Origin of the sequence: Actinomadura meyerae (assembly GCF_900188445.1) — a bacterium.
GTDB classification, from domain to species: Bacteria; Actinomycetota; Actinomycetes; order Streptosporangiales; family Streptosporangiaceae; genus Spirillospora; species Spirillospora meyerae.
Map to the genome: position 1 here is coordinate 1 of NZ_FZOR01000030.1, position 107,747 is coordinate 107,747.

Below are 107,747 nucleotides of genomic sequence, written 5' to 3' on the forward strand. Positions count from 1 at the left end.
CAAGCTCCGCTGCAGCCCCAGCAAGGCCGGCCACCTGGTCAAGGCCATCGCCGTCCTACAGAACTACGAGGTCACCCGAGGATGAAAAAGGGTCACGGTCACCCAAGCTGAGACGGGCACTGCGAAAGGCGACCAGAACGGGGCCGCACCTGTTGGTGCTGGACGGCACGCTCTCCGCCGCGACCGTTTGCGGGTCAATCGGCCGTACTGTTCGGCCGAGCGCCGCTGCCATGGAATGAACGTGCAGGTTATATCGCTGGCCCCGGCAGAGTGATCATGTGGGGATCGGGGGTGATTCCTGGTCGTGGGACTCGACCGCCGTGCGCGTGTGTCTACAGAACTACGAAGCCACCCGAGGACAAAGGGGGCGGGTGCTGTCGGCGACGGACTGCACGACGATCCGCAGCGCTGTGCGAGTCAGTAGGAGGACAGGCCCGTCCGGGTCCTTGCTGTCTCATACCGCCACCGCGCCGGCCACGTTCGTTGGCTCGACGCAGTCACCGCCGTTGGAGCCGCTGTGGGTGCTTCGGCGCCAGGTGAGTTTGTCCAGGAGCATGGCGCCAGTGTCGGACGTGAGGATGAGCTTGTCAGTGGGCGTGCTCGCCTGGCTGGGCTTGCCTCAGGGGGAGGTCGACGGGCTCGGGCCTTGCCTGGGGGTAAGGGGACGCCAGGTCGCGAATGGTGATGTTGGGCTCTCGCTTAGCGAGACGAGGTGTTCGATCTGCTCTCGCATCACCTCGGGCGAGCCCACCAGGTGGGTGAGTACCCCGTCGCTCAGGAGCGCGGTCAGCGCCGTCGGGGGCGCGTCCGTCCGGGTGAGGATGATCTGGCGTGCCATGCGGGCCTCGACGGCTTCGTCCGAGCTAAGAAACGCGTGTGCGTAGGCGGGAGTCTGCAGAAGACCAGGGACGATCGTGTGTTGCCAAGTGACCAGTTCTGCGGCTTCCGACTCCTGCTGCGGCCAGTCGAACCAGATGGAGACCGGGTGACCGTCCTCGTTCAGGTCCTCCCACAAGCTGATGAGGGAACCCCCGCTTCCAGGTAGTCGTCCACGGCAATCACGAAAGATCGCGTTGCACGCTTCTTTCCGGTCTCGATGCGGCTGACCTGGGAGCCGCTCACTTTGGTCAGATGGGCGATGGTCTCCTGGTTGACGTCCTTGGCTTCCCGCAACCGGCGCATCTGGCGGCCGAAGGCGACGAGGGCGGGCGATTCTCGGGGGCGCTGGCGTCGCGGGGGCATGGTTGTACCTCTCGGCGAGGTCATGGGATGGGCGGCGGAGAACGAGATGGTGGTGAAGCGGGCCCCGAGGTCGTCGCGGAGGTGCGGCGGTTCGTGCGGCGGTTCGTGTGGCTGGTCGCCGGTCAGTACGGCATGGACGATTTCGTGCCGTGCCTGGTGGCCAGTGAGCTGGCCACCAACGCTCTCCAGCACGCGGCGTCCGTGTCCGGCGACGACGTGGTCCTGCGGTTGAGTCGCACCGAGGACGACGCGCTGTGGCTGGAGGTCCAGGACGCCTCCTGCGGCCTGCCGCACATGCTGGCGGCCGACGCGCCCAGCGAGACCGGTCGCGGCCTCTTCATCGTCGACCGGTACGCCCGCTGCTGGGAAATCCGCGACCTGGCGGGCAACGCCGGCAAGGTCGTGTTCGCCGTCATCGACCGCGCCTGAACGGGGTCAGTGGAGGCGGTTGTGGAGGGGGGTGGCGAGTTCGGTGGTGCTCAGGATCAGGGCGACCGTGTAGTTGGTCAGGTGGTCGCGGTCGATGTCGAGGTCGCCGCGGAACCAGGTGGTGAACAGGTCCCACAGGCCGGCGGTGAGGGTCAGGCCGGTGAGTTCCAGGTCGGTGTCGGGGAGCAGGACCTGGTCGAGGGTCGCGTGGGTCTCGGCGGCGAAGATCGCGGCGAGGGTGCGGACGATCTCGATGCGGCGCTGCTGGAGCGGCGGTGAGGCCGGGAACGCGTGGGTGAGGATGTGCGCGCGGCGCGGGTCGTCGGTGAGGAAGTCGAGGACGGCGGTCACCGCGGCGCGGGTCCGGGCCTGCGGCTCGCGGGGCGCCCGGTGGGCCGCCGACAGGATCGCGTCGGTGCCCTGGGCGACCTGGTCGTCGACGACCGCGAGGACCAGGGCGTCCCGGTCCGGGAAGTTCTCGTAGAAGTAGCGGTCGTTGAGACCGGCCTCCGCGCACACCTTCCGGACGGTCGTGGCGGCCAGCCCTTCCGTGCCCAGCAGTTGCAGCCCGGCCGCGAGCAGTGCGGTGCGGCGGCGGGCGCGGCGCTGGTCGGCGGGGACGCCGCCGTACGGGCGCGCGGGGGCGGGCTCGGAGGTCACAGCCCAGATTGTGCCCCATCCCTTGACTTCACCCCCAGATCTGGGGACGCTGAACACCAGATATCTGGTGTGACGCTTCACCAGAATCTCGGACGAGACGGGAGCGTGAGGTCCGGTGGCCACAGAGACCCCCCGAAAGCTGACGCCGGCGGACATCGACCTGAGCGACCTCCGCTTCTGGACCCGCCCCCTCCACGAGCGCGCGGAGGCGTTCGCGGTCCTGCGCGCCCAGCCGAAGCCGGTCTTCCTCGTCCTGCCGAAGCTGCCCTTCCTCCCGCAGAGCCCGGGGTCCTGGGCGCTGACCCACCACGCCGAGGTGACGGAGGCCAGCCGCCACCCCGAGGTGTTCAGCAGCGAGCCCAGCGCCACCAGCCCGGCCGACATGCCGCGCTGGATGGACAAGTACTTCAACTCGATGATCGACATGGACGATCCGCGGCACGCCAAGATCCGCCGGATCGTGTCGCGGGCGTTCACCCCGAAGATGCTCGCCAAGGCCGAGGACGACATCGCCAAGCGCGCCGCCCGGATCGTGGACGAGCTGATCGAGGCGGGCGGCGGCGACTTCGTGTCGCAGTGCGCGGCGCGGCTGCCGGTCGAGGTCATCTGCGACATGCTCGGCATCCCCGTCGAGCACCACCGCCGGGTCGTGGAGTGGACGAACATCATCGTCGGCTACAGCGACCCCGAGTACGTGGGCGCCGCCTTCGAGTACGGCGAGCGCGGTCCGAAGATCGGCAAGCTCGCCACGATGCGGATGCTGGGCACGATCGCGTCGGCGGGGTGGCGGCTGCACCGGCTGGCGTTCAAGCTCGGGCGGGAGCGCCGGGCCAATCCCACCGACGACCTGACCTCGGCGCTGGTGAACGCCAACCTCGACGGCGAGCGGCTGAGCCCCCGCGAGTTCGCCGCCTTCTTCCTGCTGCTCGTCGTCGCCGGGAACGAGACCACGCGCAACGCGATCGCGCACGGCCTGAAGCTGTTCACCGAGCATCCCGACCAGCGCGAACTCCTCCTGGAGGACTTCGAGGGACGCATCGGCGGGGCCATCGAGGAGATCGTCCGGTACAGCAGCCCCGTCATCTTCATGCGCCGCAACCTGACGCGCGACTACGAGATGAACGGCCACACCTACCGCAAGGGCGAGCGGGTGACGCTGTTCTACTGGTCGGCGAACCGGGACGAGGCGGTCTTCACCGATCCCGACCGCTTCGACATCCTCCGCTCGCCGAACCCGCACGTCGGCTTCGGCGGGCCCGGTCCGCACTTCTGCCTCGGCGCCAACCTGGCCCGGCGCGAGATCGCCGTGATGTTCCGCGAGCTGTTCACGCGCCTGCCGGACATCGCCGCCGGCGAGCCCGACCGCCTGATGTCCGGCTTCATCAACGGCTACAAGCGCATGCCCTGCACCTTCACCCCGCCCGCCGCCCGTGAGGCGGCGAGCAGCGGCACGGCCTGACGGCAGCGACACGGTCTGACGCCAGCGGCACGGCCTGACGGCAGCGGCACGGCCTGACGGCGGGTCAGCGGGTGCGCCACCAAGGGGTGGTGCCGCTCAGGTTGCGCTGGACGTTCGTGACGCAGTGGATGTCCCCTCCAGCCGTGCCGACGTAGTGCGAGTAGTCCCAGTCCTCTATCCAGTGGACGCGGACGCCCGCACCGCGTAGTGCCTGCTCGGTGGCGCGCTGGAAGACGTCCTGCCCGCCCTGCCGCGGCCCGTGCTGGACGGGGGCCAAGTATCCGCCGGTGCCCGTGCTGATGCCGTTGGCGGCGTCCGGCAGGTAGGTGACGGTCAGGTCCTTGCGCGGATAGTCGCCGGGCAGGTCGAGCTTGATGAACAGCGCCGGGACGCGGATGACGTCGCGTTCGGTGATCCCGGCCTTGTCGCGGAACTGCCGCAGCGCCCGGTCGACGCCCGCCGCCGCGATGCGGGTGCCGTCCACCAGGTCCGGCTTGCGGAGGGCCTGGGCGACCGTGAGGCCGGGGAACTGCGTGTTGGACGGGACGACGCCCTGGACCAGCCGCTGCCCTCCGCCACCGGTGGCGGCGACCTTCTCCAGCAGGTCCATGCCCATCCGCGGATCCGCGACGACCATCGCCCACCCCTTACGCCCGCGCCGGGGGACGAAGTGCATGAACTCGTCGATGTGGCCCACGCCGAGCCAGCTCGTGTCGACGGCGATCGGGTCCTGGTAGCCCTGCGCCTCCAGCATCCGCGTGAACGTCCTGTCGGGGGCGAACTTGCCCTCGGCGCCGTAGACGATCCGGCCCGTGCGGTACTTGCCGTAGGGCGGGATCGTCCCGACGTTGCCGCTCGAACTGGCCGAGCCGTAGTACAGGTTGTCGTCGGGCCGGTCGACGGCCGCGGCGTCGAACTGCTGGATCCCCGCGACGCCCGGTCCGCGCATCAGGGTGAACACCGGGCGGGACGCGTCCCGCAGCGGGCGGTCGCGGGCCGGGAAGTCGGGGGTGACGGCCGGGGACCTGAGGTTCACCACGATGCGGTGCTCCCTGCCGCCCGGCCCCGGCGTGGACGCGTACCCGGCCTTGTACATGTCGCCCATCCACTGGTCGCCCCCGGCCGGGGACTCGATGAACGGCTTGCGCAGTCCCTCCGCGTCCAGTGCCCGCCGCAGGTCGCGCCGGTACGCCTCCTGACCCTTGACGGGCTTGTCGGGCGCGCTGCCCTTCTCCAGCGTGACGGGAGCCTTCGGGTTCGCCACGACCGCGCGGTCCAGGGGGAGGAGGTCGTGCTGGAAGAGGACCGGCGCGACGCGCAGCCGGACCTTGTCGGACCGGGTCCGGCCGCCGTCGTCGACCGTCAGCGTGAGGTCGCTGAACCCGGACCACGCGGCCGGGTCGCGGACGGCGTCGCGGGCCTCGACGGCGAGCCGCACGCCGCGCCGCAGCTCGTCCGCGCCGATCGCGCCGTCCGCGCCGAGTGCCGTGAGGCGCCCGCCGCGCCGCACGAAGATCCGCACCTTGGTCCACGACCGGGCGTCGGGCAGCAGCGTCGCCCGCGCGGAACCGGACACCCCCTTCATCGCCGGGATCTCCACCGGCGCCAGGTCGGCGGCGTCGGCGGCGCCGTTCACCACCGCGTCGGACGCGTCGTTGCACGCCGCCAGCGCCGCGTCGGTGAGCCGCTTGCCGTCCTTCCCGGCCGCCGGGCAGCGGGACGCGTCGTCGTCGAGGTTAGGCAGCATGATCGCGCCGCGGGCGGCCGTCCACGCTCCGCGCCCGGCGTCGTCGGCGGGCGACAGCCGCCCGTCGCGGTTCGTGTCGGCGCGCAGCAGCGCCGTGCCGGACGAGAGCGCGGCCTCGGCCGTGAGCCCGCAGCCCGCGAGGCAGGCCACCGAGGCCGCGGCCAGCCCGGCTCGTACGATTCGCTTGTGATCGTTCATGGAGAAGAGCCTGCTGATCACGGCCCCCTCCGGGCATCGACCGTTCGGCAGATCTTCCCGGCGGGCTCCTCGCCCGTTCGGCAGAGGCGCCCGCGCGCCGTCGCGGCCGGAGCGGCGCTCGCCGTGCTCGCGGTGGCCGCCGCCGCGGGCACCCCGGACGCCGGGCCGCTGATCACCCTTCCGGCGTGGCTGGCCGGTGCCGCGCTCGTCCTCATGCTCGCGTTCCCGGACGCCCGGCCGGGCGCGGTCGCGGGCGCGGCCGGAGCGGCCTCGCTGGCCGCGACCCTGGCCTACCGGGGGCCGGCCGGCAACCGGACGGCCGGCTGGTGGCTGGCCGAGACCGCCGCGGCGGTGGTCGTCCTGCACCTGGTGGTGCGACGCGCGGAGGCCCGTCCCGCCGTGCTCGCCGGGACGGTGGTCGCCGCCGCCGTGACCGCGCTCCCGCTGCGGCTGACGCTGCACGTCGTCCCGCCCGCGAGCGCGCGCGGCGCGCTGCTCGGCTGCCTGCTCTGCGGGCTCGGCGCGGCGGTCGCCGCCGGCACCGGGCTGTACCTGCGGTCGCTGGACGCGCGGCGGTCCCGCGCGGTGGCCGAGGCGCGGCGCGCGCAGCGCCTCGATCTGGCGCGCGACCTGCACGACTTCGTCGCGCACGAGGTCGGCGGGATGATCGTCCAGGCGCAGGCCGCCCAGGTCGGCGGCGACACCGCGGCGGCGCTCAAGCGGATCGAGGCGGCCGGAGCGCGGGCGATGGCCTCCCTGGACCGCACCGTCCACATGCTCCACGACGACGGTCCCCGCGACGACCCGCACGGCCTGGACGAACTGCCCGGACTCGTGGACGGGTTCAGCGCGCCGGGCGGCCCCCGCGTCCGGCTCGCGATGGACGACGTCGCCCCACCTCCCGAGGTCTCGGCGACGGCGTACCGGCTGGTCGTCGAGGCCCTGACGAACGTCCGGCGGCACGCGCGCGGCGCGGCCTCCGTCGACGTCTCGGTCAGCGCGACCGGCTCCGCCCTGCGCGTCGCCGTCACCGACGACGCCCCCAGGGCCCGCGCCGGCCTGCTCCGGGAACGGCGTCGCGGCGGACTCGGGCTCGCCGGGCTCGCCGAGCGCGTCGAGGCCCTCGGCGGCGACTTCGGCGCGGGTCCCGCGGGCGATCGAGGCTGGCGGGTGGTCGCGCTGCTCCCACTACGATCGCGGCCATGACCACTCGGATCGTCATCGCCGACGATCAGGACGACGTCCGCGGCGGCTTCCGCATCATCCTGGACGCCCAGCCGGACATGGCGGTGGTCGGGGAGGCCGCCGACGGCGCGGCGGCCGTCGAGCTGGCCCGGCGCCTGCGCCCGGACGTCGTCCTCGCGGACATCCGGATGCCCCGGATGGACGGCCTGGAGGTCACCCGGCTGCTCGCCGGCCCCGGCGTGCCCGACCCGCTCCGCGTCATCGTCGTCACCACCTTCGACCTCGACGAGTACGTGCACACCGCCCTGCGCGACGGCGCCTGCGGCTTCCTGCTGAAGCGCTCCGGTCCCGCGCTCCTGGTCGAGGGCGTCCGCGCCGCCGCGGCGGGGGACGCGCTGATCAGCCCCGCGATCACGACCCGGCTGCTGCGCCGCTTCACCCCGTCCCGCCCGCGCGCCGACGACGGGCGCCTCACCGGCCGGGAGGCCGAGGTCGCGACCCTCGTCGCGCGGGGCCGCACCAACGCGGAGATCGCCGCCGAGCTGTCCATCGCGCCCGGCACCGCCAAGACCCACGTCGCGAGCATCCAGCGGAAGCTGGGCGTCCGGAACCGCGTCGAGATCGCCGCCTGGGCCTGGCAGACCGGGCGCGTCCGCTGAGGGACCCACGGGCCCGAGTCGCTCCCCGCTGTTTTTCAAAGTTCCCTATTGTTCCCTCGTGGCGTATGTTGGGGAACGATGGATGACAAATTGTACTCGGTCGACGAGGTCGCCGACCTTCTCGGGCTCCATGCGCGGACGGTGCGGCGGTACATCCGGGAAGGGCGGCTCAAGGCCGTCCGGATCGGCAAGCAGTACCGGATCGGACGCCGCGACCTGGAGGAGCTGACCGGAGACCCGGAACCCGGCGGACGGTCCGGCGTGCAGGTCGAGGTGTCGAGCATCGTGCAGGTCGACGGCGTCGACCGGCACATGGCCGACCGCCTCGGCACCTTCGTGGTGAGCGCCGCGCAGAGCGGGCCCGCCCCAGGGAGGCCGGTGCACATCCAGGTCGTCCACGACGAGGAAGGGCAGCGCATGAAGATCGTGCTGCTCGGTGGCGCGGCCGCGACGGCCGAGGTGCTGCGGTTGATCGACGCCTTGCTCGGTGAGGGCGGCGGGCTCGGTCAGGGCGGCGGGCTCGGTGGGGGCGGCGGGCTCGGTCAGGAGGCCGGCGATGAGTGACGCGGTGCAGGAGCGGTCCGGGGTCCAGGTCCTGGTCTGCGACCCGGACGGGCCGCCGATCGCGACCATGGAGGACGGGCTCGACCTGATCGGCGCGACCTTCCTCGGCGCCGAGGTGGTGGCGGTGCCCGCGACCCGGCTGGACGCGCGCTTCTTCTCGCTGGGCTCCCGGTTCGCGGGCGACCTCATGCAGAAGTTCGTCCAGTACGGGGTGAGGCTCGCGGTCGTCGGCGACATCTCCGCGCACATGGCGGAGAGCTCGGCGCTGCGCGCCCTGGTGCGCGAGTCGAACAGGTCCGCCCACGTGTGGTTCGTCCCGGACCTGGAGGCCCTAGACGCGCGCCTGGCCGGCGCGTCGTGAGCGCGATCTACAAGTCGGAAGCGGGGCGGCGGGAACTGCTCGGCCACTACCGGCGGGCGCTGGACGCCTGGCCGGTGCCCGCCGAGGAGGTCAGGGTGCCGACCCGCGAGGGGGAGACCTTCGTGCTGGTCTCCGGACCTCCGGACGCGCCGCCGCTGGTGCTGCTGCACGGCTCGGGAGCGAACGCGGTCATGTGGCGGGACGACGTCGCGGTGTGGTCGCGGCACTTCCGCACGCATGCCGTGGACCTCGTCGGCGAGCCGGGGCTGAGCGCGCCCTCCCGTCCCGTCCTCGGCACCGGCGCGGTCGCGCTGTGGCTGGACGACGTGCTCGACGGGCTCGGCATCGCGGGCGCGGCGGTCGTCGGCACATCGCTCGGGGGGTGGACGGCGATCGACTACGCCGTCCGGCGGCCGGAACGCGTGACCCGCCTGGCGCTGGTGTGCCCCGGCGGGGTGGGGCGGCAGAAGATCGGGTGGCTGTTCACGACGCTGGCGGCCCGCGCGTTCCGCCGCGGCGGGTTGCGCGAGTCGGCGATGACCGTCACGGGCCTCGGTGCGGACAGCGAGGTGCTCGACGCCGTCGTCCTGACGTTCACGTACTTCAACCCGCGCAGGGAGAGGCTCCCGGTGTTCCCCGACGACGCGCTGCGCGGTCTCCCCATGCCGGTGCTCGTCATCGTCGGCGGACGGGACGCGATGTTCGACTCGCGGCAGACCGCGCGGCGCGTCCACGAACTCGTCCCGCGGTCGACGGTGAGGATGCTCCCGGACATCGGCCACGCCGTCTTCGGGCAGGCCGGGACGATCGACGAGTTCCTCCGAGGATGACGCCCCCGCGCGCCGTCAGGAGGCCGGGCGCCGTCAGGAGGCCGGGCGGTGTCAGGAGGCCGGGCGGTGTCAGGAGGCCGGGCGGTGTCAGGAGGCCGGGCGGTGTCAGGAGGCCGGGCGGTGTCAGGAGGCTGGGTGGTGTCAGGAGGCCGGGCGCCGTCAGGAGGACGGGGTGCGGTCGGCGGTGAGGGCGGCGGTGGTCAGGGTCTTCATGCGCAGGCAGGCGCGGTCGTAGAACTTGAGCTGGGTGCGGCGGCCGAAGAGGCGGAAGCCGAGGCGCTCGACGGGGTGCGGTTCGACGGCCCGCTGCGAGAACGCGTGGATGTGGAAGTCCACCTCGCCGGTGTCGAGCCACTTGCGCACCTCCTGGTCCATCTGGCCGCGTTCGAGGTGCCCCTTCAGCGTGCGGTAGTTCCAGCCGTAGACGCGGACCTGGCGTCCGTCCAGGTCGACGGTCTCGTCGATGACGTCGCCGACGCGGACGCCGAGGTAGAAGCGCAGGCCGTAGAAGTGGCCTTCGAGCAGCATGTTCCGGCCCGGTTCGGGCGGGCCGGAACCGCCGATCCGCCGGATGATGGACGGGTCCGCGTACTCGTAGTTCTGCACGAGCAGCCGGGCGATCTGCCAGCTACCGCCGGGCTGCGGCGGGCCGGGCGGCTCCGGCGGGAGCGGCTGCCGGTAGTCGTCGACGGTCCAGCCGCTCTCGGGCTCGTGCACGTCGTGCTGGGACGGGTCGAAGTTCAGGGGAAGGCGGTGCAGGCGCGCTTGCAGCCGCGCCCTGCGCAGCGGCCGTGCCCTGGGGATCATCGCGGCGCCTCGCGGTCCCGGCGCCTGCGCGAGACCCGCTGGACGGCGGCGTACGTCGGGCCGCGGACCTGCTGGAACACCCCCGCGGGCACCAGGCCCTCCACGGGGTTCTGGGCGGGGTTGAAGCGCCTGGGGGAGGTCGGGGCGAGCCCCAGCAGCCGGAGTTCCCCGAACCGTTCCCAGCGGCCGAGCTCGGTCGCCACCAGCAGGGTCAGCGAGAACGGCCCGTCCCGCACGGCGCGGTCGAGGGAGCGGAGGTCGGCCGGGACGGACGGCGAGTGGTACGCGGCCGCGCCGAGGAGCAGCCGCCGGTCGCCGGCCCGGTACGGGAGCAGCGAGCCGTAGAAGGCGGGGCTCCACACGGCCTTCAGGTGGAGGAGGCGGCGGCCGAGCAGGGTGTGCCCGGTCGTGGCGAGCAGCAGTTCCGCGTCGGCGCCCGACGGCTGCCGCCACCGCAGCGCCATGCCGAGGATGTCCGGCAGGACGGTCGGCAGGCCCATCGCGCGGGAGAACCGCACCTCGGCCGGCAGCTCCGTGCGCTCGTCCAGGAAGGGGACTCCCCAGTACTGGGACGTCCCGTGCAGCATCAGCGTGGCGTCGAAGAGGAGCCCCTCGGGATGCAGCGGCCGGCTCCGCACGCGCGCCGCGAGGGCGAAGGGGTACTTGAACGCGGCGGTGACCGCGCGGGTGGGCAGGGCGTCCCCGCCGCCGGAGCCGCTCGCCCGTTCCGTCTCGACCTCGACTTGGCCGACCATCCGTCCGCCGGACAGCTCGGCGACCCGCCCGCAGAAGTGCGCCCACATGTGGAGCTGCATCTCCTTCGCGAGGCCGAGCTTCTCGTAGAGGACCGCCGCCAGCCGCTCCCCGCTGCGCGCCCACGACTCGATCGTGAACACGAGGTCGTCGCCGTCCGGGGCCCGCTCCGCGCGGAACTCGATCTCCCCGGCCTCCAGATGGCCGCGCAGCGTCGCGAACCGGAACGACACCGGCGTGCGCTCCACGACCCGGACCGGGCAGTTCCACGGCCCCGGCATGTGGACGACGTACTCGTCCTCCTTCTCCAGCGGCTGGGCGGCCCCGGCCGTCTTGTCGAAGACGGCGACCTCGACCGGCGAGGCCGCGTTGAGGTCCTCGCACAGCCGGGTGATCAGCTCCTCCGGGCCGAGCGGGCTGCCGGCGATCCGGATCGTGTAGCGCCGCTGGAAGACCGAGCCGACGCCCTGCCGCGCGTCCTGCACCTCGTCGCCGGGGCGGCGCGGGATCCGCCTGACCTCGTCGACCGCCTCGGTGCGGAGCCGCCGTCGGCGCACCCGGCGGGACGTCCGGAGCCAGCGCCACGCCGCGAGCCCCATGCCCACCGGCCAGCGCGCCGCGCGCACGCGCCGCCGCCACTGCACCCGCACAGGACGCCTCCCCCCGAAAGCCGTGCCCCCCGAAAGCCGTGCCCGCCGCCCCCGTTCGCGGTGACGGGGCCTGCCCTACCCCGTCCTGACCAGGGCGAACCCACCCCGCGGCGGGGGCGCGCGGCGCGGCCGCTCAGGCTCCGCGGCGTTCAGGTGTCGCGACGCTCAGGCTTCGCGGCCGCTCAGGCTTCGCGGGCGGCGAGGCGGCGGGCGAGCTCGTCGCGCTCGCGCGTCACCTCGGCGAGCTCCGCCTGGAGCTCGAAGATGCGCCGGATGGCGGGCAGGGTCATGCCCTCGCCCATCAGCACGACGACCTGCTGGATGCGGCCGATCTCGTGGCGGCTGTAGCGGCGCTGCCCTCCGGCGGAGCGCCGCGGGGAGACGACCCGCTGGTCGTCGATGCGGCGCAGGAAGGCCTGCTGCACGTCGAGCATCTGCGCCACCTGCCCCACCGTGAACAGGGCGGCGTGCTCGTCATCGATCGGCAGGCGCATTGGGGGTTCCTCCTTCACCGGCTGTGCGCGGCCACCGAAAGGGCCCCGGCCCGCGCGGGGGGATGCGCGGGTCCGGGGCCGCGTTCGGATCCGTGCCGGTCAGCCCTTGATCGCCTTCCGGCCGTTCGCCTGCCGGACCGCGACCTTGCGGGGCCGGGCCTGCTCCAGGACGGGGATGCGGACGGCGAGGACGCCGTTGTCGTAGGCGGCCTCGACGCCCTCCGCGTCGAGGTGCTCCGACAGGTAGACCCGGCGGGTGAACTCGCCCATCGGCCGCTCGCGGACGAACGCCCGCTCGTCCTCGCCGAACTCCTCCTCGCGGCGCGCGGTGACCGTCAGGACCCCGCGGTCGACGGTGACCTCGATGGAGCCCGGGTCCACGCCGGGCAGGTCGAACCGGAGCACGACGTCGTCGGCGCGGCGGACGCCGTCCATGGGCATCCCGGCACCGCCGTCCACGCCGCCGAACTGGCGGAAGGCCCGGTCGAACTGCCGCTCGAACTCCTGCATGAAGGGGTCGATCGACGTCAGCAGCATGACATCACCTCCGAGGACCGCCGGCGCCCGGCCGGCGCCGGCACCTACTCCTTGCAGAAGAGGGAACTTGCAACTCCAGTTATAGGTTCCTTGCGGACGAATGTCAAGACATCAGCGGCCCTGCAACGCTCGCAAACCGTCCCGAAGCGGGTAGTGTTGGGCAAAAGTTCCGCCCTGTGTCCGCGGATCAGCATGTGATGCTGCCCGAGATGAGGAACATGGCGAACGGAATGGGCGTCGGAGTCGGCGCCCGACAGGCCGCCGGTCCGCTGGCAGGTGCGCTGCGCTCGATGGCAGTGATCTCCGGGACGGACGGCGCCGCCCTGATGCTGGCCGCGGCGCCGAGCGGATTGCGGGCGGTAGGGGGATCGTCCCCCGAAGGGCTGAACCTGCAGTACGCACAACAGAGCGTGCAGGCGGGCCCCGCCCTCGACGCCGTCTCCACCGACCGGCCGGTCGGCGTGGTCGATCTGGACGGTCACCACGACCGCCCCGGATACGCGCGGCTGGCGCTCACCGCGGCGCCCGTCAGGGCCGTCCTGGCGGTCCCGGTGCACGTCCGCGGGGACGTGGTCGGGGCGCTCAACTTCTACCGGTGCACGCCATGCACCTGGACGAAAAGGCAGATCGTGGTCGGTGAACACCTGGCCGACACCGCTGCCGACCTCCTGGTCCGTCTCGCCGCGCGTCCTGCGGCCGGTGACGGCGCCCATGGCCGGCCGTAGTGCCTCCACATCTCACCCGACCGCCGATCTCGCATTCAAGGATGTGGAGCATGATGCATATCGACACCGAAGCGCTGGTGTGCAGTCTGGAGGTTCTGCGCAAGGCGCCCGTCGACTCGGACGTGGCGCGCGCTCCAGCAGGTCGTCAGCTCGGTGGACCGGCTTTTCGGCTATGACGGCGCCGGCATCATGCTCATCGACGACTCCGAGTCGCTACTGTACGTGGCCGCCTCCGACGAGGTCGGCCGGTCCCTGGAGGAGGCCCAGGCCAGCGCCGGGCAGGGGCCCTGCTACGACACCTATGTCGAGGGCAGGTCCGTCTCCACCAAGGACGTCCGCTCCGACCCCCGCTGGCCGCAGCTCGTGGACGTGCTCGACGAGCGCGTGCGGGCGGTCGCCGGAGTGCCGCTGCTGCTGGGCGGGAGCCCGGTCGGCACGCTCAACGTCTACCGGTCCCAGCCCTACGGGTGGGACGACTCCGATTTCACCGCGCTGCACGCCTACGCCGAGCTGGTAGGGGAGCTCATGGCGGCGGCGCTCTCTTCCCGCGAGCACAGCACGACCGCGGGCCAGCTGCAGTACGCCCTGGACTACCGGGTCGTGATCGAACGCGCCATCGGCTTCCTGATGGCCACCCACAGGCTGGACACCGTCGCGGCGTTCCACCTGCTGCGCAAGCAGGCCCGCGACGCCCGTCGCCGTGTCGCCGATCTGGCCGCCGAGATCCTCGCCGAAGGAACGTCCTGAGGCCGGCGCCCCCCGAACCCGCATCTCTTTCCAGAACAACCCATTGCTCTTCCACCGCTCCGCAGCGGCCCGGCCTTGTCACCTGCCCGGTCCCGGAGAACTCACGCATGCCCTTGGAGGCTCTGTGACCACCGCAGACAGGCGCCGGCTCCCCGGCACCCGCACGACCGCACCCGACCCCCCCATCGAGACCGGCCTTCCCATCGAGACCGGCCTCGCCACCGCCGGCGGCACGCCGCTGCTGGCCGTCGGCACCCGCTTCGACGGGACGACCGTGGAGCTGCGCCTGAAGGGCGAGCTCGACGTCGCCGGTTCCGAACCGCTGCGCCGGCACATCACCACGGTGATGGCCGCGAACGACCCGCAGCTGCTGCTGCTGGACCTCTCCGAGCTGACCTTCGCCGACTCCAGCGGTCTCGCCGTGTTCGTGTGGGCCCACAAGGAGCTGAGCACGCGCGGGTGCCGGGTCCGCCTGCGCCGGCCGCGGCCCAAGGTGCTGCGCATCCTGCACGTCACCGGCCTGCACACCCGGCTGGACGTCACCGAGGTCGGCGGCCCCGACTCCGCCGCCGCGTCCGAGCCCTACAGGCGGTTCGGGGGGAACCGGCGCACCGTCCGATGAGGGCGCACCGTCCGATGAGCCGGCCCGTCCGACGAGCCGGGCCCGTCCGGGCTCACGGCGCCGGATCGAGGGTACGGGAGAGGCGTTTCGGGGCGGTGAGCCGCCACGCCTCGGTGACCAGCTCGGTCATCTCGCCGGGGCCGATCCCGGCGATCTCGACCTCCAGCCAGCCGAAGCGACCGCTGGTATAGGACGGGCGGAACACGTCCGGCTCCTCGGCGGTGAGGGCGGCCTGCTCCTCGCGGGTCGCCTTCACCAGGATGGTGCCCTCCGCCTCGTTGAGGTAGCAGAAACCCTTCCCGCGCACGCGGAAACCGGACATGCCGCCGAACGCGTCGTTCTCCACCACTTCGGGCAGCCCGTGCACGATCCGCAGAAACTCCTCGACGCTCACCCGCCCACCGTACGGGCGGGCAGTGTCAGAGTTTCCGGCCGAGGCCGCAGAACTGGTAGACCGGCTTCGGCGGCGCCTCGCCGCTGAGGACCGGGCGCCACTGCGAGCACGACACGACGCCCGGCTCCAGCAGTTCCAGGCCGGTGAAGAAGCGCTCCAGCTCCGCCTTGCTGCGCAGCCGCATCTGCGCGACCCCCGCCTGGTTGCTCATGTCGACCGCCTGCTGCGCGGCCTCGCCGTCGACCTCCCCGGACGGGTGGGCGATCGCGAGGTGGCTGCCGGACGGGACGGCGGCGACCAGCCGGTCCACGACCCGCTGCGCCTCGTCCTCGCCGGGGATGAAGTTCAGGATGCCCAGCATCATGATCGCGACCGGCTGCGAGAAGTCCAGCGTCGCCGACGCCCGCTCCAGGATGCTCTCCGGATCGCGGACGTCCGCCTCGATGTAGTCGGTGGCGCCCTCGGGGGTGGACGTCAGCAGGGCGTGCGCGTGCGTGAGCACCAGCGGGTCGTTGTCGACGTAGACGACGCGGGCCTCCGGCGCGATGCCCTGCGCGACCTCGTGGGTGTTGCCGGCCGTGGGCAGGCCCGTCCCGAGGTCCAGGAACTGGCGGATCCCGGCCTCTCCGGCCAGGTGGGCGACGGCGCGGCCGAGGAAGCCGCGGTCGGCGCGGGCCGAGGCCACGATGTCGGGGAGCACCGCCTGGATCTGGTCGCCGAGCTCCCGGTCGACGATGTAGTTGTCCTTGCCGCCGAGCCAGTAGTTCCAGACCCGCGCCGTGTGCGGGACGGAGGAGTCGATGGCCGGCCGGTCGCCGGACGGCTCGTTCGAGGGGAGGGTGCCGGTCATGCGCCGAGACTAGCGAGGCACCGCGATCCCGGCGGGGGAGAACTGTTTTGTTGCGGCATTCCGGATATCGGCAGTCCTTTTCTTGGGTTATGTGCGCTCCACCGTGCGTGGCGAGGTGTGACGACCGGGTGAGGGGTAGCCCTACCGGTGATCACGTAGGCGACCGCCGGGTCCGCTCGGAAGGGGCTTCCGCATGACCGCCGATGCACGGTTGGGCACGATCACCACGCGCGTTCCGGCGCGGATGGACCGGCTGCCGTGGTCGCGGTTCCATTGGATGATCGTCGTCGGGCTGGGGACGGTCTGGATCCTCGACGGCCTCGAGGTCACCATCGTCGGCTCCGTCGCGGCGCGGCTCACCGAGTCGGGCAGCGGCATCGAGCTGTCCCCGTCCGACATCGGGCTCGCGGCGGCGATCTACGTCGCGGGCGCGTGCCTCGGCGCGCTGTTCTTCGGCCAGCTCACCGACCGGTTCGGCCGAAAGAAGCTGTTCATCCTCACGCTGGTCGTCTACGTCCTCGCGACGGTGGCGACCGCGTTCGCCTTCGCGCCCTGGTACTTCTTCGCGTGCCGGTTCGTCACCGGGATGGGCATCGGCGGCGAGTACGCGGCGATCAACTCGGCCATCGACGAGCTGATCCCGGCCCGCGCCCGCGGCCGCGTCGACCTCGCGATCAACGGCAGCTACTGGGTGGGGTCCGCGCTCGGCGCGCTGGCCGCGCTGCTGCTGCTGGACACCTCGATCTTCCCGCAGGACCTCGGCTGGCGGCTGGCGTTCGGGATCGGCGGCGTGCTCGGCCTGGCGATCATGATCGTCCGGCGGCACGTGCCGGAGAGCCCGCGCTGGCTGTTCATCCACGGCCGGGAGGAGGACGCCGAGGCGATCGTCGACCGCATCGAGGCCGAGGTCCGCGAGGACACCGGCCAGGAGCTCGCCGAGCCGGGCGAGAGCATCACGGTGCGGCAGCGCCGGGCCATCCCGTTCCGGGAGATCGCGCAGGTCGCGGTCAAGGTCTACCCGAAGCGGGCGACGCTCGGGTTCGCGCTGTTCGTCGGGCAGGCGTTCCTCTACAACGCGGTGACGTTCGACCTCGGCACGATCCTCAGCAAGTACTTCGACGTCGCGTCCGGGGCGGTGCCGTACTTCATCGCGCTGTTCGCGGTCGGCAACTTCCTCGGCCCGCTACTGCTCGGGCGGATGTTCGACACCGTCGGCCGCAAGCCGATGATCTCCGGGACGTACTTCATGTCGGCCGCGCTGACCGTGGTCCTCGGGGTCTTCCTGGCGACCGGCGCGCTGTCGAGCTGGACGTTCATCGCGCTGGTCTCGGTGACGTTCTTCTTCGCCTCCGCCGGCGCCAGCTCCGCCTACCTGACGGTCAGCGAGATCTTCCCGATGGAGACCCGCGCGCTGGCGATCGCGTTCTTCTACGCGATCGGCACGGCCGCCGGCGGCATCACCGGCCCGCTCATCTTCGGCAACCTGATCGACAGCGGCGCCGTGGAGAAGGTCGCGATCGGCTTCTTCGTCGGTGCCGCGATCATGGCGGTGGGCGGGGTCGCGGAGCTGTTCTTCGGCGTCCGCGCCGAGCAGGCGTCGCTGGAGAACATCGCCCGGCCCCTCACCGCGGAGGCGGCGGACGGCGAACCCGTCGAGAAGGCCCCGGAGAAGGCGCCTGCGAAGGGGGCTGCGAAGGCGGCTCCGAAGGGGGCGGCTGCGAAGGCGGCGGCCGAGCGCCTGCCAGAGCGCCGCGAGGCGCTGGAGGCCCGGCGGCACGCCGAGGAGGGCCGGGCGCGCGCCGCCGAGCACCGCGCCGCAGTCCACCAGCTGCGGCCGCGCGCGGATGAGGGGGACGCCGCCGCCCTCGAACGGCTCCGCGTCGAGGAGGTCCTCGCGCAGATCGCCGAGTGGGACGCCGAGCGCCTCACCGAGGAGGCCACCGCCCACGACGAGCGGGCCGAAGCCGAGCGCACCCGCGACGACACCGAGCGCGCGAGCGCCCTCAGCCGCGCCGAGGCGGCCGAGGAGCGGGCGCGCGCGCTCCGCGAGCGGGTCGAGTCACTGGCCGCGGAGAACGAGGAGGACTCCGCGCTGCACGCGACGCTGGCCGCCGCCGCGGACGAGCGGGCACGGGCCGGCGAGCAGCGGGCGATGGCGGCCGAGACGCACGCGCGCGCCGCCGGGCTTGAAGGGAACGAGGCCGAGATCGCCCTGGAGCAGGCCGAGACCTACGCCGAGTGGGAGCGCATGCACAACGAGCTGGCGCTCGCCCACACGGCCCGCGCCGACGGCGACGAGGAGGGGGCCGCGGAGCATGAGCGGCGCGCCGCCGTCCACCGGCTGCGCGCCGAGTCCGCCGCCGACCGGATGGAGGCCGCGCAGCACCGGTCCGCCGCCGAGTCGCTGGCCGCGGAGGCGGGCACGGCCGAGCAGGCCGAGCGGGAGCGCGCCGAGGCGGCGGAGCGGGAGCGGGCGGCGCGCGAGCGCGACGAGCGGATCCGCGCCCGGCTGCTGCGCCGCGAGCGGGAGCGCCGCGCGGGGCTGCGCCGGTTCCTGCCCGGCCCAGGGCAGACCTTCTACTCGCCGGGCATGATGACCGGCCGGTCGGGTGAGTGGTCGTCCGGCGCGGACATCGCCCTGGACCGCGAGGTCAACGCCATCGCGCAGGCGCTCGCCGAGCACGGGCCGACCGGCCGCGCCCGGCTCGCCGAGATGGTCGGCGCCCGCTACTGGGGCCCCGGGCGGTTCCGCGCCGCGCTGCGCGAGGCCGTCCACGAGGGACGGGCCCGCCCCCTCGCGGGCAACGAGTACGGGCCGCCCGAGAACTCCGACGCGGACACGGAGGCGTGACCGATGAAGACCTGCCACATCTTCGGGCACGACTACCGCTTCGCCGCCGAAGGCACGACCATGCGCTGGACGTGCGTGCGCGGGTGCGGTGCCGGGGACGCGAAGGAGTACGCCACCACCTCGGAGGCGCAGCGCTACGCCCGTGCCTTCGACAAGAAGGACACCGACGACATGGGCCGCCGCGCACCGTTCATGGGTCTGTTCCCCCTGCGGATGGCGCACGCCATGCGCAAGCGGATAGGACGCTAGGACGCCTCGGCCCGCCGGCCGTTCAGGCGGTCTGAGGCTGCGTTCAGGTGGTCTGTTGGCTCAGGCCGTCTGCTGGCTCAGGCGGTCAGTTGGCTCAGGCGGTCTGCTGGCCGAAGGTGTGGGTCTGGCCCGGCCCGACGTAAGTCACCAGGTCACCGAAGCCACGGCGTTCCATCTCCTGGCGGAAGTCGTCCAGGGGTGAGCTCATGACGCCGTAGTCGTTGTAGTGGACGGGCACCGCCCGCGCGGGACGGATCGCCTCGAACAGGTCGGCGCCCTGGACGGCGTCCATCGTGACGATGAGCCCGCCGGGCAGCTTGGTGCCGCCCAGGTGCAGGACGGCGAGGTCGATGTCCCGGGCGCGGCGGGCGATCTGGTGGACGCCGTCGAACATCAGCGTGTCGCCGGTGATGTAGAGGCGGAACCGCACCTCGCCCGTGGCCGGGCCGAATTCCAGGAGACTGCCCATCACCGGGGGCAGCAGCATGCGGGCCGCACCGGGCGCGTGCCGTCCCGGCATCGAGGTGATCCGGAGCAGCGCGCCGTCCTTCACCATGGTGTGCGACTCCCAGGTGCGCAGCCCGATCGCGTGCCGGAAGCGGTGCCAGCCTTGGAGCCGCCGGGCCGCGTGCGGCGTCGTGACGATCGGCAGGCCGCGGTCGAGCTTCGCGCGGGCGACCCGGTCCCAGTGGTCGCCGTGCAGGTGGGACAGGACGACCCCGTCGAGCCGCGGCAGCTCCTCGATCCGCAGGGCGGGCTCGGTCAGCCGCCGGGACGTGAGCCCGAAACCGAGATAGGCGCGCTCCCCGCGGTGCAGGAAGTTCGGATCCGTCAGCAGCGTGAACGGCCCGCAGCGCAGCACGGTCGTGGCGTTCCCGATGAATTGCAAGGTCAGCTGGCGGAGCGCCAGGTCAGGTGCGGTCTTCATGGTCGTTCCCCCCTTTCGGCCCTTCGGCGGGTGATGCCCGGAGGCGTCCGCGCCGAACCACCTGTGGCCCCCTGCGCCCTTGGCTCGGCTTCGCCCCTTCTTGACCAATTGCTTCATAATTCGTGCATCACAAGATGCGGCAGTGCATCACAAGACGCGGCAATGGAGGCCAAGCGGTGAGCGACATCGAGCAGGCTCCTCCCGGGGTGGACAGCACGATCCCCAGCCCGGCCCGAATGTACGACTACATCCTCGGCGGCTCGGCCAACTTCACGGTCGACCGCGAGGCCGTGGAGAAGGTCCGCGCGCACATGCCCGACCTGGAGGACGCCGCGTGGGCGAACCGCGGGTTCCTCCAGCGCTCGGTGCGGTGGCTGGCGCAGCAGGGCGTCAGGCAGTTCATCGACATCGGCGCCGGCCTGCCGACGGGCAACAACACCCACGACGCGGTGCAGAAGGTCGCGCCCGACGCGCGGGTCCTGTACGTCGACAACGACCCGCTGGTCGAGATCCACGCGAAGTCCCTGCTGGAGGGCGTGTCGGGGACGGCGTTCATCACCGCCGACTTCCGCGACCCGGAGGGCCTCCTCGCCCACGAGGAGACCAACGCGCTGATCGACCTGGCCGAGCCGGTGGCGCTGCTGCTGGTGACGGTCACCCACTTCGTGCCGGACGAGGACGACCCGTGGGGCGTCGTCCGGCGGTACGTGGACCGGCTCGCGCCGGGCAGCTACGTGGCGCTGTCCTCGATCAGCAGCGACCGCCAGGTGAGCGAGGAGCTCGACCAGGTGACCGCGGTGTACGCCAGGTCGTCGTCCGGCGGCGCCTACCCGCGGCCGCGCGCGGAGATCGAGCGGTTCTTCGCCGGGCTGGAGATCGTCCCGCCGTACGAGGGGGCGCCCGCGGAGGTGTGCCATCTGGGCGTCTGGGGCGCCGAGGACCCTGACGAGGCCGATAGTGATGGCTCGCGGCTGGGCTACTGCGCTGTGGCGAGGAAGCCGCTATGAGGAAGCCGACGGCGGCGGAGCTGGGCGTCGACCCGGACGCCCTCGACTGGCGGCGCTCCGGAAGCGACGAGGGAGCCATCGAAGTCGCTTTTGTCGGAGAATGGACCCTTTTGCGCACGTCCGGCGACCTGATCTCGGTCTTCGACCAGCATGAATGGGCCTGCTTCCTGGACGGTGTGCGGAAGGGCGAGTTCGACCGCGCCGCGTCGTGAGGCGGGCGCCGTGACGGCGATTCGTGAAGCACTTCCTCATCCGGCCAGATCTGTGATTCACAAATTCGGAAGGCGTATGCTGATGGCGGCCGTATGTCAAGGGAGGTGGCGTCGATGAGCGAGGCGTACGGCGCCACCATTGCCAAGCGGGGGCTGGCGCGCCGCCTGCGGGAGCTGCGCGTCGCGGCCGGATACACGGCCAACCAGGTCTGCGACCGGCTGAACTGGGGAAGGGGCAAGGTCGGCCGGTTCGAGGCCAACAACTGGGTTCGTCCAGAACTCAGTGACATCCGCGACCTGGCGCGCATCTACGAGGGCAGCGACCTCGACGAGCTCGAGGAACTCGCGACGCGCGCCAGGCAGCGGGCCTGGTGGCGTGACTACCCGGACGTCTTCGACAACGAGTTCCCCGGTTACGAGGGAGACGCGTCGAGCATCCGGGTGGTCATGCCGCTGGTGCTGCCCGGCCTCCTGCAGACCCTGCCGTACATGCAGGCGCTGCTCACGTCCGGGACGCGGACCCCGGAGTGGCGGGAGCAGGCGCTGCGGGCCCGGCTGCGCCGGCAGCAGATCCTCGACCGCGCCGACGGCACCGCGCCCGAGCTGACCGCGGTCGTCACCGAGGCGTCCCTGATGTACGAGTGGGGCGACCCCGGCGACCGCCGCGCCCAGCTCCGCCACCTGCTCGCGATGTCCGCCCGGCCGAACGTCGAGATCCGGCTGCTGCGCTTCGCGGACGGGCTGCACCCGGGCATGTCGACGCTGGTCAACATCTTCCGGTTCCCCTGCGGGGAGCCGTCCATGGTCTTCCTCGAGAACGACGCCGACATCCAGGAGATCGACGACCCGAGCAGAGTGGAGGCGTATGGCGAGATCTTCGAGCAGATCCGCGCGGCGGCGCTGAGCCCCGCCGATACCGCGAAGCACCTGGAGAAACTCATCGCGACGCTGGAGTGAAATGGACCTCTCTCAGGCACGGTGGTTCAAGGCCACCGCGAGCGCGAGCAGCAACGGCGGATGCGTCGAGGTCGCCGACCTCGGCACCGCCACCGGGCTGCGCGACAGCCGGACGCCCGAGGCGGGGGCGCACGTCGTCCCCCGCTCGGTCTTCGCCTCGTTCCTCGACGACGTGCGCGCCGGCCGGTACGACCGCTAGCACCGGGAACGGGCCCTGACCGGGCCGCACACACGATCCCCCAGGGCTGCACCCCTGGGGGATCGTCATGTGTGCGGCCCTCTCTCAGGCGCCGTCCACGCTACAGCGGTGGGCCCCGTCCGTCCCGGGTCCGCCGGTACGTGCACGTGTCTCCGAACATGCACACGTTTTGTGCTCTTTGTGGGGCCTTGGTGAACGTCTCAACTGTCGCCGTATGTTCCTTGCGATATGTCCCGCCGGGGGGCCGGAAATGTGCGAAGCTTGTATCTGTGATTCACACATAGCGACTCACGAACCTCTGAGGTTCAGGTCGCGAATGTCTGATTTGCGAATGTCTCCCAGACCAGCCGAGGTGGGCGTCATGACCAAGGCCGCAGCGACGTGCGGAATCCCCTGGAGACTGGAGAACGGCGGCTGCGCGGCGCTGCCCCTGCCCGGGGACGAGACGATCGCGCGAGTCGCCCGCGCACACGTCACCGGCCTGCTGCCCGCCCTCGGCCTCGCCGTCCGGGACGTCGACGACATCACGCTCATGGTCAGCGAGCTGGCCACGAACGTGTTACAGCACGCGACCCCCGGCGACGGCCCGTCCGGCGCCGAACTCTGGGTCTACCAGCGCGCCGACGGGCGCGGCACCGACGAGCTGGTCGTCAAGGCGTTCGACACGCTCCGCGCCTGGCGCCCGCCCGCGCCGGGCGGGCCGATGCCCGAGCACGGCCGCGGGCTGGAGATCATCGAGCTGCTGACCGGCGGCCGCTGGGGGCACCACCCGTCCCGCTCCCGGCTCCGGTCCCCGGCCGTCCGGGGGAAGGCGACCTGGTTCGCGCTGCCCCTGCCCCGCACGGCGCGCCGCCACCGGCACAACTGGCGCATGGACGGCGCGCACGCCACGCGCGACCTGCACGCGCTGCTCGTCCAGCGCGGCGTGCACGACCTCGTCCCGGGCGACGAACTCGGCACCTCCGTCCTGTCCGGCCGGGGCGACATCACCGTGTGGTGCGAGTCGGCGACCTTCCGCTGGTGCGCCCGCACCGGCGAGACCGGCAAGCTCCCGATCACCGACATCACCGAGGTCTGCGAGCAGCTCGTCCGCATCTGGGAGACCCTGCACCCCTCCGACGGCTTCGATGCGAGCCCCGCCGGGGACCCCGTCGGCGAGCCGCAGGGTCAGCCGGCCTCCGAGGCTCTGCCGCGCAGGTAGGCCAGCACCGCGAGGACCCTGCGGTGCGTGTCGTCCGTCTGCGGCAGGCCGAGCTTGGCGAAGATGCCGCGGACGTGCTTGCCGACCGTGGCCTCCGTGACGACGAGCCGCCGGGCGATGGCGGCGTTGGAGCAGCCCTCGGCGATGAGCGCGAGCACCTCGTGCTCGCGCGGGGACAGCTCGGCGAGGGGGTCCCGGCGGCGGCGGATGAGCTGCCGGACGACCTGCGGGTCCACCACCGTGCCGCCGTCCACGACCCGGCGCAGCGACTCGGCGAAGTCGGCGACGTCCACGACCCGGTCCTTGAGCAGGTAGCCGACGCGGTCGCCCGTCCCGGAGTCGAGCAGGTCGGCGGAATAGCTCAGCTCGACGTACTGGCTGAGCGCGACGACCGCGAGGCCGGGGTCGGCGCGGCGCAGCTCGACGGCGGCGCGCAGGCCCTCGTCGGAGAAGCCCGGCGGCATCCGGATGTCGGTGACGACCAGGTCCGGGCGGTGCTCGGCGACGGCCGCGAGCAGCGCCTCGGCGTCGCCCACGGCGGCGGCCACCTCGAACCCGAACCTGGCGAGCAGGCCGGCGAGGCCCTCCCGCAGGAGGGCGCCGTCCTCGGCGAGGACTACGCGGACGGGGGTTCGCTCAGGCTGCACGGAAGCTCCACACGGACGACCGTCGGCCCCCCGGCGGGGCTCGACACCAGCAGTCTGCCGTCGATCACCGCGATCCGGTCGGCGAGGCCGGTCAGCCCGGTGCCGAGGCGCGGATCGGCACCGCCCGCGCCGTCGTCGGCGACCTCCACGACGAGGACGCCGTCGTCCCACCGCGCGGTGACCCGGGCGCGCCCGGCGCCGCTGTGCTTGGCGGCGTTGGTGAGCGCCTCGGCGGCGGCGAAGTAGGCGGCGCCCTCCACGTGGCGCGGGGGCCGGCCGGGCAGGTCGGCCTCGACCTCGACCGGGAGCGTCGACCGGTCGGCCAGCTCGCCCAGCGCCGCCGCCAGCCCCCGGTCGGTGAGCACGCGCGGGTGGATGCCGTGGATCAGCTCGCGCAGCTCGGTCATGAGCTGCTTGGCCTCCCGGTGGGCGTCGGCGACGCCCTCGGCCGCCGGGGAGTCGCGCGGCAGGTCCATGCGGGCGAGCCCGAGCTTCATGGTGAGCGTGACGAGCCGCTGCTGGGCGCCGTCGTGCAGGTCGCGCTCGATGCGGCGTCGCTCGGCGTCGAACGCGTCGACCAGCCGGGCCCGGGAGCGCTCGACCTCGACCAGCTCGGCCTGGAGCCGTGCCCCGGAGCCGCCCTGGAGCAGCGTCCGGGCGAGCGCGGCCTGCGCGCCCGCGACGAGCGCGAGCAGGTACGGGACGGCGGGCAGTAGCGCGAGCGCGGCGATCGCGAAGGGGAGCGCCTCCGCCGGGGTGGCGACCGTGACCGGCCCGAGCGCCATCGGACCGTCGCCGTCCAGCAGGATCAGCGGCGCGGCGATGGTGCCGAGCTGGAACGCCAGCACCGCGAACAGCGCGGCGTACAGCACCGGGGCGATCGCCGCGACCAGCAGGAAGTAGCCGAGCTCGCGCCAGGTCGCCGGTTCGGCGCAGCGGGTGCGCAGCCAGGGGCCGAGACCGGGGGCGGGCGGGCGCCGGTGGCCCGACCGCGCCGGACGGGCGTCGACCAGCCGCAGGCGGCGGCGTTCCAGCCGGGCCAGCGGCAGCGTGACCGGCGGCCCCAGCACGGCGGCGAGCAGGGCGCCGAGGACGGCGAAGAGCGCCCGCTCGCCGAGGCCGGTGTCCGGGGAGGCCGCCGACAGCCACAGCAGCGCGGGCACGGCCAGCGGCAGCCATGCGGCGAGAGCGACCGGCGCGGTGGACAGCGCGAACGCGGCCGCGCACCAGGGCCAGGCCGTCAGCAGGAACCGGCGCCGCCCCATGGCGGCCAGCGCGGTCGGCGGTACGTCGTTCGGCACAGGCGTACCGTAGCCGGGCCCTTCCGGTGCCGAGTCCGGGTAGTGCTGGGCATACCTCGAAGTCGGGGGGCTGCCGTGATGCGGCGCGGGGTGCCTCGGCGGTGGGATCGGGGCATGAGACGAAAGCCTTCCGCACGGATGATCCTCCCCCTGGCCGGCGTGGCCGGCGCGGTGCTGATCGCCGGGTTCGCGCCCGCCCTGCCGGGCGGTTCCGAAGCGTCCGCGCGACCGGCCGCCGCGACGTCGGCGCGCTGGTCACAGAGCTGGGGGACGGCGATGCAGCGGCCGCTCGCGGCGGGCGAGGACGACGGGCCGAACTGGTCGGTGGAGGGCTTCCGCGACCATTCGCTGCGCCAGGTCGTCCGGCTGAGCACCGGCGGCACGAAGATCCGGATCCGGCTGTCGAACCGCTACGGCACGGCCCCGCTGCGGGTCGCCGCCGGCGCGGTCGGACGGTCGGGGGGCGGCGGCAAAGTATGGCCGGGCACCACGGCGGCGCTGACGTTCGGCGGCGGCCGCTCCGCGACCATCCCGGCGGGCCGGGAACTGGTCAGCGATCCGGTGCCGCTGGCCACCGTGCCGCTGGAGAGGCTGGCCGTCACGCTGCGGTTCACCGGCGCGACCGGACCGGCCACGTTCCACCGCTTCACGAGCGGGACCGCCTACCGGGCGCCCGGTGACCACCTGTCCGACATCGGCTCGGACGCCTACACCGAGACCACCGACGCGCTGTACTACCTGGCCGGTGTCGACGTCTCCGGCGGCAGCGGCGGCGGCTCGGTGGTGGCCTTCGGCGACTCGCTCATCGACGGGGTCGGCGCGACCCCGGGCGCCGACGCGCGGCTGCCGGACGCGCTCGCGGAACGGCTCGCCGCCGCCCGCCGCCCGCTCGGCGTCGTCAACGCGGGGATCGGCGGGAACCGGCTCCGGTACGACTCGGCGTGCGCCGGAGAGAAGGCCACCGCGCGGTTCGCCCGGGACGTCCTGGCCCGGCCGGGCGTCCGGTCGGTCATCGTGCACCTGGGCGCCAACGACATCCGCGTCACTCCCGGCGACCCCTGCCTGGTGCCCGGCGGGCCGTCGACCGCCCGCCAGGTCATCGATGCGCAGCGCCTGCTGATCCGGGCGGCCCATGCCCGCGGCCTGAAGGTCATCGGCACGACCATCGTGCCGCTGAAGGGCGCCCTGTTCCCGGCGTGGACGCCGCAGGTCGAGAAGGAGCGCGACGCCATCAACCACTGGATCCGCACCAGCGGCGAGTACGACGCGGTCCTGGACGCCGACCGCATCATGGCCGACCCCGCCGACCGCGACCGTCCGCGCCTGGCGTACGTGTACGAGGACGGCCTGCACCCCAACGACGCGGGCTACCAGGCCCTGGCGCGCGGCATCGACCTCGGCGCGCTGCAATGAACCACAGGCCACCCCTACCGGAGAGCCACCTGCCGCCCCCACCGGCGGACCATCTGCCGCCCCCGCCGGCGGACCATCTGCCCCCCGCCGGTGCAACTGCATCAGGTGAGCCGGCATTACGGGACGGGCGAGACGCGCGTCCACGCGCTCGCAGATGTCAGCATCGCGTTCCCGGCCGCCACCTGGACCGCCGTGATGGGCCCGTCCGGTTCCGGCAAGTCGACCCTGCTCCCACTGGACGCGCTGCACGGGCGCACCGTCGCGATCGGGCCCCGGCTGGCCGCGCAGGGCGTCCGGGGCCGCACCGTGACGGCGCGGATCGGCGACCGCCGGGTCACGTTGCGCACCGTCGCGCGGATGCCGGAAGTCCTGGAGAACGGGAGCGGCAACTTCCTCGTGCCGCGCGACCTCGTCCCGGCCGCGATGCTCGCGGACGCGCCGACCGAGACCATGGTGCGGGTGGCGCCCGGCGCCTCACCGGAGGCGGTCGCCGCCCGGATCCGCGCCGCCGGAATCGGCGAGGTGCGCACCGTGGGCCGGTGGGCCGACGCCAGGGTGGCCGAGCAGCAGCGCGGAACGATGGGGATCATGGCCGTGCTGATGGGGATGTCCGGCCTGTACGCGGCGATCGCGGTCGTCAACGCCGTCGTGATCGCGGCCGCCGTGGACGCTCCTCGGCCTGCTCGCCGGGGCGTCCCTGGCCGTCACCACCGCCGCGGCGGCGCTGACCGCGACGGCCGCGACGAGACCGGCTCCGACGTCCCTCCTCGCCGCCCGCGAGTGAGTGTGGGCAGTGCGTCGGAAGACGCAGAACGGGACGAACACTCTCGGTACTGTGGGCGTCAAAAAGACGATCATGTGCCGCAGGTGCGGGGGGTGGGATGTCCGGGGCTGGACTCAAGGCGCTCAGGGCGGGAGATCCGGAGCAGGTCGGGCCCTACCGGCTGCTGGCCCGGCTCGGGGCCGGCGGGATGGGCCGGGTGTATCTCGGACGCTCCCAGGGGCGGCGGCTGGTCGCGGTCAAGGTCGTCCATCCGCACTTCGCGGACAACGACTCCTTCAGGCGGCGGTTCGCGAAGGAGGTCGCCGCCGCGCGCCGCATCGGGGGCTTCTACACGGCGCACGTGGTCGACGCCGACCCGGACGACGACCCGCCCTGGCTCGTGACCGAGTACATCGCCGGGCCGACGCTGCAGGAGGCCGTGGACGAGAACGGCCCGCTGCCCGAGGTGTCGGTGGCCGCGCTCGGCGCCGGCCTGGCCGAGGGGCTCCGGGCCGTCCACGAGCAGAACGTGATCCACCGGGACCTCAAGCCGGGGAACGTGCTGCTCGCCCGGGACGGCGCCCGGATCATCGACTTCGGCATCGCCCGCGCGATGGACGCCACGTCCCAGAGCCTGACCGTGGCGGGGACGCCCGGCTACATGTCGCCCGAGCAGTACCTCGGCCGCGGCATCGGCCCGGCCAGCGACGTGTTCTGCCTGGCCGCCGTGCTGACCTTCGCCGCCACCGGGCGCCACCCGTTCGGGGAGGGGCCCGCGGACGCCCTCGGCTACCGCGTCCGGCACGAGGAGCCCGAGCTCGCGGGCGTCCCGGCGTCGCTGCTGGAGCTGGTCGCGGCGGGGCTGGAGAAGGACCCGGACGACCGTCCGCCGACCGAGGAGTTCCTGGAGCGCTGCGCCGCGCTGGCCCGGGACGAGGGCATGTCCCTCCCCGAGAAGGTCACCACGATGATCGCCACGCGCGTCGCCGAGACGGAGGTCTTCGCGGGAGGCGCCGCCGGGAGGACTCCCGAGCCCGAGAAGAAGCCCAAGCCGAAGGCACCGCCCGAGCCGAAGCCCAAGTCCGGGTCCAAGTCCAAGTCCGGGTCCGGGTCCAAGTCCGGCTCCAAGCCCAAGTCGAAGGCGAAGTCCGAGCCGAAGTCCAGACCGAAGTCGCAGCCCCAACCGCAGGCACAGCCCAAGCCGCAGGCACAGCCGCAGGTCCCGCCGCGGCAGCCGCCGCGGCCGAAGGCCAAGCAGCAGGCGTCGTCCGGCGGGATCGCGTCCGGGATCATCGGGGTGCTGCTGATCGCCGTGGTCATCGCCCTCGCCATCCAGGACAAGTCCGACTCGTCCGGCAACACCGGCGGGACGTCGCCGATCACGTCGTCGCCCACGCCGACCCGCACCTGGACGTCCGGCCTCTCGGGCGGCTCGCGGACATCGTCGAGCCCCACCCCGACGCCCGACCCGACCTACGAGGCGTTCGACGAGATCAGGGTGGGCGACTGCCTGAACGCGCACGAGGATCCCTACGACTCCTCCGAGTGGACCGAGGACGAGCCGGAGGCCGTCTCCTGCGGCCGGAGCGACGCGTACGTGAAGGTCTACGCCATCGAGGACTCCGGCAGCTCGTGCCAGGCCGAGGCGCTCGACGGGGAGAGCTGGTGGAGTTCGCCCACCTTCGACGGAGAGCGCATCTACCTCTGCGTGCGGCGGCAGTTCAGGGAGGGCGAGTGCTTCCTGGGCAAGAAGAGCACGAAGAAAGGCAGCACGGCGGCCATCACCGGGCACGGACTCATGACCTCGTGGGGCTGCGGCAAGAGCACCGTGCCCCGGGGGTTCAACTACATCCTCCAGTTCACCGGCTACTACGAGAGCGAGTGCCCGAGCGGCTCGCTGAGGTGGACGGGCTTCCGCAAGGGAGTACTCTGCGCCCGCATCGTCTGAGCGAGAGCGAAAGGGGTGTGCGGTGAGTCGGTCGTACGTCGTGACCGGCGGTGGACGCGGAGTGGGGCGCGCGATCGCCGAGCGCCTGCTTCGCGACGGGGGCAGGGTCGTGGTGATCGAGCTGGACGCGGCGGCGGTCGCGTGGGCGGACGGCGTCCCGGGCGCCACCGCCGTCATCGGGAGCGCCGCCGACGAGAGCGTCGCCGAGCGGGCCGCCGACCTGGCACAGGAGGTGGGCACGCTCGCCGGGTGGGTCAACAACGCGGCCGTCTTCCGCGACGTCGCGAACCCGTCGGCGCGGGAACTGCTGGACCTGGTCGCCATGAACTTCGACCCCGCGGTGGTCGGCTGCGTGACCGCCGTCCGCCGCTTCCTGGAGGCCGGGACGGGCGGAGCCATCGTCAACGTGTCATCCCATCAGGCGCGGCGTCCGGTGCGGGGGTCGCTGCCCTACGCGACGGCGAAGGCGGCGACCGAGGCGCTCACCCGCGCCCTCGCCGTCGACCACGGCCCGCACGGCATCCGCGTGAACGCCGTCGCGCTGGGCTCCATCACCACCGAGCGGTACGAGCGCTTCCTAGCGGACCGGGCGCCTGAGGAGGTCGCGAGGATCGAGGGCGAGATGCGGCGGCTCCACCCGGTCGGTCGCGTGGGGCGTCCGGACGAGGTCGCCGCCGCCGTCGCGTACCTGCTCTCGGAGGAGGCGAGCTTCGTCAACGGCGCCGTCCTCCCGGTCGACGGCGGGCGCCACGCGGTGGGCCGCGACCCCGAGGAGGCCCCGGCCGCCCCGGACGATCGCGCCGCCCCCTAACCGCGCGACTTCGCGGCGGTGACGGCGTTGCGCAAGGCGGTCAGGAAGGCTTTGCCGTCGGCGTCGTCGCCCAGGGCGAGGTGGAACGAGGCCGCTTTCGGCGCGCCCGACCACGGCCCGGTGGCGGTGACCCCCGTGTCCGGGACGACGGGCGGCGGCACGTCGATGCTGACGTCCCCCAGCCAGATCGACCGGACGTGGACGCCCCGGCGCTCCCCGGCCACGGCCACCACGAGGTAGGTGGGCAGGAGCAGTGCGACCGTCGTGTGCTCGGCGTCGGGGTCGCCCGACCCCGTCAGCCTCGCCAGCGGCCCCGGCCGCTTCAGCCGGACGCTGCGCGTGACGCAGCACCACTCCGCGCCGCCGAGCGCGTCGCCGAGCAGGTGCTCCCGGGCGTGGGCGGCGATCGCCGCCCGCAGTTCCGGGTCGAGGGCCCCCGGCTCGGACCGTCTGCTGGAACGTTCGTACAGACGCTTCATTTCCCCCAACTCCCAAGCCCGTTTCAGGGTACGGCGGGTTGTGCCGCGCTGAACTGCCCACGTCCGACAGGAGCCATACCATCCCAAAAACGGCGATGTGGCGCCATCGCCACTAGCTGGACGAATATGCGTGAATTGTCGGATCCGGTGAGGTGGCCGCCGTGATGGCGGGGCCGCCTCGCCTCGGGTTTGTCGGTGGCGTCCGGCACACTGGGCCGGTCGGTGCTACGGACGGCACGGGAGGTCAAGCATGATCATCATCTCGGGGCGGCTTTTTGTGGACGCCGAGGCCAGGGACGCCTATCTGGACGGGTGCAGGGAGGTCGTCGAGCAGGCGAGAAAGGCGCCGGGGTGCCTCGATTTCGCCATTTCGGCCGACCTCCTGGAACCCGGCCGGATCAACGTCTACGAGCGCTGGGAGAGCGGCGAGGACGTCGAGCGCTTCCGTGGGTCGGGGCCGTCACCGGAGCAGGCGGCGCAGCTGCGCGGCGCCGAGGTGAACCGGTACCTGATCTCCGGTGTGGAGGCCCCGTAGCGGCCGCGTCAGGACAGGTCAGGACAGGTCAGGCCGGGTCAGGACAGGTCGAACTTGACCTTGTCGCCCTCGATCGAGGTCACCGTGATCGTCACCGGGCCCACCCGGGCGCGCTGGCCGCTGGCGATGGTGGCGGGCGCGGAGCCGTCCGCCGAGACCGTCATGCCCTGGCCGGAGATCCGCGAGACGGTGACGTCGACGTCGTTGACCTCCACGGTCTGCCCGGCGCCGGTCACGGTCACGTGGCACTTGCCGTTGACGCAGCTGTGCGAGTTCGACTGGCATCCGCCGAGCACCAGGACGCCGCCGGCCGCGGCAGCGGCGAGGACCGGGACTGCGCGCTTCACATATACCCCCATGTCTTGTGATGTCGGAGGTATAGATGCACCGATCGGCCGTCCGGTTCCCGCCCGAACGGGCTGAAAGCGGCCAGACGGGACGTCAGGCCAGCCAGCGGCCGTCCCGCATGAGGTCGCGACCGGGGAGCTCGTTCACCTCGCGCCACGCCTGGACGCGCCGCGGGGTGATCCGGAACCAGCGGTAGGCGCCGCCCGCCGCGCGCGGGTCGAAGCCCGCGCGCGCGGCGAACCGGTCGGCGCGCTCCGCCGGCAGCGCGCCGAGGTCGAGCACTTCCACGGTGCCGTCGATCACGGTCACGTCGCGGGTGGGGCCGAGCGCCAGCCGGACGGTCCCGGTGGCGGCGAGGTTGCGGCCGGTGGGGCCGTCCGCCGGGGTGGCCGCGAGCAGCGCCTCGCCGTCCCAGTCGAACGACAGCGGCACCAGGTGGGGCGCGCCGTCCGGCGAGGCGGTCGCCACCCAGGCGTCCACGTCGTGGGCGAGCCGGTGCTCGGTGTCGCGGCGGCGCTCGGCGCGCGAGCGCGGGGCGGGAAGGGGCACGGTCGCTCCTCTGGTCAAGGATGGCGGGTACGGCCACAGGTTCGCCCGTCCGGCGGGCGGGACGCTTCCGTGCCGGGCACGGAACCCGCCACGGATAATGGGGCCCGTGACGCCGATCTCCGCCCGCGAGGCCGAGGTGCTCGCCCTGGTCGGGGAGCACCTGAGCAATGCCGAGATCGCCGCGCGCCTCGTGCTGTCGGTCCGGACCGTCGAGTCGCACGTCTCCTCGCTGCTGCGCAAGCTCGCCCTGCCGGACCGGCGGGCCCTCGCCCGGCACGCGGACGAGGTCGCCCGCGCCGGCCGGACGCGGTCGGCGCCCGCCCCGCCGGCGCCGCTGACGGCGTTCATCGGCCGGGTCCGCGAGCGCCGGGAACTGGCCGCGGCGGTGCGGGGAAGCCGCCTGGTGACCGTGGCGGGGCCCGGCGGGGTCGGCAAGACGCGGCTCGCGCTCGCGGTGGCCGGCGACCTGGCGGGCGACTTCCCCGACGGGGTGTGGTTCGCGGACCTGGTCCCGGTCACCGAGCCGGGACGGGTCGGCGCGGCGGTCGCGGCGGCGGCGGGCGTCGGGGAGCAGCCCGGACGCGGCATCGACGACGCGGTCGCGGCGGCGCTGTCCGACCGCCGCGCGCTGCTGGTGCTGGACAACTGCGAGCACGTGCGGGACGGGGTGGCGCCGTTCGTCGAGCGGCTGCTCGCGGCCTGCCCGCCGCTGCGCGTGCTGGTGACGAGCCGGGCCCGGCTGATGGTCCCGTTCGAGCACGTCGTGACCGTCCCGCCGCTGTCGCGGGACGGCGGCGACGAGTCCGAGGCGGTGGCGCTGTTCCTGGACCGGGCCGCCGTGGCGGGCCTGCCGCCCGACCCGGTGACGCGGGAGCAGGCGGTGGCCGTCTGCGAGGGGCTCGGCGGGATGGCGCTGGCGATCGAGCTGGCGGCGGCGCGGTGGTCCACGCTCGGGCTGGACGGCCTGCTGGCGGGCCTCTCCGACCAGCTGCGGATCCTCACCGGCGGGCCGCGCGCCGACGACCGGCACCGGTCGGTGCGGGCGGTGCTCGACTGGAGCCACGACCTGCTGGAGCCACCGGAGCGGGCGCTGCTGCGCCGCGTCTCGGTGTTCGTCGCGCCGTTCACCGCCGGGGACGCCGCCGAGGTCGCCGGGTTCGGCCCGCTCGACCCGGCCGCGGTCGTCGGCGGGCTGGGCGCGCTCGCCGAGCAGAGCCTGCTCTCGGTGGCGCCGTCCGCGTCCGGCACCCGCTACCACGCGCTGGAGACGATCCGCCAGTACGGGGTGGAGCGGCTCGCCGAGGCTGCCGAGCTCGCGGACGTCCGGGCCCGCCACCTGCGCTGGTGCCTGGCCAACGCGTCCGCCCTGCGGGAGACCGGCGGCGCGGACTGGCGCGCCAGGTTCGACGACGCCGCCGAGGACATGCGGGCCGCGCTGACCTGGGCCGCCGCGCGGCCGGAGCGGCGCCCGGACGCCTACCGGCTCGCGCTGCCCATGGCCGAGCTGGCGTTCGCCCGCAACCTGCTCGGCGAGGCGCAGCAGCGCTTCGAGCAGGCGGCCGGGCTCGCCGCCGACGGCGCAGACGCGGCGGCCGCGCTGCGGCATGCCGCCGCCGTCGCCGGGTGCCGCAGCCTCGACGGCGAGATGTACCGGCTGCACCGCGCCGCCGCCGAGGCCGCCCGCCGCGCCGGCGACACCACGGGCGCCGGACGCGACCTGGCCGCCGCCGCGACCGTCGCGTACCGCTTCTCCAGCTCGTTCGAGCGCCTACCGCCCGCGGCGGAGGTGGCGGCGATCCTCGCGGAGGCGCGAGACCTGTCCGGTGACTCCCCGGCCGCCGAGGCGGCGGTCGCGCTGGCGGAGGCGGCGGTGGAGGCGGACGCGTTCGGCGCCGTCCAGGGCGACCCGGACAACCCGGCCGCGGAGACGGTCCGGCAGGCGGAGCGGGCGGTCGAGCTGGCGCGGCGCGCGGGCGACCCGGTCGCCGAGTCCGCCGCGCTGGACGCGCTGTCCGGCGCGCAGAGCTGGGCGGGCGACCCGTTCGCGGCGGCGGCCGCCGCACGCCGCCGGATCGCCCTGCTGTCGGCCGAGCCGGACGGCCCCGCCGGCACGCACGAGCTGATGGACGCCCTCGCCATGGCCGCCGGGACGGCCGTCGGCGTCGGGCGGCTGCCGGAGGCGCGCCGCTGGGGCCGGCGGCTCGCCGACCATCCCCTCCTGGTGGAGGCCGGGCATCACGCCACGTCCTGGCTCCTCGTCGCGGACGCGTTCAGCGGGCTGGCGGACGAGCTGCTCCCGGTCAGCGACCGGTTCCTCGACTCGTGGACGCAGAGCGGCCTGCGGTCGCGGTCCCTCGCGCCCGCCGCCGCGTCGGTCGCGATGATCCACGGGCTGCGCGGTGACGACGACGCCCGGTCGTCCTGGCTCGCGATCGCCGCGAAGGCGGGTCCCGAAGGGGACAACCGCCTCGGCTACGGCGCGGTCTTCGACGCCATGGTCCTGCTCCACCACGGCGACGCGGACGCCGCGCTGGAACGGGTCGCCCCCGAGCCCGACCAGGTGTGGAAGTGGGTCTGCTGGGTCTGGCTGCACTGGTACACGGCGCTGCGGGCGGAGGCGGCGGTGCTCGCCGGGCATCCCGGTGCCCGGGAGCGGATCGCCGCCGCCCGGACCGCCGTCACCGGCAACCCGGTCGCGTCCGCGCAGGTGGACCGGGCGGAGGCGCTGCTCGACGGCGACGTCCGGCGCCTGCCCGCGGTCGCCGCGGAGTTCGAGGCGGCCGGGTGCCCGTACCAGGCGGCGCGCACGCTGGTCCTCGCGGGCGGCGACCACGCCGCCGCCGGGCAGGCCGCTCTCGACAAGTTGGGGCTCGCCCAGGTGGCCGTCCGGTAAGGGGCGCGTTCAGCTCACCGCCTTCTTCACGAGGGCGGCGATGCGCTCCTCCACCTCGGGGGTCACCTCGGTCAGCGCGAACGCGGTCGGCCACATCGGGCCGTCGTCGAGCTTCGCGGGGTCGTTGAACCCGAGCGTGGCGTAGCGCGCCTTGAACTTCGCCGCGCTCTGGAAGAAGCAGAGCACCTTCCCGTCCAGCGCGTAGGCGGGCATCCCGTACCAGAGCCGCGGCGCGAGGTCCGGCGCGGCGGACGTGACGACGGCGTGGACGCGCTCGGCCATGGCCCGGTCCGAACCCTCCATCTCGGCGATCTTCGCGAGGACGTCCCGCACCGCCTCCGCGGCCTTCTCCGCCCGCGAGCCGCGCCGCGCCGCCTTCTTCTGCTCCTGCGCGTGCTCCTTCATCGCGGCCCGCTCCTCGGCGGTGAACCCCTCGTACGTCTTCTTCGCGGCCATGATCACTCCTGTTCTCCGTGGCCGGCGACCGCTTCCCGGCCGGTCGCCGTGGTACGAGCATCGCCGGGCGGCGGTACGGGCGGCATCCGTGCCGAGCACGGAATCCACCACGGAAGGGGCGCGCCCGCGGCAGGACGCCGCACCGGACACCGGGGCCGGGTAAAGCTTTCCCCTGCCGTTCACGCAGGCGTGGAATGCTTGTTATCTGGGTGTGCGTGCCGTTTGTCGAGCGTCGTTGAGGAGCAGCCCGTGGCCGACAGGCATCTCGAGATCGAGCAGAAGTACGACGCCGCCGCGGACTTCGTCCTGCCGGACCTGGCCGGGCTGCCGGGCGTGGCGGCGCTCGGGGAGCCGGAGGTCCGGGAGCTGCACGCCACCTACTTCGACACCGCCGACCTGCGGCTCGCCGCCAACAAGATCACGCTGCGCCGGCGGCGCGGCGGCCCGGACGCGGGCTGGCACCTGAAGATGCCCGCCGGGCCCGACAGCAAGCAGGAGCTGCGCGTGCCGCTCGGCCGCCCGCTGGTCGTCCCGGCGCGGCTCGCCGGGCTGGTCGCGGCGCACACGCGCGGCGCGGAGCTGCGCCCGGTCGCGACGCTGGAGACGCGGCGGACGGTCGTCCGGCTGTTCGGCGCGGACGGGACCGAGCTGGCGGAGGTCGCCGACGACCTGGTGACCGGCCGGGGCGGCGCCGACGCCGAGCCGGAGCGGTGGCGGGAGATCGAGGTCGAGCTCGGCGCCGGCGGACCCGACCTGCTGAAGGCCGCCGGGAAGCGGCTCCGCAAGGCCGGCGCGAAGCGGGCCAAGTCGTCCTCCAAGCTCGGCCGGCTGCTCGGCTCCGCCGTCGTCCCGTCCGCGCCCGCGGCGGCCCGGTCCGCGGCCCGGTCGGCGCTCGCGGCGGCCACCTGCAACGGCAAGGCGCCCGCGATCACGACGGGCGAGGTCGTGCTGGCCTACCTCGCCGAGCAGGTCGACACGATCGTGGCCACCGACCCGAAGGCGCGGCTCGGCGAGGACGACGCCGTCCACCGGATGCGGGTCGCCGTCCGCCGGACGCGCAGCGCGCTGCGCAGCTACCGGTCCGTCCTGGACCCGGAGCGGACGGTCCCGCTCGGCCCGGAGCTTCGCTGGCTCGCCCAGGTCCTCGGCGAGGTCCGCGACCTGGAGGTGCTGCGGATGCGCTTCCAGGGCGCGCCCGCCTTCCTGCTGGACGACCTGGAGCGGCGGGAGCGGTCCGCGTACCGGCGGATGAACGCGGTCCTGCGGGAGCCGAGGTACTTCGCGCTGCTCGACGAGCTGGACCGCCTGGTCACCGACCCGCCGCTCGGCGCGGCGGCGGGCCGCAAGGCCCGCAAGGACCTGCCCGGCCTCGTGACGCGGGCCTGGGACCGGATGGCCGGGGACTACGCGTCGATCCGGACGGCCGACGACCCCGACACCGCGCGCCACGAGACCCGGAAGGAGGCCAAGCGGGTCCGGTACGCGGCGGAGCTGGCCGTCCCAGTGCTCGGGATCGCGGCGAAGCGGGTGGTCAAGGACGCCAAGCGGCTGCAGGAGGTCCTCGGCGGCTACCAGGACGGCGTCATCGCCATGGAGCACCTCGCCGCCGCCGCGAAGCGCACGAAGGACCCGGCGGAGGCGTTCACGCTCGGCGTCCTGTACGGCAAGGAGCAGGTCGAGGCGGAGGCCGCCCGCGACCGCCTGGCCACGACCTGGTCGCAGACGCTGGGCCCGTCCTTCTAAGGGATGTGGCGCTCCAGGGCCGCCAGCGAACCGTCCGCCACGTGAGCCGCCCAGAACTCGCCCTTGCGGAGGCTCGTGTCGTCCGGGACCTTCGCGCCCATCTCCTTGCACAGGCCGGTGACGAGGTCGGAGACGATCTCGCCGTGCGTGCAGACGACCGTGGCGGCGCCGGCCAGGGAGAGCAGCCGCCGCACGGCCTGCTCCGGGCCGGTGTCGCCGATGGTGAACGCCGCGTCCGTGGTGATGGAGGCCCGCGTGGCCCGCGCATAGGGCAGGACGGTCTCCAGGCAGCGCGCCGTCGCCGAGCCGACCACTCGCATGGGCCCGTAGGCGTGCAGCAGCCCGGCAAGGGCGGTGGCCTCGCGGCGCCCGGCGGCGTCCAGCGGGCGCAGTTCGTCGGCCTCCCGCCACTCCCGCTTGTCCCCGGCGGACGCGTGGCGCAGGATCACCAGCGGCGCCGTCCGCGCGGGGCCGCCCAGGAACTCGTGCAGCAGGCCGATGTCGTGCTGGTAGCTGAGCCTGCCCTCCGCCTCGGCGGCGGGCAGCCAGACCAGCTCGTCCACCTCGTGGTTGGGCGTGAACGCGCACTCGGCGACGGGCCGCGCGGCCCAGTAGTCGACCTGCTTCGTCCGGTCCCCGACCGGATAGGCGATGGTCGGGAGCCGGCGGCCGAGGCGGGCGGTGATACCGGTCTCCTCCTCGATCTCGCGGACGGCGGCGCGCAGCACGTGCTCGCCCCGGTCGACCTTGCCCTTCGGGAACGACCAGTCGTCGTAGCGGGGCCGGTGGATCAGCGCGAACTCCGGCTCGCCGCCCGGCCCGTCCCGCCACAGCACCGCCCCGGCGGCGTGGATGACCTCAGCCATCGACCGTCCTCCACCGGCGGCTCTTGACCAGGTGCGTCTGGATGTCCAGGAGCGTCTCGCCGGGACGGGCCCGGCCGCGCGTCCAGGTGCCGTCGCCGTCCAGCGCCCAGGCGTGGGTGCCGGGCTCCATGGCCCGGTCGAGCAGGGCGAGCAGGTCGTCGCGCTGGGCCCGGTCGGTGACGGTGACGAGCGCCTCGACGCGGCGGTCCAGGTTGCGGTGCATGAGGTCGGCGCTGCCGATCCACACCTCCGGCTCGCCGCCGTTCTCGAACGCGAACACGCGGGAGTGCTCCAGGAACCGGCCGAGGACGCTGCGCACCCGGATCATGTCCGACAGGCCGGGCACGCCGGGACGCAGCGCGCAGATGCCGCGCACCCAGACGTCCACCGGCACCCCGGCCCGCGACGCCCGGTACAGCGCGTCGATGATCACCTCGTCCACCAGCGAGTTGCACTTGATCCGGACCCGGGCGGGATGCCCGGCCCGGCGGTTGTCGATCTCGTGCTCGATCCGCTGCACCAGCCCGGACCGCAGGCTGTTCGGCGCGACGAGCAGCCGGTGGTAGGAGCTCTGCCGCGAGTAGCCGGTCAGGTGGTTGAACAGGGCGCTGACGTCCTCGCCGACCTCCGGGTCGGCGGTGAGCAGCCCGAAGTCCTCGTAGAGGCGGGCGGTCTTCGGGTGGTAGTTGCCGGTGCCGATGTGGCAGTAGCGGCGGAGCTGGCCCTCGTCGTCCTGCCGGACGATCAGGGCGAGCTTGCAGTGCGTCTTCAGCCCGACGAACCCGTACACGACGTGGCAGCCCGCGGTCTCCAGCTTGCGCGCCCACGCGATGTTCGCGCGCTCGTCGAACCGGGCCTTCAGCTCGACCACGACCACGACCTGCTTGCCCGCCTCCGCGGCGCTCATCAGCGCGTCCACGATGGGGGAGTCGCCGCTCGTCCGGTACAGGGTCTGCTTGATCGCGAGGACGCGCGGGTCGGCCGCCGCGTCCTCGATCAGCCGCTGGACGGTCGTGGTGAACGAGTCGTAGGGGTGGTGGACGAGCACGTCCCGCTCACGGATGGCGGCGAAGATGCTCGCGTCCTCCGGCAGCGCCTCCTTCGACGGCACGAAAGGGGGGTACTTCAGCTCCGGGCGGTCGAGGTCGGCGATCGCGGCGAGGCCGCCGAGGTCCAGCGGTCCGACGACGCGGTAGATCTGGCCGTCGTGCACGCCCAGCTCGGAGGTGAGCAGCTCCAGCACGCCCGCGGAGATCGACTCCTCCACCTCCAGTCGCACGACCGGGCCGAACCGGCGGCGCAGCAGCTCGCGCTCCAGCGCCTGGAGCAGGCCCTCGCTGATGTCGTCGTCGATCTCCAGGTCCTGGTTGCGGGTGACGCGGAACGCGTGGTGCTCGACGACCTCCATCCCGACGAACAGCTGCCCGAGGTGCGCGGCGATCACGTCCTCCAGCGGCGTGAACCGGTCCGGGGACGCCTCGATGAAGCGCGGCAGCAGCGGCGGCACCTTGACCCGGGCGAACATCGTCGCGTCGGTCTCCGGATCCCGGACGATCACCGCGAGGTTCAGCGACAGGCCCGAGATGTAGGGGAAGGGGTGCGCGGAGTCGACCACCAGCGGCGTGAGCACCGGGTAGATCCGGTCGCGGAACAGCCGGCGCAGCCGCTCCTGCTCGGTCTCGGCCAGCTCGTCCCAGCGCAGGATGTCGATGCCCTCGTCGCCGAGCGCGGGGCGGATCGCGTCCCGGAAGCAGGACGCGTGCCGCCGCATCAGCTCGTGCGCGACCTCGCCGGTCCGCTCCAGCACCTCGCGGGGCTGCCGGCCGCTCGCGGACTGGACGGCGAGCCCGGTCGCCATCCGGCGGGCGAGGCCGGCGACCCGCACCATGAAGAACTCGTCCAGGTTGCTGGCGAAGATCGACAGGAACCGGACCCGCTCCAGCAGCGGCAGGCCGGGATCCTCGGCGAGCTCCAGGACGCGCTGGTTGAATCTCAGCCAGCTCTCCTCCCGGTCGAGGAAGCGGTCCTCGGGCAGCGCTTCATCCAGCGGGGGGAACTGTCCTGGATTGACGGTCATACCGTGATCTTTCTTGACCAAGATGAACGACAGCCGAACTCGGGGATGTCACCGAAGTATCAGACACTCCGATCATGCCCGCGGTTCCCGCTGATCACACGGTATTTCCGCATGTCTTCCCAGGCTTTCGGCACCGCCGGACGGGTGCCGCCCCTGGTCAGCGGCCGGTCAGCGGCCGGTCAGGTGCGCGCTGTGGGCCGTGCCCGCGCCGCCGCCGTGGTGCAGGACGGACGCCCCGCCCGCCACCAGCGCCGCGATCACGGCGATCCAGGCGACGACGCGGCCCGCGCGCAGCCCGTAGCCGCACGTGATCCAGAGCAGGTGCAGCCCCCAGCGGCGCAGCCGGTCGCGTTCGCCGCGCCGCCGCACCTCCTGCGCCCCGTACCGGAAGTCGCGGGCCAGCCGGCCCCGGTCGGCGTCGGCGCTGGCGCGGGCCAGCTCCAGGTAGAGCGTCCGCAGCCGGTCGCCGTCGGCGGCCGTGCCGGCGGAGGCGAGCGCGGGGTCGTCGGCGAGCACCGCCCGACCGGCGTGCGCGCCGTGCCTGTGCGGGTGCCAGGGCAGGTGCGGGTGCCAGGGGAGGTGCGGGTGCCAGGGAAGGTGCGCGCGGTGATGCGGGACGGTCGCGAACGCGCAGTCGCCGGTGAGCTGGAGCGTGTCCGGGTGCCGCAGCCCGAGGAACCCGCACCCGCTCAGGTCGACGCCGGAGAGGTGCAGCCGGGCGGCGTCCACCCCGCGCAGCGAGACGACCCGGACCGCCGCGGGGCCCGCCGCCGGCGGCTCCGCGAGCCCCTGGATCGGGTGGGCCAGCGCCTCGACGCCGACCGGGCCCTCGAACACCGCGTCCTCCAGGTCCAGTTCGGCGTGCCGCAGCCGGAACCCCGCCTCCCCGTGGACGGTGAGGCCGCGCGCCGTGACCTGCCGGGCCGCCGCGTCGACCCGCAGCCGGCCGCGGACGGCCGCGTCCGACAGCCCGATCCGGCCGGCGGTGAGCGGGCCGAGCCAGACGCCCTGCCGGAACCGGGTCCGCTCGAACCGGGCGTGCCGCGACACCTGCACGCGCTTGAACGAGACGGGGCCGCCGAAGCACGCTCCCTGCATCGCCGCGTCCCGCCCGAACCGGGCCCGGTCGAAGCAGACGGCCCCCATGAACACCGCCCGCCGGAACGAGGCGTCGGCGTGCCAGCGCGCCTCCCCGAACACCGCGTCGCAGGTGAACACGGCCTCCTCGAACGAGGCGAACCGGGCGAAGCGCACCGCGTGGAAGGACGCGTTGCGCCCGAACCGCGCACCCCGGAACGAGACGTTGCCGAGGAACCGCGCGTCGAAGAACGAGACGCCGCCGAGGAAGCAGGCGCCGTCGAACGAGCTGTCGCCCTCCACGCAGGCGCCGCGCAGCACCGCGTCGGACGGGAGCACGGCGCCGTCGAAGCGCGTCCGGCCGAGGTGGGGGCGGCCGTCCGGGCCGGTGACCGCGTCGAGCACGGCCTCCAGCAGCCACGCGGGGACCGTCACGCCGCGCAGGTCCAGGTCGGCGCCGGGCCGCAGCGCGCCCATGAACGCCTCGAACTCGCGCGGACGCAGGTGGGCGGCGCACCCGCCGCGCGCACCGGCGGCGCGTCCGCTGCACCCGTGGACGGCCGAGCAGCGAGGCCAGAACACCGTCGTCGGGGAAGGCTCGTGTGGGGTCACGGTCTCGTTGTACCCATGGCACCCCGCGGAGTGAAGGTCTCCCGATGGCCAGGTAGGTGCAACCCCGCCGCCACTCACCGTAACCCCCCGACGCGTCCGGGATTAAAAGGGGGTTGTTTTGTCAGACCCACGCGTAATGATTTCTGTTATGAGCAGAGACACCCATCCGGGGGTGCAGTGCCCGCACTGCCAATCGCATCTCGCGCTCGTCCCCGTGCCTGGAAACCCCGTGCCCGGAAACTCCGCCACCGTCCCCGCCACCATCTCCGCCACCATGCCCACCGCCTTGCCCGCCACCATCCCCGTGCTGCCGGTCGCCGCGAAGGAGGAATGGCAGCCGCCGCCCGTCGCCGAGGTGCTCGCCGTTTACGCCGGACGCGCCAAGGACACCAAAACCGCGGTGCGCGGCGCCGCCAAGGTCAGGGAAAGCCTGAACCGCGCGAAGGCCGCCGCCGCGCAGCGCCGGACCGCGCAGAGAACGGCCCGGCACACCCCCAAAAGCGCCTGATCACAACCCGGCCGCAAACGCCGGGAAGGGACGGCACCGAGATCGGCACCGCCCCTTCCGGGAACGGGTCAGCGCGGGTGGGCGTCGGTCCATTCCGTGGTGACCGCGACGGTGGAGTCCACCGTCCGCCCCGCGGGGATCTGCGTTCCCGCCGCGGGCTTCAGCATGATGTTCTGGGTGGCCAGTGCGGTCCCGGTCGCCAGATCAATGATCATTTGCCGGCGGATCACGCCGCGGCCGGTCCGCTCGTCCACCGCGATCGCGTTTCCCGTCCGTCCCTCCGGATCGGTGACCTTCCCGACCGACTTCACCGCCGGGAGCGCGGCCAGCATCCGGAATCCGGCCGCCCGCACCTCCGGCTTCACCGGCATGTCCATCACGAGGCCGCGCGCGACCTCGTAGAGCCATTCGTCCGCCGGCATCCGCTCGTTCGACTCGGTGCCGTGGCCCTTGTACCAGCGCATCAGCTCGGCCTTGAGCCGCGCCGGGTCGGACGGCAGTGACCGCAGGTCCTTCATCGTCACGTTCCGCCCGAGCCAGAACACCTTGTCGCCGTCGACGAGCGGCGCGCTCTGCACTTCGGCGCGGCCGGGGGCGCTCTTCACCGTGAACGCCTTCAGGCGGCCCTGCCCCGGCTTGGCGTTCGGGGCGTGCGGCAGTTCGATCCGGAACGCCGAAGGCGAGCCGATCCGCTGCCACACCGCCACGTCCGCCGGAGTCGCGGGCTTTGCGCCGAGGTTCTGCTGGAGCGTCCACGACCGGACGCCCGGCTTGCTCGGCGTCCACGTCTCCGCCTTGTCCCGGACGACGACGCCGTAGCGGTCCGCGCCGGTACCGACCAGGTAGAGGTGCGACGAGACCGTCACCTGGTGCCAGTACGCGCGCATCGTCTCGCTCTGCCCGTCCGCCTTCTCCGCGGCCGCGAGCAGCACGGTCTTCGCGTCGAGCGCCGGGCCCGCCGCGGTCCCGTTCCCGCCGGCGCCCGGGGAGGTCCCCCCGGCCGGGTCGCCGCCGCCCGTGAGGACGGTGGCCGCGACGATCGCCCCCGCGGCGACCGCCCCGGCCAGGCTCAGCCCCCACATCGGGCGGACCCGCCGCCGCTGCGCCGCGAGCCGCGCGTCGGCCGCGCCCGCGCCCGCGTCCGCCGCCATCGCGCGGGCCAGTTCCGCCCGCCGGACGTCGTCGCCGACCGGCAGGTCCGGGTCCAGCTCGGCGGGCCTGGCCTGCCGCAGGGTGTGAAGTACGTCCCTCATGTCATCTCCTCGCTGATGATCCCCACCTGCGGCCGTGCGCCGCCCAGCGCCGTGCCGTCGAGCGCCGTGCCGTCGAGCGCCCTGCCGTCCAGTGCTCTGCCGTCCAGGGCCGTGCCGTCCCCGGCCGTACCCCGCCCCGCGGCGTCCTGCCCGGCCGCGCGCAGCAGCCGCCGCCGCGCCCGGTGCAGCCGGACCCGCAGCGCGGCGGGCGAGCAGCGCATGACCTTGGCCGCCTCGCGCGGCGTCAGCCCCTGCCACGCGATGAGGATCAGGACCTCCCGGTCCGCCTCCGGCAGCGCCGCCATCGCGCGCAGCACGGCGAGCCGCTCCGCGACGTCCTCGGCGATGTCGCCCTCCGCGCGGGCCACCGACCGGCCGAGCTCCGCGGTGAACGACTCCCGCCGCACCCGCGCCCGGTGGCCGTCGCGGAGCACGTTCCGCGCGACGCCGAGCAGCCACGGCAGGGCCGGGTCGGGGACGTCGGCGAGCCGCCGCCACGCGACCGCGAACGTCTCGCTCACCACCTCGTCCGCGGCCTCGCGCCCGTCGCGCGCGGCGGCGTACGCCCACACGTTCTGCCGGCACGCGTCGTAGATGGCGGTGAAGCGCCGCTCATCTGGGGTCATGCCGGTCACCGCCCGTCCCTCCGCCGCTGTCCTCTGGCACCGCTGCTCCGTCCGTCCAGGTGTTCATGTCACGAGGTAGTGGCCGGACGGACCACCTTGTTACAGCGAGTCCCGGGAAGTGTTGCAGCGACTCCGGGAAGCGGCGGGGGTGGAAATCGTGCGCACGGCGCCCGCCGCCTCACGTGACACAAGTAGGTTGTGGCTGGTGCATACCGGTCAGCCGGGTGCCTCTAATATTTGCTGGACGACAACCAAACCGGCCCGACCCACCCGGCCGCGCCCCCGAAGGAGCTGAGACATGGCCGCGATGCACAGTCGCGGTGCGGAACGCCTCCTGGGCGTGGCGGGCTCCCCCCACCTGCTCCTGGTGGAGGACGACCCCGGTGACGCCTTCCTTTTCGAGGAGCTGCTCACCGAGGCGCAGCCCGGTGTCCGGATCACCGTCGCGACCACGCTGCGGGAGGCGCTCGACGCGCTCCGGCCCGAGATCCAGTGCGTCATCGTCGACCTGTCGCTGCCGGACGCGCGCGGGCTCGACGCCCTCCGCCAGGTGCGCAGCCACGCCCCCACCACCGCCGTGCTCGTGCTGACCGGCCTCGCCGACGTCCACGTCGGCGTCGAGGCCGTCGCCGCCGGCGCCCAGGACTACCTCGTCAAGCAGGACGTGGACGGCGCGCTGCTCACCCGCGCCATCAGCTACGCGATCGAGCGCAAGCGCGCCGACGAATCCGAGCGGCAGCTCGTCGAGGCGCGCGCGCTGAGCCGGGAGAACGCGCGGCTGGAGCGCGGCCTGCTGCCCGTCCCGATCCTGACCGACGAGTCGCTGAGCCATCACACCCGCTACCGGCCGGGACGCGACCGCGCGCTGCTCGGCGGCGACTTCTACGACACCGTGCAGACCGACGACGGCGCCGTTCACGTGGTGATCGGCGACGTCAGCGGGCACGGCGCGGACGAGGCGTCCCTCGGGGTGCGGCTCCGCATGGCGTGGCGGACGCTCGTCCTGGCCGGGCACACCGGCGAGCGGCTGCTCGACACGCTCGACGCCGTCCTCCAGCACGAGCGGTGGGGCGATGAGATCTTCACCACGGTCTGCATGCTGACGGTGGCGCCGGACCGGCGCAGCGCCCGGGTGCACCGGGCGGGCCACCCGCCGCCGCTGCTGCTCGGGCCGGGCGGCGTCGACGTCGTCCCGGACGAGCCCCGCGGCCCCGCCCTCGGGCTGATCCCCGGCGTCGAGTGGCCCGCCCTCGACCTGGAACTGGGAGAGTCCTGGGGGATGCTCCTCTACACCGACGGCCTGATCGAGGGGCGCATCGGCGACGGCGAGTACCTCGACCTCTCCGGGCTGATGGAGCTGGCGAAGGCCGCGCACGCCGCGGGCCGGCGCGGCGAGCCGCTCCTCGACGACCTCATCGCGGAGGCGGAGCGGCTGAACGGCGGCGTCCTGTCCGATGACCTGGCCGTGCTGCTGCTGAGCCGAGGAGACGTGTGATGGCCGACGAGCAGCCTCCTGCCGGAGAGCCGGCGGACGGGCGGCCTCCAGGGGAGCCCGCGGCGGAGCAGCCCGCCGGCTTCCCCAAGGAGCTGGAGGTGAGCGGGCCGGCCATCGTCATGCCCGCGGGAGCCCTGCCCGAAGGCCAGGGCATGGGCCGGCTGCGGCTCGTCCGCATCTACCAGATCGGCGCGTTCGTCCTCGCGTTGCTCCTGCTGGCCGCGTTCACCCAGGCCGGGCTCGCGGTGTACGGGAGCCGCCAGGCGCGGGACGTCCTCATCAACCAGGTCGACCCGGCCACGCTGGAGCAGTTCCGGCTCAGCACCGCCGTGACCGCCCAGGACATGGCCATCCGCGACTACGCGCAGGACGGCGGCGCCGAGGAGGTCGCCCGGTACCGCGACGCCGTGCGGCTGGAGGCGCAGGCCGCGGCCCGCATGCGCCGGCTGCTGAACGGGGTGCCGGACAGCCGGGACGTCGAACGCCTCCTGGACCGGGCCCTCGCCGATTCCTCGGCGTGGCGCGCCGCCTTCGCCGACGGGATCGCGGCCGGGCCCGGCGGGCAGGGCATCGACCCCGACGCGAGCCGCGAGGCGCGCCGGCTGCTCAACCAGGCGCGCGGCGACATGACCCCGCTGCAGGTCGGCCTCACCGAGCTGCACGACCGCGCCGCCGAGCGGCTGCGGTCCCGGGCGAGCACGGCCCAGTATTCGACGCTCGCCGCGCTCGTCGTGGTCGTCGTCGCCGCGCTGGCGCTCGCCCTGCTGCTGCGCCGCACCGTGCTGCTCCCGGTGTCGACCCTGACCGGACGCGTCCGCGCCGTGGCCCAGGGCGACCTGGAGCACCCCCTGGACGTGCCGGGGCCCGCCGAGATCAACGAGCTGGCGGCGATCATCGACGCGATGCGCGACCGGATCATCCGGCAGTGGCGGATCAGCGAGGACAAGACCCGGCAGCTCGACGAGCAGACCGCGGAGCTGCGCCGGTCCAACTCCGAGCTGGAGCAGTTCGCCTACGTCGCGAGCCACGACCTCCAGGAGCCGCTGCGCAAGGTCGCGAGCTTCTGCCAGATGCTGGAGCGCCGGTACGGGGACCAGCTCGACGACCGCGGCCGGCAGTACATCGAGTTCGCGGTGGACGGCGCCAAGCGCATGCAGGCGCTCATCAACGACCTGCTCAGCTTCTCCCGGGTCGGGCGGATGGCGCGGCCGGAGGAGTCGGTCGACCTCGGCGCGGTCGCCCGGCAGGCCCTGGACAACCTCGCGGCGCTGCGCGAGGAGGCCGGCGCCGAGGTGGAGATCGCGGAGCTGCCGCAGGTGCCCGGCGACCGCACGCAGCTCACCCAGCTCTTCCAGAACCTCATCGGCAACGCCATCAAGTTCCGGCGCGAGGGCGTGCCGCCCCGGGTGGTCATCGACGCCCGCCGCACCGGCGACGAGTGGGAGTTCCGCTGCGCCGACAACGGCATCGGCGTGGAGCCCAAGTACGCCGACCGGATCTTCCTGATCTTCCAGCGACTGCATCCGCGGGACGAGTACACCGGCACCGGCATCGGCCTGGCGCTGTGCAAGAAGATCGTCGAGTACCACGGCGGCCGCATCTGGCTCGACGGCGAGGACCGCGGCGACGAGCCCGGCACCACCTTCCGCTGGACCCTGCCGGTCCACGCGCACATCAGCAACGGAGACGACGCATGAACGAAGGCCCCCGTCCGATCGAGGTCCTGCTCGTGGAGGACGACCCGGGCGACGTCCTGCTGACCGTCGAGGCGTTCGAGCACAACAAGGTGAACAACGCCCTCAGCGTCGTCAACGACGGCGAGCAGGCGATGGCGTTCCTGCGCCGGGAGGGCGAGTACGCGGACGCGCCCCGCCCCGACCTCGTCCTGCTGGACCTGAACCTGCCGCGCAAGGACGGCCGCGAGGTGCTCAGCGAGATCAAGGCCGACGAGAACCTGCGGAGCATCCCCGTCGTCGTGCTCACCACGTCCGAGGCCGACGAGGACATACTGCGCAGCTACCGCCTGCACGCCAACGCCTACGTCACCAAGCCGGTCGACTTCGACCAGTTCATCTCCGTCGTCCGCCGGATCGACGACTTCTTCGTCACGGTGGTGAAGCTGCCGCGCTGACCCCCGGCGGGCCCCGTCCCCCCGCCCGCGCCCCCTCGCCCCCCGGCCCCGGGTGCGGTCCCGGGCGCCGTTATGTAACAGTGGGAGGCATGGTCGGAACGCCGGGTGAGGAAGCCGCGGATACCGCCGCCGCGGCGGCCCTCGACGACGTGGCCGCCACCCTGATGACCGTCTGGTCCCGCCCCCACAATGACCCGGAGCTGCCCGTCCCGTCCATGCAGTTGCGCGCGCTGCTCGTGCTGGAGCGCGGCCCGGTCAACGTCAGCCGCCTGGCCGGCGAACTGGGCGCGCTCGTGTCCTCGGCGAGCCGGCTGTGCGACCGGCTGGAGGCGTCCGGCCTGCTGGCCCGCGACTCCGGCCGCGACCGCCGCGAGGTCACCGTGCGGCTGAGCGCGGACGGGAGGGAGCTGGTCGGCCGGCTCCGGGAGCGGCGGCTGGCGGAGCTCAAGCGGGTGCTGTCCCAGATGCCGGCCTCCGCGCGCGCGGCGCTGCTGTGGGGGCTCACGGAATTCCAGGAGGCGGCGGCCCGGCGGGACGGCGACGGCGACTCGCTCTCCATGCTCGCCTGATCGCCTGCTCCCCTGATTGCACTGCCCGCCTGACCCGTCCGCTTTATTCGAGTACGTCGCAACCCTCCGCAACACACCCACAAAATCGGCGCTTATTGTCAATTGCAATAGCGCCTCGCCGTTCTTTTTCGCCATTGTCGCTACGGCCGCCTCCGGCCCCACTAATATCCCGGCCCATGGCGACCACTCACGCTCCGCGGTACTCCCGTCACGCCGCCGGGCTGCTCTGCGCGGCAGCCGCCGCGCTGGTGCTCGGCGGCTGCGGCGGCGCGGCCCAGCACCGCACGGCGTCCGCCGGCGAGCGGGGCGCCGGGCCGAGCGGCCCGAGTTCCGGCCCGAGCGCCGGCACGGGCGCGGGCGAGGTCCCCGAGGCGACGACGTTCACCACCGTCCACGGGGCGCCGCGGGACGCGGAGCCCCAGGGCGCGACCGACGGCACCGTCGCGCACCCGACCCGGCCCGTCCCGGTGTTCGACCGGCCCGGCGGGCGCCGCGTCGCCGTCCTGCCCGCCACCGAGCTGGGCGGCCCCACCTGGGTGCCCGTGGTGGAGACCTCCGGCGACTGGCGGCGCGTGCTGCTGCCGAGCCGGCCCAACCGGGCGACCGGATGGGTCGCGGGCACCGGGCTGCGCACCGCGCGCACGCCCTACACCGTTCGGGTCGAGGTCGCCGAGCGGCGGCTCACGCTGCTGAAGTCCGGACGCCGGGCGGGCCGGTGGTCGGTCGCGGTCGGCGGCCCGAGGACGCCGACGCCGGTCGGCCGGACGTTCATCATGGCCTCGGTCCTGCCGGCGAAGAAGTCGCCGAGCCCGCTCGTCCTGCCGCTCGGCACCCACTCGGCGACCCTGGACACCTTCGGCGGCGGGCCCGGCACCGTCGCGCTGCACGGCTGGCCCGACGCCTCCGTGTTCGGCAAGGCCGTCACCCACGGCTGCGTCCGGGTGCCGGCGGACGCGCTGAAGGCGCTGTCCCGCGTGCCGCTCGGCACGCCGGTGCTCATCACCGCCTGACCAAAGCCGTAAGGCCGCCCTGACCAGGGCCGTCCTGACCAGGGCCGTCCTGACCGGAGCCGCCCCGACCGGGCCGCACCCGACCAACCTCAACCAGAACCTTCCAGAACTTCCAGAATCGGAGCACACCCATGCGTCACCGCCATGTCGTCAGCTGCCTCGCCGTCGGCCTGCTCGCCGGCGGGCTCGCGGCCGTCCCGGCGCAGGCCGCCACCGCCGCCGCCCCCGCGGGCGAGGGGTCCGCGTACGGGCTTGAACTCACCGGTCCGGTCAAGGTCCCGCCGGTGCCGGCCGTCGCGTCCACCACCGAGGAGGTCAGCAAACGGCTGCTGCACGAGAACCACACCGACCTGGCCGACGCCGCCGCGCTGGACGTCAGCGCGGCGCCCGCGCGCGCCCGCTCGACCGTCGCGCGGCTCGCCGTCCCGTCCGCGGACCTGCTCGCGAAGGCCGTGTCGGCCAAGTGCGTCGACGGGCGCGGCTCCGCGCACCTCGCGCGCGCCGTCCTCGCGGGCAAGCGGCTGGACGTCTCGCCGCCGCCGAACACCACCGTCCCGGTCGACGTGGACGGCGTCGGCCGCACGGCGCTGATCCTCAACAAGCAGCAGCGGACCGCGGACGGCCGGCTCGCCGTCACCGCGATCGAGCTGGCGCTGCCCGGCGACAAGGGCACGCTGCGCGTCGCGTCCGCCACCTGCGGCCGCGCTCCGGAGCGCCCGGCCGAGGCGCCCGCGCCGAAGCCCGTCGAGCACGACATCCCCGTCACCGGCTGACGGCGGCACGCCTGCGCGAGGTGACCGGCCCGGCGGGGCGCCCTGCCGGGCCGGTCACCCGTCCCACCGGCCGGTCAGCCGATGACCAGCGACTTCTCGAAATGCACGACCGCGCCGCCGCGCGGCATGCGGCCGGCGATGCGGAACTCCTCCGTGCACGCCCGGATCAATTGCAGCCCCCGGCCGTGCTCGGCCAGCGGCGCCGCCTCGGCGGGCTCCCCCCATTCCGTTTCTATGACGCTCCCGTCGCCTTCCCCCGCACCCGTGCCCCCGTCGATGACTTCCACGACGCAGCGTGAACCGTCCATCCGCGCCCGGACCTCGTACTCCATTCCGGACGCGGCGTGTTGTATGACGTTCGCGCACGCCTCCCCGAGGGCCAGCGCGATGTCGGCACGGACCTCGGAGGCCACTCCGAGGCCGCGGAGGGAGGCGTCGAGCGTGTGCCGCACCAGCGGAGCGCTCTCGGCGTTCCTCGGCAGGGTCATTTCGAGAACGACCTCCATGCCAATCGCCTCCGTTCCCTCTAGAAGGCAGATTTCCCAGCAGTCACCCCGGGAAACTCCGCCCACCGGAAAAACGCGGCGCCCGCATATTCCAAGAAACTGCCATGAGCGTCCGATTCCCCCGCCCGCCGGGGCCCGTGAAGGGGCCCGCGAACGGGCCTCCGAACGGGCCTCCGGAGGAGCGTCCGGAGGGGCGTCCGGCGGGGCGTCCGGCGGGCGGGGGCGCCGCGGTGCGGCCGGGCCTCACGCGTGGTTGAGCACCAGGCCGGGGAACGGCCAGTTCTCGATCTTCAGGAGCCGGCCGGTGCTGGAGGCGGTCACGTAGGCGGTGCGCATGTCGTCGCCGCCCCAGGTGATGTTGGTGATGCCGGGGTCGCCGTCCACGTCGATGTCGACGAAGCGGACGAGGTCGCCGTCCGGGCTGATGATCGAGATGCCCGCGTGCACCATGGACGCGACGCAGACGTTGCCGTGGCCGTCCACGCCGAGCGAGTCGAAGTTGGTGTAGTCGGGCGCGGTGTAGAGGAAGTTGCCGCCGCCGGACCCGCCGAGCGACCGCCCGCCCTTGATCTCGCCGGGGCCGGTGACCTCCCACCACCAGACGCGCGCCGTGTAGGTCTCGCTGACGTACAGGCGGGTGCCGTCCGGGGAGAGGCCGATGCCGTTCGGGCCCTCCATCCCGGCGGCGATCATCTCGATGGACGAGCCGTCCGCCTTGGCGTAGAAGAGGCGGCCCTTGTCGCCGGTGACGCCGTCGCTCTTGCCGTAGTCGGTGAAGTAGATGCCGCCGTGGGCGTCCACCACGAGGTCGTTGGGGCCGCGGAGCCCGTCGCTGTAGAGGGTCTCGACGGAGCCGTCGGACAGGTCGACGGCCTGGATGCTGCCGCTCTCGTAGTCGTCGGGGATGCCGCCCGCGAACACGTAGCCGCCGACCTCGAAGCGGTTGAGGCCGCCGCAGTTGGCGACGTAGACGCGCCCGTCCGGGCCGAGCGCCGAACCGTTCGGGCCGCCGCCGGTCTCCGCGGCGACGGACGTGGTGCCGTCCGGCTTCACGCGGGTCAGCGTGCCCCGGTGCAGCTCGACGACGAGGACGTCCCCGTCCGGCAGGACGGTCGGGCCCTCCGGGAACAGCAGCCCTTCGGCCAGCTTAGTGATCTTCATTTTCCTCCCCTTTCGCGGACGCGGCCGTCCGGCGGCGGCCGCGGTGCCGGACGCGCCGAGGACGCCGCCGGACGCGCCGAGCACCGCCGCCGCGCCGAGCCGGCCGAGCAGCGACCGGCGGCTGAGCGGCGTCCGGCTGAGCGGCGTCCGGCGGCTGAGCGGCGTCCGGCGGCTGAGCGGCGTCCGGCGGCCGAGGCTCATCCGAACTGCCGCAGGATGCGGCGGGCGGTGCTCTGGACGTGGACCTCGTCCGGGCCGTCGTAGATCCGGGCCTCCCGGGCGTGCCGGTACATCCGGGACAGCGGCGTGTCGTCGGTGAGCCCGGCGGCGCCGTGCACCTGGACGGCGCGGTCGATGACGTTGTGCAGCATCCGGGCCCCGACCACCTTGATCGCGCCGATCTCGACGCGCGCCTGGCTGCCCGCGTCGATCTGCTCGGCCGCCTGGAGGGTGAGCAGGCGCGCGGACTGGATCTCGGTGTAGGAGTCGAAGACGTGCTGCTGCATCAGCTGCTTCGCCGCCAGCGGCTCGCCGAACGCGACGCGGCTGCCGAGGCGGGCGCACATCAGCTCGAACGCGCGCTGGGCCTGGCCGAGCCACCGCATGCAGTGGAAGATGCGGCCGGGGCCGAGGCGGTCCTGGGCGATGACGAACCCGTGCCCGCGCGGGCCGAGGAGGTTGTCGGCGGGGACGCGCACGTCCTCGTAGGCGACCTCGTAGTGCCCGCCGTTGATGCCGAGCACGGGCGTCTCCCGGACGATCCGGTACCCCGGCGTGTCCGTCGGTACGACGATCATGCTGAAGGAGCGGTGCGGGGCCGTCCCCTCGGGCTCGGTGCGGCACATGACCGTCGTGTAGGCGGCCTGGGCCGCGCCCGTCGTGAACCACTTCCGGCCGCTGATGACCCAGTGGTCGCCGTCCAGCACGGCCGTCGTCCGCAGCTGCGTCGGGTCGGAGCTGGCGATGTCCGGCTCGGTCATCGCGAAGCTCGGCGAGACCTCGCCGGCGACGAGCGGGGCGAGGTACCGCTCGCGCCAGCGGGGGCTCGCGTACTTGTGCAGCATCAGCGAGTCCTGGAGGGTGAACGTGCCGAGGGCGAGTTGCCCCCACTCGCTGCGTCCCTGCACCTCGTTGACGTAGACGTAGTCGAGGAAGGGCAGGCCGCCGCCGCCCAGCTCGGCGGGGTGGCCGAGCGCCCACAGGCCCTCGGCCTTGGCCTCCTGCTGCAGCTTGCGGAGCGCGTCGCGGTCGCCGCCGTTGAGGGCGGGCTCGGCCGGTTCGACGCGCTCGGTCATGAAGGCGTGCACGGCGTCGCGGACGCCGCGGACCCGCTCCGGCACGGGGAACAGCATCAGCCCGCCCCGGTCAGGTCGGCGGAGATGTCGCGGTCGCCGTAGCCCTCGGGCGCCGCGACCTCCACGATCGGCTCGGGGCGGTCGTCGAACTCCAGGCGCAGCGCGCGGGACATCGTCGCGTGCATCTCGTACATGCACGTGATGTAGGTGAGCTGGAGGATCTCCTTGTCGGAGAGGTGCTCCTTCAGGATGTCGAAGACCGCGTCGGGCGTCCGGCCGCCGTCCAGGACGAGGCAGTCGGTGTAGGCGAGGACGGCCCGCTCCAGCGGCGAGTAGCAGTCGGCCGTCTGCCAGTGCGGGATGGACTCGATCTTCTCCTCGGGCATGCCGAGCGCCCGCATCTGCTTGCAGTGCTGGGAGAACACGAACTGGCTGCCGCGCGCCCAGCCCGCCCGGCACTGGCCCAGCTCCCGCAGCACGGGGTCGAGGTCGGCGTTGCGGTACAGCGCGAAGCCCCGGACGGCGTGCCGGAACACGTCGGGGGACTGGGCGAACACCGTCCACCAGTCGCCGGGGGAGCCGGTGGCGGTGCCGTGGTCGACGGCCGGGTCGCGGTCGGGCGCGAACAGGTGGTCGTAGAAGAAGAGGATGCGCTCGTCGGTGACTTCGGCGCGGGGGACTTCACGCAGTCGCGGCATGCTTGTCCTTCGAAACGGTGCGGTCGGCCGAAACGGTGCGGTCGGCGGCGGTCTTGGGCTCGTGGGAGACGTCGGACTCGTCGAACTCGCGCGTCCAGCAGGCGAATTCGAGCAGGATCCCGTCGGGGTCCTGGAAGTAGAAGGAGCGGACGAACACTCCCTCGTTCACGTCGCGGGAGATGCCCATCGGGCTGTCGTCGTGGTTGAGGATCGGGCTGACCGTGACGCCCTTCTCCTTGAGGCGCTTGCGGTACTCCTCGAACTTCTCCGGCGGGACGTGGAACGCGACGTGGTTCATCGACCCGACGGCGCTGAGCAGCTCGCCCTGCTCGGGGCGCCCGGCGGGCGCGGAGATCCCGGGGACGCCGTCCGGCGAGTTCGGGAACCAGAAGAACGCGACGCAGTCGCCGCCGCCGCAGTCGAAGAAGAAGTGCTGGCCCATTCCGGCGGGCAGGTCGAGCGTCTTGATGAGCGGCATCCCGAGGACGCCGGAGTAGAAGTCGATGGTGCGCTTCATGTCGGAGCACACCAGCGCCAGGTGGTTGATGCCGCCGAGCTCGAACTCGGTGTTCACGGGGCCTTTCCGGCTCACGAGACCTCCTCGGTTCGCTGAACTTCCTTGAATCGGGTGCGCAGTTCGCGCTTCAGGACCTTGCCCGCGACGTTCCGGGGGAGCTCGCCGACGAACTCGACGCGGCGCGGGACCTTGTAGCCGCCGAGGTGCTCGCGGGCGAACGCGATCACCTCGTCCGCGCCGATCTCCTCGCGCGCCACGACGGCGGCGCAGACCGACTCGCCCCAGCGCGGGTCGGGGACGCCGAACACGGCCGCGTCCGCGATCGCCGGGTGCCGGTAGAGGACCTGCTCGACCTCGCGGGACGCCACGTTCTCCCCGCCCGTGATGATCATGTCCTTGATCCGGTCGACGATGTAGACCATGCCCTCGGCGTCCCGCCGGACGACGTCGCCGGTGCGGAACCACCCGTCCCTGAACGCCTCGGCGGTCAGTTCCGGCTCGCGCCAGTAGCCGAGCATCACCTGGTCGCCGCGCACGACCATCTCGCCGGGCTCGCCCTCGGGGACGTCGCGGAAGTCCTCGTCCACGATCCGGACGTCGGCGAGGTCCATGACGCGGCCGGCGGCGGCGAGCAGGTGCGTCTCCCCGGCGGCGGCGCGGCGGTGCTCGGCGATCCCGAAGTGCAGGATGTTGCCGCCGAGTTCGCTCATCCCCATGCCCTGGTAGAAGTCGCAGCCGAGGACGTCCATCCCGCGGCGCAGCACCTCGGCGGGGATGGCGGACGCGCCGTACCCGATGGCCTCCAGCGTGCCGAGGTCGCGGTCCTCGATGCCGGGATGCCCCAGCAGGAACGCGATCATCGTCGGCGCCAGCCCGGTCTGCGTGATCCGCCATTCGGCGACCAGCCGCAGGAACGTGTCGTTGTCGTAGGACCGGACGAGCCCGACCGTCGCGCCGCGCATGTGGTAGACGACGGCCGTGTAGCCGCCGACGTGGCAGAGCGGGAAGCAGAACAGGAAGCGCGTGGCGTCCGGGATGTCCCAGTGCGCGACCGAGCTGATCACCCCGGTGACCAGGTTGCGGTGGCTGAGCATGACGCCCTTGGGCCGGCCGGTCGTGCCGCTGGTGTAGACGAGCCAGGCGACGGAGTCCTCGTCCGGGCGCGGCGGTTCGGTCGCGGGCGCCTTCCCGACCAGGTCGCCGTAGCCGTCGTCAAGGTTCAGGACGGTCTTCACGGTCGGCATCGCGTCGCGGAGCCGCTCCATCGCCTCGGCGTACTCGCCGCTCACGATGAGCACGGACGCCTGCGCGTGGTCGACGAGCCCCGCGATCTCGGACGGGTGCAGCCGGTGGTTGAGGAAGGTCAGCGCCATCCCGGCGCCGGGGACGCCGTAGTACAGGTCGAAGTACTCCGGCCGGTTCCCCGACAGCACCGCCACCCGGTCGCCCGGCTCCGCGACCGCGAGCAGGGCGTTGGCGGTGCGCCGCACCCGGTCGCGCAGCTCGGCGAAGGTGACCGTCTCGTCCTCGAACAGGACCGCCGCGCGCCCGGGGTGCTTGCGCGCCGCGTACTCGACGATGTCGTTGATCAGCATGCCCGGCCCGCCATCGCGCCTCCCCAGTGACTCGGTGAAAGTTGACTTGACAGTCATATCAAGTTGCTCGATGCTCGGATACTGTTCCTGCGAGCATCGGGTTGTCAAGGCCCGGAGAAAGGAACGACGGCCATGCGGAGCGGGGACGAACCCGGCGGCCAGCCGCTCACCGAGCGCGGCGCCCGGACCAGGGAGCGCCTGCTCGCGGCCGCCCGCGAGGTGTTCGAGGAGCGCGGCTTCCTGGAGACCCGCGTCGCGCACATCACCCGGCACGCCCGGGTCGCCTACGGGTCCTTCTACACCTACTTCCCGTCGAAGGAAGCGGTGTTCCTGGAGGTCGCCGACCGGCTGTTCGCCGACATGACCGACCACGCGCTCGTCCCGCTGAGCGGCCCGACGCCGACCGCCCGCATCCGCCGCGCCAACCGCGCCTACTACGAGGCGTACCTGCGCAACGCGAAGATGATGGCGATCATCGAGCAGGTCTCGACGTTCAACGCCGAGTTCCAGGAGCTGCGGCGCAAGCACCGGGCCGCGTCCGCCGAGCGCTCGGCGCGGGCGATCGCGCGGTGGCAGCGCGAGGGGCTCGTCCCGTCCGACCTCGACCCCGAGACCGCGGCCCGCGCCCTCGCCGCGATGGTGGACCACTCGCTGTACCTGTCGCTCGTCCAGGGCAACGACCCCCCGGGCACCGAGCGGCTCCTGGACACCCTGGACACGCTCACCGTACGAGCCCTCGGCCTGCCGTCCTGACGAAGGAGACCCGTGGAACTCGCCGACCGCTTCATGACCGCCATCACCTCGGGAGACGTCGACACGCTCCGCGCCCTCTACGCGCCGGACGCGCGGATCTGGCACAACGGGCCCGGCCCCGGCGGCGGCTCCGAGCAGAGCGTCGACGACAACCTCCGCACGCTGCGCTGGCTCTCGCGCAACCTGTCCGGCTTCCGCTACGAGGAGATCCGCCGCGACCCCCTCCCGGACGGCTACGTCCAGCGGCACGTCCTGCGCGGGACCCTCCCGAACGGGACGCCCGTCGAGATGGCCGCGTGCCTGTTCGCGACCGTCTCGCAGGGGCGGATCACCCGCATCGAGGAGTACGCCGACACCCGGGGCAGCGACCCGCTGCGCGACCTCGCCGCCGCCCAGCGCGCGGCCCGCGCATGACCGCCGTGGAGGCCGCGCTGGCGGCCCGGCTCGGCGCGCAGATCACCGGCCTGCGCCGGCTCTCCGGCGGCGCGAGCCGCGAGACCTGGGCGTTCGACGCCGGCGGCAGGGAGCTGATCCTGCGCCGCGACCCGCCCGGCTCCCCCGACCCGACCGCGATGGCCCGAGAGGCGGCCCTGCTGGCCTCCGCCGCCGAGGCGGGCGTCCCCGTCCCGGCCCTCGCCGACCACGGCGACGACCTGGCCGGCGCCCCCTTCCTGATCATGGAGCGGCTGCCCGGCGAGACGATCCCGCGCCGCCTGCTGCGCGACGAGCGCTTCGCGGCCGTCCGTCCCGCCCTGGCCCGCGAACTGGGCGCGATCCTGGCCCGCCTGCACACGATGGCCCCGGTCCCGGACCTCCCCGACCTCGACCCCCTCGACGCCCTCACCGAGTACTACGCGAACTTCGAGGCGCGCCCTGCCGTCGAGCTGGCGCTGCGCTGGCTGGACGACCACCGCCCGCCCGCCTCGGGCCGCCGCGCGGTCGTCCACGGCGACTTCCGCAACGGCAACCTGATGATCGACGAGACCGGGGTGCGCGGCGTCCTGGACTGGGAGCTGACCCACCTCGGCGACCCGGTCGAAGACCTCGGCTGGCTCTGCACGAAGGCGTGGCGCTTCGCCTCCCCGCACCCCGTGGGCGGCTTCGGCTCCCGCGAGGACCTCCTCGCCGGCTACGCCGAGGCAGGCGGTACCCCGCCCACCCCTGAGGAGCTCCACTGGTGGGAGGTCTACGGCACGCTCCGCTGGCTGATCCTGTGCCGCCACCAGGCCGAGCGCTACCTGTCGGGCTCCGACTCGTCCATCGAGTACGCCGTCCTTGGGCGCAAGGTCTGTGAGCAGGAACACGACCTGTTCCTGGCCTTGGGCCTGACCGAACCCACGACCGTCCAAGACCCCCTGGAGACGGCGCAGAGCACCGGTACGCCCCCGCACGACCGTCCCGACGCGCAAGCCCTGATCGACGCGGTGGGCGCGTTCCTCCTCCAGGCGGAGCAGCCTGACGACCGCCTACGCTTCCATGCCCGCGTAGCCGTCGCGGCCCTGACGATAGCCCGCAGGGAACTGCTCCTGGGCGAGGCCCACAAAGAGGCTCATGAGAAGCGCCTCAGCAACCTCGACTGCGAATCGGACGCGGACCTGGCCAAGGCCATCCGGGAAGGCACCCTCGACGCCCGCATGGACAAGGTGACCCAGGCGGTGCGCGACTCGATAGTGGACAAACTCACAGTCGCCAACCCCCGCCACCTCTCCCTCCCCGGCGCCTGACGACCACCGCTCGCATGGATGGACGGTCACGGTTCAGACGGGCTCGGCGCCATGTCCGGCCGCGATCGCGTCGATGTGGCGGGCCAGTTCGACATCCCGTTCGGTGATCCGGTGGCCGGCGTCGTGCGTGGTGATGCGGAACCGGATGCGCTGCCAGGTGATGTGGATGTCCGGGTGGTGCCCGACCTCGCGGGCCTTCGCCGCGACGTACATCGCCAGGTGCACGGTCTCGTGGTACGAGTGCTTGAACGTCCGCGTTATCGCGTCACCATCGCGTTCCCAACCGGGCAAATCCGCCAGACGCTCGGCGATCTGCTCGTCCGTCAGAGGTTCGGGGATGGACACGGCTACCTCCGTGGTCAGGCGACGGACGCGATGATCTCAGCCAGTTCGCGGCCATGCGGGCTATGCGTCCACGCTGATGCCCGCGCGGGCAGCGCCGCCAGTTCACCGCGGAGCCGTTCCGATCCCGTTTCGGTGCACGCCGCCGCGGCCCCGGCCGCGATTCGCACGACCCTCTCGGGCTCCGCTGAACGGCCCGCGGCAAGCGCGGCAGCCTGCCGTGCCCGGAATACGCCATGGTCACGGCGGTAATTCCCGGGCTGGTCACCGAGGATCTCATCCCAGAGGTGAGCGGCGTCCTCGTGGTCGCCCGAGCGCCCGTACGCGGTGGCGCGCTGAATGGCCATGTAGTGCGGAGTGCGTCGGCACGCATTGCCCCATGGTTGTTCTTCATCGACCAGGTCGATGAGGGCCTCGGCGCGGTCGAGCGCGTGGTCGAGGGCCGCGCGGTCGCGTGTGAAGCCGTATCCATGAGCGAGGTGGACGAGGGCGAGGAGACGAACCTTGGGCGAAAGGCGCCGCTCGTCGGCGAGCGCGGCCTGTGCGTAGTCGACGATCGCCGTGCCATCGCCCAGATCGACTGCATGCATGGCCTTGTTGGCCAAGGCGTAGCCGATGAGGTCGGGATCGCCGTGCCGGTGCGCCATGTCGAGAGCGACCGCGCGCCAATGTGCTGAATGGGGCAGATCTGCGGCGTCCTGATACAGCCACCCGAGTAGCGCGGCATAGGCGACGCCCATTTCGAGGAGGCCGCGTCGGACGGGGGCGGCGGCCGTCTGGACCAGTTCCTGAATCAGGCGGGTCTGCGCGCCCACGGTGGGGATGAGCATATGCGGGCCGAGCCACATGTCCGCGCCGTAATGGCCGGGTAGCTGCTGGCGGAAGTAGCCGACGAGTTCAGGCGCCACAGGCCCATGGTGACCGATACCAGACCTGACGGTGACGGCTTCGGCCGCGATTCCCGTCTCCGGCGCGTCGCGACTGTCGATGGCCGTTGACGTTGCCGGTTCGTCCGCGAAGAGCTCGGTCTCGTCGACGCCCGTCAGCCGGGCGTACAGCGGGCGGTACACCGGGCCGGGGAGATGCCTGCCGGTCTCCCATTGCTTGACCATGTCGGCGAGGCTGGAGACACCGGGTAGAGCGCTCGGGTCGTCGGCGGCGGCACGCAGCCTCATGGCCCACTTCTCACGAGACCAGCGTGGACGCCCGTCGGCCCGGCGGGGCTCCTCGCGAAGCGCGCGCAGCCGTGCCCCGATGGCCTTTTTCGCGGTGGACATGTTGCGGAGCACCTCACACCGATTTCGTCGGGGGGAGAAGCATCGCCTCCCCCTCCCTCCCCAGTCTCCCCCTAGATGCGTGACTGTTGCCACACGTTCACTGATGGTGACCGGAACGTCTTCAGCATCGCAACAGGAAGTGCCAACAGTGAATACGACCACGGACGACGTCGAGCGGGTCAAAGCCGAACTGCGCAACGAGTTCCCCGGCTGGTCGATCATCGTGACCGATCGAGGCCGGTGGTGGGCGACTCGCGGGCCGCTCGTACGTGAGGAGTTGAACGAGCAGGCGTCCGCTGACGCCGACACCCCGGAGGGCCTCGCCGAGCGCATACGGGCGGTGACCCGACAGCGCTGACGGCAGGGCGCGACCCGACATCAGGCGGCGCTCTCCGCCGAGCGCGGCGGGCGGCCATGGCGGTGCACGGTCGCAAAGAACTACCTGACACACGAGGCGGCCTCGGGCCGGTGCGCCAACACCGGGTCGTCCGGGGCATGACCAGGAACGGAGCACTGGCCATGGCGAATCGATCGATCCCCGGCGACCCGCTGGCATCCGACCTCTTCACCTGCCGCGCGAGGGCCGAGGACTTCGGCAACGTGCCGTTCTGGACGTCCAGCGGCGAGCCGATCGCGCCTACCGGCCGGGTCGCGGACGCGGTCGTGGCCATCCTCGGGCACCTGGGGGAGCGATCGTGACGGGCCCGTGGGCGGCGGCCGAACTCGATCCCGAGCGTGTCGCGGCCGAGTTGGCGCGCCGGTTTCCCGGAGTGCCGGTCTGGCGGGGCGAGTTCACCGGGCGATGGTGGGCCGTCGTGCGTGATCGGGCGGGCCATGACCGGCTGCTTGAAGCGGCCGATCCAGCCGTCCTGGCCCGTTCGCTGGAGGAATCGGCGGCCGCTGTCCTGCCCGCGCGGCGAAATGTGCGGCCTTCGAGTCCGCCGATATCGAGCATGACCGTCCCGCAGCCGCGTGCGCCCGTCCACTCGCGCCGTGCGGGGGGCGAGCGGCGGGCGGCGCGGCATGTTCGGCGCGGCCGTGGCGGATGGTTCCGCAGCGTGGTCGGCGCGCTCGTCGCTTCTTAGCGCGGTGGGCGGCTAGGTGAGGTGGTACTTCATGCCCATGTGGGACGGGCGGAAGCCGATCTTCTGGTAGAAGCGGATCGCGTCCGGGCGCTGGCGGTCGGTGGTGAGCTGGACGACGCGGCAGCCGCGGGCGCGGGCGCGCTCGATGGCGTGGTCGATCATGAGCTGGCCGACGCCGCGGCCGCGCTGCTCGGCGGCCACCCGGACGCCCTCGATCTGGGCGCGCTCGCCGCCGGTGTAGGTGAGGCCGGGGATGAAGGTGAGCTGGAGGGTGCCGGCGAGCTCGCCCGCGACCTCCGCCACGATCACCGTGTTGTTCGGGTCCTTCTCGATCGCGGCGAAGGCGGAGAAGTAGGCCTCCGGGATCTCCTCGCCCAGTGTTTCACGGGTCGATCCCAGGGGATCGTCGGCGAGAAGCCGGACGATCTGGGGGAGATCGGCCGCGGTCGCCTCGCGGAAGGTCACTTCTTGATCACGCTGCACACCCCACAGGTTATCCGGGCGCTAAGTTGCAACGTTCACGCATGTCTTGTAGTACTACGTGTCGTAGTACTACGTTGAGTGGAGACCACCCCGGCCGAGGAGAACCCCGCACGGTGGTCTCGTCGCGGCGCAGGGAGAAGCCAATGCACATCAACGAGAACAACGAGAACGAGGAGCACTGGACCGACCACGCCATCTGCCGCGGTGCCGATCCGGACCTCTTCTTCCCGATCGGCTACTCGGCGCCGGTGCTCCAGGCGCAGGAGGACGCCGCCAAGGCGATCTGCGCGAACTGCCCCGTGAAGGCCGAGTGCCTCGCGTGGGCGCTGAAGGTCGGTGAACCCGACGGCATCTGGGGCGGGACGACCCCGGAGGAGCGGCGCTACCTCCGCCGGACGGCCGACGCCCCGGCGCGCCGCCCGCTGCCCGTCATCGTGGTGCGCGGCGACGCCTCCGAGTCGGAGCACGCCTCCGCCGCCTGACCCGCCCGCAAGGGGATCAGGGCCCGTTAGGGGAGCAGGGCCCGCTAGGGGATCAGGGCCGTTAGGGGAGCAGGGCCACCTTGCCCACGACGCGGCGGTTCAGCAGGTCGTCCAGGACGTCCGCCGCGGACGCGAGCGGTGCCGTGCGGGGAGGCACCGGGGTGAGATCGCCCTTCGCGACCATGGCGAGGAGTTCGTCGAGGAGGGCGCGCTGCGGCCCGGGGTTCGCCATCGACCAGGCACCCCAGTCGACGCCGACGATCGCGCGGTTGCGCAGCAGCACCTGGTTCAGCGGGAGGGACGGGATGTCCCCGGACGCGAACCCGATCACGGCGTAGCGGCCCCGCTCGCGCAGGGAGCGCAGGGCGGGGTCGGCGAGAGGGCCGCCGACCGGGTCGTAGACCACGTCCACACCGCCGTCCGACCACGCGCGGGCGGCCGTCTTGATGTCATCGGTGCCGATGGTCTCGTCCGCGCCGGCCTCGCGGGCCGCCTCCCGCTTGGCCTCCGTCGACGCCGCCGCGAGGACGCGGGCGCCCATGGCCTTCGCGATCTGCACCGCGGCCAGGCCCACGCCGCCGCCGGCGCCCAGCACGAGCACCGACTCGCCCGGTCGCAGGGCGGCGCGGTCGCGGAGGGCGAACAGGGCCGTGCAGTAGCTCTGGGTGAACGTCGCGGCGCGGGGGAAGTCCAGCTCGTCCGGGATCGGGACGGCCGACGCCGCCGGGACCGCCACCTCGGTCGCGAAGCCGCCGAGCCCGCACATCGCGAGGACGCGCTCCCCGGACGGCAGCGTCCCCGCCACCTCGCTGCCCGGCGTGAACGGCAGCGGCGGCTTGATCTGGTACCGGCCCTGCACGAAGAGGGCGTCCACGTAGTTGACCCCCGCCGCCTCCACGGTGACGAGGACCTGACCGGGCCCGGGGGCGGGGGAGGCGGTCTCCGTGACGACGACCGAGCCGAGTTCCTCGCAGATCGCAGCGCGCATCCGACCACTATGCCGGAAAGGCCCGATGGCACCTTCGCCGCGTCCCGGTCGTTGACGGTTCAGGGACGTCCAGGCACACGGTGCCTCAGACAGGTGCCTCAGACATACGGTGGCAGACATGAGCTATACCCCCGACCGGCAGCGTTCCGAGGAGCTGGCGAAGCACGGGTTCCGCGCGCTGTCGTCGCTCGTCCTGATCATCTCGGTGACCGCCGTGATGTGGGTGCTGGAAGCGTTCGACTACACGACCGACGGGTGGCTCGACCGGTTCGGGATCCAGCCGCGCGACGTCAACGACCTCCCGGACATCTTCACCGCCCCGTTCATGCACGCGGGCTTCGGCCACCTGATGGCCAACACGCTGCCGTTCGTCGTCCTCGGGTTCATCGCGGCGGCGCGCGGCATCGCCAAGTTCCTCGCCGCCAGCCTGATCATCATCGTGGTCGGCGGGCTCGGGGTGTGGTTCCTCAGCTCGGCCAACACGCTCGGGTCCAGCATCCTGATCTTCGGGTTCTTCGGGTACCTGGTCGGGCGCGGGATCTTCGAGCGGCGGCTGGTCGACATCGGCATCGCGGTCGCCGTCGTCGCCGTCTACGGGACGATGATCTTCGGTGTCGTCCCCGGCGACCCCGGCATCTCCTGGCAGGGCCACCTGTTCGGCCTGCTCGGCGGCGTGCTGGCGTCCTGGTTCCTGCGCCGGAGCTGAGCCCCGCGGTCGTGCCCTGCGCCGGGCGCGTGACCTGCGGTGACGCGGGTACCCCGGGGCCATGGCCGAGATGATCGCAGGTATCACCGTCCCCGACACGCCGCTCGTCCGGGACGTGACCGAGTACATCCGCGACACCGAGGACGACCTGCTCTACCACCACTCGCGGCGCGTGTTCCTCTTCGGCGCGCTCCAGGGCCGGGTCAGGGGGCTGGAGCCCGACATGGAGCTGCTCTACACGGCGGCCATGTTCCACGACCTCGGCCTGACCCCCGGCTACCGGGACTCCCACCTGCGGTTCGAGGTCGACGGCGCCCAGGCCGCGCGCGACTTCCTCCTGGAGCGCGGCTACGGCGAGGCCGAGGCCCGCACCGTGTGGCTCGGCATCGCCCTGCACACCACGCCCGGCGTTCCCGAGTTCCTCGACCCCGTGATCGCCCTGGTCAACGCGGGCGTGGAGACCGACGTGCTGGGGCGCGGCTACGACGACCTGACCGACGAGCAGCGGGGCGCCGTGACGAGCGCGCACCCGCGCCCGGACTTCAAGAACCGCATCCTGCGGGCGTTCACCGACGGCAACGTCCACCGCCCCGAGACGACCTTCGGCAACATGAACGCCGACGTCCTCGAGCACTACATGGACGGCTTCGAGCGCGCCGACTTCGTCCGGATGATCCTCGACAGCCCCTGGCCGGAATGAGCGCCCCGAGCGCGGTCAGTTCGGCCGGACGGTGACGTCGGAGACGACCGCGTCGCGCGGCGTCTCCAGGGCCGCCACGAGGACGCGGGCGACGGTGCCCGGCGCCGCGAAGTCGTCCTCGGCGTAGGCCTGGCCCTCCTGGGCGCGCACCCGCCGCTGCATCTCCGTGGCCGTCCGCCCCGGGTAGACGGTCGTGACGCGCAGCTTCGGCTCCTCGGCGCGCAGCGAGTCGGCGAGGGCGCGCAGCCCGAACTTGCTCGCCGCGTACGCCGACCACTCGGGGTTCGCGCGCAGCCCGGCGGTCGAGTTCACGAACACGACGTGCCCCTCGGCGGCGCGCAGCGCGGGCAGCAGCAGCCGGGTCAGCTCCGCCGCCGACACCAGGTTCACCGACAGGTGCTCCATCCATTCGTCGGCCTCCAGCTCGGCGACCGGCGACAGGTGCACCATGCCCGCCGCGTGGACGACGCCGTCCAGCCGCGGCGGCAGCCCGGTCACCGCGAGGGACGCCTCGATGCGGCGCGGCTCCGTCAGGTCCAGCGGGACGGTCGTGACGGTCCCGGCGCGCGGCGGCGCGGCGACCGCGCCGGGGTTGATGACCTGGGTCGCGGCGTGCGCCCCGGTCCCCAGCGTCCTGGCGAGCGCGCCGAGGCGCTCGGGGGAGCGGCCGGTGAGGATCAGGTCGTGCCCGCGCTCGCGGAGCAGCTCGGCGACCGCCGTCCCGATGCCGCCCGTCGCCCCCGTGATCAGATACGTGCCCATGGAGTCCCATTCTCGTCGGTCCCTGTCCGGGTGGACGCCCGGGGCGGGGAGTTGGTTCGGCGGCCCGCCCCGGCATGGCCGAACGGTCCGCGGCCGGTGGCGGTGCGGCTAGTTGGGGCGCAGCACCCGGGTCACCCCGGCGATCAGCGCGGTGGCCAGCACCCAACCCGTCGTGACCAGCCCGTAGGCGACCCACCGGGACCAGGCCACCGCGTCGTACGACAGCTGCTGCCCGAACGTGTCGAGCGGGATCAGCAGGTCCAGCGTGTAGATCAGCGAGTGGAAGTCGGGCAGCTCGTCGCGCGGCTTCACCGGCCGGGGGTGCTCGATCGAGAACACGGTCGTCCCGAGGGCGAGCAGTGCGGCGAACCAGGCGAACGCGAGCCACGGCCGGTAGCCGAACCCGACCGTCCAGTCCAGGAAGTAGTTCCACGCCCTGGCCACCGGGTGGAGCCCGCGGCGGCGCGCGCGCAGCTTGGCGAGCTGGACCTTGCGCGCGAGGTCGTCGTGCCCGATGCCGTGGTAGTACCCGGCGAGCTGCTCGTATGGCTGGAGGTGGAACTCCTCGTCCCGCGACACCCAGCTCAGCCGGTCCTTGAACGCGGCGTTGCGCAGCGTCTGGTACGTCATGCCGTCCAGATACAGCTCGTCCGGCCAGATGGACGGATGGTCCGTGAGCAGGTCGATCCGTGAGTACGACAGCGACACCCGCCCCTTGATCTGATCCTGCGGCCACAGGAGCATCTCGTCAGCCTGGATGTGGCTGGCGTGCAGCGCCATCCGCTTCGGGTCGGCGGAGTCGAGGCGCGCCCGGCTGAACGACAGGATGCCGTTGAAGCGGCCGCTGCGGAGCCGGACGGTGCCGTAGGCGGTGAAGCCGTTGCTCAGCTCGGCCGCGTCCTCGACGACGATGTTCTGCGCGTCCAGGGCGATCCGGCCGGGGTTGTTCAGGACGGTCCGCTCCATGAACAGCCCGCCGTTCATCCGCGCCCCGACGAACCGGATCCCGCCGGTGATCTCGGCGTCCCGGATGAAGGCGCCGGCCTCGACCACCAGGCCGCCGCTGAAGATCGCCCAGGTGCCGGGGTCGTCCACCGTGATCCGCGTGCCGTTCATCCGCAGCCCGCCGGCGAGCTGCGCCCGCGGCAGCCGCACCGAGCCGTCGATCCGCGACCCGGACAGGCTCATGTAGCCGTCCGCGCGGAGCCCGCCGGCGTCGAAGCCGGGCATCCGGCAGTCGGCGAACCGGAGCTGGCGGGTCTCGGCGTTGGAGAAGTCCGGTTCCTCGACGAGCCGGCAGTGCTCCAGCAGCAGCTCGTGCTCGGTGGAGCCGCCCGACAGGTCGAGCCGCCCGGTGATGTAGGCGCCGCGAAGCCGGACGGCGGCGACCGCCCCCGGCACGGTCTCCCCGGCGCCGAGCAGCAGCCGGGTGATGATCTCGGCGCGGACGATGCGGTCGGGATCGGGCCCGGCGGGCCGGTCGTCGCCGAGGACGACGGTGGCGCCGGTCGGGAACGCGGCCCAGAGGCGCCGTTCCGCGTTGTTCAGTCCGGGGGGCTGGGGCACGGGACCTCTTTCTAGGTGGAGATCCCCTCCGCGATCAACCTCGCGGAGGGGATCCCCGGCCGTTCCGGGCGGGCGCCTGGACGCCCCGCCGGCTGGACGCCCCGCCGGCTGGACGCCCCGCCGGTTAGAAGAAGCCCCGGCGGCGTCCGGCCTCCTGCAGGAAGCCGTCGAGCTGCTGCTCCCAGTTGGTGTGCTCGACGGTCGCGTAGTCGACGGTGAAGCGGCTGAACGCGTCGTGCCCCTCGGTGAACACGCCGCCGCGCTTGTCGAGCTCCAGCACGACCTCCATCGACTGCGGGTACGACACGAACGTCACTTCGAGCTGCTTGATGCCGCGCGCGTACTGGCCCGGCGGGTAGAACTCGATCTCCTGGTAGAAGGGCAGCTCCTGGTGGACGCCCCAGATGCGCCCCTTCTCGCAGTCGGCGTTGCGGAACTGGAAGCCGAGGTTGGAGAAGGCGGCGAGGATGCGCTCCTGCGCGGGCAGCGGGTGGACGGCGATGGGGTCGAGGTCGCCCGGGTCGAGCGCGCCCGCCACCTCCAGCTCGGTCGCGATGCCGACCGTGGTGCCGTGCAGCGGATGCCCGTACATGTGCGTGAGCGGAGCCTCCCACGGGATGGGCATCTGGAACGGGACGCTGTGCCGGGCGCCCTCCTGGAGGCTGAAGCTGCCCGCGACGGGCATCTTCGCGTACTCCAGGTTGGAGGTGTACTCGTTGTCGCCCGACTCGACCTCGACCCTCGTGCGCAGCGCGAGGTTCACCGACTTGATGTCGGAGTTGTACTGGCCGCCGATGATGGTGATCTCGCCCGTGACGACGCCGCCCGGCATCGTGTTCGGGTCGTGCAGGATCGTTTCGATCGACGGGCCGCCGATGCCCATCGCCTGCCGCAGCTTCTTGAAGACCAAGGCCGGTCCCTCCCGTGTCAGAGCACTCCCCGCGCTCTCGTCGTCCCATAGACGCTGTTACGGGAGATTACGTTCCGCGGAAACGGTTGTGACCTGCGAACGGCCGCGCCCGCTGGCCGCCTGCGGCCAGCGGGCGCGGTCGGCCGTCAGTGGCCGCCGCCCGCGAGGTTCAGCCCGATCACGCCGAGGATGATGAGCGCCAGCGCGCCGATCTTGACGGCGGACGCCTGGTCGCCCATGACGAGCATGCCGAGCGTCGCCGTCCCGACCGCGCCGATGCCGACCCAGACGGCGTAGGCGGTGCCGACGTCGAGGTGCTTCAGGGCCAGGCTGAGCAGCCCGAAGCTGGTCACGGCGAAGACGAGGAAGCCGGCGGACGGCAGCGGTTCGGTGAAGCCCTTGCTGCCCTTCAGGCAGAGGGCCATGGCGACCTCGAAGAGGCCGGCGACGATGACGAGGACCCAGGCCACGGATGCGCTCCCGGTGCGAGACGACGGTGGTCACGCGTCGTCTTGGCTTTCCGGGTACGGCGCACCTCGTCCGGGAGGGCCGGTGCCCGCATCGAGCGGACCGGTGCCCTCGTCGCCGTCAACGGCCCGATATGGCGGGTTGTTCCCGGTAGGAGCGTCCGAGCGCCCGGTACTCCCAGCCCGCGGCCCGCCACTGCGCGGCGTCGAGGGCGTGCCGCCCGTCCACGATCCGCCGGTGCCGGACGACCGCGGCCAGCGCCTCCGGGTCGACCTCCCGGAAGTCCGACCACTCGGTCAGCAGGACGACCACGTCGGCGTCCTGCGCGACGTCGAGCGCGCTCTCGCCGTAGCGCAGCTCGGGGAACGCGGCGCGCGCGTTGTCCAGCGCGGCCGGATCGTAGACGCGGACGTCGCCGCCCAGGCCGTGCATGGTGCGCGCCACGTCCAGCGCGGGCGCGTCCCGGATGTCGTCGGAGTTCGGTTTGAACGCCGCGCCCCACGCGGCGATGCGCTTGCCGGCGAAGTCGCCGCCGAGCAGTTCCCGGACGAGGTCGACGGTGCGGGCGCGGCGCCGCCGGTTGATGTCGTCGACCTGGCGGAGGAACGACACGGCCTGCCCGACGCCGATCTCCTCGGCGCGGTGCGCGAACGCGCGGATGTCCTTCGGCAGGCAGCCGCCGCCGAACCCGAGCCCGGGGCGCAGGAACTTGCCGCCGATGCGGTCGTCCAGCGCGAGCGAGTCGGCGAGGTCCTTCACGTCGGCGCCGACCGCCTCGCACACCTCCGCCATCGCGTTGATGTAGGAGATCTTGGTGGCGAGGAACGAGTTGGCGGCGACCTTGACCAGCTCGGCGGTCGCGAGGTCGGTGCGGATGACGGGGGTACCGAGGTCGAGGACGGGCTTGAACGCCGCGCGCAGCCGCTCGTCCGCCCAGTCGGACGCGACGCCGAACACCATCCGGTCGGGGCGCAGGGTGTCGTCGACGGCGAAGCCCTCGCGCAGGAACTCGGGGTTCCAGGCCAGCTCGACCTCTTTCCCGGCGGGCGCCAGCTCCTGGACGAGGCCGGTGAGCCGCGCGGCCGTCCCGACCGGCACCGTGGACTTGCCGACGACGAGGGCGCGGCGGCGCAGGTGCGGGGCGAGGGCCCGGACGGCGGCGTCGAGGTAGCTCAGGTCGGCGGCGTCCGAACCGGCCTGCTGCGGCGTCCCCACGCACAGGAAGTGGACGTCGCCGAACGCGCCCGCCTCCTCGAACGAGGTGGTGAACCGGAGCCGGCCGGAGTCGAGCGCCTTGGTGAGCAGCTCCGGCAGTCCGGGCTCGAAGATGGGGACCTCGCCGGACGCCAGCCGGTCGATCTTGTTCCGGTCGACGTCCACGCCGAGGACCTCGTAGCCCAGCACGGCCATGCAGATGGCGTGCGTGGCGCCGAGGTAGCCGGTTCCGATGACGGTCAGCCTCGGGGCCCCGGACTCCGCCTCATTCATGCGCACCTCCTCGTGCCTCACGATGTTCAAGCCCCCGCCCGATCTTCCCACCACGTCCGAGCGGCCCGGCGGAGGGTCCGGTGCGGGTCGCCGCGGCGGGCCCGGCGCAGGTCGGCGGGCCGGGCCGGGGCCGCCGGAGGCGGCGGCCCGGTACCGGACGCGCAGGACGGCGACGAGTTCGTGATTTGTGTCACATGGTCCGACCTGCGCGTGCTTCGATGTGGCCTGTGTGGGCCGGATCGCCCTGGAATCAAGTGGTTGCCACTGGTTACCAGCGGGTAGCATGATGTTGAGTTACCCACCAGTACGCAGCGGGGCCGCCGGCCGCCGCCGGATCTAACGGAGTCTCGAATGGGGCACTACAAGAGCAACCTCCGGGACCTGGAGTTCAACCTCTTCGAGGTGTTCAGGCGCCAGGACCTCCTCGGCAGCGGCCCGTACGCGGAACTGGACGAGGACACCGCGCGCAGCATCCTCGACGAGGTGAACCGGCTCGCCGAGGGCCCGCTCGCCGCCTCCTTCGAGGACGCCGACCGCAACCCGCCGGTGTTCGACCCCGCCGCGGGCACCGTGACGATGCCGGAGGGCTTCAAGAAGTCCTACAAGGCGTGGATGGACGCCGAGTGGTACCGCCTCGACCTCGCCCCCGGGTTCGGCGGCAGCGGCGCCCCGCGCTCCCTCACCTGGGCCGTCGCCGAGCAGGTGCTCGGCGCCAACCCGGCCGTCTACATGTTCGCCTCCGGCCCCGGCTTCGCCCAGATCCTCTGGCACATCGGCACGCCCGAGCAGAAGAAGTTCGCCGAGCTGGCCCTGGAGCGCCAGTGGGGCGCCACGATGGTCCTGACCGAGCCGGACGCGGGCTCCGACGTCGGCGCCGGGCGCGCCAAGGCCGTCCAGCAGCCGGACGGCACCTGGCACATCGAGGGCGTCAAGCGCTTCATCACCTCGGCCGAGCACGACATGGCCGAGAACATCTTCCACCTGGTGCTGGCCCGCCCCGAGGGCGCCGGCCCCGGCACCAAGGGCCTGTCGATGTTCCTCGTCCCCAAGTACCTGGTGGACGTCGAGACCGGTGAGCTGGGCGAGCGCAACGGCGCCTACGTCACCAACGTCGAGAAGAAGATGGGCCTCAAGGTCTCCACGACCTGCGAGCTGACCTTCGGCGAGAAGCACCCCGCGATCGGCTACCTGGTCGGCGACGTGCACGAGGGCATCAAGCAGATGTTCCTCGTCATCGAGTACGCCCGGATGATGGTCGGCACCAAGGCCATCGCGACCCTGTCGACCGGCTACCTGAACGCGCTGGAGTACGCCAAGGAGCGCGTCCAGGGTGCCGACATGACGCAGATGACGGACAAGACCGCCCCGCGCGTCACGATCACCCACCACCCGGACGTCCGGCGCAGCCTGCTGACCCAGAAGGCGTACGCCGAGGGCATGCGCGCGCTGGTGCTGCTCACCGCGTCCTACCAGGACGCCGTGCAGGTCGCCGAGCACGAGGGCCGCAAGGACGAGCAGGCCGAGAAGATCAACGACCTGCTGCTGCCGATCGTGAAGGGCTTCGGCTCCGAGCGCGCCTACGCGCTGCTCGGCGCGGAGTCGCTGCAGACCCTCGGCGGGTCCGGCTTCCTGCAGGACTACCCGATCGAGCAGTACATCCGCGACTCCAAGATCGACACCCTGTACGAGGGCACCACCGCGATCCAGGGCCAGGACCTGTTCTTCCGCAAGATCCTGCGGGACAACGGCGAGGCGCTGAAGGTGCTCGCGGGCGAGATCAAGGCGTTCGCCGAGTCCGAGGCGGGCAACGGCCGGCTGAAGAACGAGCGGGCGCTGCTCGGCCGCGCGCTGGAGGACGTCCAGGGCATCCTCAACCCGATGGTCGGGTGGGCGCTCGGCTCGATGGAGAACCCCAAGGAGCTGTACAAGGTCGGGCTCAACACCACCCGCCTGCTGCTCGGCCTCGGCGACCTCATCGTCGGCTGGCTGCTGCTGCGCCAGGCCGACGTCGCGCTGACCGCGCTCGGCGGCGGGGGCGTCTCCGACTCCGACAAGGCGTTCTACAACGGCAAGGTCGCGGCGGCGCAGTTCTTCTGCCAGACCGTCCTGCCGCGCCTGGCCGCCGACCGCGCCGTCACCGAGGCGACGACCCTCGACGTGATGGAGCTCCCCGAAGAGGCGTTCTGATTCGGTCTGATTCAGTCTGATTCGGTCTGACCCGGTTTGTACGGGCCCCTGCCATCTGATGGCGGGGGCTCGCTCCGTTTGACTACTGTTGGCCGCGTCCCTCGCCCGCCTCCACCCCGGACCGGTTCATCGATGCGCGCGCTGCCCCTGGCCGTTTCCCTCACCGGTTTGCTGCTCGTCGCAGGCTGCTCCGACGCCGACAAGGCCGAGAAGGTCGCCCCGCCGACCGCCGGGCCCGGCGGCGCCGCGCCGAGCCCCGCCGCGCAGAGCAGCGGGACGTTCTCGCGCGAGGGCTGGTTCGGCGGCGCGGACGGGCTGCACGCGCGGCTCGACATCAGGGGCGTCCAGCGGGAGGCGGGCAAGGCGGTGCTGCGGTTCAGCGTCACGTCGCTGGACACGGCCGTGAAGTCCGTCCCGTTCGAGATCGCGCTGGTCGACCCGGTCGGGCGGCGCCTCTACAAGCCGACCGGCGTCACCAGCGGCTCCGACATCACGCCCGGTTCCAGCCGCGAGATGGCCGCCGAGTACCCGCCGATCCCGGCGGACGTCGCGAAGGTTTCCGCGATCACGCCGGGGACGGCCGGGGAGTTCACGGGCATCCCCGTGACGACCGGCTCCGCGACCCCGACCCCCTCGGCGCCGCCGTCTTCGATGCCGCCGTCTTCGATGCCGCCGTCCACGCCGCCGATGCCCGGGGTGCCGTCGTCCGCGCCGTCGTCGCAGCCGTCGGTGGGCGTGGAGACGTCCGTGGGGGCGGAGCCCTTCGGCCGCTCCACGCCGCTGTCGCCGCCGCCGTCAACGACCCCACCGGCGACCACGCCTCCGCCCTCCTCGCCGCCGCCCTCCTCACCGCCGCCTTCGTCCGGCCCGGGGCCGAACCCGGTCGACCTGTACGACATCGTCGAGGGCGAGACGAAGGACGTGACGTCCAGCGGGTCGGAGGTCACCGTCGGTCTGCGGGCCGACGCGCTGTTCGACAAGGGCTCGGCGAAGCTGTCCAGCGGCGCGAAGGCCGTCCTGGACGAGACGGCACAGCAGATCAAGACGAGGGCGACGGGCGCGCTGTCGATCGAAGGCCACACCGACGGCGATGACGCGAAGCTCTCGAAGGAGCAGGCCGACGCCGTCATGAAGGAGATGAAGACGCGGCTGGGCGACGGCTTCACCTACACGGCGACCGGCAAGGGGAACGCGGAGCGCGCGGCCAGGGACGCCGCGCGCAACAACCGCGTCGAGATCTCCTACCGGGTCAAGCCAAGCGCGCGCGGCACGACCTCACCGGCCGACTTCCAGACGGAGGACGGCAAGACGGTCGCGACCCGCACGGCCGCCTTCGGTGCCGACAAGCGGCGCCTGGAGGTCAAACCCTTCTACCGGGACGGCGCCTACATCGTCGCCGTGTTCAACATCGTGAACGAGGGGCCGGGGACCATACCTCCCGACGCCTCCTACCCGGACCCCGACCAGCCGGGGGCCGTGTTCGGTTCGTTCAGCATCCAGATGCCGGGCGGTAAGGACGTCTACCGTGCCGTACGCGTCGGCCCGGCGCGCCAGGGCGGGACGAACATCTACGTCGACGCCGGACGCGCCACCTTCCTGACCGCCGTGGGCAAGCCCGCCCGCGGCTTCGTCTACCTGCCCGCCCCGCCCGGCGACGTCAGGTCGGTGACCTTCAACGCCGGCCCGTTCGGCAAGGTCGACAAGGTCCCCGTCTCTTAATGTGCGGGGCCTCCTGAACTTTGCGGGGCCTCCTGAACTTTGCGGGGTCTCCCGAGATCTGCGGGGCCTCCTGACGGCCGAAGGGCCGGCGCCGCGAACGCGGCACCGGCCCTTCGGACCATGTCAGCCCCAGGCGAGCATGCGGATGGGATCCTCCAGCATGTCCCCGACGTCGCGCAGGACGCGGGAGCCCAGTTCGCCGTCCACGATGCGGTGGTCGAACGAGAGGGCCAGCGTGGTCACCTTGCGGATGGCCAGCTCGCCCTCGTGAACCCAGGGCATGTCCCTGATCTGGCCGAACGCCAGGATCGCCGCCTCACCGGGCGTGAGGATGGGCGTCCCGGTGTCGACGCCGAACACGCCGACGTTGGTGATGGAGATCGTCCCGTCCGAGAGGTCGGCCGGGGACGCCTTGCCCGCGCGCGCCTTCTCCGTCAGCTCCTGCAGAGCGCGCGCGAGGCCGGGCAGGTCGAGGTCCTGCGCGTCCTTCACCTTAGGCACGATCAGGCCGCGGTCGGTGGCCGCCGCGATGCCCAGGTTCACGTAGTGCTTGACCACGATCTCCGCGCCGTTCGGGCCGTCCACCCAGGTGGAGTTCACCATCGGGTGCCGTCGCACGGCGGTGAGCAGCGCGCGCGCCACCAGCAGCAGCGGCGACACCTTCACGTCCGCGAACTCGGGAAGCTCGCGGAGCCGCTTGACGGTCTCCATGGTGCGGGTGACGTCCACCTGGAGGAACTCGGTGACGTGCGGAGCCGTGAACGCCGAACCGGACATCGCCGCCGCCGTCGCCTTGCGCACCCCCTTGACCGGCATGCGCTCCTCGCGCACGCCCGCCTGAGGAGCGGCCTGCGGGACGGCCTGCGCCTGCGGGACGGCCTGCGCGGCGAGGATGTCCTCCCGCGTGATCGAGCCCTGCGGCCCCGTCCCCGTCACCGTGGCGAGATCGATCCCGAGATCCTTCGCCATCTTCCGGACGGGTGGCTTCGCCAGCGGCAACCCGTTGTCCACAGGCTGTGGACGAGGCGCCGGAGGCCGCACGGCCGGAACGGCAGCCGCGACCCCGTTGGACGCCTTGCGCGCCCGCCGCTTCGTCGCCCCCTCCTTGACCCCGTACCCGACCAGCACGGGCTGGCGCTTCGGCGGCTCCTCGGGCGTCACCATGCCCGGCTCGTTCGCCGTCGGCAAGCCCTCCTCGCGCAGCGCCGCCGCCTGCGCCGGAGGCTCGGACACCGGCGTCGCCACCGCGCCGTCCCCGCCGGCGTCCACCGCGATGATCGGCACGCCGACGTCCACGGTCTCACCCTCGGCGGCCAGCAGTTCGGTCACCACGCCATCGAACGGGCAGGGCAGCTCCACGATCGCCTTGGCCGTCTCGATCTCGACGATGGTCTGGCCGTCCTCGACCGTGTCGCCCGGCTGGACGTGCCACTTCACGATCTCCGCCTCGGTGAGGCCCTCGCCCACGTCCGGCAGCTTGAACAGTTTCGGCTCGGTCACCGGCGTCACCACGCGAAGGTCCGGTCGACCGCGTCCAGGATGCGGTCGAGGTCGGGCAGGTACTGGTCCTCGAGGCGGGACGGCGGGTACGGGGTGGAGAACCCGCCGACGCGCAGCACCGGCGACTCCAGCCGGTAGAAGCACCGCTCGGTGATCCGCGCGGCCAGCTCGGCGCCGAACCCGCTGTAGACCGGCGCCTCGTGCACGACCACGCAGCGGCCCGTCCGGTTCACCGACTCCGTCACCGTGCCGATGTCGAGGGGGTTGAGCGAGCGCAGGTCGATGACCTCCAGCGACCGCCCCTCCTCGGCGGCGGCCGCGGCCGCCTCCAGGCACGTCTTCACCGCCGGCCCGTAGGCCAGCACCGTCACGTGCTCCCCGGGCCGGACGACCCGCGCCTGATGCAGCGGCGTCCACTCGTCCGAGTCGACATCGACCTCGGCCTTGTCCCAGTACCGGCGCTTCGGCTCGAAGAAGATCACCGGGTCGGGGGACGCGATCGACTGCTGGATCATCGCGAACGCGTCCACCGGGTTCGAGCACGACACCACCCGCAGGCCCGCCGTGTGCGTGAAGTACGCCTCGGGCGACTCCGAGTGGTGCTCGACCGCGCCGATGCCGCCGCCGCACGGGATCCGCACCACGACCGGCAGCGCAAGCGCCCCGAGCGACCGCATCCGCATCTTCGCGAGCTGCGTGATGATCTGGTCGGCCGCCGGGAACACGAAGCCGTCGAACTGGATCTCCACCACCGGCCGGTACCCGCGCAGCGCGAGCCCGATCGCCGTCCCGACGATGCCCGACTCGGCCAGCGGCGTGTCGATGACGCGCTCCTCGCCGAAGTCCTTCTGCAGCCCGTCCGTGATCCGGAAGACCCCGCCGAGCTTCCCGACGTCCTCGCCCATCACGAGGACCTTCGGGTCGTTCTCCATGGCCTTGCGCAGGCCCTCGTTCAGCGCCTTGCCGAGGGTCAGGGTGGTGCTCACTTCGCCTCCTCCTCGAACGACGCCAGGTAGGCGGCGAACTGCTCCTGCTCCTCGGTCATCAGCGGATGCCGCTCGGCGTACACCTCGTCGAACATCGACAGCGGCTCCGGGTCCGGCATGGACCGGCAGCCCTCGCGCAGCTCCTTGGCGAGCTGCTTCGCCTCGTCCTCGACCTTCTCGAAGAACCCCGCGTCCGCCAGGTCGTTCCGCACCAGGTACGCCTTGACGCGCTCGATCGGGTCCTTGAGCTTCCACGCCTCCTCTTCGGCCTTCAGCCGGTAGCGCGTGGGGTCGTCCGTCGTCGTGTGGGCGCCCATCCGGTACGTGTACGCCTCGATGAGCGTGGGGCCCTGGCCCGTCCGGGCGTTCTCCAGCGCCTTCCTGGTCACCGCGAGGCAGGCGAACACGTCGTTGCCGTCGACCCGGATGCCGGGGAACCCGAAGCCCTGCGCCCGCTTGTACAGCGGGATCCGCGTCTGCTTCTCCAGCGGCTCCGAGATCGCCCACTGGTTGTTCTGGCAGAAGAACACGATCGGCGCGTTGAACACGGACGCGAACACGAACGACTCGTTGACGTCGCCCTGCGAGGTCGCCCCGTCCCCGAAGTAGGCGATCGTGGCGCCCGCCTTCGGCGTCCCGAGGACCCCGTCCCGCTGGACGCCCATCGCGTAGCCGGTCGCGTGCAGCGTCTGGCTGCCGATCACGACGGTGTACAGATGGAACCCATGCTCGGCGGGATCCCACCCGCCGTGGTTCACGCCCCGGAACATTCCGAGCAGCTTCAGCGGATCCACGTCCCGGCACCACGCGACACCATGCTCCCGGTACGTCGGGAACACCATGTCATGCTCGGACAGCGCACGTCCTGACCCGATCTGCGCCGCTTCCTGGCCCAGCAGCGAGGCCCACAGGCCGAGCTCCCCCTGCCGTGTCAGAGCCACGGCCTCCATGTCGATCCGCCGCACGACCACCAGGTCGCGGTACAGATCGCGAACGTCCTCGGCACTGAGGTCCAGGGGGTAGTCGGGATGCTCGACGCGCTCCCCCTCGGGGGTGAGCAGCCGGACGAGCTCGGGCTCGGCGAGCTCGGTGGTACCGGGTGCGCCGCGCACGGAGTCGATCGTCATCGATGACACTCCTCGTTCGGGGCCGGAACACGGGATCGCCGCGTCGCCGGCCGATGTCAACGGCCACTGACCCCGGTAAGGGACAAAAGCCGCAATGCCATCGTGGCAGACATCACACCCTGCGATGCAAGTCCCGCCACGTGATCCCTACCCCCGCCCCGGCCCAACGACCCTCCGAACGTGACGCACCCCACGCCCTCCGGGCCCCGCCCCTGGCATCATCGACACGTGCGTTACACCAGGGTCATCCCGCCAGTAGCCCTCTTAGCGACCCTGACCGCCTGCACCCACACGTCCGCCCCCACCTTCAACCCGACCCCTCAACCGACACGCCCAGGCCAGGCTGTGATCGCTGCCGGGGATCGGGAAACGAGCCGCACTCCACGGGACGGGGAGTACGCCGTCCGGGTCAACATCCGCTCGAACGGTGGCCTCACAGCCGATCGGCGGACCGGGGAGATCTATGTCCCGCTCGCCGGAGACGGCGGCCGGCAGATCGCCAAGATCGAGCGGGACGGACGGATCACCATGCTGGCGATCGGCATGGCAGGTGCTCAGCTGGCCGTTTCCGGTGATCGCCTGTGGCAGTTGGCCTCCTATGCGGGGCTTCAGCTGTCCCGCACGTCTCTTTCCAGCCTCGAGAGGACTGAGGTGCTGGGGTCGGAGCAGGACCGCCACCCCCGCTTCAAACTTCTCGACCGATCCGGGAAGGCGTTGCCTGCTTCGGAGACAGAGCGGCTGCATGAGGAGTGGAAAGGTGCCCAGTTCACGGTGCGGGACGATGGGGTGCCCATACTGCTCTCGCGATCCGGGCGGCTTTTCGAAGTCGCCGGACGGGATGTGCTCAAGCGTTCGGAGCCACCCGGCTATGAGGCGGCTCTGCGTGAGTTGGGGCGGACCGGGGACTTCCAAGCGACCGATCTCACCATCGACGGTGCACGGAGATTGTTGGTTCTCGGTGAGACCGGCCTTTTGCGAGTTGGGAGCGGTGGCGGTGTGCAGGTCACTCGGTTCCCCGCCTCGGCGAGGCAGGCGCCGCCCTGGACGGCGGCGGTCCCGCTGAGCGGCGGCGACGTTCTCCTTCTGGGCGGCGTCTCTCCTCTGCAGGAGAAGCCGCGTCCCGCGCTGGTGACACGTCATGGCGAGTTGCAGATGTTGTCGCTCGGGCCGCTGAAGGACTGCGAAGGGTTCGACGGTTCGATGGCCGATGTCGCATCCGCCGACCCGGGCGGTGTGGCCGAGGTGCCGGGCGGTCGCTTCGTCATGCTGAACAGGTTCTGCGGACTCGTCTACTCGTTCCGGCCGCCGCTCAATCCCTCCGGCGTGCCGTACCGGAGGTAGCCGCGGCCTGCCTCATTCCTTCGGAGCGTTGTGCTCCACCGCCCGCTCGGCATCGGCGATCAGGTCCTCTCCGCTCAGTTGCGGCCTGACGCCGGCAGGTGTCAGCCAGGTCTCCCTGATCGCTTTGATCACCTGTTTCGACTCTCTTCCGGCGAACGGCCAGAGCAAGAGCGCGGCATCGAGGTTCTCATCTCCGGTGCGCGTACCCTTCCACAGCTGAACTGCATGCGCCAGATCGAGGTAGAGTTGATCGGTGTAGGTCGAGTACTTGCCTTTTATCTCCTCGACCCTCTTCTCATAGTCCTTGTATTTTATTTTGTCGAGGGCTAATTCGGTGCCGATCGCATACCCATCGGTGATGCCCGGTGTCGCTCCCGCCGCCGTCGCCCCCAGCATGCTGCCGCCGAGATCGCGTAGGACGGCGATGTGCTTCTTCGCCTCCTCGAATTCCATCTGGGTGATCTGCTCTCGTTTGAGCCTCTCCAGTCCGTAGGCGGCGATGAGGTTCCCCTCGAGTTGCCCGACCCGCTTCGCGGCGAGCGGCCACTTGCCGGTGCGCAGTCCCCACGCGAAGACGTGCTGGCGGTAGAGCTGCGTGTCGACGGCGATCTGTGTCCAGGCTCGATCATCGGCGGCGAAGGTGCGGAGGAAATGCTGTAGGTCTGACCCGCCGATGTCCACGTAGACGGTGCCCGTGACGGGGTCCCGGTTCGGCAGTTCGGTGCCGCCGCTGGTCCGGTTGGAGTCGGCGAGGGCGGGGATGTACATGCGCGTCATGGCCAGCAGGCCGGACGTGAGCCCCGGGCCGAGTTCGAGGATGTAGTGCTTGCTGTGGCCGGTGCCGTCCGGTGCCTGGTCCGTCCTCGGCAGGAAGTCGCCCCAGGGCCACCAGTCGGGGACGGTGCCCTTCTTCAGAAGTTTGTCGACCTTTTCGCGCCCCTTGTCGTTCCACCAGGAGACGGTCTTCATGATTTCGGCCGCATTGGTCGCGGCTTCCTCTTCATGCCCCTTCTCCGGTGTGGTGGCGAGCTTGATCACCGAACCCGCGATGGTGCCGCCGTCCGGCCAGTCGGGGCTCACCAGGAGGGACGCGTAGGTTTCCCCGTTCCCCCGGGTCATCCAGGTCAGCGGCGCGGCCTTCTCAGCGTTCTCGATCTTGAGTGCGCTCTCGAGTTCGGACGCGGCCAGGTTGCGTGCGGCGGTAAGGTCCCGCTGCCCGGAGATGCGGCCCAGTACGTTCAGGGCGGGGTCGTACTGCCGAAGTGTCTTCGCCTCCTGCTCGAGGCCCCAGTCCCGCCACCACTCGTGGTCGGGCTGGTTGACCGGTTTGATGACGGTGGCGACGTCGATTTGCTCCTGTTCTTCGATGACGTAGGACGGGTACTTCTGGCGCCAGCGGAGGGCGGCTCTGCCCAGGTCGGTCAGGATGGCGCTGCTCCATTTGACGTCGGGGGCGCTCAGCTTGACCAGGAGGGCTTGGCCGGGCATGTCGGTGCCGGCGGGGCCCAGGGCCTTGGCGGCTACGGGTTCGCCGTCCTTCTTGCGGGAGAGGGCCGCTAAGGCGGTGCCCATGTCGCCGATGGTCTTCTTGTCCTCGGGGGTCAGGCCGCTTGTTCCGCTGAGGCGGTGGAGGCGGTAGGCGAGCTTGGCCACGGAGCCCGGCGGGATGTTGGAGAAGAACGTCGACAGGTAGGCGGTGTTCTTGCTGTTCTCGCGCAGGGTGCGCGCTATCTCGGACATCAGTGCCGGGGTGCCGGAGCCCGGGTGGGTGGTGTGCTTCAGGTAGGCGCGGGCTTGAAGGCGGGCCAGGTCGGTCATCTCTTTGGAGCCGAAGCGTTCCAAATCGGGGATCTGGATGACCGGGCCCTGGATCAGAGGGGTCGGGCCGACCTCTGTTTCGGCCAAGGCGTACATGATGCGGGTGCGCATGCGGCCGGCCTGGGTGCGGCACCAGGCGGCGGCGTTGTCGCAGGGCGCGGTGCTGGGGACGTCCGGGTGCGCGGGGGCCAGGCGGGCTCGGAGCATCCTGGCGCGGTGGGGGAGGTCGGCCGCAGCTCGCGTCAGGGCCGTCTCCAAGCGTTCCAGGGCGGACGGGGAGACCGACGCGACGCCGGGTTTCCCGGCCGGTGGGGTGACGCGGGGTATCTCCGGCGGGTCGATGGTGAGGGGGACCTGGTTGTGGCGGATGACGGCGCGTTCGGCGTCGAACATCAGGCGGTTCAGGGCCCGGTTGTGGCCCTGCAGGTCGGTGGTGAACGCGGCGGCGGAGCCGCCCTGCCAGGTCTGCGGGCCCATCTGGCGGGTCACCTCGGACATCGCCGTTGAAATCGCCTGAAGTTCGGCGTGTACGGCGTTGACGTCGATCTCCAGGGTCATGACCCGCCCCCTTTCATCCTGTGGACGTTAGTGAAAGGGGCGGTGTCCGGGGCGGGATCGGTGTTTCGGGTGGTGTGGAACGCGGGTTGCGGCTCGGGCGGTCGAGGCGGGGCGGAAAAAGTTCTCGCGAGGATGTCGAGATGCCGCCGGCGGCTTCGTCCCCGGTGGTGAGCGCGGCCAGAATGGGCCGTACGGCACCGAGGAGAAGACGATGGCGAAGTACCTGCTGCTGAAGCACTACCGGGGCGCTCCGGCCGCGGTGAGCGACGTGCCGATGGACAAGTGGACGCCGGAGGAGATCTCGGCGCACATCCAGTTCATGCGCGACTTCGCGGCGCGGCTGGAGGAGACCGGGGAGCTGGTCGACGTCCAGGCGCTGTCGCCCGACGGGATGTGGGTCCGCTACGACGGGGAGGGGCGGCCGCCGGTCACCGACGGGCCGTTCGCCGAGACCAAGGACCTCATCGCCGGCTGGTACGTGATCGACGTCGACTCGCACGAGCGGGCCGTCGAGCTGGCCGGGGAGCTGTCGGCGGCGCCGGGGGCGGGCGGGCGGCCGATCCACGAGTGGCTGGAGGTGCGCCCGTTCATGACCGAGCCGCCCACGATCACGGAATGACGTCCGATCACGGAATGACGTCCATGGACGAGGCTCTGCTGCGGAGCCTCACGCCGAGCGTGCTCGGGATCCTCGTCCGCCGCGGAGCCGACTTCGCGGCGGCCGAGGACGCCGTGCAGGACGCGCTGGTCGAGGCGGTCCGGACGTGGCCGGACGACCCGCCGCGCGACCCGAAGGGCTGGCTGGTCAGCCGGGCCTGGCGCCGGTTCCTCGACGCGGCGCGGGCGGACGCGGCGCGCCGCCGCCGGGAGGACCGGGTCGAGGACGAGCCGCCGCCGGGGCCCGTGGCCGCGGTGGACGACACGCTCTGGCTGTACTTCCTGTGCGCGCACCCGTCGCTGACGCCGTCGTCGGCGGTCGCGCTCACGCTGCGCGCGGTGGGCGGGCTGACCACCCGCCAGATCGCGCGGGCCTACCTGGTGCCCGAGGCGACCATGGCGCAGCGCATCAGCCGGGCCAAGAGGACGGTTTCGGACGTGCGGTTCGACCGGCCGGGTGACGTCGGCACCGTGCTGCGCGTCCTGTACCTGGTGTTCAACGAGGGCTACTCCGGTGACGTGGACCTGGCGGCCGAGGCCATCAGGCTCACCCGGCAGCTCGCGGCGATGGTCGACCATCCGGAGGCGGCGGGGCTGCTCGCGCTGATGCTGCTCCACCATGCCCGGCGCGCCGCGCGCACCGCGCCGGACGGCGCGCTGGTGCCGCTGGCGGAGCAGGACCGCGGGCTGTGGGACACCGCGCTGATCGCCGAGGGCGTCGCCGTCCTCCAGGCGGCGCTCGCGCGGGACCGGCTGGGCGAGTACCAGGCGCAGGCCGCGATCGCGGCGCTGCACTGCGACGCGCAGGCCGCGGAGGAGACCGATTGGGTGCAGATCGTCGAGTGGTACGACGAGCTGGTGCGGCTGACCGGCAGCCCGGTCGTCCGGCTGAACCGCGCGGTGGCGGTCGGGGAGGCGGACGGTCCGCGCGCCGGGCTGGCGGCGCTCGCGGAGCTGGACGGCTCGCTGCCCCGGTACACGGCGGCGGCCGCGTACCTGCACGAGCGCGACGGCGACCTGGAGACGGCGGCGCGGCTGTACGCGGAGGCGGCGCGCGAGGCGTCCGACCTGGCCGAGCGCGACCATCTGACGCGGCGGGCGGCGCGGCTCAACGCCCGCCGGTGAGGGTCACTCGCGGGACAGGGCGCGGGTGGCGCCGGCGGCGACGGTCAGGCCGAGGATCAGGCCGGCCGCGACGATGAGGTTCGCGATCCACTGGTAGACGCCCTTCGGGGCGAACTCGATCTCCTGGCCGAGGCTGCCGATCGGCAGCAGCAGGTCGAGCGTGTAGAAGAACGCGTTGAAGTGCGGCTTGTGGCCGTCGTCCAGGACGTCGGGCTTGTGCAGGGAGAAGACGATCGTGCCGAAGGCGAGCAGGCCGACGAGCCAGCTCGCGGCGCGGAACGGGCGGTAGCCGTAGCCGACCAGGACGTCCTGCAGCCAGCCGATGACCTTGCGGGCGGGGCCCTGGGTCTTGCGCCGGTCGCGGGCCTTGGCGAGCAGCACGGAGCGGCCGTCGGCGTCCAGGCCGAGGGACCGGTAGGTCTGGGCGAGGCGCTCGTAGGGCTGCGGGGCGTAGCCGTCGGAGTCGCGGCGCAGCCAGGCGAGGCGCTCGCGGGCGGTGAGCGGCGGTTCGAGGGTCTCGTACTGGAGCCCGTCGAGCTGGAGGCGCTCCGGCCAGGACGCGGCGTCGTCGCGCAGCAGGTTGATGCGGGCGTAGGAGAGGTCGGTGATGCCCTGGACGGGCCCGGCCGTGCGCAGGAGCAGCTCCTCGGCCTGGACGCGCTGCAGGCTCAGCGCCGTCCCCTCGTGGCTGAGCCGGGCGCCGCGGAGGCTGAGCTGGCCGGTGACGCGGGCGCCGGAGAAGCTGGCGGCGCCGACGCAGGTGAAGCCGTCGGAGCAGTAGACGTCGGTCTCCACGGCGAGGTCGTCGGCGTTGAGCGCGGTGCGCTGCGGGGCGGACAGCTTCGCGCCGACGAAGGACAGGTAGCCGCCGACGCGGGCGCCGCGCAGCCGCACCTCGCCCTCGGCGGCGAACCCGCCGTCGCAGAACACGTTCGCGGCGACGTCCAGCCGGCTGGCGTACAGGGCGACGCCCGCCGGGTTGTAGAGCCGCGCGCCCCGGAAGATCAGCTGCCCGCCGATGCGGGCGCCGGGCAGCCGGACCTCGCCGTTGGCGATGAAGCCCTGGTCGCAGTACACGTTCGCCTCGACGGCGAGGCGGTCGGCGAGCAGCGCGTCCCCGCCCGGATTGGTCAGCTGGACGCCCGACATGTTCAGGATGCCGGTGATGTTCGCGCCGTCCAGCCACAGCCCGCCGCTGATCCGGCTGCCCTCCAGCCACAGGTGGCCGTCCACCCGGGTGCCGGACGCGACCAGGCCGGGCAGCCGGCAGCGCATCAGGTGGACGCTGTTCATGCTCGCCCAGTACAGGTGCGGCGCCTCGTCGAACGAGCAGGAGGTCAGGGCCAGCGGGACGGTGACCTCGGCGTGCCCGAGGTTCAGCGACCCGGTGATCCGGGCGCCGGTCAGCCGGACGGCGGCGACCTGCCCCGGTTCGGGCTCCACCGCGCCGACGAGGAGGGCGACCAGGACCTCGGCCCGCACCATCCGGTCGTGTCCCCACCGGTCGGACTGGCCGACGTCGTCGAACGCCGGGTCTCCCGCCGACAGGTCGACCGCCTCCCCCTTGGGGAAGGCCTTCCACAGGCGGCGCTCGGAGGGGGTCAGGTCCTCGATGTTCATCGGACGGCTCCGGGGGTGTGGACGGGTCGTGGACTGCCATGGTGCCGTACGCTTCAGATCGTCAGGAAAAGCGCAGATCAGTGAGGGGGCGGTCGTGGCGCGTGTCGTCGTGGACGTCATGCTCAAGCCGGAGATCCTCGATCCGCAGGGCCAGGCCATCGCCCGGAAGCTGCCGCAGATGGGATTCGAGGGCGTCGTCGCGGTCCGGCAGGGCAAGCGGTTCGAGGTGGAGCTGGAGGGGGACGCCGACGAGGCGGCCCTGGAGCGGGTCGGCAAGATCGCCGAGACGCTGCTGGCCAACCCGGTGATCGAGAACTACGAGGTGCACGTTCTGTAACCGGCGCGGCGCGGCGCCGGGGCGACGCGCCGGCCGGGACTGACCCGTCGGTACGGCGATTACGGGAGATGGCGCCGGGGAAGTGTTAGCTGCGTCGAGTCGTCGAGCACGCTCCGGGGTCGGGGGAACGATCGGGAAGCCCGGGGCATGACACGAGGTGACCGGGTGGACATGACGTTCTCGCTCGCGCTGCCGCGCGACGCGCAGAGCATCCCGGTGATCAGGCGGGTCCTGGGGGACGCCCTGCGCGGGCTCGGCGTCGCCGACGACTGCGTCGCCGACGTGCTGGTCGCCGCGTCCGAGGCGTGCACGAACGTCGTCCAGCACGCCCGCGCGACCGGCGGGTACGAGGTGACCGGGCACGTCGACGACGGCGAGTGCCTGCTCAAGGTCATGGACTCGGGCCGCGGCCCGCGGCCCGCCCCCGCCGACCGGGGCGCGTTGAGCGAGTCCGGCCGCGGGCTTAAAATCATGCGGGCGCTGGTGGACGAACTGGACATCGACTCCTCGCCCGACCGCGGCACCGTCGTTCACCTGCGAAAGCGGCTGACCTGGAGGGACGGGGCCCTCGTCCGGCGCCTCGACGCCGGACTCATGCACAACGCCGGGTAGATTAGGGGCGCGCGCGGGGGGTATGCGACGCGCGCAGCGGGGTGATCGGCGGAGGAGATTCCGACCGTCCCGGCCGCACCTCATTTCGGAGGAACAGAACAGATGGACGCTGCCCGGGTAGGCATCATCACCTTCCCCGGTTCTCTGGACGACAAGGACGCCGCACGCGCCGTCCGGCTGTCCGGCGCCGAGCCGGTCGCGCTGTGGCACGGCGACCACGACCTGCGAGGCGTCGACGCCGTCGTCCTGCCCGGCGGGTTCTCGTACGGGGACTACCTGCGGGCGGGCGCGATCGCCCGGTTCGCACCGCTCATGACGGAGCTGGTGGCCGCCGCGAACGCGGGCCTGCCCGTCCTCGGCATCTGCAACGGCTTCCAGGTGTTGTGCGAATCACATCTGCTGCCGGGGGCGCTGCTGCCGAACGCGGGGCTGCACTTCGTCTGCCGCGACCAGCGGCTGCGGGTCGAGAACGCCGGCACCGCCTGGACGAGCGAGTACAGCGAGGGCCAGGAGCTGGTGATCCCGATCAAGAACCGGGACGGCCGGTACACCGCCGACCGGGAGACGCTGATCGAACTGGCCGACACCGGCCGCATCGTCGCCCGGTACGTCGACCTGAACCCCAACGGCTCCCTCGACGACATCGCCGGCATCTGCAACGAGGCCGGCAACGTGGTCGGCCTCATGCCGCACCCCGAGCATGCCGTGGAGTCCCTGACCGGCCCGTCCACCGACGGGCTCGGCTTCTTCACCTCGATCGTCAAGAGACTGGTCAACGCATGAGTGAGCAACGGCCCCACGCGTCCGGGCGAGCGACCCGCAACGCGTCCGACGAGCCCTCGATGGAGTGGCTCGGCGAGCTCAAGTCCGACGCGGACGACCCCGAGCTCCAGCCCGTCAACCCCGCGGTGACCCAGGGCTTCAAGGCCATCATCGAGGAGGACCGGCACGCGGCCCCCACCGGCCGCCCGCTCCAGCAGGACCCGGCCGTCCAGGCGTCCCCGCCGCCTCCCGGCCTGCCGCAGGACGGTGAGCAGCCGCAGCCGCAGCCGCTGAGCGCGCCTCCGGCCGGCCCCGCCCAGGGGCCCGAGCAGGAGTTCGCCCGCGCGCTGGAGGAGGAGCGCACCGCCGGCGACCCGGTGGCCACCGTGGTCGACCCCTCGCTGACCACGCCCGACATGAACGGCTTCGCCGCACCGCGCCCGCCGGCGGCGCCCGGCGGCTCGGGCACCGGCCCGCAGCCCGCCGTGGGGCCCGGTACGGTGCCGCCGCCCGCGCCCGCGCCCGCGTCCGGGACCGGCCCGCAGCCTGCCGTGGGCCCTGGGACGGGTCCGCAGCCGGTGATCCCGAGCAGCGGCCCGCAGCCGATCGTCGACCTGAACTCCGGCCCGCTCGCGCGCCCTGAGCGCCCCGGCACGGGCCCGCAGCCCGCCGTGGGCACCGGCACCGGCCCGCAGCCGACTGCGGGTACCGGTACGGGCCCGCAGCCCGCGGTCGGGACGGGCACGGGCCCCCAGCCGGCCATCGGTCCTGGGACTGGGACGAGCCCGCAGCCGGTGATCCCGAGCAGCGGCCCGCAGCCGATCGTCGACCTGAACTCCGGCCCGCTCGCGCGCCCTGAGCGCCCCGGCACGGGCCCGCAGCCCGCCATCGGCACGGGCACCGGCCCGCAGCCGGCCGTGGGCACCGGCACGGGCCCGCAGCCGTCGGTGGGTACGGGGACCGGCCCGCAGCCCGCGGTCGGGACGGGCACCGGCCCGCAGCAGGCGGTGGGCACCGGCACCGGTCCGCAGCCCGCCGTGAACCTGCACACCGGGCCGCTGGTGCCCGTCCGCGCCGAGGGCCCCGGAACGGGCCCGCAGCCGCGGATCGGCCAGGGCACCGGCCCGCAGCCCGCCATCGGCTCGGGCACCGGCCCGCAGCCGGCCGTGGGCCGGGGGACGGGGCCGCAACCGGCCATCGGCTCCGGGACGGGCCCGCAGCCCGCGCTCGGCCCCGGCACCGGCCCGCAGCCGGCGATCGAGGGCTCCGGCCACGTCGAGTACGGCACCGACACCGTCGCCATGGCCGCCGCGACCCCCGAGCGTCCGCAGCCGTTCGTCGAGCTGGGGATGAACGAGGAGGAGTACCGGCGCGTCCGGCACATCCTCGGGCGCCGTCCCACCTCGGCGGAGCTGGCGATCTACTCGGTCATGTGGAGCGAGCACTGCTCCTACAAGAGTTCCAAGGTGCACCTGCGCCAGTTCGGCGACAAGGCCCCGAAGACCGACAAGCTCCTGGTCGGCATGGGGGAGAACGCCGGTGTCGTCGACATCGGCCAGGGCTGGGCGGTCACCTTCAAGGTGGAGTCGCACAACCACCCCTCCTACGTGGAGCCGTACCAGGGCGCCGCCACGGGCGTCGGCGGGATCGTCCGCGACATCATGTCGATGGGTGCGCGCCCCATCGCCGTCATGGACTCGCTGCGTTTCGGCCCGGCGGAGGCACCTGACACCCAGCGCGTCCTGCCCGGTGTCGTGGCCGGTGTGGGCGGCTACGGGAACTCCCTGGGCCTGCCCAACATCGGCGGTGAGACGGTCTTCGACGCCTGCTACGAGCAGAACCCGCTCGTGAACGCCCTGTGCGTCGGTGTGATGAAGCACGAGGACATCAAGCGCGCCGTGGCCCCCGGCCCCGGCAACAAGGTGATCCTGTTCGGCGCCCTGACCGGCCCGGACGGCATCGGCGGCGCGTCCGTCCTCGCCTCGGCCACGTTCGACGAGGAGTCGCACCAGAAGCGGCCGTCGGTCCAGGTGGGCGACCCCTTCATGGAGAAGCTGCTCATCGAGTGCTGCCTGGAGCTGTTCCGCGAGGACCTCGTGGTCGGCATCCAGGACCTCGGCGCCGCGGGCGTGTCGTGCGCGACGACGGAGCTGGCCGCGGCCGGCACCGGCGGCATGCACGTCGACCTCGACGCCGTCCCGCTCCGCGACCAGACGCTCCGGCCTGAGGAGATCCTCATGAGCGAGTCGCAGGAGCGCATGATGGCCGTCGTGTCGCCCGACAAGGTCGACCGCTTCATGGAGATCTGCGCCCGCTGGGAGATTCCGGCGACGGTGATCGGCCAGGTCACCGACACCCGCCGGCTGGTCATGACGTGGCGGGGCGAGACGATCGTCGACATCCCGCCGGTCACGGCCGCCGACGAGGGCCCGGTCTACAACCGGCCGCTGGAGCCCCCGCAGGACCTCGGCGCCCTGCAGGCCGACACCCCGGGCCGCCTCACGCGCCCCTCCACGGGCGACGAGCTGCGCCGGACGGTGCTGTGGCTGGCCGGGTCGCCGAACCTCGCCAGTAAGACGTGGGTGACGTCGCAGTACGACCGTTACGTCCTCGGCAACACCGTCTCGGCGATGCCGGAGAACGCGGGCGTGGTCCGCGTGGACGACGAGTCCGGGCTGGGCATCGCGCTGTCCCTGGACGGCAACGGCCGCTACACGCGCCTCGACCCGTACTCGGGCGCGCAGCTCGCCCTCAGCGAGGCGTACCGCAACGTCGCCGCGACCGGCGCGCGCCCCCTGGCCGTGACGAACTGCCTCAACTTCGGCTCCCCGGAGGACCCGGGCGTCATGTGGCAGTTCGCGCGCGCCGTCGAGGGCCTCGCGGACGGCTGCCAGTACCTGGGCATCCCGGTCACCGGCGGCAATGTCAGCTTCTACAACCAGACGGGCGACGTCCCGATCAACCCGACCCCGGTGATCGGCGTGCTGGGCGTCCACGACGACGTCCGCCGCCGGGTGAACATGTCGCTGACCACCGACGGCGCCACGATCGCGCTGCTCGGCGAGACCCGCGAGGAGTTCGGCGGCTCGGAATGGGCGCACGTCGTCTACGGGCACCTGGGCGGCCTGCCGCCGCTGGTCGACCTGAAGGCGGAGGCGGCGCTGGCGTCGGTCATGGTCGCCGCCATCCGGGACGGCCTGGTCACGGCGGCGCACGACCTGTCGGACGGCGGCCTGTCGCAGACCCTCGTCGAGTCGTGCCTGCGCGGCGGCCTCGGCGCCCGCATCACGCTGCCGGGCGACCCGTTCGTGTCGCTGTTCAGCGAGTCGGTGGCCCGCGCGATGCTGGTGGTCCGGCCGGGCGCCGAGGCGCGCCTGGCGGCCCTGTGCGAGTCGGCGGGCGTCCCGGTCACGCAGATCGGCGTGGCGGGCGGCGACTCCCTCCACGTGACCGGACGCGGCCCGGAGGGCGATCAGCAGGAGCTGTTCAGCATCGCCCTGTCGGAGCTGCGCGAGGCGCACGAGCGCATGCTGCCGAGCTACGCCGACTGACGGCGGAGAGACCGGTGAAGGGGCGTCCCGCTACGGGGCGCCCCTTCGCGCTCCGCGGCGGGCGGCGGAGGCGAGGGCACCGCTAGAAGACCGAAATGTGGACGTGGTCGTAGTGGTTCGCGGTCACGCCGCCGCGGTTCTCCATCGCGCGCCAGCCGGGGCTGCGCATGTCGTAGATGCGCTGCCGCCAGATGACGTACTTGATGCCCAGGGCGCTGGCGTGGGAGATGGCGTACTGGGCCGTCTGGTCGCCGAGGGACTGGGCGCTGCCGGACGCCATCACGCCGCCGGTCGTGACCATGAAGTCGCAGGCGTGGCCGGTGCCGTGGTCCTGCGGGTCACCGGTCAGGCGGACGCAGCCGATGGTCGGGAAGGGCCCGAACTCCACGTCGATGGTGTTCTTCACCCGGAGCATGCGGGGCGTGACGCCGCCCATGCCGACGCTCGGCGACTCGGGCTTGTACTTCTTCACCAGGTTCTTGATCTGGGCCTTGCGGGCCTGGAGGTCCCGCAGTTCCTTCTTCAGGTCCGCCATCTTCTGCTGCGCCTGCTTGCGGGCGGCGAGCTGGTCGTCGACGAGCTTCTGGATCTGCGCGACCTTCGCGGCCTTGTTCTGCGCGAGGTGGCTGACCAGGGTGGCGTTGCTGAGCAGGTCGGTCGGGTTCGCGTCGGAGACGAAGGTGACGGTCGGGTCCTGGCCGCCGGTCATGTACTGGGAGGCCGCGAGCTGGGCGACGAGGTTGCGCGCCTCGACGAGGTCCTTCTGCAGGGCGTTGGACTTGCTCAGCGCCTTCTCGGCGGCGTACTTGGCGTCCCGCAGCTTGGCGAGGTCGCCGCCGTACTCCTTGTCGAGCTTCGCGATCTGCCGGCTCAGCTTCGCGAACTTGGCGCTGTCGCCCGGATCCATGGGCACGGCCGCGGGGGGTGCCGCCACCGCCGACGGGGTCGCGGTGCCGAGCAGCGGCAGCGCCGCGGCGAGGGCCACGAGAGCCGCGGCGGCGCGTCGTCCACCTCGCCGGCGTGCGGTGGGCCGACATGTGGAGGCGGGGGTCTCCACGTGTTCTCCTCTCGTCATGGCCGTAGGTACGGAGGTCCGGTGGCCCGAAGGTCAATGAATGCTAAAGAACGTCCAGCCTCGCCAAGGGTAGACCCAAGGGCCCGGTGAGGCGGAGGGTACGCGCGAAGCCCGGCTCCCAGGCTGGGAGCCGGGCCATCCTACGTGACCGGACTCACAGCTTCCCCTTGTACAGCAGCCGGTTGGGCTGCGACCGCAGCTTCTTGAGACTGTGCGTGGAGTTGTCGTTCAGCCACTTCTGCACCTGCGGGAAGGTCGCCTTCTTGTGGGTGGACAGGTAGAGGGCCGCGACGCCGCTGACGTAGGGGGCCGCCATGGACGTCCCGCTGACCTTCTTCAGGCCGCCGCCGGGCCAGGTGGACCAGATGCCGTAACCGGGTGCGTTGATGTCGACGCACTTGCCCCAGTTGGAGAACGCCGCGCGGTTGTCGTAGACGGTGGTCGCGCCGACCGTCATGACCCATCCGGCACCGGACGGGGAGAACTTGCAGGCGTCCTTGTTGTCGTTGCCCGCCGCCACGGACACGAACACCCCGGACTTGGACAGGTTCGCCACGGCGGTGTTCAGCGCCGTCGACTTCGGCCCGCCGAGCGACAGGTTCGCCACGGCCGGCTTGGCGGCGTGGGTGCGCAGCCACTGGACGGCGGCGACGACGTCCGACATGGAGCCGGAGCCCTCGCAGTCGAGGACGCGGAGCGCCCGCAGCTTGACCGACTTGGCGGCGCCGGTGGTCTTGGCCCCGATGATGCCCGCGACGTGGGTGCCGTGGCCGTTGCAGTCACGCCCGTCCCCGCCGAACCTGCCCGCCGTCCAGGCGACGGAGGCGCGGCCACCGAACTCCTTGTGCCGCACGTCGATGCCGGTGTCGATGACGTAGGCGTTCACGCCGCCGCCGGACGACTTGTAGGTGTAGGTCTTCGAGAGCTTCCTGGACCGCTGGTCGATCCGGTCGAGGCCCCAGGGCAGGGGCGAGCGCTGCGTCGTGGTCGCCCGGACGACCTGGTCCTGCTCGATCGCGGCGACGCGGCGGTCGCGGCGCAGCCTGTCGAGCTGGTCGCCGCTCAGCTTGGCGGCGAAGCCGTTCAGCACGCCGTCGAACCGCTTGACGCCCGCCGCCCGGACGTTCTTCGCGGCGCTGTCGGTGGACGCTCCGGGCTTCAGCGTGACGATGTACTGGCCGGGCACCGGGGTGCCCTCGGCCGCCGTCACCCGCACCAGGGACGGGTCGGAGTCGCCGGCGAGCGCGGGGAGTGCTGCTGCGGCGGCGAGGCTCGTCGCGACCGCGCCGGCGAGCAGCAGCCTTCGGTGGACAGCCCGCAAGGCGTCTCCTTCTGCCGGGGGACCCTCAGCCGGGGGCCGCGAGCGGCGGCCCGCCGGCACGGCCGATGATCTCGACCGAGGGGAACCCTAGCGGAACTGTCCAGATAAGAGGTGACAAATTGGATTTCTTGCCGGATATGGGAACCCGCCGGGGCTGGGGTTCGGGCCGGGGCCGCGGGGTCAGCCGCGGCTGAGGCGGCCGCCGTAGGCGAGCTGCGTGCCCGGCTTGCTCCACGTGTACTGGAGCGTCCCGTCCGGCTGGCGGGTGATCTCGACGACCCCGCTCGTGCACGGCTTGCCGATGGACAGGTTCATCTTCAGCGCGCTCTCGGTGCCCCTGGCCAGCGTGAGGGTGCCAGTGCACTTCTCCCGCGGATACACCGCCTGGGCCGTGGTGCCCCCCGACTGGAACGTGACCTGCACTGGGAAGGACACATTGCGGTTGGTGTTGACCAGAGTCCCCTTCCAGGTGCCCGCGAAGGACGAGGGGACCGTCGTCACGGGACGGTTGCTGGACGCGTTGGCGCTCCCGGAGGGCGACCCATCGTCGCCCTTGAGCTGCGGCCACAGCACCAGCGCGATGATGGCGATGCCGACGCTGACGCCGATGAACAGGGAGAGGACGAGCCCGAGCACATGGTTGCTGGGGCGGCGCATGCGCGCGATGGAGGACAGCGGCGAGGAGCGGTGCCCGCCGCCGTCCCGCCCATGGCCGAGCCCCGGGATGAGGTTGCTGGCCGTGTCACCGCCAGGGGCGGGGTGGTCGTACATGCCGACCGCGTCCATGCCGACCGCGTCGAAGGTCGCGGTCGGGTCGGACCCCACCGCGTCGAACGTGGCCGTGGGGTCGGCGGCGACCGGGTCGAGCCTCGTGGTCTCGTCCGACCGGGCGGCCCCGTGCCGCCGGGCGGAGTCCGCCGGGTGGTCCACTCCGACGGCGCCGAACGTCGCGGTCGCCTCGAAGGCCGCCGGGTCAAGGTCGACCTGGGGGACCGGCTCCGCCGCGGGCTCCGGTTCGCGGCGGGCCTTGCGGGTGCGCGAGAGCTTGCCGAGCAGGGGGATGGACGGCGATGCCGCCTCCTGCGACGGCCCCGACGGACCGGGCGTCCCGACCTGCCCGGGCGTCCCGACCGGCCCAGGCATTCCAACTGACCCGGGCATTCCAACTGACCCGGGCATGCCGACCGGCCCGGGTGTGCCGACCGGCCCGGGGGCTGCGATCGGCCCAGGCTGAGCGGCGGGAGACACCGGCGGCCCCTGAGGTGCCATGGGCGGCGGAGCCATCGGAGGTGCAGGCCGCTGAGGCCCGCCCGGGGCCCCCATGGGAGGTGCTGGGGCGCCCATAGGGGAACGCGGCGGCGCCGCCGGAGGGACGTCCTTCCGGACGACGCGGCCATCAGGGCCCGATGCGGGGCCGGCGGCCAGGGCGCGTCCCTCTTCCACCATCGACGGCGGCATGCGGGCCGGAAGCGAACTGTCCGAGCCGAGAAGCCGCTCAAGGATGCGCGGGGCCGAGGGACGGGCGGCCGGGTCCTTCACCAGGGCGTCCGCCATCACCTCCCGCACCGCATCGGGTACGTCCGACAGGTCGGGCTCGTCGTAGACGATGCGCTGCATCACCTCGGACGGCGAGCCTGCACCGAACGGCGCCTTGCCCGTGGCGGCGAACAGCAGGGTCGACGCCCAGGCGAACACGTCGGCGGCGGGGCCGATGCCCATGCCGCTCAACTGCTCCGGCGCCTTGTAGGACGGGTCCTCGGTGTTGTGGCCGCTGAACGCGACGTTCACCGCTTCCAGAGCGTGCGCTATGCCGAAGTCGCTCATCCGGGGCCCGTTCCGCCCCAGCAGGACGTTCGCGGGCTTCAGGTTGTGATGAAGGGCACCCGCGCGGTGGACGGCCGCGAGCGCGATCGCCATACCGACCGCCAGGCGCTCGACCACCGCGCCGCCGCGCGGACCCTCGGCGTCCACGAGCTGCTGGAGGGACGGCCCGTCCACCCACTCGCTCACCACGTACGGACGGTCGCCCTCCACGTCGGCGGCCAGGATCGCCGCCGTGCAGAACCCCGAGACCTTGCGGGCGGAGGTGAACGCGCCGGCGAACCGGGAGCGGGCGACGGGCTCGCCGCTGAGCCGCACGTGCAGGACCTTCACGGCGACGGGGCCGCCGGACGGGTCGCGGCCGAGGAAGACGGCGCCCTGCTCACCGACGCCGAGCCGGCCCGTGACCTCGAACGAACCGAGCCTGCGCGGGTCACCCGGCTGCAGGGGCAGCGCCTCGGGCATCTGACGAACCTCCGTGTCCTGCGGGGACGCGCCTTCCCGGCTCCCCGTCCAACTCACTCCCCATGCCTGGCACCGGGGTCCATTTGTACCGCCTGTCCGGGCCGGCCGCGCCGGGGACGGCCCCGCGGCCGCGCCGGACGGCCCCGCGGCCGCGCCCTGCGGCCGGTTCCGCGTTCACCCTGACGGACGGGTAGCGTCGGTCTCGATGCCGCGAACTCCGCTGACCTCCGCCGTCCTGAACGAGCAGCGCGCCGCGCTCGGCCTGCCGCCCCACACCGGCGCGGACGAGCCCGCCGCGCTCCGCCGCGCCGCCCTGGACACCGTCCTCGCCGCCGCGGCGGAGGGAAAAGCGCCGTCCCGGCCGGTGGTCAAGGGTGCCGTGCGGTTCCTGCTCGACCGGCTCGTCGAATCGGCGCCCGGCCGCTCGGTGGAGGTCCGGGTCCCTCCGCACGCCGCCGTTCAGTGCATCGACGGCCCGCACCATACCCGTGGTACGCCACCGAATGTGGTGGAGATGGACGCCGCGACCTGGATCGCGCTGGCCACGGGACGCCTGGCCTGGGCGGACGCGCTCGCGGACGGAAAGGTACGGGCCAGTGGCGCGCGCGCGGATCTGTCGGGTTATCTTCCTCTACCCATCGACTGAACCCTTCCTGTGCGGGAGTATCCGCCTTGCTGGAGGTGATCCCCGTGCTGATCGCGCATTGGACGTTCGACGTCGCCACCGTGGACGGCCGCACGGTCGCGGACGCGACCGGGGCCGCGCCCGCCGCCGAACTGGACGAGAGCGCCGGGATCGTCCCCGGCCGCGACGGGGAGGCGCTGTCGCTCAGCGGGCGCGACCGGGCCGTCATCCCCGCCGCGCCGCAGCTCGTCCTCAGCCAGGTGTTCGGGTTCAGCCTTGCGTTCTTCGTCCAGGTGACCGAGGCGCCCACCGGAGAGTGGCGCAGCCTCGTCTACAAGCCGGTCGCGGAGAACGACGCCCGCGGCCTCGGCGTGTGGCTCTACCCGGACGCCATGAGGCTCCGGGTGCAGCTGTTCACCGTCAAGGGCCCGGACTACGTCGACAGCCACGCCAGGCTGCCGCTGGGGGAGTGGACCCATGTCGCCTTCGTCGTGAACCCCCAGGGGATGTTCCTGTACGTCAACGGCGTGCTGGACGGCGCCGTCCCCCTGGAGCACCCCGTCGTCACACCGTCCGGCCCCATCTACCTGGGCAGCGAACTCGCCAAGCCCGGCTTCGGCGGCCTACTGGACGACTTCCGGGTCTACGCCTCCGCGCTCAACGAGGACGCCGTCCGCGCCTTGGCCGAATGAGGCACGACACCCGCAGACACGGCACCTGCGGACACGGCACCCGCAGACTGGACGTCCGCGTGTGCGTAGGGGAACTCGCGTTCAACGCAGCCCCGGCGTGACGTCTCGTCCGGGTACTTCGTCTCGTCGGCGCACTGCACGGCCTTGTTCAGCAGCCAGAAGGCCACGCCCGCGCCTATGAGCAGGGCAAGGGCGGAGCAGACGACCCCTACGACGGCGGGCCGCCGGTCGGGCTCCTTCCGGACGAGGGAGATCACCCCCAGGACGAGCCCTATGAGAGCGGGTATCAACCCGGCCAGGCAGAAGACGAGCCCTACCAGGCCGGCGATTCCGAGCACCTGCGAGGCCCTCGCCAGCCCGCTGCGCCGCGGGGGCGCGGGCGGCGCGTAGGTCTGGTACCCCGGCAGCGTCATGTGTCCCTCCACGTGTCGTCCCCAGATTCCCCCGGAACGCGTGATGCCCGTGGTTCCAAGGGGTAAAGGTCCGTTAAGACATGCCACCGATCGGAGCAGGTGAATCGGGCATCTAGACTGGCGGGCGTGCCTCTCCGTGACGGACGTCTGAGCCACGACATCGACCCATCCGACCGCGCTCCGCAGGACGCCTGCGGGGTCTTCGGCGTCTGGGTCCCCTCCGACCAGGCGTCGCGGGCCGAGGTGAGCAAGCTCACCTACTACGGCCTGTACGCGCTCCAGCACCGCGGCCAGGAATCGGCCGGTATCGCCGTCAGCGACGGTTCCCGCATCGTCGTGTTCAAGGACATGGGCCTCGTCGCCCAGGTCTTCGACGAGTCGGTGCTGAACACGCTGCGCGGCCACATCGCCGTCGGCCACTGCCGCTACTCCACCACCGGATCCCCCACGTGGGAGAACGCGCAGCCCACCTTCCGCTCCACGGACGCGGGCGGCCTCGCGCTCACCCACAACGGCAACCTCATCAACACCCCGGAACTGGCCGCGCGGCTCGAGCCGGGCGTGCTGACCGCCACCAGCGACACCGAGGTCCTCACCGCGCTGTTCGCCCACCACGGCGAGGGCGGCCCGATGGCCGCGGCGCGCGAGATCCTCCCCGACACCCGCGGCGCCTACTCCCTGGTCTTCATGGACGAGGGCACCCTGTACGCGGCCCGCGACCCCGAGGGCGTGCGGCCGCTCGTCCTCGGCTCCCTGGAGGCCGGCGGCTGGGTGGTGGCGTCCGAGACGGCCGGGCTCGACATCGTCGGCGCGCGCTTCGTCCGGGAGATCGAGCCCGGCGAGCTCATCGCCATCGACGGCGACGGCGTCCGGTCCGAGCGGTTCGCCGAGCCGCGCCCCAAGGGCTGCCTGTTCGAGTACGTCTACCTCGCCCGGCCCGACACCACGATCGCCGGGCGCAGCGTCCAGGCCACCCGCGTCGAGGTGGGCCGCCGGCTGGCCCGCGAGCACCCCGTCGAGGCCGACATGGTCATCCCGACGCCCGAGTCGGGCACCCCGGCCGCGATCGGGTACGCGGAGGCGTCCGGCATCCCCTACGGACAGGGGCTGGTCAAGAACTCCTACGTCGGGCGGACGTTCATCCAGCCGACCCAGACGATCCGGCAGCTCGGCATCCGGCTCAAGCTGAACCCGCTGCGCGAGGCGATCGAGGGCAAGCGGCTGGTCGTGGTGGACGACTCCATCGTGCGCGGCAACACCCAGCGCGCCATCGTCGCGATGCTGCGGGACGCGGGCGCCGCCGAGGTGCACGTGCGCATCTCCAGCCCGCCCGTCGCCTGGCCCTGCTTCTACGGCATCGACTTCGCGACCCGCGCGGAGCTCATCGCCGGGAACCTGTCCGTGGAGGAGATCCGCGACTCGATCGGCGCCGACACGCTCGGCTACATCTCCCTGGACGAGCTCATCTCCGCCTCGCAGATCCCCAAGAACAACCTGTGCCGGGCGTGCTTCGACGGCGAATACCCCATCCCGGTGGAGCAGGACGCCCGCGGCAAGCACCTCCTGGAGGTCGGCCGTTGACCTCCTATGAGGCCGCCGGTGTCGACATCGCCGCGGGGGAACGCGCCGTAGAGCTGATGAAGTCCCGGGTGGCCCGTTCGCGGCGCCCGGAGGTCGTCGACGACGTCAGCGGGTTCGCGGGCCTCTTCGACGCCTCGGCCTTCCTGAAGTACCGGCGGCCCCTGCTCGCGACGTCCACGGACGGCGTCGGCACCAAGGTCGACTTGGCGCGGCGCCTGGGCATCTACGACACGGTCGGGCACGACCTGGTCGGCATGGTCATCGACGACCTCGCCGTGTGCGGGGCCGAGCCGCTGTTCATGACCGACTACATCGCCTGCGGCAAGGTCGTCCCGGAACGGATCGCCGACATCGTCGGCGGGATCGCGGACGCCTGCGCCCTGGCCGGGTGCGCCCTCGTCGGCGGCGAGACCGCCGAGCACCCCGGTCTCCTGGAGCCGGACGAGTTCGACCTCGCGGGCGCCGGGACGGGCGTCGTCGAGGCCGACGAGATCCTCGGCCCGGACCGCGTCCAGGTGGGTGACGTCGTCCTCGCCATGGCCTCGTCCGGCATCCACTCCAACGGGTACTCGCTCGTCCGGCACATCCTGGCCACGACCGACCTGACGCTGGAGTCCGAGCCCGCCGAACTGGGCCGCCCGCTCGGTGAGGAGCTTCTCACTCCGACGCGGATCTACGCCAAGGACTGCCTCGCGCTGGTCCGGGCCGGAGGCGTGCGCGCGTTCGCGCACATCACGGGCGGCGGGCTCGCGGCGAACCTGGCCCGCTCCCTGCCGCCCACCGCGGACGCCGTGCTCGACCGCTCCTCGTGGGAGGTCCCGGCGCTGTTCCGCGTCCTGCAGGGCCACGGCGGCGTGCCGCAGCCCGAGATGGACAAGACGTTCAACCTGGGCATCGGGATGGCCGCGATCGTGAGCCCGGACGCCGCCGACGCGGCGCTCCGGCTGCTGGCTTCCCGCGGCGTGCCCGCCTGGGCGCTCGGGGAGATCACCGGCGGAACCGGCACCGCCGTCCTCGATTAGCCGGACTGGCGCCCGTGCCCGAACTGGTGCTGGGAACTGCCCGAACTGGTGCTGGGAGCCGAACCGGCGCTCGCCGCGTCAGGCCGGCCCCGCCGGGGGCGGGGCGCGACCCGGGAAGGCGGGAACGCCGGGTGCGGCGGGCTGAGAGGTTCGCTGAGCGCCTCTCAGCCCTCTGCCGTCACCTGTTGAAGCGTGCGCCGCCGAAGATGCCTCAGGGGCTCTCTCGGCGGCCGACGGAGACCATGACTCGCACACCCCCCACGAGGGATAACCGCGCCGAACTGGAGAAGTCACGACAAATGCCGAAGTCACGACAAACGCCACTGCCCGCGGCGGGCAGTGGCGCGCTGTCGGCCGGTCAACCGGAGGTGCCGTCCTTGCGGTGCTCCGTGCCGTAGTCATCGGCGTAGTCGGCGTACTTCTCGGCGAGCTCGTCGTACGAGTCGTCGCCGGAGTCCGTGACTCCCAGTTCGTCCTTCAGGCGGTCGAGGTCCGTGTTGCCGGTGTTGTACTTGAGCTGCCGGGCAACCTTCACCTGCTTGGCCTTGGCTCGGCCGCGACCCATTGGCTCGACCCCCTCGATGGTCAGGGCTTTCGTGGGCCCATCAACGCGCGCGTGTACCACACGAACCGGTGCCTGATGAGCCATGCGTCAGTCACGGGTACAACCGTACCCGTTTTGCGCCTGGCTCGGTACATCGACGGTACGTGGCGGCGCCCCTGTTGCTGATAACAACAGTGTATCCGGTGGTCACGAGTACATGCCCAGGCCGCCGTGGGACGGTCGTACAGCGCTCCACGGCGGCCCTTACAACGGTCTTGCAACGGTCTAAACGAGTCAGGAAGCCCCACTGTCCGGACCGGGCGGGCCTGATGAGCCCTCTATGCCGCTCTAGAGGAGGATCCCCCGCAGCCTGCCGATCTCGGACATCCGGCGCTCCGCGAGCCGGTCGGCGGCCACCGCCGGCGGGACGCCGTCGTCGGCGGCCAGCGCGAAGATCTTCTTGGTCGTGTCGTAGATGCCGGACGCGCGGGCCTTGGCGCGGTCGAAGTTGAAGCCCTCGATCTCGTCCGCGACCTGGATCACACCGCCGGAGTTCACCACGTAGTCGGGCGCGTACAGGACGCCCCGGTCGGCGAGGCTCTTCTCCACCCCCGTGTGGGCGAGCTGGTTGTTGGCCGCGCCGCACACCACCTTGGCCCGCAGCACGGGCACGGTGTCGTCGTTCAGGGAGCCGCCCAGCGCGCAGGGTGCGTACACATCGAGATCCGCGCGAACCATGGCGTCGGCGTCGGCGACGACCTCCACCTCGGGGTGCAGTGACCGGACCCGGTCGACCGCGCCCTCGTTCACGTCGCAGATCACGACGTCCGCGCCGTCCTCGCGCAGGTGCTCCACCAGCCGGTGGCCCACCTTGCCGACGCCTTCCACACCGACCCGCTTGCCGCGCAGGCTGGGCGTGCCCCACATCGTCTCGGCGGCGGCCCGCATCCCCTGGAACACGCCGAACGCCGTCAGGATGGAGGAGTCGCCCGCGCCGCCGTGCGCGACCGTGCGTCCGGTGACGTAGCGGGACTCCCGCGCCACGACGTCCATGTCCTCGCTGAACGTGCCGACGTCGCACGCCGTGTAGTAGCGGCCGTTCAGCGACTGGACGAAGCGTCCGTACGCCCTCAGCAGCGCCTCGGACTTGTCGATGGCGGGGTCTCCGATGATGACGGCCTTGCCTCCGCCGAGGTCGAGCCCGGCGAGGGCGTTCTTGTAGGCCATGCCCCGGGACAGGTTCAGCACGTCGGAGAGTGCCTCTTCCTCGGTGCCGTAGGGGAAGAAGCGGGTTCCTCCCAGGGACGGGCCCAGCGCGGTGGAGTAGATGGCGATGATGGCTCGCAGGCCACTGGCTTCGTCCTGGCAGAAGACGACCTGCTCGTGTCGGGGTTCGGTGCCCTTGTGGGGCGCCCCGAAGACATTAGGCACGGTAGTGCCCTCCTCTCTGTCTCCAGATCAGACTAGGGCGCGGTATGGCCCCACGTCCGCACTGATCTCATGTCACGATGCGGTTGTGCTTCCGTACGCCGCGTACCTACGGGTTTATGAACCGGTGACCGCCTTCCCGGAGCCCGCGCGGACACTGTGGACGGTCTACGCCGAGTCCCGGCGCCGCCCGCGGAGGATCCACGCGCTCGGTGTGGAACACCGCGAGGCCGCGCTGCGCCTGGTCGGCACGCCGCCCGAGGTCGTCCCCGAGCGGGAGAGCCGGGACGCCTACGTGCGCCGCCTCGACGACATGATCTACGTGTGCCCGTGGGGGACGCGGCTGCGGTCCTGGCTGGCCTTCGAGCGGTTCCGCGACGAGCACGCCGCCGGCGTCGCCGCCGCGTTCGTCCCGCCGCCGGTCGCGGAGCGGGCGATGAGCGAGTTCGAGCAGTGGAAGCGCGCGGGGCGGCCGCTGCGGCCGCACATCCTGACGAGCACCTGGCACATCCCGCTGGACTGGTTCGTGCCGTTCGCGCGCGGGGAGCGGTGCCTGATGCTCGGCACGCCGGGGACCGGGTACCGCAAGTCGGCGGACGCGGCCGAGGAACTGCCCGGCCATGGCCCGGCCGGGCCGTCCGCGAGCCATACGGCCGCGCCCGCGCGCACGCTCAGTTACGTCACCTCGATGGGCGAGGCCCGCCGCCGGGTCGCGGCGGCGCTCCCGGTGGTGCGCGAGAACCTCGGCGACGGCACGGAGGAGGTCTACCTCCTGTCGGCCGGCCGGCTGGAGACGCTCGCCCGCTGGCTCGGCGAGTTCCACGCCCGCTCCCTGGTCGAGCTCGACTACGGCGGCCTCGTCCACCTGCTGGACGACCGCACCCTCAGCGCCGACGAGTCGGTGGCCGAGATGACCGTCGCGCTCACCGGGATGGAGCGCGGTGAGGCCGAGCTGACCGTCGCGATGTACAAGCGTCTCCTGGCCCGCTGGCGGCCCGTCAGGGCGCTGGAGGCCGCGAACTAAAACAAATTTCCCGAATCCGCGCGCGATACGACTATACGTGTCGCTAGAATCACGCAGCGTGACCCACTGTACGTCGCTCGGGTGCGACACCCTGCCGTCGCGGGGATGTTTGCACGCAACTACCGCCAGGAACTTGCTTGTTGCGCTGAGTGGTGGCAAGGTTACACGTTGTGATGTCATAGTGGCTCTTTCGGGCCATAGGGGACATCAGTGACCACGCGAGGATCAATCGCAGGATCGCTGTCATCGGTCCACGGAGGAGAGGCCGCAAACATGTCAGCACGTACGCCAGAGGCCGAGCCCCTGCTGACGCCGGCGGAGGTGGCGACGATGTTCCGCGTCGACCCCAAGACCGTCACGCGGTGGGCGAAGGCGGGAAAGCTCACGTCCATCCGGACGCTCGGGGGGCACCGTCGCTACCGCGAGGCGGAGGTGCGGGCGCTGCTCGCCGGCATCCCGCAGCAGCGCTCGGAGTAACGCGCACGGCACAAGGGGGGACGGCCGGGAGACCGCTGGGCGACCTCGCGCCGCGAAGGCCGCTCCAGGGGTCTCCTGGACGACCGGCCGGGACCACGGTCATCCGAGAACCGTGGGCCCGGAGCCGAGCACACCGTTCGGCCGGCATCCCGCCCGCATACCCGCGGGCGGGATCTGGCCTGCGCGGAATTTCGGACACCCAAGGTTCAATCGACCACAACCGGACACCAGCCCCGGTGGCCACGTCGGGTCTCTGCGGTCACGCCGTGTCTCTGCGGTACGCCGTGTCTCGGCGGTCACGCCGGGCCACACCGGTCACAGGGGTTGCTCGCCCAGTTCCTCTTGGGAGAGGCGGGCGAAGAGCTCGCCGGTGCCCGGGTCGTGGCGGCCGGCGGTCTGCATGATGGCCACGAGCTGGTCGACGAGCAGCCGCTCCAAAACGGGGCGCGGCACGTCGCGGTTCTCCAGCCAGTCCAGGCCGGCGGTCTCCACCGTCGCCATCCAGCAGCGCAGCGTGATGCGCAGCACCGGCGGCGGGACCTCCACGTCCAGCGAGTGCAGGATCCGGTCCAGCAGCAGCCGGCGGATGCCGTCGACGATCTCGCCGGCCTCGCCGGACCGGTCGGCGGGACCGCCGCGCAGCAGCGCGGTGTAGCCGGCCGCGTGGCTCTCCACGAAGTCGAAGTACCGCTTCAGCGAGATCCGCAGCCGGTCGAGCGGCCTGCCCTCGGTGGGCGGTTCGAGCAGCACCGACAGCTTCTTCGCGGCGCTGGCGAGCGCCGCGATGTACAGCTCGTACTTGCCGCCGAAGTAGTGGTAGACGAGCGCCCGGGAGGCGCCGGCCGCGGCCGCGACGTCGTCGATCGAGATGTCCTCGGGCGAGCGGGTGCTGAACAGCTGCAGCGCCGCGTCGATCAGCTCGTCCCGACGTTCGTCCACGCTGAGCCTGCGGCGTCCCCGTCCGCCTCCGCTCTGCCGGCCGCGCGCCTTGCCGCCGGTCACCGCACGATCTCCCACCTGGGCAGCGTATCCGAGCCGGGCCCGCGGCAGTGCCCCGCCGACCGGGGGCGGGACGTCCTTTTCACCGGGTCGTGATCCGGGCGGACACCGCTGTGATCCGGAACACCACAGGCCCGAACCACCATTGGCGTATGCCCGTTACTCCCAGTTGCGACGATTCGGGCGGAAGGCGCGGCATCATGGCATCTCCTCCCGAGCGGAGGCCGGCGCGCCGGTTCCCCCGGCGGCGCGTCGTCGCGGCAGGTCCTGCAGGTCCCCCCGGACGGAGTGCCATGTCAGCTGATGAACCGAATCCCCCGTACGGCAGGCAGGGAGAGGGCGCGGTACCCCGGCCGCGCAGCGGATCCTCTCCCGCCGCGCGCGAACCGGGGAGACCGGTGCCGGCGCCGAAACCGACGATCCGCAACGTCGCCGAGCGCGCCGGAGTGTCCAAGTCGCTCGTCTCACTGGTGATGCGGGGGTCGCCGCACGTGAGCGAGCGCCGCAGGCAGGCCGTCCTGCAGGCCGCCCGCGAGCTCGGCTACCGCCCGAACGCCGTCGCGCGGAGCCTCGTCGAGGGCCGCACCCGGCTGATCGGCGCCATCGTCGCCGACCTGCACAACCCGTTCTTCGCCGAGTTCCTCGACGGGCTCCAGGAGAGCCTGCACGGCGCGGGCCTGCGCATGCTCGTCGGCAGCGGCCGCTGGGACCCGCTGTTCGAGGCGGAGGCCGTCGAGGCGTTCCTGGAGATGCGCGTGGACGGGCTGGTGCTGCTCAGCGTCGTCCCCGAATCGCTCAAGGAGGCCGCGGCGAGCGTTCCGGTGGTCGTCGTCGGCGAGCGCGACGTCCACGGCGTCGACATCGTGGTGGACGACGACGAGCTCGGCGCCAGCCTGGCCGTCGACCACCTCGTCGAGCTGGGCCACCGCCGGATCGCCCACATCGAGGGGGCCCGCTCCACCACCGCCCACTACCGCCGCGCCGGCTACGAGAAGGCGATGCGCCGGCACGGGCTGGCCGAGGAGATCGTCGTCGAGACCGGAGACTTCACCGAGGACGGCGGCTACCGCGCGGCCCGCTCCCTGCTGCGTCGCGACACCCGCCCCACCGCGATCTTCGCTCCCAACGACCTGGTCGCGACCGGCGCGCTCTCCGCGGCCGACGAGCTCGGCATGGGGGTGCCCGCCGACCTGTCGATCGTCGGCTACGACAACACCCATCTCGCCGCGATCCGCCACATCTCCCTGACCAGCGTGGACCAGCCGCGCCGCGACATGGGACGGGTGGCCGCCGAGCTCCTCACCGCCCGCATCGGCGACCCGTCCCGGCACGCCCGGCAGAACCTGGTCGTCCCGCACCTGGTGGTGCGCGCCACGACGGGGCCCGTTCCCGCCTCCTGACCCGCCTCCCTCGGTAGCCCGAGTCGTCCCCCCGCCACATCACGCTCCCACACGCAAGACGGCGCGAGCGGCGCCCATGGCCGCGTACCGCCGCGCATGGCCGCGCCTTGCGGCGCACGGCCGCGCATGGCCGCGCCGATCGTTCAGCAACCGGTTTTCGACGGGTAAGGGGCTGGCCAAGCCTGCCGCATTCGCCGGTCCCCGGCCCGCCGCCGGGGGGTTAATTGGGACTCACCGTCCGACGGGCGCATCCGGGCGGCCTCGGGGGAGGCCGCCCGGCCGGGGCCGCGCCGGACATCGGGACAGTCCACTGGGGGGTTCAGCTCGTGCGTGATCCGGAACTGGTGTCGTGCGCGCAGCGCGCGGCGAGCGAATTGGAACGCGCGTGGTCGGAGTGGCGCCACGCGCGCGGCCTGGCCGAGCAGGTGTCGGAGTCCGTCGCCAGCTATGTGGCGCATTCCATCGACCACCCGTGGGGGCGGCCCAGGGTCGTCCTGGGCCTGGACGCCGACGAGGCGCGCGCGCTCGCCGCGCTGCTCGGCAAGGAGGACCCGCTCCGCTGATTTCGCGGTCTCCGTTTGACGAACCTCCGCGGCCGTGCAGACTGTCAGGGTCCCCGGTAACGAAGTCATCACGGAGGAATCGGCCTGTGCGAATCCATCGAGGCGGCCCGGTGGTCGCCGGTCTCGCGCTGTGCCTGGGCGCGCTCACCGCGTGCACCGGCTCCTCCGGCGCGTCCGCCGACGACCCCGCGCCCCCGCCGACGGCACCGACCGCCGGGGACGAGCGGACCCCGGCGGCCGCGAAGGGCGACGCGCGCCCGCTGCGCGGCCGGACCGTCGTGATCGACCCGGGCCACAACGGCGGGAACGCCTCGCACCCGGCCGAGATCAACAAGAAGGTCAAGATCGGCAACGGCAGCAAGGAGTGCGACACCGCCGGCACCGAGACCAGGTCCGGTTACGCGGAGCACGCCTTCACCTGGGACGTCTCCAACCGCCTCGCGAAGCTCCTGCGCGCCCGCGGCGCCAAGGTCGCGCTCACGCGCAAGGACGACAAGGGCGTCGGCCCGTGCATCACCGAGCGCGCCGACCTCGGCAACCGGCTGAAGGCCGACGCGGCCGTGTCCATCCACGCCGACGGGGCGTCCTCGTCCGGCCACGGCTTCCACATCATCGAGCCGCTGTCCATCGGCCGCAACGCCGCGATGGTCTCCGGCTCCGCCAAGCTCGGCAAGGCCCTCCGCGACGCCTACCACGAGGGCACCGGCATCCCGTACTCCAACTACCTCGGCGAGAAGGCCATCGACCGCCGCGACGACCTGGGCGGCCTCAACATGTCGAAGGTCCCGAAGGTCTTCATCGAGTGCGGCAACATGCAGAACAAGGCCGACGCGGCCAAACTGTCCGACTCCGCCTTCCGGCAGCGCATAGCCGAGTCCCTGGCCAAGGGCTTCGAAAAGTACCTGGCCTAGCCACCCGACACCCCCTGAGCCACACCTCCCGCCTGGGAGAATCACCCAAGTGAGTCATCTTCTCAGGGTGCGGGAGCTTCTCCTTGGTGCTGGTTACACCGTCGCGGGTGTTCGGGAGTTGCTGGGGAGTGTCGCGGGTGGTGCGCTGGCGCGGGACGAGATCGTGCCGGCGTTGCGGGCGACGCGGGGCGGGTCTCCCGTCGAGGTGCTGACGCGGCTGTTCTGGCTGCAGGTGCCCGTGCCGGCGGGCGCTGTCGCGGCGGACGATCTGGTGGCGGCGGGGCTCGCCGAGGTGTCCGGCGGGGAGTTGCGGGCGCTGCTGCGCGTGGAGCCGCTGGAGGCGGTCGGCGGTGCGGGGCACGCCGGGTATGTCGTCTCGGATCTGAAGGTGCGACCGGGGTCGGGACGGGTCCCGGCGGACGATCATGTCGTGGGGACGGGCGGCGCGTCCGGGAGTCTGGCCCGGCTGGTTGTCCACACCCCTGTGGATAACTTTCTGGATCTTGGAACGGGGTGCGGGGTCCAGGCCGTGCACGTGGCGGGGCGTCATCCGGGCGCGCGCGTGACGGCGACGGACGTCAATCCGCGGGCGCTGGAGCTCGCGGCGATGAGCTTCGCGCTGTCCGGGGTGGACGGTGCCGAGCTTCGCGAGGGGTCGCTGCTGGAGCCGGTGCGGGGTCGGCGGTTCGACCTGATCGTGTCGAATCCGCCGTTCGTGGTGGCGCCGGAGGAGGGGCCGCGGTTCACCTACCGGGAGTCGGGGTTGGCGGGGGACGACTTCTGCCGGCGGCTCGTCACGGAGGCGCCGCGGTACCTGAACGACGGCGGATACTGCCAGCTCCTGGCCAATTGGCTGCATGTGGACGGGGTGCCGTGGGAGGAGCGCGTCGGCGCGTGGGTGGACGGCTGCGACGCGTGGATCGTCCAGCGGGACGTCCAGGATCCGGCGGAGTACGCCGAGTTGTGGCTCCGCGACTCGTGCGAGGCGGGCACGCCCGAGTACCGGGCGCGGTACGACGCGTGGCTCGATCACTTCGAGCGGCGGAACGTCGTCGGGGTCGGGTTCGGGTGGATCACGTTGCGGCGGAGCGAGCGTCCCGTGGTGCGGGTGGAGGAGCTGCGGCACGCGGTCGAGGAACCCGTCGGCGCCTATGCGGGGGACATCCTGGACGGCCTCCGGAAGGGCGCGGAGTTTTCCACAACCTGTGGACAGGTGCTCGCGGCGGCGGACGGGCTCGTCCAGGAACAGGTCGGCCCGCCCGGCGCCGAGGACCCGGAGCGGATCGTCCTGCGGCAGACGCGGCGGCTGCGCCGGGCGGCCGGGGTCGGGACGGTCGAGGCGGGCCTCGCCGGGGTCTGCGACGGCACCCTGCCCCTCGATCCGCTGCTCGCCGCCATCGCGGAGCTGACGGGCGCGGACGAGGATCAGGTCCGCGCGCACGCCGACGCGGTGCTGCCGGAGCTGATCGCGGACGGCTTCTTCATCTAGTACTACATAGCTAGATCTTGATCATCTGGAGGCTCAGGTGTCGCCTGAAGTGATGCCTGCGCGCTTCGGCTTGATGGCCGCGACGGAGAAC

Annotated in this window: 109 protein-coding genes and 1 riboswitch; of the genes, 58 read left to right on the plus strand and 51 right to left on the minus strand. The window is 72.5% G+C overall.

Going from position 1 to position 107,747, the window contains the following annotated elements; translation table 11 throughout:
- Positions 1–454: 454 nt before the first annotated feature.
- The 3 genes from CHF16_RS41940 to CHF16_RS26505 form a co-directional block, all read right to left on the minus strand.
- Complete coding sequence (locus CHF16_RS41940; protein ID WP_089328857.1) at positions 455–556, minus strand: DUF397 domain-containing protein; 102 nt, start codon at positions 554–556, stop codon at positions 455–457.
- A 63-nt stretch (positions 557–619) separates the two neighbouring features.
- Positions 620–1,015, minus strand: a complete 396-nt coding sequence (locus CHF16_RS26500; RefSeq protein WP_089328858.1) for a DUF5753 domain-containing protein — start codon at positions 1,013–1,015, stop codon at positions 620–622.
- Positions 1,000–1,242 carry a helix-turn-helix domain-containing protein gene (locus tag CHF16_RS26505; protein WP_179271709.1) on the minus strand — a complete coding sequence of 81 codons (243 nt, stop codon included), beginning with the start codon at positions 1,240–1,242 and terminating at the stop codon, positions 1,000–1,002. The genes CHF16_RS26500 and CHF16_RS26505 overlap by 16 nt, the downstream gene beginning before the upstream one ends.
- Before the next feature lie 27 nt (positions 1,243–1,269).
- On the opposite strand from CHF16_RS26505, the gene CHF16_RS26510 reads away from it, so the two are divergent.
- Complete coding sequence (locus CHF16_RS26510) at positions 1,270–1,671, plus strand: ATP-binding protein (RefSeq protein WP_143228132.1); 402 nt, start codon at positions 1,270–1,272, stop codon at positions 1,669–1,671.
- Between the two features lie 6 nt (positions 1,672–1,677).
- Here the strand turns inward: CHF16_RS26510 and CHF16_RS26515 are convergent, their stop codons facing one another.
- Positions 1,678–2,331 (minus strand): TetR/AcrR family transcriptional regulator, encoded by a 654-nt coding sequence (locus CHF16_RS26515; protein WP_179271710.1) that lies wholly within the window; start codon positions 2,329–2,331, stop codon positions 1,678–1,680.
- A gap of 115 nt (positions 2,332–2,446) precedes the next feature.
- Between CHF16_RS26515 and CHF16_RS26520 the strand changes: the two genes are divergently transcribed.
- Positions 2,447–3,790 carry a cytochrome P450 gene (locus tag CHF16_RS26520; RefSeq protein WP_179271711.1) on the plus strand — a complete coding sequence of 448 codons (1,344 nt, stop codon included), beginning with the start codon at positions 2,447–2,449 and terminating at the stop codon, positions 3,788–3,790.
- 64 nt (positions 3,791–3,854) lie between these two features.
- On the opposite strand, the gene CHF16_RS26525 is transcribed toward CHF16_RS26520, so the two are convergent.
- Entirely contained in the window at positions 3,855–5,735 is a 1,881-nt protein-coding gene (locus tag CHF16_RS26525; protein ID WP_143228133.1) for a protein-arginine deiminase family protein, read from the minus strand.
- On the opposite strand from CHF16_RS26525, the gene CHF16_RS26530 reads away from it, so the two are divergent.
- From CHF16_RS26530 to CHF16_RS26550, 5 genes are all read left to right on the plus strand, one after another.
- The gene (locus tag CHF16_RS26530; protein ID WP_143228134.1) at positions 5,724–6,941 is read left to right on the plus strand and encodes a sensor histidine kinase; all 1,218 of its coding nucleotides are present in this window, start codon (positions 5,724–5,726) and stop codon (positions 6,939–6,941) included. The genes CHF16_RS26525 and CHF16_RS26530 overlap by 12 nt on opposite strands.
- The gene (locus tag CHF16_RS26535; RefSeq protein ID WP_089328864.1) at positions 6,938–7,579 is read left to right on the plus strand and encodes a response regulator; all 642 of its coding nucleotides are present in this window, start codon (positions 6,938–6,940) and stop codon (positions 7,577–7,579) included. The genes CHF16_RS26530 and CHF16_RS26535 overlap by 4 nt, the downstream gene beginning before the upstream one ends.
- 78 nt (positions 7,580–7,657) lie before the next feature.
- Positions 7,658–8,143 (plus strand): helix-turn-helix domain-containing protein, encoded by a 486-nt coding sequence (locus tag CHF16_RS26540; RefSeq protein WP_089328865.1) that lies wholly within the window; start codon positions 7,658–7,660, stop codon positions 8,141–8,143.
- Positions 8,136–8,504 carry a DUF4180 domain-containing protein gene (locus CHF16_RS26545; protein WP_089328866.1) on the plus strand — a complete coding sequence of 123 codons (369 nt, stop codon included), beginning with the start codon at positions 8,136–8,138 and terminating at the stop codon, positions 8,502–8,504. The genes CHF16_RS26540 and CHF16_RS26545 overlap by 8 nt, the downstream gene beginning before the upstream one ends.
- Positions 8,501–9,334 (plus strand): alpha/beta fold hydrolase, encoded by an 834-nt coding sequence (locus CHF16_RS26550; RefSeq protein ID WP_089328867.1) that lies wholly within the window; start codon positions 8,501–8,503, stop codon positions 9,332–9,334. Before CHF16_RS26545 ends, CHF16_RS26550 begins: the two co-directional genes overlap by 4 nt.
- Positions 9,335–9,493: 159 nt before the next feature.
- Here the strand turns inward: CHF16_RS26550 and CHF16_RS26555 are convergent, their stop codons facing one another.
- From CHF16_RS26555 to CHF16_RS26570, 4 genes are all read right to left on the minus strand, one after another.
- Positions 9,494–10,141 (minus strand): DUF1990 family protein, encoded by a 648-nt coding sequence (locus tag CHF16_RS26555; RefSeq protein WP_089328868.1) that lies wholly within the window; start codon positions 10,139–10,141, stop codon positions 9,494–9,496.
- Positions 10,138–11,544 (minus strand): DUF1990 family protein, encoded by a 1,407-nt coding sequence (locus CHF16_RS26560; protein ID WP_089328869.1) that lies wholly within the window; start codon positions 11,542–11,544, stop codon positions 10,138–10,140. Before CHF16_RS26560 ends, CHF16_RS26555 begins: the two co-directional genes overlap by 4 nt.
- Before the next feature lie 182 nt (positions 11,545–11,726).
- Positions 11,727–12,038, minus strand: a complete 312-nt coding sequence (locus CHF16_RS26565) for a MerR family transcriptional regulator (protein ID WP_089328870.1) — start codon at positions 12,036–12,038, stop codon at positions 11,727–11,729.
- A gap of 99 nt (positions 12,039–12,137) precedes the next feature.
- Entirely contained in the window at positions 12,138–12,575 is a 438-nt protein-coding gene (locus tag CHF16_RS26570) for an Hsp20/alpha crystallin family protein (RefSeq protein WP_089328871.1), read from the minus strand.
- A 218-nt stretch (positions 12,576–12,793) separates the two neighbouring features.
- Between CHF16_RS26570 and CHF16_RS26575 the strand changes: the two genes are divergently transcribed.
- From CHF16_RS26575 to CHF16_RS26585, 3 genes are all read left to right on the plus strand, one after another.
- On the plus strand, positions 12,794–13,300 hold the full coding sequence (locus tag CHF16_RS26575) for a GAF domain-containing protein (RefSeq protein ID WP_179271712.1): 507 nt from the start codon (positions 12,794–12,796) through the stop codon (positions 13,298–13,300).
- A gap of 57 nt (positions 13,301–13,357) precedes the next feature.
- Complete coding sequence (locus CHF16_RS26580; RefSeq protein WP_281259397.1) at positions 13,358–14,047, plus strand: GAF and ANTAR domain-containing protein; 690 nt, start codon at positions 13,358–13,360, stop codon at positions 14,045–14,047.
- Positions 14,048–14,171: 124 nt separating this feature from the next.
- Positions 14,172–14,669, plus strand: coding sequence for an STAS domain-containing protein (locus tag CHF16_RS26585; RefSeq protein WP_179271713.1), 498 nt, complete (start codon positions 14,172–14,174; stop codon positions 14,667–14,669).
- 52 nt (positions 14,670–14,721) lie between these two features.
- On the opposite strand, the gene CHF16_RS26590 is transcribed toward CHF16_RS26585, so the two are convergent.
- Both CHF16_RS26590 and CHF16_RS26595 read right to left on the minus strand, forming a co-directional pair.
- On the minus strand, positions 14,722–15,063 hold the full coding sequence (locus tag CHF16_RS26590; protein WP_245869248.1) for an MmcQ/YjbR family DNA-binding protein: 342 nt from the start codon (positions 15,061–15,063) through the stop codon (positions 14,722–14,724).
- A 25-nt stretch (positions 15,064–15,088) separates the two neighbouring features.
- Positions 15,089–15,913, minus strand: a complete 825-nt coding sequence (locus tag CHF16_RS26595; protein ID WP_089328874.1) for an SAM-dependent methyltransferase — start codon at positions 15,911–15,913, stop codon at positions 15,089–15,091.
- A gap of 193 nt (positions 15,914–16,106) precedes the next feature.
- Between CHF16_RS26595 and CHF16_RS40970 the strand changes: the two genes are divergently transcribed.
- Together CHF16_RS40970 and CHF16_RS26605 are read left to right on the plus strand one after the other, a co-directional pair.
- Positions 16,107–18,764: an MFS transporter gene (locus CHF16_RS40970; protein WP_089328875.1), complete on the plus strand. Its 2,658-nt coding sequence runs from the start codon at positions 16,107–16,109 to the stop codon at positions 18,762–18,764.
- Positions 18,765–18,767: 3 nt separating this feature from the next.
- A complete protein-coding gene (locus CHF16_RS26605) occupies positions 18,768–19,013 on the plus strand; it encodes a hypothetical protein (RefSeq protein WP_089328876.1) in 246 nt (81 codons plus the stop codon).
- Positions 19,014–19,107: 94 nt separating this feature from the next.
- Here the strand turns inward: CHF16_RS26605 and CHF16_RS26610 are convergent, their stop codons facing one another.
- Positions 19,108–19,941, minus strand: coding sequence for an MBL fold metallo-hydrolase (locus tag CHF16_RS26610; RefSeq protein ID WP_089328877.1), 834 nt, complete (start codon positions 19,939–19,941; stop codon positions 19,108–19,110).
- A 176-nt stretch (positions 19,942–20,117) separates the two neighbouring features.
- On the opposite strand from CHF16_RS26610, the gene CHF16_RS26615 reads away from it, so the two are divergent.
- From CHF16_RS26615 to CHF16_RS26635, 5 genes are all read left to right on the plus strand, one after another.
- A complete protein-coding gene (locus CHF16_RS26615) occupies positions 20,118–20,948 on the plus strand; it encodes an SAM-dependent methyltransferase (RefSeq protein ID WP_089328878.1) in 831 nt (276 codons plus the stop codon).
- Entirely contained in the window at positions 20,945–21,160 is a 216-nt protein-coding gene (locus tag CHF16_RS26620) for a DUF397 domain-containing protein (RefSeq protein ID WP_089328879.1), read from the plus strand. Before CHF16_RS26615 ends, CHF16_RS26620 begins: the two co-directional genes overlap by 4 nt.
- Before the next feature lie 114 nt (positions 21,161–21,274).
- A complete protein-coding gene (locus CHF16_RS26625) occupies positions 21,275–22,117 on the plus strand; it encodes a helix-turn-helix domain-containing protein (RefSeq protein WP_179271714.1) in 843 nt (280 codons plus the stop codon).
- A gap of 1 nt (position 22,118) precedes the next feature.
- Positions 22,119–22,316, plus strand: coding sequence for a DUF397 domain-containing protein (locus CHF16_RS26630; protein ID WP_089328881.1), 198 nt, complete (start codon positions 22,119–22,121; stop codon positions 22,314–22,316).
- Between the two features lie 361 nt (positions 22,317–22,677).
- On the plus strand, positions 22,678–23,517 hold the full coding sequence (locus CHF16_RS26635; protein ID WP_089328882.1) for an ATP-binding protein: 840 nt from the start codon (positions 22,678–22,680) through the stop codon (positions 23,515–23,517).
- Here CHF16_RS26635 and CHF16_RS26640 read toward each other — a convergent pair.
- Both CHF16_RS26640 and CHF16_RS26645 read right to left on the minus strand, forming a co-directional pair.
- Positions 23,484–24,164, minus strand: coding sequence for a response regulator (locus CHF16_RS26640; protein WP_089328883.1), 681 nt, complete (start codon positions 24,162–24,164; stop codon positions 23,484–23,486). The two genes, CHF16_RS26635 and CHF16_RS26640, sit on opposite strands and share 34 nt — an antisense overlap.
- The gene (locus CHF16_RS26645; RefSeq protein ID WP_245869251.1) at positions 24,134–25,465 is read right to left on the minus strand and encodes a sensor histidine kinase; all 1,332 of its coding nucleotides are present in this window, start codon (positions 25,463–25,465) and stop codon (positions 24,134–24,136) included. The genes CHF16_RS26640 and CHF16_RS26645 overlap by 31 nt, the downstream gene beginning before the upstream one ends.
- A 114-nt stretch (positions 25,466–25,579) precedes the next feature.
- Here CHF16_RS26645 and CHF16_RS26650 point away from each other — a divergent pair, with 114 nt between their 5' ends.
- Positions 25,580–26,878 carry an SGNH/GDSL hydrolase family protein gene (locus CHF16_RS26650; protein ID WP_089328884.1) on the plus strand — a complete coding sequence of 433 codons (1,299 nt, stop codon included), beginning with the start codon at positions 25,580–25,582 and terminating at the stop codon, positions 26,876–26,878.
- A 116-nt stretch (positions 26,879–26,994) separates the two neighbouring features.
- On the opposite strand, the gene CHF16_RS40470 is transcribed toward CHF16_RS26650, so the two are convergent.
- Entirely contained in the window at positions 26,995–27,468 is a 474-nt protein-coding gene (locus CHF16_RS40470) for a hypothetical protein (RefSeq protein ID WP_179271715.1), read from the minus strand.
- Positions 27,469–27,759: 291 nt separating this feature from the next.
- Between CHF16_RS40470 and CHF16_RS40975 the strand changes: the two genes are divergently transcribed.
- Together CHF16_RS40975 and CHF16_RS26665 are read left to right on the plus strand one after the other, a co-directional pair.
- On the plus strand, positions 27,760–29,589 hold the full coding sequence (locus tag CHF16_RS40975) for a serine/threonine protein kinase (RefSeq protein ID WP_218826846.1): 1,830 nt from the start codon (positions 27,760–27,762) through the stop codon (positions 29,587–29,589).
- 22 nt (positions 29,590–29,611) lie between these two features.
- The gene (locus CHF16_RS26665) at positions 29,612–30,400 is read left to right on the plus strand and encodes an SDR family NAD(P)-dependent oxidoreductase (RefSeq protein ID WP_089328885.1); all 789 of its coding nucleotides are present in this window, start codon (positions 29,612–29,614) and stop codon (positions 30,398–30,400) included.
- Here the strand turns inward: CHF16_RS26665 and CHF16_RS26670 are convergent.
- A complete protein-coding gene (locus CHF16_RS26670) occupies positions 30,397–30,879 on the minus strand; it encodes a hypothetical protein (protein ID WP_089328886.1) in 483 nt (160 codons plus the stop codon). The two genes, CHF16_RS26665 and CHF16_RS26670, sit on opposite strands and share 4 nt — an antisense overlap.
- Positions 30,880–31,129: 250 nt before the next feature.
- Between CHF16_RS26670 and CHF16_RS26675 the strand changes: the two genes are divergently transcribed.
- The gene (locus CHF16_RS26675) at positions 31,130–31,414 is read left to right on the plus strand and encodes a putative quinol monooxygenase (RefSeq protein ID WP_089328887.1); all 285 of its coding nucleotides are present in this window, start codon (positions 31,130–31,132) and stop codon (positions 31,412–31,414) included.
- A gap of 38 nt (positions 31,415–31,452) precedes the next feature.
- On the opposite strand, the gene CHF16_RS26680 is transcribed toward CHF16_RS26675, so the two are convergent.
- Both CHF16_RS26680 and CHF16_RS26685 read right to left on the minus strand, forming a co-directional pair.
- Complete coding sequence (locus tag CHF16_RS26680) at positions 31,453–31,761, minus strand: hypothetical protein (protein WP_089328888.1); 309 nt, start codon at positions 31,759–31,761, stop codon at positions 31,453–31,455.
- A gap of 94 nt (positions 31,762–31,855) precedes the next feature.
- Positions 31,856–32,311, minus strand: a complete 456-nt coding sequence (locus CHF16_RS26685; RefSeq protein WP_245869254.1) for a pyridoxamine 5'-phosphate oxidase family protein — start codon at positions 32,309–32,311, stop codon at positions 31,856–31,858.
- Between the two features lie 106 nt (positions 32,312–32,417).
- On the opposite strand from CHF16_RS26685, the gene CHF16_RS26690 reads away from it, so the two are divergent.
- Entirely contained in the window at positions 32,418–35,204 is a 2,787-nt protein-coding gene (locus CHF16_RS26690; protein WP_425427515.1) for an ATP-binding protein, read from the plus strand.
- 9 nt (positions 35,205–35,213) lie between these two features.
- Here CHF16_RS26690 and CHF16_RS26695 read toward each other — a convergent pair whose 3' ends face one another.
- On the minus strand, positions 35,214–35,660 hold the full coding sequence (locus tag CHF16_RS26695) for an iron chaperone (protein WP_089328891.1): 447 nt from the start codon (positions 35,658–35,660) through the stop codon (positions 35,214–35,216).
- Positions 35,661–35,909: 249 nt separating this feature from the next.
- Between CHF16_RS26695 and CHF16_RS26700 the strand changes: the two genes are divergently transcribed.
- Complete coding sequence (locus tag CHF16_RS26700; protein ID WP_179271716.1) at positions 35,910–37,403, plus strand: CYTH and CHAD domain-containing protein; 1,494 nt, start codon at positions 35,910–35,912, stop codon at positions 37,401–37,403.
- Here CHF16_RS26700 and CHF16_RS26705 read toward each other — a convergent pair.
- The 3 genes from CHF16_RS26705 to CHF16_RS26715 all read right to left on the minus strand — a co-directional run bounded on the left by CHF16_RS26705 (position 37,400) and on the right by CHF16_RS26715 (position 42,035).
- Complete coding sequence (locus CHF16_RS26705) at positions 37,400–38,269, minus strand: NUDIX hydrolase (RefSeq protein ID WP_089328893.1); 870 nt, start codon at positions 38,267–38,269, stop codon at positions 37,400–37,402. The genes CHF16_RS26700 and CHF16_RS26705 overlap by 4 nt on opposite strands.
- Entirely contained in the window at positions 38,262–40,346 is a 2,085-nt protein-coding gene (locus CHF16_RS26710) for an RNA degradosome polyphosphate kinase (protein WP_089328894.1), read from the minus strand. The genes CHF16_RS26705 and CHF16_RS26710 overlap by 8 nt, the downstream gene beginning before the upstream one ends.
- Positions 40,347–40,514: 168 nt before the next feature.
- The gene (locus CHF16_RS26715; protein ID WP_143228136.1) at positions 40,515–42,035 is read right to left on the minus strand and encodes a pentapeptide repeat-containing protein; all 1,521 of its coding nucleotides are present in this window, start codon (positions 42,033–42,035) and stop codon (positions 40,515–40,517) included.
- A gap of 148 nt (positions 42,036–42,183) precedes the next feature.
- Between CHF16_RS26715 and CHF16_RS26720 the strand changes: the two genes are divergently transcribed.
- Positions 42,184–42,543, plus strand: a complete 360-nt coding sequence (locus CHF16_RS26720; protein ID WP_245869255.1) for a hypothetical protein — start codon at positions 42,184–42,186, stop codon at positions 42,541–42,543.
- A 68-nt stretch (positions 42,544–42,611) separates the two neighbouring features.
- Here CHF16_RS26720 and CHF16_RS26725 read toward each other — a convergent pair whose 3' ends face one another.
- Positions 42,612–43,796 carry a CU044_5270 family protein gene (locus CHF16_RS26725; protein WP_089328896.1) on the minus strand — a complete coding sequence of 395 codons (1,185 nt, stop codon included), beginning with the start codon at positions 43,794–43,796 and terminating at the stop codon, positions 42,612–42,614.
- On the minus strand, positions 43,793–44,422 hold the full coding sequence (locus CHF16_RS26730) for an RNA polymerase sigma factor (RefSeq protein ID WP_089328948.1): 630 nt from the start codon (positions 44,420–44,422) through the stop codon (positions 43,793–43,795). The genes CHF16_RS26725 and CHF16_RS26730 overlap by 4 nt, the downstream gene beginning before the upstream one ends.
- 298 nt (positions 44,423–44,720) lie before the next feature.
- On the opposite strand from CHF16_RS26730, the gene CHF16_RS26735 reads away from it, so the two are divergent.
- From CHF16_RS26735 to CHF16_RS26760, 6 genes are all read left to right on the plus strand, one after another.
- Complete coding sequence (locus CHF16_RS26735) at positions 44,721–45,917, plus strand: PP2C family protein-serine/threonine phosphatase (RefSeq protein WP_245869259.1); 1,197 nt, start codon at positions 44,721–44,723, stop codon at positions 45,915–45,917.
- Positions 45,917–47,614, plus strand: a complete 1,698-nt coding sequence (locus tag CHF16_RS26740; protein WP_089328897.1) for a sensor histidine kinase — start codon at positions 45,917–45,919, stop codon at positions 47,612–47,614. Before CHF16_RS26735 ends, CHF16_RS26740 begins: the two co-directional genes overlap by 1 nt.
- Positions 47,611–48,048 carry a response regulator gene (locus CHF16_RS26745; RefSeq protein WP_089328898.1) on the plus strand — a complete coding sequence of 146 codons (438 nt, stop codon included), beginning with the start codon at positions 47,611–47,613 and terminating at the stop codon, positions 48,046–48,048. The genes CHF16_RS26740 and CHF16_RS26745 overlap by 4 nt, the downstream gene beginning before the upstream one ends.
- 89 nt (positions 48,049–48,137) lie before the next feature.
- Positions 48,138–48,617 carry a MarR family winged helix-turn-helix transcriptional regulator gene (locus tag CHF16_RS26750; protein ID WP_089328899.1) on the plus strand — a complete coding sequence of 160 codons (480 nt, stop codon included), beginning with the start codon at positions 48,138–48,140 and terminating at the stop codon, positions 48,615–48,617.
- 176 nt (positions 48,618–48,793) lie between these two features.
- Complete coding sequence (locus tag CHF16_RS26755; protein ID WP_089328900.1) at positions 48,794–49,627, plus strand: L,D-transpeptidase; 834 nt, start codon at positions 48,794–48,796, stop codon at positions 49,625–49,627.
- 131 nt (positions 49,628–49,758) lie between these two features.
- Positions 49,759–50,400, plus strand: a complete 642-nt coding sequence (locus CHF16_RS26760; protein WP_089328901.1) for a choice-of-anchor P family protein — start codon at positions 49,759–49,761, stop codon at positions 50,398–50,400.
- 74 nt (positions 50,401–50,474) lie between these two features.
- Here the strand turns inward: CHF16_RS26760 and CHF16_RS26765 are convergent, their stop codons facing one another.
- The 6 genes from CHF16_RS26765 to CHF16_RS26790 form a co-directional block, all read right to left on the minus strand.
- A complete protein-coding gene (locus CHF16_RS26765) occupies positions 50,475–50,888 on the minus strand; it encodes an ATP-binding protein (protein ID WP_245869262.1) in 414 nt (137 codons plus the stop codon).
- A gap of 261 nt (positions 50,889–51,149) precedes the next feature.
- Positions 51,150–52,268 (minus strand): SMP-30/gluconolactonase/LRE family protein, encoded by a 1,119-nt coding sequence (locus tag CHF16_RS26770; protein WP_218826847.1) that lies wholly within the window; start codon positions 52,266–52,268, stop codon positions 51,150–51,152.
- The gene (locus CHF16_RS26775) at positions 52,265–53,419 is read right to left on the minus strand and encodes an acyl-CoA dehydrogenase family protein (RefSeq protein ID WP_089328903.1); all 1,155 of its coding nucleotides are present in this window, start codon (positions 53,417–53,419) and stop codon (positions 52,265–52,267) included. Before CHF16_RS26775 ends, CHF16_RS26770 begins: the two co-directional genes overlap by 4 nt.
- A complete protein-coding gene (locus CHF16_RS26780) occupies positions 53,419–54,060 on the minus strand; it encodes a carboxymuconolactone decarboxylase family protein (protein ID WP_089328904.1) in 642 nt (213 codons plus the stop codon). The genes CHF16_RS26775 and CHF16_RS26780 overlap by 1 nt, the downstream gene beginning before the upstream one ends.
- Positions 54,044–54,652: a VOC family protein gene (locus tag CHF16_RS26785; protein WP_245869265.1), complete on the minus strand. Its 609-nt coding sequence runs from the start codon at positions 54,650–54,652 to the stop codon at positions 54,044–54,046. Before CHF16_RS26785 ends, CHF16_RS26780 begins: the two co-directional genes overlap by 17 nt.
- Positions 54,649–56,172, minus strand: a complete 1,524-nt coding sequence (locus CHF16_RS26790) for a class I adenylate-forming enzyme family protein (protein WP_089328906.1) — start codon at positions 56,170–56,172, stop codon at positions 54,649–54,651. The genes CHF16_RS26785 and CHF16_RS26790 overlap by 4 nt, the downstream gene beginning before the upstream one ends.
- 132 nt (positions 56,173–56,304) lie before the next feature.
- Between CHF16_RS26790 and CHF16_RS26795 the strand changes: the two genes are divergently transcribed.
- The 3 genes from CHF16_RS26795 to CHF16_RS26805 are packed head-to-tail and all read left to right on the plus strand — an operon-like array spanning position 56,305 to position 58,649.
- Positions 56,305–56,925, plus strand: coding sequence for a TetR/AcrR family transcriptional regulator (locus CHF16_RS26795; RefSeq protein ID WP_089328907.1), 621 nt, complete (start codon positions 56,305–56,307; stop codon positions 56,923–56,925).
- A gap of 12 nt (positions 56,926–56,937) precedes the next feature.
- Positions 56,938–57,339 carry a nuclear transport factor 2 family protein gene (locus CHF16_RS26800; RefSeq protein ID WP_218826848.1) on the plus strand — a complete coding sequence of 134 codons (402 nt, stop codon included), beginning with the start codon at positions 56,938–56,940 and terminating at the stop codon, positions 57,337–57,339.
- Positions 57,336–58,649 carry a phosphotransferase family protein gene (locus CHF16_RS26805; protein ID WP_089328908.1) on the plus strand — a complete coding sequence of 438 codons (1,314 nt, stop codon included), beginning with the start codon at positions 57,336–57,338 and terminating at the stop codon, positions 58,647–58,649. The genes CHF16_RS26800 and CHF16_RS26805 overlap by 4 nt, the downstream gene beginning before the upstream one ends.
- A 33-nt stretch (positions 58,650–58,682) precedes the next feature.
- On the opposite strand, the gene CHF16_RS26810 is transcribed toward CHF16_RS26805, so the two are convergent.
- Together CHF16_RS26810 and CHF16_RS26815 are read right to left on the minus strand one after the other, a co-directional pair.
- Entirely contained in the window at positions 58,683–58,994 is a 312-nt protein-coding gene (locus CHF16_RS26810; protein ID WP_245869268.1) for a 4a-hydroxytetrahydrobiopterin dehydratase, read from the minus strand.
- Positions 58,995–59,008: 14 nt separating this feature from the next.
- Positions 59,009–60,268: a helix-turn-helix domain-containing protein gene (locus CHF16_RS26815; RefSeq protein WP_143228137.1), complete on the minus strand. Its 1,260-nt coding sequence runs from the start codon at positions 60,266–60,268 to the stop codon at positions 59,009–59,011.
- A 148-nt stretch (positions 60,269–60,416) separates the two neighbouring features.
- On the opposite strand from CHF16_RS26815, the gene CHF16_RS26820 reads away from it, so the two are divergent.
- The 3 genes from CHF16_RS26820 to CHF16_RS39670 all read left to right on the plus strand — a co-directional run bounded on the left by CHF16_RS26820 (position 60,417) and on the right by CHF16_RS39670 (position 61,353).
- Positions 60,417–60,626, plus strand: coding sequence for a hypothetical protein (locus tag CHF16_RS26820; protein ID WP_089328911.1), 210 nt, complete (start codon positions 60,417–60,419; stop codon positions 60,624–60,626).
- 161 nt (positions 60,627–60,787) lie between these two features.
- A complete protein-coding gene (locus CHF16_RS26825; protein ID WP_089328912.1) occupies positions 60,788–60,967 on the plus strand; it encodes a hypothetical protein in 180 nt (59 codons plus the stop codon).
- Positions 60,964–61,353 carry a hypothetical protein gene (locus tag CHF16_RS39670; RefSeq protein ID WP_143228138.1) on the plus strand — a complete coding sequence of 130 codons (390 nt, stop codon included), beginning with the start codon at positions 60,964–60,966 and terminating at the stop codon, positions 61,351–61,353. The genes CHF16_RS26825 and CHF16_RS39670 overlap by 4 nt, the downstream gene beginning before the upstream one ends.
- Before the next feature lie 12 nt (positions 61,354–61,365).
- On the opposite strand, the gene CHF16_RS26830 is transcribed toward CHF16_RS39670, so the two are convergent.
- The gene (locus tag CHF16_RS26830) at positions 61,366–61,836 is read right to left on the minus strand and encodes a GNAT family N-acetyltransferase (RefSeq protein WP_342750129.1); all 471 of its coding nucleotides are present in this window, start codon (positions 61,834–61,836) and stop codon (positions 61,366–61,368) included.
- Positions 61,837–61,979: 143 nt separating this feature from the next.
- On the opposite strand from CHF16_RS26830, the gene CHF16_RS26835 reads away from it, so the two are divergent.
- Complete coding sequence (locus CHF16_RS26835; protein WP_089328914.1) at positions 61,980–62,318, plus strand: WhiB family transcriptional regulator; 339 nt, start codon at positions 61,980–61,982, stop codon at positions 62,316–62,318.
- Between the two features lie 61 nt (positions 62,319–62,379).
- Here CHF16_RS26835 and CHF16_RS26840 read toward each other — a convergent pair whose 3' ends face one another.
- Positions 62,380–63,306 (minus strand): NADPH:quinone oxidoreductase family protein, encoded by a 927-nt coding sequence (locus tag CHF16_RS26840; RefSeq protein WP_089328915.1) that lies wholly within the window; start codon positions 63,304–63,306, stop codon positions 62,380–62,382.
- A 118-nt stretch (positions 63,307–63,424) separates the two neighbouring features.
- Between CHF16_RS26840 and CHF16_RS26845 the strand changes: the two genes are divergently transcribed.
- Both CHF16_RS26845 and CHF16_RS26850 read left to right on the plus strand, forming a co-directional pair.
- On the plus strand, positions 63,425–64,012 hold the full coding sequence (locus CHF16_RS26845; protein WP_089328916.1) for a rhomboid family intramembrane serine protease: 588 nt from the start codon (positions 63,425–63,427) through the stop codon (positions 64,010–64,012).
- Between the two features lie 61 nt (positions 64,013–64,073).
- Positions 64,074–64,712, plus strand: a complete 639-nt coding sequence (locus CHF16_RS26850; protein WP_089328917.1) for an HD domain-containing protein — start codon at positions 64,074–64,076, stop codon at positions 64,710–64,712.
- A 15-nt stretch (positions 64,713–64,727) separates the two neighbouring features.
- On the opposite strand, the gene CHF16_RS26855 is transcribed toward CHF16_RS26850, so the two are convergent.
- The 5 genes from CHF16_RS26855 to CHF16_RS26875 form a co-directional block, all read right to left on the minus strand.
- A complete protein-coding gene (locus CHF16_RS26855; RefSeq protein WP_089328918.1) occupies positions 64,728–65,474 on the minus strand; it encodes an SDR family oxidoreductase in 747 nt (248 codons plus the stop codon).
- A 108-nt stretch (positions 65,475–65,582) separates the two neighbouring features.
- Complete coding sequence (locus CHF16_RS26860) at positions 65,583–67,040, minus strand: hypothetical protein (protein ID WP_089328919.1); 1,458 nt, start codon at positions 67,038–67,040, stop codon at positions 65,583–65,585.
- Positions 67,041–67,164: 124 nt separating this feature from the next.
- On the minus strand, positions 67,165–67,950 hold the full coding sequence (locus tag CHF16_RS26865; RefSeq protein ID WP_089328920.1) for a sporulation protein: 786 nt from the start codon (positions 67,948–67,950) through the stop codon (positions 67,165–67,167).
- A gap of 146 nt (positions 67,951–68,096) precedes the next feature.
- Positions 68,097–68,420 carry a DMT family transporter gene (locus CHF16_RS26870; protein WP_089328921.1) on the minus strand — a complete coding sequence of 108 codons (324 nt, stop codon included), beginning with the start codon at positions 68,418–68,420 and terminating at the stop codon, positions 68,097–68,099.
- 31 nt (positions 68,421–68,451) lie between these two features.
- A riboswitch (guanidine-III (ykkC-III) riboswitch) is annotated at positions 68,452–68,513 on the minus strand.
- Between the two features lie 25 nt (positions 68,514–68,538).
- The gene (locus CHF16_RS26875) at positions 68,539–69,906 is read right to left on the minus strand and encodes a UDP-glucose dehydrogenase family protein (RefSeq protein ID WP_089328952.1); all 1,368 of its coding nucleotides are present in this window, start codon (positions 69,904–69,906) and stop codon (positions 68,539–68,541) included.
- A 351-nt stretch (positions 69,907–70,257) separates the two neighbouring features.
- Between CHF16_RS26875 and CHF16_RS26880 the strand changes: the two genes are divergently transcribed.
- Positions 70,258–72,093: an acyl-CoA dehydrogenase gene (locus CHF16_RS26880; RefSeq protein WP_089328922.1), complete on the plus strand. Its 1,836-nt coding sequence runs from the start codon at positions 70,258–70,260 to the stop codon at positions 72,091–72,093.
- Between the two features lie 132 nt (positions 72,094–72,225).
- On the plus strand, positions 72,226–73,812 hold the full coding sequence (locus CHF16_RS26885) for an OmpA family protein (RefSeq protein ID WP_089328923.1): 1,587 nt from the start codon (positions 72,226–72,228) through the stop codon (positions 73,810–73,812).
- A 123-nt stretch (positions 73,813–73,935) separates the two neighbouring features.
- Here CHF16_RS26885 and CHF16_RS26890 read toward each other — a convergent pair whose 3' ends face one another.
- The 3 genes from CHF16_RS26890 to pdhA are packed head-to-tail and all read right to left on the minus strand — an operon-like array spanning position 73,936 to position 77,425.
- Entirely contained in the window at positions 73,936–75,312 is a 1,377-nt protein-coding gene (locus tag CHF16_RS26890) for a dihydrolipoamide acetyltransferase family protein (RefSeq protein ID WP_089328953.1), read from the minus strand.
- Between the two features lie 5 nt (positions 75,313–75,317).
- The gene (locus CHF16_RS26895; protein WP_218826849.1) at positions 75,318–76,298 is read right to left on the minus strand and encodes an alpha-ketoacid dehydrogenase subunit beta; all 981 of its coding nucleotides are present in this window, start codon (positions 76,296–76,298) and stop codon (positions 75,318–75,320) included.
- On the minus strand, positions 76,295–77,425 hold the full coding sequence (pdhA, locus tag CHF16_RS26900) for a pyruvate dehydrogenase (acetyl-transferring) E1 component subunit alpha (RefSeq protein WP_089328924.1): 1,131 nt from the start codon (positions 77,423–77,425) through the stop codon (positions 76,295–76,297). Before pdhA ends, CHF16_RS26895 begins: the two co-directional genes overlap by 4 nt.
- Before the next feature lie 228 nt (positions 77,426–77,653).
- Here pdhA and CHF16_RS26905 point away from each other — a divergent pair, with 228 nt between their 5' ends.
- On the plus strand, positions 77,654–78,766 hold the full coding sequence (locus CHF16_RS26905; protein WP_143228139.1) for a hypothetical protein: 1,113 nt from the start codon (positions 77,654–77,656) through the stop codon (positions 78,764–78,766).
- A gap of 12 nt (positions 78,767–78,778) precedes the next feature.
- On the opposite strand, the gene CHF16_RS26910 is transcribed toward CHF16_RS26905, so the two are convergent.
- Positions 78,779–81,142 (minus strand): hypothetical protein, encoded by a 2,364-nt coding sequence (locus CHF16_RS26910; protein WP_089328926.1) that lies wholly within the window; start codon positions 81,140–81,142, stop codon positions 78,779–78,781.
- A 211-nt stretch (positions 81,143–81,353) separates the two neighbouring features.
- Between CHF16_RS26910 and CHF16_RS26915 the strand changes: the two genes are divergently transcribed.
- The gene (locus CHF16_RS26915; protein ID WP_089328927.1) at positions 81,354–81,761 is read left to right on the plus strand and encodes a YciI family protein; all 408 of its coding nucleotides are present in this window, start codon (positions 81,354–81,356) and stop codon (positions 81,759–81,761) included.
- 23 nt (positions 81,762–81,784) lie between these two features.
- Positions 81,785–82,924: an RNA polymerase sigma factor gene (locus CHF16_RS26920; protein WP_089328955.1), complete on the plus strand. Its 1,140-nt coding sequence runs from the start codon at positions 81,785–81,787 to the stop codon at positions 82,922–82,924.
- 3 nt (positions 82,925–82,927) lie between these two features.
- Here CHF16_RS26920 and CHF16_RS26925 read toward each other — a convergent pair whose 3' ends face one another.
- Complete coding sequence (locus tag CHF16_RS26925) at positions 82,928–84,544, minus strand: hypothetical protein (RefSeq protein WP_089328928.1); 1,617 nt, start codon at positions 84,542–84,544, stop codon at positions 82,928–82,930.
- A gap of 94 nt (positions 84,545–84,638) precedes the next feature.
- On the opposite strand from CHF16_RS26925, the gene purS reads away from it, so the two are divergent.
- The 4 genes from purS to purL all read left to right on the plus strand — a co-directional run bounded on the left by purS (position 84,639) and on the right by purL (position 89,806).
- Positions 84,639–84,881 (plus strand): phosphoribosylformylglycinamidine synthase subunit PurS, encoded by a 243-nt coding sequence (gene purS, locus CHF16_RS26930; RefSeq protein ID WP_179271717.1) that lies wholly within the window; start codon positions 84,639–84,641, stop codon positions 84,879–84,881.
- A 147-nt stretch (positions 84,882–85,028) separates the two neighbouring features.
- The gene (locus CHF16_RS26935; RefSeq protein ID WP_245869271.1) at positions 85,029–85,493 is read left to right on the plus strand and encodes an ATP-binding protein; all 465 of its coding nucleotides are present in this window, start codon (positions 85,029–85,031) and stop codon (positions 85,491–85,493) included.
- A 102-nt stretch (positions 85,494–85,595) separates the two neighbouring features.
- The gene (gene purQ, locus CHF16_RS26940; protein ID WP_089328930.1) at positions 85,596–86,276 is read left to right on the plus strand and encodes a phosphoribosylformylglycinamidine synthase subunit PurQ; all 681 of its coding nucleotides are present in this window, start codon (positions 85,596–85,598) and stop codon (positions 86,274–86,276) included.
- A complete protein-coding gene (purL, locus tag CHF16_RS42085; protein WP_342750131.1) occupies positions 86,273–89,806 on the plus strand; it encodes a phosphoribosylformylglycinamidine synthase subunit PurL in 3,534 nt (1,177 codons plus the stop codon). The genes purQ and purL overlap by 4 nt, the downstream gene beginning before the upstream one ends.
- A gap of 82 nt (positions 89,807–89,888) precedes the next feature.
- Here purL and CHF16_RS26950 read toward each other — a convergent pair whose 3' ends face one another.
- The 3 genes from CHF16_RS26950 to CHF16_RS26960 all read right to left on the minus strand — a co-directional run bounded on the left by CHF16_RS26950 (position 89,889) and on the right by CHF16_RS26960 (position 94,488).
- Positions 89,889–90,791 (minus strand): coiled-coil domain-containing protein, encoded by a 903-nt coding sequence (locus CHF16_RS26950; RefSeq protein WP_245869274.1) that lies wholly within the window; start codon positions 90,789–90,791, stop codon positions 89,889–89,891.
- Between the two features lie 244 nt (positions 90,792–91,035).
- Positions 91,036–92,202 carry a S8 family peptidase gene (locus tag CHF16_RS26955; protein WP_089328932.1) on the minus strand — a complete coding sequence of 389 codons (1,167 nt, stop codon included), beginning with the start codon at positions 92,200–92,202 and terminating at the stop codon, positions 91,036–91,038.
- Between the two features lie 180 nt (positions 92,203–92,382).
- A complete protein-coding gene (locus tag CHF16_RS26960) occupies positions 92,383–94,488 on the minus strand; it encodes a serine/threonine protein kinase (protein ID WP_089328933.1) in 2,106 nt (701 codons plus the stop codon).
- A 205-nt stretch (positions 94,489–94,693) separates the two neighbouring features.
- Between CHF16_RS26960 and CHF16_RS26965 the strand changes: the two genes are divergently transcribed.
- Positions 94,694–95,134 (plus strand): sterol carrier family protein, encoded by a 441-nt coding sequence (locus CHF16_RS26965; RefSeq protein WP_089328934.1) that lies wholly within the window; start codon positions 94,694–94,696, stop codon positions 95,132–95,134.
- A gap of 44 nt (positions 95,135–95,178) precedes the next feature.
- A complete protein-coding gene (locus tag CHF16_RS26970; RefSeq protein WP_143228140.1) occupies positions 95,179–95,805 on the plus strand; it encodes a LamG domain-containing protein in 627 nt (208 codons plus the stop codon).
- Here the strand turns inward: CHF16_RS26970 and CHF16_RS26975 are convergent.
- Complete coding sequence (locus CHF16_RS26975; protein ID WP_179271718.1) at positions 95,757–96,218, minus strand: hypothetical protein; 462 nt, start codon at positions 96,216–96,218, stop codon at positions 95,757–95,759. The two genes, CHF16_RS26970 and CHF16_RS26975, sit on opposite strands and share 49 nt — an antisense overlap.
- Before the next feature lie 126 nt (positions 96,219–96,344).
- Here CHF16_RS26975 and purF point away from each other — a divergent pair, with 126 nt between their 5' ends.
- Both purF and purM read left to right on the plus strand, forming a co-directional pair.
- The gene (gene purF / locus CHF16_RS26980) at positions 96,345–97,799 is read left to right on the plus strand and encodes an amidophosphoribosyltransferase (RefSeq protein WP_089328936.1); all 1,455 of its coding nucleotides are present in this window, start codon (positions 96,345–96,347) and stop codon (positions 97,797–97,799) included.
- On the plus strand, positions 97,796–98,821 hold the full coding sequence (gene purM / locus CHF16_RS26985; protein ID WP_089328937.1) for a phosphoribosylformylglycinamidine cyclo-ligase: 1,026 nt from the start codon (positions 97,796–97,798) through the stop codon (positions 98,819–98,821). The genes purF and purM overlap by 4 nt, the downstream gene beginning before the upstream one ends.
- Before the next feature lie 358 nt (positions 98,822–99,179).
- Here purM and CHF16_RS26990 read toward each other — a convergent pair whose 3' ends face one another.
- Both CHF16_RS26990 and CHF16_RS26995 read right to left on the minus strand, forming a co-directional pair.
- Complete coding sequence (locus CHF16_RS26990) at positions 99,180–99,386, minus strand: DUF3073 domain-containing protein (protein WP_089328938.1); 207 nt, start codon at positions 99,384–99,386, stop codon at positions 99,180–99,182.
- Positions 99,387–99,713: 327 nt separating this feature from the next.
- Positions 99,714–100,796, minus strand: coding sequence for a Leu/Phe/Val dehydrogenase (locus tag CHF16_RS26995; RefSeq protein WP_089328939.1), 1,083 nt, complete (start codon positions 100,794–100,796; stop codon positions 99,714–99,716).
- Positions 100,797–100,881: 85 nt separating this feature from the next.
- Between CHF16_RS26995 and CHF16_RS27000 the strand changes: the two genes are divergently transcribed.
- Together CHF16_RS27000 and bldC are read left to right on the plus strand one after the other, a co-directional pair.
- Positions 100,882–101,817 carry a DUF8083 family protein gene (locus CHF16_RS27000; RefSeq protein ID WP_089328940.1) on the plus strand — a complete coding sequence of 312 codons (936 nt, stop codon included), beginning with the start codon at positions 100,882–100,884 and terminating at the stop codon, positions 101,815–101,817.
- 273 nt (positions 101,818–102,090) lie between these two features.
- Positions 102,091–102,294: a developmental transcriptional regulator BldC gene (gene bldC, locus CHF16_RS27005; RefSeq protein ID WP_012850682.1), complete on the plus strand. Its 204-nt coding sequence runs from the start codon at positions 102,091–102,093 to the stop codon at positions 102,292–102,294.
- Between the two features lie 315 nt (positions 102,295–102,609).
- On the opposite strand, the gene CHF16_RS27010 is transcribed toward bldC, so the two are convergent.
- The gene (locus CHF16_RS27010) at positions 102,610–103,311 is read right to left on the minus strand and encodes a TetR/AcrR family transcriptional regulator (RefSeq protein WP_245869277.1); all 702 of its coding nucleotides are present in this window, start codon (positions 103,309–103,311) and stop codon (positions 102,610–102,612) included.
- Between the two features lie 380 nt (positions 103,312–103,691).
- On the opposite strand from CHF16_RS27010, the gene CHF16_RS27015 reads away from it, so the two are divergent.
- From CHF16_RS27015 to CHF16_RS27030, 4 genes are all read left to right on the plus strand, one after another.
- On the plus strand, positions 103,692–104,693 hold the full coding sequence (locus CHF16_RS27015; protein ID WP_089328941.1) for a LacI family DNA-binding transcriptional regulator: 1,002 nt from the start codon (positions 103,692–103,694) through the stop codon (positions 104,691–104,693).
- Between the two features lie 326 nt (positions 104,694–105,019).
- Positions 105,020–105,256, plus strand: coding sequence for a hypothetical protein (locus tag CHF16_RS27020; RefSeq protein ID WP_024934223.1), 237 nt, complete (start codon positions 105,020–105,022; stop codon positions 105,254–105,256).
- A gap of 86 nt (positions 105,257–105,342) precedes the next feature.
- Entirely contained in the window at positions 105,343–106,167 is an 825-nt protein-coding gene (locus tag CHF16_RS27025; RefSeq protein WP_245869280.1) for an N-acetylmuramoyl-L-alanine amidase, read from the plus strand.
- A 40-nt stretch (positions 106,168–106,207) separates the two neighbouring features.
- The gene (locus CHF16_RS27030; RefSeq protein ID WP_425427516.1) at positions 106,208–107,656 is read left to right on the plus strand and encodes a DUF7059 domain-containing protein; all 1,449 of its coding nucleotides are present in this window, start codon (positions 106,208–106,210) and stop codon (positions 107,654–107,656) included.
- Positions 107,657–107,747 lie beyond the last annotated feature (91 nt).

Bases quoted from the DNA above. Each gene is read 5' to 3' on its own strand.
- CHF16_RS26755 (WP_089328900.1), top strand. From the start codon at position 48,794: ATGGCGACCACTCACGCTCCGCGGTACTCCCGTCACGCCGCCGGGCTG.
- CHF16_RS40970 (WP_089328875.1), top strand. From the start codon at position 16,107: ATGACCGCCGATGCACGGTTGGGCACGATCACCACGCGCGTTCCGGCG.
- CHF16_RS26780 (WP_089328904.1), bottom strand. From the start codon at position 54,060: ATGCCGCGACTGCGTGAAGTCCCCCGCGCCGAAGTCACCGACGAGCGC.
- CHF16_RS26935 (WP_245869271.1), top strand. From the start codon at position 85,029: ATGACACGAGGTGACCGGGTGGACATGACGTTCTCGCTCGCGCTGCCG.
- CHF16_RS26540 (WP_089328865.1), top strand. From the start codon at position 7,658: ATGGATGACAAATTGTACTCGGTCGACGAGGTCGCCGACCTTCTCGGG.
- CHF16_RS26630 (WP_089328881.1), top strand. From the start codon at position 22,119: ATGGACCTCTCTCAGGCACGGTGGTTCAAGGCCACCGCGAGCGCGAGC.
- CHF16_RS26880 (WP_089328922.1), top strand. From the start codon at position 70,258: ATGGGGCACTACAAGAGCAACCTCCGGGACCTGGAGTTCAACCTCTTC.
- CHF16_RS26960 (WP_089328933.1), bottom strand. From the start codon at position 94,488: ATGCCCGAGGCGCTGCCCCTGCAGCCGGGTGACCCGCGCAGGCTCGGT.
- CHF16_RS40470 (WP_179271715.1), bottom strand. From the start codon at position 27,468: ATGATCCCCATCGTTCCGCGCTGCTGCTCGGCCACCCTGGCGTCGGCC.
- CHF16_RS26545 (WP_089328866.1), top strand. From the start codon at position 8,136: ATGAGTGACGCGGTGCAGGAGCGGTCCGGGGTCCAGGTCCTGGTCTGC.
- CHF16_RS26735 (WP_245869259.1), top strand. From the start codon at position 44,721: ATGGCCGCGATGCACAGTCGCGGTGCGGAACGCCTCCTGGGCGTGGCG.
- CHF16_RS26675 (WP_089328887.1), top strand. From the start codon at position 31,130: ATGATCATCATCTCGGGGCGGCTTTTTGTGGACGCCGAGGCCAGGGAC.
- CHF16_RS26840 (WP_089328915.1), bottom strand. From the start codon at position 63,306: ATGCGCGCTGCGATCTGCGAGGAACTCGGCTCGGTCGTCGTCACGGAG.
- CHF16_RS26775 (WP_089328903.1), bottom strand. From the start codon at position 53,419: ATGCTGTTCCCCGTGCCGGAGCGGGTCCGCGGCGTCCGCGACGCCGTG.
- CHF16_RS26850 (WP_089328917.1), top strand. From the start codon at position 64,074: ATGGCCGAGATGATCGCAGGTATCACCGTCCCCGACACGCCGCTCGTC.
- CHF16_RS26765 (WP_245869262.1), bottom strand. From the start codon at position 50,888: ATGACCCTGCCGAGGAACGCCGAGAGCGCTCCGCTGGTGCGGCACACG.
- CHF16_RS26835 (WP_089328914.1), top strand. From the start codon at position 61,980: ATGCACATCAACGAGAACAACGAGAACGAGGAGCACTGGACCGACCAC.
- CHF16_RS26535 (WP_089328864.1), top strand. From the start codon at position 6,938: ATGACCACTCGGATCGTCATCGCCGACGATCAGGACGACGTCCGCGGC.
- CHF16_RS40975 (WP_218826846.1), top strand. From the start codon at position 27,760: ATGTCCGGGGCTGGACTCAAGGCGCTCAGGGCGGGAGATCCGGAGCAG.
- CHF16_RS26795 (WP_089328907.1), top strand. From the start codon at position 56,305: ATGCGGAGCGGGGACGAACCCGGCGGCCAGCCGCTCACCGAGCGCGGC.
- CHF16_RS26750 (WP_089328899.1), top strand. From the start codon at position 48,138: ATGGTCGGAACGCCGGGTGAGGAAGCCGCGGATACCGCCGCCGCGGCG.
- CHF16_RS26725 (WP_089328896.1), bottom strand. From the start codon at position 43,796: ATGAGGGACGTACTTCACACCCTGCGGCAGGCCAGGCCCGCCGAGCTG.
- CHF16_RS26875 (WP_089328952.1), bottom strand. From the start codon at position 69,906: ATGAATGAGGCGGAGTCCGGGGCCCCGAGGCTGACCGTCATCGGAACC.
- CHF16_RS26770 (WP_218826847.1), bottom strand. From the start codon at position 52,268: ATGAGCCTCGGCCGCCGGACGCCGCTCAGCCGCCGGACGCCGCTCAGC.
- CHF16_RS26505 (WP_179271709.1), bottom strand. From the start codon at position 1,242: ATGCCCCCGCGACGCCAGCGCCCCCGAGAATCGCCCGCCCTCGTCGCC.
- CHF16_RS26885 (WP_089328923.1), top strand. From the start codon at position 72,226: ATGCGCGCGCTGCCCCTGGCCGTTTCCCTCACCGGTTTGCTGCTCGTC.
- CHF16_RS26525 (WP_143228133.1), bottom strand. From the start codon at position 5,735: ATGAACGATCACAAGCGAATCGTACGAGCCGGGCTGGCCGCGGCCTCG.
- CHF16_RS26710 (WP_089328894.1), bottom strand. From the start codon at position 40,346: ATGACCGTCAATCCAGGACAGTTCCCCCCGCTGGATGAAGCGCTGCCC.
- CHF16_RS26790 (WP_089328906.1), bottom strand. From the start codon at position 56,172: ATGCTGATCAACGACATCGTCGAGTACGCGGCGCGCAAGCACCCCGGG.
- CHF16_RS26565 (WP_089328870.1), bottom strand. From the start codon at position 12,038: ATGCGCCTGCCGATCGATGACGAGCACGCCGCCCTGTTCACGGTGGGG.
- bldC (WP_012850682.1), top strand. From the start codon at position 102,091: ATGTCAGCACGTACGCCAGAGGCCGAGCCCCTGCTGACGCCGGCGGAG.
- CHF16_RS26975 (WP_179271718.1), bottom strand. From the start codon at position 96,218: ATGACGCTGCCGGGGTACCAGACCTACGCGCCGCCCGCGCCCCCGCGG.
- CHF16_RS26845 (WP_089328916.1), top strand. From the start codon at position 63,425: ATGAGCTATACCCCCGACCGGCAGCGTTCCGAGGAGCTGGCGAAGCAC.
- CHF16_RS26825 (WP_089328912.1), top strand. From the start codon at position 60,788: ATGGCGAATCGATCGATCCCCGGCGACCCGCTGGCATCCGACCTCTTC.
- CHF16_RS26575 (WP_179271712.1), top strand. From the start codon at position 12,794: ATGGCGAACGGAATGGGCGTCGGAGTCGGCGCCCGACAGGCCGCCGGT.
- CHF16_RS26635 (WP_089328882.1), top strand. From the start codon at position 22,678: ATGACCAAGGCCGCAGCGACGTGCGGAATCCCCTGGAGACTGGAGAAC.
- CHF16_RS41940 (WP_089328857.1), bottom strand. From the start codon at position 556: ATGCTCCTGGACAAACTCACCTGGCGCCGAAGCACCCACAGCGGCTCC.
- CHF16_RS26650 (WP_089328884.1), top strand. From the start codon at position 25,580: ATGAGACGAAAGCCTTCCGCACGGATGATCCTCCCCCTGGCCGGCGTG.
- CHF16_RS26910 (WP_089328926.1), bottom strand. From the start codon at position 81,142: ATGACCCTGGAGATCGACGTCAACGCCGTACACGCCGAACTTCAGGCG.
- CHF16_RS26610 (WP_089328877.1), bottom strand. From the start codon at position 19,941: ATGAAGACCGCACCTGACCTGGCGCTCCGCCAGCTGACCTTGCAATTC.
- CHF16_RS26815 (WP_143228137.1), bottom strand. From the start codon at position 60,268: ATGTCCACCGCGAAAAAGGCCATCGGGGCACGGCTGCGCGCGCTTCGC.
- CHF16_RS26925 (WP_089328928.1), bottom strand. From the start codon at position 84,544: ATGAACATCGAGGACCTGACCCCCTCCGAGCGCCGCCTGTGGAAGGCC.
- CHF16_RS26915 (WP_089328927.1), top strand. From the start codon at position 81,354: ATGGCGAAGTACCTGCTGCTGAAGCACTACCGGGGCGCTCCGGCCGCG.
- CHF16_RS26705 (WP_089328893.1), bottom strand. From the start codon at position 38,269: ATGGCTGAGGTCATCCACGCCGCCGGGGCGGTGCTGTGGCGGGACGGG.
- CHF16_RS26670 (WP_089328886.1), bottom strand. From the start codon at position 30,879: ATGAAGCGTCTGTACGAACGTTCCAGCAGACGGTCCGAGCCGGGGGCC.
- CHF16_RS26595 (WP_089328874.1), bottom strand. From the start codon at position 15,913: ATGACCGGCACCCTCCCCTCGAACGAGCCGTCCGGCGACCGGCCGGCC.
- CHF16_RS26855 (WP_089328918.1), bottom strand. From the start codon at position 65,474: ATGGGCACGTATCTGATCACGGGGGCGACGGGCGGCATCGGGACGGCG.
- CHF16_RS26570 (WP_089328871.1), bottom strand. From the start codon at position 12,575: ATGCTGCTGACGTCGATCGACCCCTTCATGCAGGAGTTCGAGCGGCAG.
- CHF16_RS26730 (WP_089328948.1), bottom strand. From the start codon at position 44,422: ATGACCCCAGATGAGCGGCGCTTCACCGCCATCTACGACGCGTGCCGG.
- CHF16_RS26605 (WP_089328876.1), top strand. From the start codon at position 18,768: ATGAAGACCTGCCACATCTTCGGGCACGACTACCGCTTCGCCGCCGAA.
- CHF16_RS26625 (WP_179271714.1), top strand. From the start codon at position 21,275: ATGAGCGAGGCGTACGGCGCCACCATTGCCAAGCGGGGGCTGGCGCGC.
- CHF16_RS26740 (WP_089328897.1), top strand. From the start codon at position 45,917: ATGGCCGACGAGCAGCCTCCTGCCGGAGAGCCGGCGGACGGGCGGCCT.
- CHF16_RS26620 (WP_089328879.1), top strand. From the start codon at position 20,945: ATGAGGAAGCCGACGGCGGCGGAGCTGGGCGTCGACCCGGACGCCCTC.
- CHF16_RS26745 (WP_089328898.1), top strand. From the start codon at position 47,611: ATGAACGAAGGCCCCCGTCCGATCGAGGTCCTGCTCGTGGAGGACGAC.
- CHF16_RS26695 (WP_089328891.1), bottom strand. From the start codon at position 35,660: ATGGCCGCGAAGAAGACGTACGAGGGGTTCACCGCCGAGGAGCGGGCC.
- purL (WP_342750131.1), top strand. From the start codon at position 86,273: ATGAGTGAGCAACGGCCCCACGCGTCCGGGCGAGCGACCCGCAACGCG.
- pdhA (WP_089328924.1), bottom strand. From the start codon at position 77,425: ATGACGATCGACTCCGTGCGCGGCGCACCCGGTACCACCGAGCTCGCC.
- CHF16_RS26720 (WP_245869255.1), top strand. From the start codon at position 42,184: ATGAGCAGAGACACCCATCCGGGGGTGCAGTGCCCGCACTGCCAATCG.
- CHF16_RS26805 (WP_089328908.1), top strand. From the start codon at position 57,336: ATGACCGCCGTGGAGGCCGCGCTGGCGGCCCGGCTCGGCGCGCAGATC.
- CHF16_RS26760 (WP_089328901.1), top strand. From the start codon at position 49,759: ATGCGTCACCGCCATGTCGTCAGCTGCCTCGCCGTCGGCCTGCTCGCC.
- CHF16_RS26920 (WP_089328955.1), top strand. From the start codon at position 81,785: ATGGACGAGGCTCTGCTGCGGAGCCTCACGCCGAGCGTGCTCGGGATC.
- CHF16_RS26555 (WP_089328868.1), bottom strand. From the start codon at position 10,141: ATGATCCCCAGGGCACGGCCGCTGCGCAGGGCGCGGCTGCAAGCGCGC.
- CHF16_RS26510 (WP_143228132.1), top strand. From the start codon at position 1,270: ATGGGCGGCGGAGAACGAGATGGTGGTGAAGCGGGCCCCGAGGTCGTC.
- CHF16_RS26990 (WP_089328938.1), bottom strand. From the start codon at position 99,386: ATGGGTCGCGGCCGAGCCAAGGCCAAGCAGGTGAAGGTTGCCCGGCAG.
- purQ (WP_089328930.1), top strand. From the start codon at position 85,596: ATGGACGCTGCCCGGGTAGGCATCATCACCTTCCCCGGTTCTCTGGAC.
- CHF16_RS26965 (WP_089328934.1), top strand. From the start codon at position 94,694: ATGCCGCGAACTCCGCTGACCTCCGCCGTCCTGAACGAGCAGCGCGCC.